The organism is Myxococcus sp. MxC21-1 (assembly GCF_032612255.1).
Lineage (GTDB): Bacteria > Myxococcota > Myxococcia > Myxococcales > Myxococcaceae > Myxococcus > Myxococcus virescens.
This window is the reverse complement of the sequence record NZ_CP123278.1, coordinates 4,927,644-5,040,352: the sequence shown is the minus strand read 5'-3', so window position 1 is coordinate 5,040,352 and position 112,709 is coordinate 4,927,644. Positions and strand designations below refer to the sequence as shown.

The following is a 112,709-nucleotide window of genomic DNA, read 5'->3' as shown; positions in this document are numbered from 1 at the left end:
CCACGAGGAACTCCGCGGGCAGCGGGTTGGGGAGGGAGATGAGGCCCAGGTCGCGCTTGCCCTGCGCGATGAGCTCCATCACCAGCGCCATGGGGGCGCGACCCAGCATGAAGCCGCCGGTGGCCAGCGACGCGCCATCTGGAATGGAGGCCACCGCCTCCTCCAGCGAGCACCAGCGCGCCGTCTTCATGCGCCCTCCGAATCCGTGCCGGTGGCCGACACGCTCGGCACCATGCGCAACGGGGAGGGCCCTGCCTGTCCCGCGGTGTCCCCAGCGGCGGCGAAGGGCGGGAACAACATGCCCACCATGCCGTCGGCGATCTGCTCATCCGTGAGGCGCCCGTCCGGCTTGAACCACTTGTAGATCCACAGCACCATTCCCAGGAACGAGAAGGCGCCCACCGTCGGGTCCACGGGGCGGATGAGGCCCTGCTGCGAGGCCTGCGAAAAGGCCTCCTCCAGGAAGTCCACGTACTTCTTCTTCCGGGCGTCGATGAAGGCGCGCGTCTCGCCGGTGAGCGTGGCGTGCTCGTGGAGGATGATGATGACCTCCTTGCTCCACCCCCGCGTCACCAGCAGGATGTTGTGGCGCATGCACGCGCGCAGCCGCTCCACCGGATTCGCGATGTCCTGCACCCGCGAGAGGACCTGCTCCTCGAACAGGTCCATCCCGTAGTTCATGATGGCGAAGAGCAGCTGCTCCTTGTTCTGGATGTGGTGGTAGAGGCCCGCCTTCGTCATCCGGCACGCGGCGGCGATCTCCTGCATCGACGTGCCCTCGTACCCCCGGTCACAGATGAGCCGCGCCGCCGTTTCAAGGATGGCTCGGTAGCGCTCGCCCTCGTCCGGCTTCCGTCCTCCGGTGTTCGTCACGTCTGCTCCCTTCTGGAGACCTACCGACCGGTAGGTAGCAGCGCCCGACGCGGAGTGTCAATCGCGAAAGTCGGCCCCCGGGCCGGCGAGCCTCCTGATTTCCCTGCTATTTCAAGGGGTTGGGGAAGGGCTGGCGGTTAGACTCCGCGGGCCATGCGGTACGCGCTCGTCCCCATCCTGTTGCTCTGTGTCGCCCTCACGACGGTGGGCGTGGGGGTGTTCACCCTGTTGGAGCGCAACCGGGAGGCGCAGTGGCACCAGTTCGCGGTGGAGCGCCAGGCCCAGTTGGATGAGGCCACGCGCGGGGTGGCGGAGACGCTGGAGGACGTGGCGGAGGACCTGCGCTTCGCCGGGGAGCTGATGTCCCAGCCCGGCACGTTGGCGGAGCACCGGCGGGAGATGCGGGCCCTGTTGGAGGCGGTGGGCCAGTACAAGGTCCTCATCGCCTACGACGCCAGCGGCAAGGAATGGCTGCGCATGTTGGACCGGCGCATGGGCAAGCAGGTGGCGCGAGCGCCCGTGCTGGCGCAGATGGCGGAGGCGGCCCGGCGGGCCCTGCTGCGGCCGCCGGGGGACGTCACGCTGTCACCTCCCATGGAGGAAGGCGGCTTGGACTCGCTGCGGGTCATGGCCACGGCGCTGCCCGTGGATGAGCAAGGTCGGCCCGAGGGCGCGGTGGCGGTGCTCGTCGACACGACATCCTTCTTCACGCCGCTGCGCATCGTGACGTCGGACCCGGACGCGCGGCTGTTGCTTCTGGGCACCTATGGTCATCCGACCTCCGCCAGCGATGCCACCCTGGCGGACTGGTTCCGGCGGCTGGAGACGGAGGGCGCGTTGGTGCCGGGCTTCACGACGCTGGCGGCTCGCATGCGCGAGGGGAGCGCGGCGCGTTGCCGCTGCGCGCGGAGGAGGCCGAGCGATTGGGTCTGGGCCGCTCGGATGCCATCGCCGTGTTCACGCCCATCCGCGTCCGCGGTGGCAGCCATTGGGCCGCGGCCACGCTGGTGTCTACCGCGACGCTGCGATCGCATCAGCAGGCCCTCATCTGGCGGCTCCTGGCCGCGGCGCTGCTCGTGGCGCTCTTCCTGGTGACGTTCGCCGTGTACGTGGTGCTGGCGCAGCGCCGCGCAGCCGCCTTGCGAGAGAGCCGTCAGCACGCGGACCAACTGGCGCACCTGCACGACAAGACGCAGAAGATTCTCGACCACATTCCTTCCGGGGTGCTGGCGCTCACCGTGGACGGGCGCATCAGCGCGGTGAACCAGGTGCTCCGCGAGCGCATGCCTCCGGACGCCATTGGCGCGCCGTTGGAGACGGCGTTCCCCCAGGCACCGGCACCCGTGGTGTCCCGGATTCGCGCCCTGGTGGAGGCCGCCGCGAGCGAGTCACGCGCCCATGGCATCCTGGGGGAGACGCTGGTGCTCTTCGGCGAGGAGGGCCGTTTCAATCTCCACGCGGTGCCGCTGGAGGCGCGCCACCCGGAGGTCCAGACCTTGTTGGTGGTGGAGGACCTGAGCAACGTGCGCGCGCTGGAGACGCAGTTGCTGCGCGCGGAGAAGCTGGCCACGGTGGGGGTGCTCGCCGCCGGTATCGCGCATGAGATTGGCACGCCGCTGGGCGTGGTGCGCGGGCGCGCGGAGTACGTGTTGGGCAAGCTGGGCAAGGAACACCCGCAGAGGCCTGGCATCGCCGTCATCATCGAGCAGATCGACCGGGTGAGCCGCACGCTGCGGCAGCTCCTGGACTTCTCGCGCCTCCAGCCCACGGCGGTGCGGCCGGTGCCGCTCATCTCCCTGCTCCAGGACGTCCAGGAGCTGCTGCGCATGGAGGTGGAGCGGCGCGGGGTTCGCTTCGAGGTGACCGTTCCAGAGACGCTGCCTCCCCTGGCCGCGGACCCGGACCAGCTCCAGCAGGTGCTGGTGAATCTGGCGCTCAACGCCTGCCACGCGTGTGGCGAGGGCGGGCAGGTGACGCTGTCCGCGGCGGTGCCAGAGGCGGAGCCGTGGGGGCTGGTGGCGCTCACCCTCCGCGACGACGGCTGCGGCATTCCCCGGGAGCACCTCAATCAGGTATTCGACCCCTTCTTCACCACCAAGAAGCGGGGACAGGGCACGGGACTGGGCCTGACGATGGTGGCTCACGTCGTGCGCAACCATGGTGGCCGGCTGGAGCTGGAGAGCGAGGAGGGCCGGGGCACCTGCGTCACCGTGCTCTGGCCCATCGCGAAGCCCAGCGCGGAGGAGCGGTATGTCGGTTGAAGGACGCATCCTGGTCGTCGATGACCACGTGGACATGGGCCTCATGCTGCGGGAGCCCCTCACGGACGCGGGCTACGTCGTGGACCTGGCCACGGGCGGCGAAGAGGCCATCCGGATGGCGCGCGCCCAGGCCTACGACGCGGTGCTGTGTGACTTGCGCATGGAAGGGGTGGACGGCCTGGACGTGCTGGAGGCCGTGCGGGCGCTCGACTCGGACATCCCCGTGTTGATGATGACGGCGTTCGGCGGCGTAGAGAGCGCGGTGGAGGCGATGAAGCGCGGCGCGTACCACTACTTCACCAAGCCCTTCCGCCTGGATGAGGTGCTGCTCTTCCTCGAGCGCGCCTTGAAGGAGCGCAGGCTCCAGGTGGAGAACCGGGCCCTGCGGCGCGCCGCCGCCGAGCGCAGCGGGCTGGGGGCGCTGGTGGGGCGAAGCGCGGCGATGCGGAACCTCTACGAGCTCATCGACCGCGTGGCCTACGCCCAGGCGGCGGTGCTGCTGCGAGGCCCGAGCGGCACGGGCAAGGAGCTGGTGGCGCGCGCGCTGCACTTCCAGGGGCCTCGCGCCTCCGGGCCCTTCGTGGCGGTCAACTGCACGGCGCTGCCACATGACTTGCTGGAGAGCGAGCTGTTCGGTCACCTCAAGGGGCCTTCACCGGCGCGACCCACGCCCGTCGCGGCCTCTTCGTGGAGGCGGATGGGGGCACGCTGTTCCTGGACGAGATTGGCGACATGCCACTGGAGCTCCAGGCCCGCCTGCTGCGCGTCCTGGAGGACGGCGAGGTGCGCGCGGTGGGCGCCGACGGCAGCCGCACCGTGGACGTGCGCATCGTCGCCGCCACGCACCAGGACCTGGACGCCCGCGTGCGCGAGGGCCGCTTCCGCGCGGACCTGTTCTACCGGCTCAATGTCGTGACACTGCTGTTGCCTCCGCTGGCGGAGCGGCGTGAGGACATCCCCTTGTTGGTGGAGCACTTCACGGCTCGCGCCCGCGCGCGCAACCCTCGCTCCCGCATGCAGTCCCTGTCTCCGGAGGCGGTGGCCGCGCTCGCGACCTTGCCTTGGCCGGGAAACGTGCGTGAGCTGGAGAACCTGATAGAGCGGCTGGCGGTGATGGTGGCGAGCGAAGTCGTGGGGCTGGAGGAGTTGCGCCCACACCTGCCACCCGAGGCGCCGGAGGTGCAGCCCTTGGTGATGGCGCAGCACGCGCTGTGGCCCCTGCGGCGGCTGGAGGCGGAGTACATCGCGTGGATGGTGACACGCTGCGGCGGGAACAAGACGCGCGCCGCGGAGGTGCTCGGCATCGATGTGTCCACCATCCATCGCCGCGAGCGGGAGCGCGGGTAGGGGCGCGCGAGACACCGTGGTAATCCGCCAGGGACGTCTGGCGTGATGCAACGGTTCGCCCGCACGTTGCCCGGGCTCTCGGGGCGGGGACAGCGGGCATGGGCATTGCTTGATGTTGCAACGTGAAGTCCTCGTCCATTGCCCGTGCCCTCCTGCTCGGAGGGGATGCGTCGCTCAGCTCGCTCCTGATGGACGTGCTGGCCGAGCTGGGCATCGCGCTGGAGTCGGACGCGCCGGCTGGTGGGTGTCCGGACCTCGTGCTCGTCCACGTCGAGCGCGGTGAGAGTCTCCAGCGTCGGCTTCAGCGCGCCCGGGAGCTTTCGCCCCAGGGGCCCATCATCGTGCTGGTGCCCTTCGCCGATGAGCGGCTGATGGGACTCGCCCTGCGGCTGGGCGCCCGCGACTGTTTCGCGCTGGGCGGGCCGCTCGGTGAGCTGCGCCGTGTCTTGCTGGCCCACGTTCCAGGTCATCCGAGTTCCGTATTCATCTCTCCCGGCGGGGCCGTGCCGCCGTCCACCGAGTCGCCCCATGATTGAGCCTCTCGCCGTGTCCGCGGTGCCCGCCACTCCCGCGTTTCCGGACCGCCCGCTCGTGGCGCCGCCCGCTCCTTCCGAAGTGCCGCTCTTCCAGGACGCCGGCCTGAGGGTGACGACCGAGCGGATCGTCGCCCGCGGCAGGACGCTTCTGCTCGCGGACGTCCAGCGGGTGGAGACGGTGCGGCGCACGCCTCGCATGGTTCCCGTGCTGGCCACGCTGGGCCTGTGCATGAGCGTGGGTCTGCCGGCCCTGTCGGCGCTGTCCGTCTCCAGCAGCACGGCGAAGGGCGTCTACGAGGCGGCGCTGATTGCCGTCGTCATGGTCATCTTCGGCTGCATCGCGCGACTCGTCCTCGCCGAGGAGTCGTACCGGCTGGTGCTGCATACCCGCGCCGGCTCTTGGCGTGTGCGCGCGAGCAAGGATCCGAAGTCCCTCATGCTGCTCGCCGGGCTCATCCAGGACGCCGTCGCGGCGCGGGGACGGCACTAATCGCGCTGGCAATAGCAGCGGGAGTAGGGCGGGCCTACGTCAGGACGTGGTCGCGCGCGGCGGCGATACTGCGCGAGCCAGCCATCGCTGCGGGAGTGATGCGGGACTTCAGCTGGGCATGGCGTGGCATTGCGCGGAGGAGGGTGCCGCCAGGGCCACGCCGCGCTGAGCAGGCCGCCATGGCCCAGTGACGCCGGCGTCGGTGTCTCGTGCTACGGCACGACATCCCCGCGTAGGCGTTCGGCTTCCAGCGCATCGTGGATGGGACGGCCCCATTGCTCCGCCAGGGCCCGCTCATGCGGTGAGACGCGGCGAGCCTTCTCCTCCGTGTCGTCCTCGAAGGGCAGCACGGGGTTCTTCGCGTTCCGCTCCAGGACGTCGCGCAAGCGCGGGGTGTCCTCGGCCTTCAGCTTGAGAGCGAACAGCTCCGTGAGCACCCGCAGGCCTTCCGGCTGGAGCTGCCGGTAGTCCATCAGCCGCGCCGGGGCTGTCCGCGCGCGATAGCCTTGGAGGCCCGCGTCGCAAATGGCCGCGAGGACGCGCGCGCCGTACTCGTCCAGGGGCATGCCTTCGATTTGCCCGGGCTCCAGGCCCAGGTGCGCGGGGTTCAGCAGTCCCGGAAGCATGTGCGCGCCCCGGTGATTTTGATGCGACGCCATGACCTCGACGGGATCACGGTAGAGGAACATCCATGGCACACCGGGGAAGGCGCGCTGGAGCAGCGGGAGCTCCAGGATGTGCCACGCGTCCAGCTTGAGGAACACCGCGTGCTCCTCCGGATGCCGCTGCTGTCCGAGGGCTCCCACCACCGCGCGCAGCCATTCGATGCGCTGCGTGTCGGTGACCCCTGGCAAGTACTGGTGCGCGCGCAGCACCGTGTCCACCGGGCCGGCTTCGGACAGGACGATGTGGCGCGGCAGCGCGGCCAGCAGCTGCGCCACCAGCGTGGAACCACAACGGGACATGTGGAAGACGAGCCCGCGCACCGGCAGGCCGGGCTTCTCGGCCTGTCGTGCCACCAGCGCGTTCATGGACGTCTGATGCCGGAAGAGCAGGGCGAATGGGTGGCGGAGCCTGCGCTCTATCGTCTCGTCGAAGAATGGGTCCGTGAATCGCTGGCCACCCATGTGGCACCAGTCTACCCGCGGTTGTCTGCCGTCCACGTGGATGCGCGCGGGCATCCAGCCCTCGAGGTCCGGTGTCATATCCATCGCTCCCGCCAGACCCGGCGAGCGGTGCGCAGGGCTTCGTGGATGTCCTCGGCGGCGAAGTGACAGTCGTGCGCGGCGCCCAGTTCGATGGCGCGTGCCACGAAGGCCGCGGTGTCCGGAGTCTCGCGCAGTGCATCCTGGAGCGTGACGTCCTCCAGGACGCGGAGACGGAAGCGTTCGAAGGCCTCAGCGCCCATTCACGGCCCCCGTGAAGACGTCTCGCAGCCAGTCATTCACATCGCAGTCCAGCACCAGGTGGACGCGGTCGGTGTCGCTGGGGTTGTCCACCCGGTGGGGGCGGTTGAAGTCCAGGTACCAGCACTCACCGGGCTGGAGGACGACTCGCTCGCCGCCGAGGAAGAAGGCCACGTCGGGGTGCGTGGTGATGGGGACGTGGAGGCGCACCTCTCCGTCCGCGTAACCCAGGTTGTAATCGGTGTGCTCTCGGATGCGCGCGCCCGCCGCGAGCTTCAGCAGCCGCGCGGCGCCGATGGGACACTGGAACGTGGCGAGCACGGCGCGGAACGCGGGGCAACGCGCCAGCAGGGGCGTGTCGGCGTAGCGCTCGCGCCCTGTCGGGTCCGGATAGATGCGGCCTTCCATGCCGCCAATGGAGCGCAGGGGAACGCCGCTCCACTCGCCTTCGTATTCGCGCTTGTTGAAGTGGGGAACCCACGCCTCGGCGGGCAATGCCGCGAGCTCCTGCTGGAGCGGCGCGGCGTCGAAGTGGAAGGGCAGGCGGAGGCGGTCGGGCACGGGCGTCGACATGCGGTGCTCCTCGTCGCGGTGAAGGGTTCCAGCGTGGCTCATGCCAGCCGCAATGGTCGGTGCTCCGTCTTGGCCCGGATGAGCGCTGCCTGGGCTCGGGCCAGCGTTCCCTGAGGGTCTTCCTCACCCTCGACGGTGACGGCGGCGGACACCACCTCGGGTGCGTCAGGGGTGTCGCGCAGCTTCTGCCGCAATGCTTCGGCCCGCGCCGCGTCCACGCCAGGAAGGGCCAGGAGGAACGCCCCGCCTTCCCAGCGCACCGCGAAGCCTCCAGGGACTCCCAGGGCTTCGGCGACGCGGGCTCCGTCTCGCAGCGTGGCGTCCCCCGCGTCGAAACCTCGAGTCGCGTTGATGCGCCCCAGTCCCACCAGGTCCGCGAGCAGCACGCTGAAGGGCATGCCATCCCTGCGGCAGCGGCCAATCTCGCGCAGCACCCGTTCCTCGCCCGCGCGCCGCGACACCAGTCCCGTCAGCGCGTCCACCCGGTGCTGCCGCTCCCACTCCTCACGGGCTGGCCGGGTGTGTCCGATGTCGGCGAGCGTCAGCATCTGCGCCATGCCGCCCGGGATGGGGAAGGGCCGGGCCACCCAGCGAAGCCGGTGCGGCTGGGGCCGCTCCAGGACCAGCGTCAGGCGGAGGCCTCGGGACGATTCGGAGGCCAGGTCGAGCTGCCGCAGCGTGCTCGCCGGGTCCGCGGTGAGTCCCGCGACGTGCTGGCAGAAGGCATCGAACGTCATGGCTGGGAAGGGCTCCGGCGGCAGGCCCAGCAGGTCCGTCATCGCGGTGTTGCACGCGTGGGGTTTGCGTCCAGGCGCCACCAGCAGGGCCGCTACATCCAGGGCCTGCACCGCATCACGTAGGAGCCCCAGGGCCGACGCTTCAGTGAGCGCGGGCTCTGCCGGGGCCTTGCCGGTGGCCGGTTTCATCCGGGCCCGTTGTTCCAGGTCCTCCGCGACACGGTTCGCGAGCTCCCGCAGCGCGGCCGTCCTCGGCTCCCAGGACGAGCGGGCGCGAGTCGATGACGCACAGCGAGCCCAGGACTTCCCCGTGGACGTCCGCAGCGGTGCGCCCGCGTAGCTGCCCACGATGCCGTCGCGCACCAGCGGGTTGTCACGGAAGTAGGGATGGCGCCGGGCGTCCGGTACGACGAGCGGCTCGCGCCCCTGCACCACGTGGTGACAGAACGCCCAGTCGCGCGGCGTGCCCCGGTCCTTCGCGAGGGTGGGGGCAGGCCGACGTGGGCCTTGAACCACTGGCGCTCGCCCAGCACCAGCGTCAGCAGCGCCACGGGAACACCGAAGGCCTGGGCGACCTCCTTCACGAGCTGCTGGAGCTCCGCCTCGGGCGGTCCGTTGTCGACCAGGTGCATGGCCGCGATGCTCGCCAGCCGTTGCCGCTCCTGCTCCGCGGCCCCCTCCGCCGGAGGCGGCTGTGGCGCGAGCTGCCCTGCGAGTACGCGATGCAGCGTGTCCCGCATCACCTCCGAGGAGGCTCGGCGACTGAGCAACGCATGGATGCCCAGCGCCTCCTTGAGCTGCCATGCGCGGACGCGCAGCTCGTCGAAGGCAGTGACCACCACGACCTGCGTTGCGGCGGAGTCCTCCTGTTCCCGAAGCCACGTCAGCAACGCGAAGCCATCCAGCCGGGGCAGCGCCAGGTCCGTGACGAGCAGCAGGGGCGCACCTCGCTGGCGCACGACATCTTGGGCTTCCGCTCCATCCTTGGCGACGACGCCTTCCAGGCCTTCCTCCGTCATCAGGGACAAGAGACCAGCGGCTCGCTGTGGATCGGGCTCGGCGATGAGGGCGTAGCGGCGCATGCAGGAGCGAGGATGCTGCCACGGCTGCTGCCTGGCTCAAGGCCTCGTGTGGCGCGGGTTCGCCCGGAGCGTTTGTTTGGCTATCCGCGAGCCCTGGTGCATTGCGTCGGCGCGGGCGCGCTAGGCGTCTCGCTGCGGCGCCGCCGACTCCACGGATGCCTGGGGGTAGCGGATGAAGAGCCGGCGGAGGGCGCCTCGCTGCCGGCCCATCTCCTGCGCGCGCGACGCCGCGTCCACCAGCAGCATCAGCATGAGACCCACCCACGAGGGGACCAGCGGAATGACCCAGCCCGGGTCCGACGCCAGCCACGCCACCAGCGCCGTGTGCAGGACCGCCAGCGTCACCGCCCATCGGAGGACCGCGCCGGACGTGCGCGCGCGGCGGCAAAGCCAGACGAAGGCCGCAAGCACCGCCGCGGTCTCCAGAACGCCCAGCAGCGCCACCAGTCCCGACGAGCGCATCAGCCGGCCCGACCGCAGGTTGTCCAGAGCGAAGGCGTGAATCTCCACGCCGGGCACCGCCACCTGGCCGGGCAGGGTGCTCTGGCCATGCAGCCCCGTGGCGGTGACACCCACGAAGACTGTCTTGCCTCGCAGCGCCAGGTCCAAGCCCACCGAGCGCGGGTCCGCGTGGAGCAGGTCCGCCAGACTCACCCGGGGCAGCCAGTTGGGCGCGGGCAGCCGCATCAACGGCGCGCCTCGGTCCCATGTCGCCAGCTCACGCAGCGGCTCCGCCCGTTCGGGCGTCAGGTGCAGCGCGATGGCCAGTGCCAGCGAAGGCCAGGCCTGTCCGCTCACGCCCACGGCGTAAGGATATCGACGGATGACGCCGTCACTGTCCACCAGCATGTTGAGGGTTCCACTGCCCCGAGCCGCCATGCGCAGGGGCGCGATGCTCCCCGCCACCTCCCGGGCCTGGAGCCGCAGCGCGTGGGCGGGCAGGGCCAGCGGCGTTCCCAGGGCGCCATCCTGGAGGGGCGCCATCACCGGGACATCGTCCGTGAGCGCCGCGGCTCCCAGGACGACACCGTTCCCTTCCGAAATCGCTTCGGCCAGCCGGGCATCGCCGTCGCGCGCGAGGAGCCGTGCCTCCAGGTCCGCCGCCAAGGCTTCACCCGCGGGCTGCTCCGTCAGTCCGGAGCGGCGGAGCGCCTCCAGGATGTCCTCACCCAGCTCCAGCGCATCACGCGGCCCGGGCTGGTCGAAGACGACGTCCACCGCCACCGAGGAGGGGCGCTGGGCGGCGAGCGCATGGAAGGCGCGGGCCCACGTGGTGCGTGACAGCGGCCAACGCTCGCTCAGCGTCGCGAGGGCGCGGTCATCCACTTCCACCAGCACCAGGTCCGCGCTCGGCGGCACGGCGGGCAGGAGCCGGCTCACCGCCTGATCGTAGAGCGAGCGCTCCAGGAAGCCCGGTGCGCCACCGGTGGCCGCCGTCACCCCCGCCAGCGCGATGCCCACGCACGCACCCAGCACCCGCAATACGGCGGGCGAGGGCCGACGGAAACCGTCGCGGCGGTGGGGCTCGGCGGGACTGGAGTCCATGGGCGGGGGCCTGCTGGCAGGCAGGGCCCGGCCATCATGCGTGCGCGGGTGGGTGCACGCAACGCAACAGCCTCAGGGCTGGACGTCGAAGGCGTAGATCTTCGAGGGGAAGCCCACGAAGCCGTCTCCGTCCACCGCCATCACCCGCCAGAACCACTTGCCCTGACGGGGCCCGGGAATCGCCAGCTCCGGGCTGGCGCTGTCATACGTCTGGACGCTCGCGGCGAAGTCCGCCGTGCGGGCCACCTCCACGCGGTATGTCGCGGCGCCCTCCAGCGTCCGCCAGGACATCTTTGGGGCCGTGGCGAACGCGCCTCCTCGAGGGCCCACCAGCGTGGGCGCCGGCAGCAGTGGGCGAGGCGGCTCCGGTGGCGAGCCCAGCTTCGCGCGCGAGCCATGTCCGCCCGACACCTCGACCTGGGCTTGCTCCGTGCTGAGGGCCACCTTGCCTTCCAGTGTTTCCAGCCGGCTGGTGCCGTTGTCCTGGGCCGACACGCGGAACCGGGTGCCCCGCACTCCGGCCACCGCGCCGCGCGTGCGGACCTCGAAGATGGAGCCCGCGCCACCCGGCGCCGCGTCCGTCTCCACGGTGCCTCGCAGCATGTCCAACTGCACCTTGCGCTGGAGGTTCGCCATCAGCTCGATGGCGCCCACCCTGATGAGACTGTTCTCCACCACGCGCACCATGCTGCCGTCCGCCAGGGCCAGCTCTGCCCGGGCGTCCGCGCCAGTGCGCAGCAGCTCGCCCGGGTAGAGCGAGTCACCCACCGTCCGCGCGAGGAGCTGGGCTTCCGTCGCGCCGGCCTCCACCGCGCCGCTGGCCGCGCGCAGCCGGGCCACCGCGGGCTGGGCGGGCCGCTCCACGTAGGCGAACTGGAGCTGCGCGGGCTCGCCCTCCACGGACGGCGGCGCCATGGCGGACACACGCGTGCGGGGCACGCCCGCCGCCACCAGCACATCCGCGGCCCGTTTCGCCGCGGCCAGGCCCCGGCCGTCCAGCCGGTCCGCGTCCGGAAGCTTCGCCGCCACCGTCACGGAACGGATGGCGGGGCGTGCCAGGAGCGCTTGGGCCACGTGCGCCAGGCACGCGTCCGTCTCCGCGCCCTGGGGCGCCAGCGGCCGGCCGAACACGATTCGGCCGCTGTCGAAGCGCAGCCCGCCGCACGGCGCCTGCGTCTGCGCGGCGAGCGCGGGTGGACCCGCCAGCATCACCGCCATCATCCAAGGGGCTGTCCGCATCAACGCGTGCCTCCTCCCGTCGAAGGCTCGGCGACCTTCATGATGTTGAACTCGACGCGCCGGTTGTTCTCGCGCCCCTTGGCCGTCTCGTTGGTGTCGACCGGCTTCGCCTCACCATAGCCCACTGCGTCCAGCCGCTGCGCCGCGATGCCTTCCTTCACCAGGAAGGCCACCACATTCCTCGCCCGCCGCTGGGACAGGTCCAGGTTCTTCGCGTCGTTGCCCTGGTCATCCGTGTGGCCTTCCACACGGACCATCAGGAGCTGCGGGTTCGCCTTGAGCGTGGCGGCCACCTGCCGCAGCAGGCCGTGGGACCTGGCCAGAATCACGTCCTGGCCCGTGCCGAAGTACACCTTGTCCAGGATGACGATGCGCGCGCCCTCCACGCGCACCTGCGCCTTGCCCTGGTCCGGGCAGCCGTCGTCATCCTTCACGCCGTTGATGGTCTCCGCCTCCAGCGAGCACGGGTCCACGGTGTCCGGGACGCCATCCTGGTCGTTGTCGGGGTCGGGGCAACCGTCCTCGTCCTCGAAGCCGTCCAGGTCCTCCGGCTCGGTCGGGCACAGGTCCTCCGCGTCGACGACGCCATCCTTGTCGGTATCCACCGGCGCGGGTGGCAGCGCCAGGGGCGCCGGGGCCGGTGCGGGCTGGCCCGCCTCGGTGGGCGGCTGGTGGGCGTTCGGGTCGTCCGGGCAGCCGTCCTCGTCCTGGAAGCCGTTGAAGCTCTCCGGCTCGGTGGGGCACACGTCGGTGACGTCGGGGATGCCGTCACCGTCATCGTCCGGGTCCAGGCAGTTGTCGTCGTCCTGGAATCCGTCGAAGTCCTCGGGCCCCAGGTCGCAGACCGGCGCGGCGGAGGCGGGGCCGCCCTTGGATTCGAACGGCGTCCAGGCCACACCCGCGAGCACGCGGAAGGACGGGGTGCCATAGCCCCGCGACAGGCCCGGGCCCGCGCCCACATGCGCGGCCAACCCCGGAGTGAAGTGGTACTTCAGCGCGGCCAGGGCTTCCATGGGCCGCTCCTCGGCGCTCGTCTCCTTCAGGCCCAGCGCGCCCGCCAGGGTGGCCTGCACCGTGAGGGACTGCGTGAGGGGCACCTCGGCGCCCACCGCGTAGGCGAACTCGTTGCCCACGCGGAGGTTGCGCAGCTGCTCCTCGCGGCGGACGTTGAAGCCCACGTTGGCCAGCAGACGGACGGCGGTGGTGGCCCACTCCGCCACGAAGCGCGGCTGGAACGTCACCGTGTCCGAGCCCAGGAACTTCGAGCCGCCGCCCGTGGGCAACGTCAGCGGCGCCGTCACCGCCGGTGGATGCCGCTGTCGGTGGAGAGCAGGCGGACCTTCGGCACCAGCCGCAGGGCACCCACGCCCGTGGTCCCCACGCCGTTCGACAGGTCCGGCGCCACCGCGGCGGCGGGCTCCGACGTCGTGTGGGAGATGGGCAGCGCGACGCCAAGCTCCACCCGGTCGAACAGCGAGATGGCGCCCATCAGGTCCAGCGTGAGCTGGCTGTCGACGATGCGGTAGAGGAACCGGTCCGCTCGCGGGTCCACGAGGTTGAGCGGATCATTCGCGTAGTTGAGCGACGCGCCCAGGTTCCAGGAAAGGTGCGGCGCGATGCGCGCGCCATGCATGCCGAGCACGTCATGGGCACCCGGGGCCGGCTTGTACTGCTGCACGTCGATGGCCTGCGACGCCGCGGGTTGGGCGCTGGCGGTGGCCGAAGCCACCAGCAACAACGGGGCGGCGAGCCGTGTCACGCGGCGAAGGAAGCTGCGCGGTGAGGACGGTGTGGTGTGAGGAAAGCGCATGGAAGGTCGAGGCTGGGATGAGCCCCGCCGAGGAGCCGTGAAGGTTGTCACCGGCGGATGACTGACTCAAGAAACGATGAGCCGTCGGTGTCTCAGTTGTTCGGAGCCGCCCCGGCGACATGCAACTCGATGACGTGTCGTCGCGCGAAGCCTGGGCGGCGCGCACGCGGCGGCAGGGGCGCGAACTACACGGCGGCGGCGAGCAGGCGTGAGACGTGCTCAGCCAGCGCGGGCAGCGGCTGCGGCTTGGAAAGCACCAGGTCCACGCCCAGCGCCTGCGCGCGGTCGGTGAGCTCCTGGGTGGCGAACGCCGTCAGCAGCACCACCCGCGTCTGGGGCGTGTAGCGGCGCACGAAGTCCGCCAGCATCAGCCCTTCTTCGGAGAGCGTTCCGCTCAGGCGCAGGTCGCTGATGACCAGGTCGTAGCGGCCCGTCGTCATCAGGTCCAGGGCCTCATTCAACGCACCGGCCGAGTCCACGCGGTAGCCGGCTCCGGAGAAGAACTGGCCCAACACCCAGCAGAGGGAGGACTCGTCGTCGACGATCAGGATGTTCTGCGCCACGGAGCGGGCCCTCAAGCAAGCTCAGGGCCAGAGACGGGCTTGTCTCGGTTCCAAGTAAATTCCGGTGCTTGCTCCCGCGCCCCGGCTCGCGACTGCTTGCTGTGTCCAGGTTACGGATCCGGTTTCTGGAATCCGGACCGGTTGATGCCCAGGCGCTTCAGCCGTTCGTAGAGGGACGACCGGGGGATGCCGAGCCGCGCGGCGGCGCGCTCCACGTGGCCGTGCTCGCGGCGGAGGATGCGCTCGATGTGGCGGCGCTCCAACTCCTCGAGGGTGAGGTGGTCGTCGGCATCGGAGGCGGGCTCGCCGGCGGTGGCCTCGAAGCGCAAGTCTCCCCGGGACAGGGGCCCGCCGCCGGACAGCAGCACCGCGCGCTCCAGCACGTTGCGCAGCTCGCGGATGTTGCCAGGCCAGGCGTAGCGGGTGAGGGCCGTCTCCGCGTCGGGTTGCAGCCCCACGCCGCCGCGGCCTCGCGCCGCGCCCAGCTCCGCCAGGAAGTGGTGCGCCATCCCGACGATGTCCTCGGTCCGCTCACGCAGCGGGGGACATGGAGGATGAGCGTGCTGACGCGGAAGTAGAGGTCGCTGCGGAACCGCTTGTCCCGGGCGGCCACGGCCAGGTCCTGGTGCGTGGCCGCGATGAGGCGCACGTCCACGCGGCGGTCCCTCACGTCGCCCAGCCGCCGGAAGCGCTTCTCCTCCAGCACCTTCAAGAGCTTGGGCTGGACGGCCGAGTCCATGTCGCCAATCTCGTCCAGGAAGAGGGTGCCTCGGTCGGCGACCTCCAGCAGGCCCTGCTTGGCGGCCACCGCGCCGGTGAAGGCGCCCTTCTCGTGGCCGAACAGCTCCGAGTCGAGCAAGTCCTTGGAGAGCGCCGCGCAGTTGAGGTCCACGAAGGGCGCGTCCTTGCGCGGGCCGCCTTCATGCAGCCACCGCGCGAGCACGCTCTTGCCGCTGCCCGTCTCGCCGGTGATGAGCACCGGGCTGTCACTTTCGATGATGCGTTCGGCCTGCGCCTGGAGCGCGCGGATGGCGGCGCTGCCACCCATGAAGGGGTTCACCGTCCCACGGACGATGCGCGAACGCTCCGCCAGCAGCCGCTGCCGCTCGCGGCGCTGCGACACCAGCCGGTCCAACACCACCTTGAGGACGGCCAGCTCCACCGGCTTGGTGAGGAACTGCTCGGCGCCTTCCTTCACGGCCTGGACGGCCAGTTCGATGGAACCATGGCCGGTGAGCACCACCAGGGGCACCGAGGCGTCGATGTCCTTGAGGCGCGGCAGCAACTCCAGCGCGGTGCCGTCCGTGAGCCGGTAATCCACCACGGCCACGTCCGGACGCGAGGTGCGGAACGCCTCCTGCGCCTCGGCGAGGCTGGTGGCCTCGTCCACATCGAACCCATGGGCGGTGAGAAAGCCTCTCATGCCCAGTCGGATGCCGGGCTCGTCGTCCACGAGAAGGATTCGGGTGCGCGTCATGAAGTCAGGGAGTCTACGCGCTGGGTTGATACACGCGAAGAAACAGCAGGAAGCAGCAGTGTGACTTCCGCGCCGCCCTCCGGGTGATTGCGCAAGCGGATGATACCCTGATGCTCCTCCAGGATGCGTTGGACGATGGACAGGCCCAGCCCCGTGCCGCCGCGCCGCTTGCTGAAGAAGGGCTCGAAGACATGGGACAGGTCCTCCGCGCGGAAGCCCGGCCCACCGTCGCGCACGGTGCACCGCACCCAGGCCCGGCCCGCCTCTTCCACTTCTTCCGTCGCCACCCGCACCGCGCTGCCCGCCGGTGAATGCTGCACCGCGTTCTCCACCACGTTGCGAAACACGTGAAACAAACGCCGGGCATCCATGCGAACGCGGGGCAGCTCCGCCGCCAACTCGCGATTCACATTCACACCGGCGCGCTCACTGGCCAGCGCGCACGCGGAGAGTGCATCCACCACCACCGGGAGCACGGGGCCTTCCACCCATTCACCGCGGGTGGGGCGGCCGTACTCGAAGAGCTCTTGCGTGAGGTGGTTGAGGCGCTTCACCTCACCGCGCAGCACGTCGACGTAGGGCTTGAGCTCCGCGCGCGCGCCGAAGGTCGCCTCCACCGCGTCGACCACCGCGGAGATGGAGAAGAGGGGGTTGCGGACCTCGTGGGCCACGCCCGCGACGATGGCGCCCATGGCGGCCATCGTCTCACTGCGCCGCAGGCTGGCCTGGAGCTCCAGGAGACGTGTCACCTCCGTGGCCACCAGGATGATGCGCGAGTCCTCGCCGCCGGCTTCCTCCACCCACGTGGCGGATACCTCCCACGTGCGGCGCGACACCGGATCGCCCAGCTCGCGCGTGGCGCTGGCGCGGGTGCGGCGCAGCTCCTCCACCAACGGCAGTGCGTGTGACCAGGGTGGGGCACTGGCCGCGGTGAACAGCGGCTGACCGGACGGGTCCATGCCTCCAAAGAGCGCGATGGCGGCGGCGTTGAGGCGCTGGACGGTGCCATCCGACCCCAACACCATCAGCGGCGAGGCCACCGCGTCGAAGGTGCGGCGCCATTCCTGGGCGGAGCGGCGGAAGCTGTCATGCAGGCGCTGGCGCAGGTCATCCGCGAGCCGCCGGTCGGTGATGTCGGTGACGACGCAGCCGACATGCAGCTCCGCCTGCGCATCCAACGCGGAAGCGGCGGCGCGGCTGCGCACCCACCGCACGCGGCCGTCGGCGCAGATGATCCGGTGCTCCAGCTCCGCCTCGGCGCCGGGGGCCGGCCCTCGATGCCGGCCCGGTAGCGGGCGCGGTCCTCGGGGTGGATCATCTCCGCCCACAGCGGGGGCGGTCCGCCATCCGGCGCGGGCTGGACGAACGCGGAGGCGGCATAGCCGGTGGTGCGCTCGATGACGGGCGTGCAGTAGAACTCGCGCAGCCTCCCGCCGCGCAGCTTGCCGCCCCACAGGTAGTCCGGCAGCGAGCGCGTCAACACGTCCAGCCGGCCCTCGTGCTCCTGGAGGCTCTTCTCCGCGCGCATGCGCTCGGTGAGCTCGGACATCGCGGCGATGACACCCAGCACCTCGCCGTTCGCGCCGCACACGCGCAGGTAGCTGCCGAACCAGAAGCGGCTCTCGCCCGGAGCGGCGGGCGTCTCCACCTGGAGCAGGGTGTCCTGGATGGAGGCCCCCGTGCTGAGCGCCAGTTGGAGGCGCGGAGCGATGCGCTTGCCCAGGTCGGGCATCACCTCGGTGACGTGCCGGCCCAGATGCCGCTCCGCGGGCAGGCCATGCATCGCCGCCAGGGCCGTGTTGATGTGGACGTAACGCAGCTCGCGGTCGAAGAAGGCGAAGCCCACGGGCGTCACGTCCATGACGGCTGCGCGAAGCGCGCTGGCGTCATCCGCGCTGCGCAGGGCAGCGTCCCGTGCGCGGTGCGCGCGCTCCCGGGTCCGCAGGAGCAACAGCGCCAGGGTGCCGCTGATGAGCAGCCCCACGGCGGCGGTGAGGAGGACGCGGGCAGGGGGGCTCACCGCCCCGGAGTAGCTCCAGACTCCCTCGACGGCCGCGGAGAGAGTCGTGGCCACGAGGACGGCCAGCAGCAACTGTCGACGGGAAGGAAACTCGTGCATGCGGTGGGCGGCGAGCGCGGGAGCTTAACCGCAATCCCCGGTCGGACGGTGGCTCGTCGGGCATTGGCGTGCCGCCCTGATGGCGTCGCGGACGAGGGAACGGGCCCATGGATGTCTACATTCGGAATATTGGGGCCTGGGGCTAGATTGGTGGCCGCCGACCTGGATGCTCTCACCGAGATGCCGATTCCATCATGACCCTGGCAGTCCCCCTGCTCGTCGACGAAGTGCCGCGGACATCCCTTCCCACCTCCCACCCCCACGTACTCGCCACGCCGGAAGCCTTCGCCCAGGACCTTCAGGCGCTCAAGCAGGAGCTGGAGTCATCGCTCGGCGAGGCGGACCTGGCACACGCGCGAAAGATTGAACGCTGGGGCCGGGCCTGTTCCGTGCTGGGCTACGCGACGGCGTGGCTGATGCCCAATCCCGTGTCGGCGCTGCTCATCGCGCAAGGCAACACGGCGCGCTGGACGATGATGGCCCATCACATCACGCACCGGGGCTACGACAAGGTGCCGGGCGTGCCGGCGCACTACACGGGCAAGCGCTTCGCCACCGGGTGGCGCCGCTTCCTGGACTGGCCGGATTGGATTCATCCCCAGGCGTGGCGGCATGAGCACAACGTGCTGCACCACGGACACACGGGGGAGACGGCGGACCCGGATCTGGTGGAGATGAACACGGAGTGGCTGCGCCAGTCGCGCATGCCCATGCTGGCCAAGTACGCGCTGGTCGCGTTCTTCGCCTGCACGTGGAAGGTGACGTACTACGCGCCCAACACGTTCCTGGAGTGGCGGCGCTTCGAACGCAAGCGCGCGGGAGGCGCGGACGAATCAGGCACGCTGCCCCTCATCACCGCCTTCAACCCGTTCACCGTCGAAGGCCGTGCCTTCTGGTGGACGTGTCTGCTGCCCTACGCGGGCCTGCGCTTCGTGCTGCTGCCCGCGCTCTTCGCGCCACTGGGCGCGTGGGCCGTCCTCAGCGTCTTCGCCAACAGCGTCTTCGCGGAAGTGCTCACCAACATCCAGAGCTTCGTGCTGATCGCGCCCAACCACGCGGGGGACGACCTCTACCGCTTCGAGGGCCGGGCGCGCAGCGGCGCGGAGTTCTCCGTGCGGCAGGTGGTGGGCTCGGTGAACTACGCCACCGGCAACGACGTGGTGGACTTCCTCCACGGCTGGCTGAACTACCAGATCGAGCACCATCTCTGGCCCAGCCTGCCCATGACGCGCTACCGGCAGGCGCAGCCCAAGGTGAAGGCGCTGTGCGAGAAGCACGGCGTGCCCTACGTGCAGGAGGGCGTCTTCCGCCGCGCGAAGCGGTTGGTGGACATCATGGTGGGGCGGACGTCCATGCGCGCATGGGGGCCGGCTCCGCGCGGCTGAGGTCCGCGAGGCGCCGGGCTCAGGCGGAGGGCTGTGTTTCGCTGGCAGCCCCTTCCCGGGTTGCCTCGGCGAGCAGGGCGCGCACCTCGTCGTCCTCCGTCTGCGCGAAGTCGCGGTACCACAGGCCCACGGAGTAGAAGGGTTCGGGCATGCGGACGCAGACGACCTCGTCCGCGACCTGAGCCAGGCTTTCGCAGGACTCGGCGGCGGCCACGGGCACGGCCACGATGATGGCCGCGGGCTCCAGGAGCCGCAGCGCCGCCACGGCCGCCCGCATCGTCGTTCCCGTGGCCAGCCCGTCGTCCACCAGGATGACGGTGCGCCCACGCACGTCGGGGAGCGGCCGGCCCTCCCGGTAGCGCTCTTCACGCCGCTGGAGCTCCACGGCCTCGCTGCGCGCCGCGGCTTCAATCTGTTCGCGGCCGATGTTCAGCTCGTCCACGACCTCGCGGTTGAGCACCCGCACGCCCCCGGAGGCGATGGCGCCCATGGCCAGCTCCTCGTGGCCGGGCGTGCCCAGCTTTCGGACCAGGAAGACATCGAGCGGCACTCCGAGCTTCCGCGCGACTTCGGCGCCCACGGGCACGCCGCCCCGTGGCAGCGCCAGCACCAGGGGGCCGGGTTGCCGCGCATGGCGTCGCAGGTGGTCGGCGAGCACGCGGCCTCCCTCATAGCGGTCCTGGAATTCGGGCTCTCGCATACCGCGACTCCTCGCCGCTTCCTGGAATGGAGCGGGCGCTCGTCAGGGAAAAGGTGGCCACGCCGGTGGCCTCGTGGAACGGGACGGGCGTTCGCGCTGGCACCCGTCGCTCGCCTGGGCTCCCGTCTTCCCACCGCGGAGGGGGCGTGCTCGTCCGCCGCGCTCCCGGTGTTGCTCACGCGATGATTTCTGGCCGCCCAGGCTGATGGGGCACCGGCGGGTCATGAATGCCGGGTGGCTTGATTTCGGGCGGCTGCGGCGGCTCGATTTCCGGCGGTTGTCGCGTAGGCGGGTCCTTCTTCGGCGGCGCCTGTGGCCCGGGAGGCTCACGCCCGGGCTTCTTGTCGGGGTCGGGGTCCTTCACGGGCGAGTCAGGTGTCGTCGGTACCTCGGGCATGCCGTGTTGCTCCTCTCGGGTTGACCAGCACGAAAGACAGTGGGCACGCCCGAGCCTGCGGGCACCGTCCTCGTTGCCCAGTCAACGCGAGGACCTCCGGGCCCCAGGCCGTCCGGTTGGTGGTCAGCCATCCCCCGCGGACGCGAGCGAGGCAGCCCCTTCCCGTCTGCTGCACCGCGCCATCGCCGCCGTCACGTTCCGTGGAGCGAAGGACACGAGCCAGAAGGAGGCGGACGATGAAAGCTGCCCTATGGGGAATCGGTGGCGCGGGGCTGGGCCTGGGGCTGATGTACTGGACGGACCCACGCAGTGGCCGCTGGCGCAGGTCCCATCTGCAGGGGAAGGCCGTCCACGCGGCGCATGAGGCGGGAGGCGCGGTGGGCGTCGTCGCTCGGGACCTCTCGCAGCGCTCGCGCGGTGTCTTTTTCGAATCGATGCGCAAGCTGCACCGGGAACCGGTGGAGGACCTTGTCCTGGAGGAACGGGTGCGCTCGGCCCTGGGCCGGGTGTGCTCACATCCCGGAGCGATTCGCGTGATGGCTCGGGATGGCGTGGTTCGATTGGAAGGCCCCATTCTTCGCGAGGAACTCCGGCGCGTGCTGCCCCGCATCGGCAAGGTGCAGGGGGTGCATGGGCTGGACAACCAGCTTGTTCCGTATGCGGAGGGCTCAGCGCACCCGGCGCTGCAAGGAGGCAGCATGCGCTCGGGTGAGTCGAGGCCCTTCTTTCAGGAGCACTGGTCGCCGTCCGAACGACTCTTCGGGGCGCTGGGCGGCCTGACGCTGACGGCCTGGGGACTGGGGCGCCGGGGAGTGACGGGAACCCTGGCGGCCCTGGGCGGCGTGATGCTGGGCACGCGGGCCTTCACGAACCTGGGGCTGCGACGGCTCACGGGGATGGGCGCGGGACGGCGGGCCATCACCCTTCACAAGGACATCAACGTGAACGCGCCGGTGGAGGAGGTGTTCGCCTTCTGGAGAGAGATGCAGAACTTCCCGCGGTTCATGACACACGTGGATGAAGTGATTCCGGGCGTCGAGGGCCGCTCGCACTGGAAGGTGCGCGGGCCCGCTGGGCTGCACTTCGAATGGGATGCCGTCGTCACGAAGTTCGTGCCCAACAAGGTGCTGGCCTGGAAGAGCGTGGAGGGCACGGCGGTGGAGAACCTGGGCGTCATCCACTTCGAGTCCACGCCGCGTGGCGGAACTCGGGTGGACATCCGGCTGTCCTACAACCCGCCAGCGGGGGCCATTGGCCATGCCTTCGCGAAGCTGCTGGGCGCGGACCCGAAGAAGCAGATGGATGACGACCTGCTGCGCTTCAAGTCGCTGCTGGAGCGGGGGAGGGCCACCGGCCGTGAGACGGTGACGCGCGAGCAGGTCGCGCCCCGGCGTATGGCGCCCCGGGGCCCCCTCACTCACTAGGCGATGCCGGCCCCGGCGCTTCAATCCATCGCTGAGTCGCTGGGGCTTCGTTTCCCGACTGGGGCTCGTCAGGAGGCGCTGTTCGAGGCGCCCATTCAGCGGGCCAAGACACCTGAAGCCCCGCTGCGAGCCTTCATATGCCACGTTCCAGCTGTCCGGCCGCTTGGCGATTCCAGTGGGCGCGCTGCAGGCGCGCGACATGCGCTGACTGGACCCCCCGGCGTGCTCTGGCACAATGCGGAATGTCGCGTGGCTCCCTTCGGACGCACCGGAGGCAGCGTGCGCAGGGGGCGCGATGCGGCTCGACCTCGCGGATCTTCGCTTGTTCCTCTGCATCGTGGATGCGGGGAGCATCACGCAAGGTGCCCAACGCGCGAACCTGACGCTGGCATCCGCGAGCGAGCGTCTGCGCAGCATCGAGGATGCGGTGGGCGTCAAGCTGCTCGAGAGGCGGCCCCGGGGCGTGGTGACGACCGAGGCCGGTGATGCACTCGTGCACCACGCCCGGTTGATCCTGCATCAACAGGAGTTGTTGAAGGATGAATTGAATGCGTTTGTTTCAGGCCGGCGCGGCACCATTCGCCTCTATGCCAACACCGCGGCGCTGACTGAGTACCTGCCCGAGAAGCTGGCGCCATGGCTTGCCAGGCACCCGAGGCTGAACATCGACCTGAGAGAGCGAACCAGCGCGGATATCGTCAAGGCGGTCGAGGCAGGCCTGGCGGAGGCCGGACTGATTTCGGACGCCGTGGAGACGGGCACGCTTCAAGTCCGCCCGTTGGAGCCCGCCCCCCTGGTGCTCATCATCCCCGCCGGGCACCCGCTGGCTGTATCCAAGAGCCTCGCGCTCCGTGATGTGTATCGGGAGCCCTTCGTCGGTCTGGCGGCCGAGAGCGCCTTGCAGGAGCACATTGACGGGCACGCACGTCGCGCGGGCTTCGAGGTGTCCTTCCGCGTCCGGATGAAGGGCTTCCGGGGGCTGTGCGAGATGGTGTCTCACGGCGTGGGCCTGGGCATCGTCCCGGAGCGCGTTGCCAATCGGCACCAGCGGGAGGGCACCTATCGGAAGGTGCCCCTTTCGGAGGCCTGGGCCCAGCGCCGGCTCTGTGCCTGTTTCCAGGACTGGGACGGCCTGTCATCTCCTGTTCGTGCGTTGCTGGAGTACCTGCTCGGTGGGGGAGAATGACGGCACACCCGTGTCATGGGCGCCCGGTGTTCTACTGCGGAGCGCTCCCCGGTCTTGCGAGCACCCAGCGCGGCCATCGCCATGGCGCGCGAGCGCGCGGTCACGTTCGGGTCTGGCGCGTTGGCGATGAACGCGACGTAGGGTGAAAGCGCCTCGTTTCCATCACCGCAGTGGACGTCCACCACCGCGTCGACCCGGTCGAATATCTCGTGGGTGAGCACATGCGCGATGCGCTCCGTGGGCGTGCCAGAGGCGTTGCCAGGTAAGACACGGTTGAGGTTCTTCCAGTCATCCGGGCCGTAATACACGGTGCGCCGCTGGAAGGACGGCACGTTGGCGATGTGGACGATGACCACCGTGCCACGCATCGCCTCGGGTTGGAGCTTCGCGGCGATTCGCTGGAGCGTGAGGATGGGCACGTACTCCGCGCCGTGGATTCCCGCCATCAGCGCGACCACGGGCCCCGGCTTCGCGCCCCGTATCACCGTGACTGGCAACGGCGGCACGTCTTCAGTGCCACCTGGAATGGGGAGGTAGTGCCAGAAATGCTGCCAGGGTGAGAATGTTAGTGCAATCAAGTTGCTTTTGCATTCAAGTGTTCGTTATGGGGATTGCCCATGCTTGAAGCGAAGAAGCTGTCCAAACGTTATGGCGAGCACCTGGCCCTGGAGTGCCTGGACCTGTCCATCGGGGCGGGTGAGGTGTTCTGTCTGCTGGGGGCGAACGGGGCGGGGAAGACCACCACGCTGAACCTCTTCCTGGGCTTCATCACCCCCACGCAAGGCGAGGCACGCGTCGCCGGGTTGGAGGTTCAGCAACACGAGGCCCACGTGCGCGGGCTCCTGGCGTACGTGCCCGAGCTGGTGATGCTCTACCCTCGGCTGACGGGCCGGGAGAACCTGGCCTACTTCAACACCCTGGCGGGCCGGCAGGCGCTGTCCACCCAGGAGTCCAGCGGGTGGTTGGCGCGCGCGGGGCTGCAACCGGGGGCGATGGACGTCCCCGTTGGCCGCTATTCGAAGGGCATGCGGCAGAAGGTCGGCATCGCCATCGCGCTGGCGAAAGGCGCGCGGGCCTTGCTGTTGGATGAGCCCACGTCGGGGTTGGACCCGCTGGCGTCCAACGAGCTCTCCGAGCTGCTCCTTCGCCTGAGTGGTGAAGGCATGGCGGTGCTCATGGCGACGCATGACCTGTTCCGCGCGAAGGAGTCTGGCACGCGGGTGGGCATCATGAAGTCGGGCCGGCTGGTGGAGACGCGCGCCACGCGGGACCTGGGGCACGCGGAGCTGGAGCAGCTCTACCTGGCGCACATGCGTGGCTGAGGACCGACGAATGATTCGAGCCATCGCCCGAAAAGAGTGGATGGAGCTGTCTCGCGACGGGCGCTTCCTGGGCGCGGGAGCCCTGGTGTTCTTGCTGGCCACCGTAGGCATCGCGGTCGGCGCGCTCCATGTCCGGGACTCCCGGGCCGAGCGCGAAGCGGGTGCTCGCCTGACGCGCCAGCATTGGTTGGAGCAGGGAGAGAAGAACCCGCATTCGGCCGCGCACTACGGTGTCTGGGCGTTCAAGCCGGAGTCCGTCCTGGCCACATTTGACCGCGGCGTGGAACCGTATCTGGGCGTCGCCGTCTACCTGGAGGCGCACAAACGGAATGCCACCCAGTACCGGCCCGCGGCGGACGCCACGGCGGCGGCGCGCTTCGGAGAGCTCACGGGGGCCGGGGTCCTCCAGCTCCTGCTGCCTCTGCTGATCATCCTGCTGACCTACTCCGCGTTCACCACCGAGCGGGAGCAGGGAACGCTGCGCTTGCTGTTGAGCTCCGGCGTGCGTCGGCATCAGCTCGTGCTGGGCAAGGCCCTGGGTGTAGGGCTGGCGCTCGCGGCGCTGCTGGTGCCCCTCTTCGTGGTTGCCGTGGTGTTGGTGGTGGGCCTGGGCGGCGGAGCGGGCGTCTCGCCGGGCGAGCTGCTGGGGCGTCTGTCGGGGCTGGCACTGGGGTATGGGCTGTACCTGTCGGGCTTCGTGTTCCTGGGGCTGGCGGTCAGCGCGCGGGCGCGGACCTCCCGGGGGCCTTGGTGGTGCTGTTGGGCGCGTGGATGGTCAACGCGCTGCTGGTGCCCCGGCTCGCGGTGGACGCGGCCCGGGCGTGGGTGCCGGTGCCCACGGCGCAGGACTTCGCGCGGCAGCTGGCGGAGGACTACGAGAAGGGCCTGAGCGGTCATGATCCGGCGGACCAGCGACAGGCTGCGCTCGAGCGCGAGACGCTGGCGCGCTACGGCGCGGCGTCCCTGGAGGCGCTCCCCGTCAACTTCCGGGGCATCGCGCTCCAGGCAGGGGAGGAGTACAGCAACCGCGTGGGAGCGCAGCGCTTCGGCGAGTTGGAGACCCGCTACGGTGAACAGGAGCGACTGCACCGCTTCTTCGCGCCGCTGTCGCCCATGCTGGCGCTGCGGCACCTGTCGGCGTCGCTCGCACGGACGGACATGTCCGCGCACCTTCGCTTCACGAAGCAGGCGGAACAGTACCGGCAGGGGCTGGTGAAGCAGATGAATGACGCCATCACGTTCCGCTCGAAATACGGCGACGTGAACTACAAGGCGGACGCGTCGCTGTGGCGTGAGGTGCCGGAGCTGAGCGTGGACGAGGAGCGGCTCTCGGATGCGCTGGGCGCGCAGGTGCCGGAGCTTCTCCTGCTGGGCCTCTGGCTGGCGTGGACCACCCTCTTCGCGCTGCGCGCTTGCGAACGCCTGAGCGCCGTCTGAGGCACGACGAGACCATGAACATGTCATTGCTTCGACACGAGTGGTTCCTGCTCCGGAAGGACCGGATGCTCGCCTTCTCCGCCGCGCTTCTGCTCGGCTTGATGGCGTTGGGCCTCTACAACGGTTGGCGTTTCACCCGGGACCTGCGGACCTACCAGCAGCGCCTCGTCACCCAGGAGACGGAGCGGCGGGCCCGTCTGGCGGAGCAGGCGGAAGCCTTGCGCCAGGGGCGAGGGCCGGAGCTGCCGCCCTGGAAGAGCCCGGCGATGCCGGTGCCAGTGGGCAACACGCTCGTCCAGCCCGAAGCCCTGCTCCCTCCGGGGCCGCTGGGCGCATTCACCGTGGGGCAGATGGACCTGTTGCCGTCCGCCTATCAGGTGTCGCTCCAGGGGCGCCTCACGGACTTCGCGCGTGACACGCTGGAGCACCCGGTGCACCTGGCGACAGGAACGTTGGACCTGTCGTTCGTGCTGCTCTACCTGCTTCCCCTGTTCGCGCTCGCGTTCTCCTTTGACCTGGTGTCGCGCGAACGCGAGGACGGAACGCTTCGGCTGGTGCTCGTGCAGGCCACGGGCCTTCGCGGCTGGGCGCTGCGAAGGCTCGCGGTCCGCGCGGGTGTCCTGCTGGGCCTGTGCGTGCTGGCGGGCGTCGCAGGCTACGCGCTGACGGGCGGGGCAGGGGGCTGGGGCGGTTGGCGGGCTGGCTGACGTTGGTGGTCGGGTACGGTGCCTTCTGGTTCGCGCTGGCGCTGGCTGTGAATGCGCGGGCCTTGAGCTCCGCCACCAATGCGCTGGTGCTCGTGGGGGCGTGGCTGGTGTTGGTGGTCGTGGTGCCCGCGGTGGCGCAGTTGGGCGTGAGTGGCCTGTATCCGGTGCCGTCCCGCGTGGCGCTGGTTGGGGCCACGCGCGAGGCGTCGCTGGAGGCGCAGAAGCGCGGCAGCGAGGTGCTGTCCGCCTACTTCGAGGACCATCCGGAGCTGGCACCCAAGGGGGCCAAGGCGGAGGGGTACTGGCCCACGGCGCTGGCCGTGCAGGACGAGGCGGCCCGGGCGACCGCGCCCGTGGTGGCGGCCTTCCAGTCGCAGTTGGAGCGGCAGCAGGATGCGTTGGGGGTGCTGCGCTTCCTGTCTCCCGCGCTGGCTTTCCAGCAGGCGCTCCAGGACGTGGCGGGCACGGGAGGCTCACGGCACGAGCACTTCTTGCGCCAGGTCGACCACTTCCACACCACGTGGCGTGAGGCACTGCTTCCTCGCGTCTTCTCGGGAGCCACCTTGGGGGCCGCGGAGCACGCGCGGCTGCCTCGATTCGCCTATGTCGAGCAGCCTGGCACCGACATCGTGCCCCAGGTGGCGCTGGGGCTCCTCGCGCTCGTACTGCCGACGCTGCTGGCGTTGGGGCTGGGCCTGGCATGGTTGGGACGGCCCCGCATCGCTTGAGCGTGTGGCCGTCGTCGTCGTCGCGGTTCGCGGCCCGCGAGGAGGAATCCTCGCGGGCCGTTGCGCTGTGCCTCAACGGTGCTGGCATGCGCGGTGCGCGAGCTTCAGCGCGGAGCGGCGCTCGTAGCGCCTGTGTGACGTGGCTGGCTCGTATCTCCCGTGTGTGGGCGCGCGTCTCGTCACGCCGCGCACGGGCACGTGCATCTCTGGATTGTCGAACAACGCGGCTCCGGAATTCGCCGGGGCCGGCTTCCCCCTGGAATGACTGTGATGCGCTCCTCCTCTTCCTCCGTTCCTGATGCAGCCTGCGACTGCGCCCATCACCGGGCTCAAGCCGCCACCGACCCGAACGAGCCCATGAAGGTGCCGGGAGGCCGCTGGTCGATGCTGGTGCCGTTGCTGGCGTGCGCGGTATGCCCCACCTGCCTGGCGACCTATGCACAGGTACTGTCGTTCCTGGGCGTGGGACTGTCGCTGACGGAGTCCGCGCACCAGGTGTTGCTCGCCGTAGCCGTCACCGTGTCATTGGCCGTGAGTGGCTGGCGGTCGCGGCGTCTGCGGCGGGTGGGCCCACTGCTGGTGACGGCCGCGGGGTGCGCGCTCCTGGTGCTGGGGCATGCGCTGGAAGAGGACCCGGTGCTGACCTGGAGCGGGGTGGCGGTGTTGCTCGCGGGGGGCCTGTGGGAGCGCCGTGTCTGGCGCCGGATCTTCACCCGAGGTTCCGCATGCGAGCGTCCCGCCGTCCAGCCCTGAGCAGGCGGGACGGCGGGACTCCGGAGCGGGATTCAGAGCGTCTGGAGGAACGCGAGCAGGGCGTCTCGCTCCGGAAGTGTGTTGCCTGTCTCAACCCCGCCGAACGGAGCGGCGCGGACAAGCGTTCTCGGTTGTTGGGATTTTCCTCGAGCCCACGCGCGCAAACCTTGCGCACAGCGGGTCTCGATGTCGGACGTGCGCACATCTTGCGCGTGTCCTCGGGGCTTCCTCCGTGCTCAGTCGCTGGCCTGGGCCTTGCTGAAGCGCTCTCGCCGGGCCGGAATGACCTGGCTCCAGGAGACTTCATGGCCATTCGCGGTGCGCCACCGGCGGTCCATGTCATGTCCCCGGCGGAGTCCTTGGACTCGGGGGGCGTGGCCCCTGGGCGGCGCGCCGAGCCAGCGCGAAGCGGGGGAGGAAGTTCCTGCGCTCAGGCGTTCAGCGCGGATAGGCTCTTACCCCAGGACTCATGGCGGAAACCTTGTTCGAGGAATTGAAGCGGTACGTGGGGTTCAGCTCGGCGGACGAGCAGGCTCTCGTGACCTTGCACGCCACCGCGAAGCCCCACTTCGCGCGCTTCGCTCGCGTCTTCTACGACCGCATCCTGGAGCATGAAGGGGCTCGGCAGGCGCTCGAAGGGGGCGAGAGCCAGGTGGGCCACCTGCGCGGCGCCCTGCAGGTGTGGATGGACCAGCTCCTCCGCGGCCCTTGGGACGAGGCCTACTACGCGCTGCGCTGCCGCATTGGCCGCATGCACGTGCGCATCGCCCTGCCGCAGCACTACATGTTCGGCGCGATGAACATCCTGCGGCAGGAGTTCAACAGCCACATCGACGCCACCTACCTGGAGCAGCCCGCGGCGCTCCGCGCGGCCCGCTCCGCGGTGGGGAAGATGCTCGACCTGGAGCTGGCCATCATGCTCCACACGTACCGGGAAGATCTGCTGGCGCAGCAGGCGCGCAGCGAGCGGCTGTCCACCTTTGGCCAACTGGTGGGTTCCATCGGCCACGAGCTGCGCAATCCGCTGGGCGTCATCGAGACGTCGCTCTACATCCTCCGGGGGCGCCCGGGGGCCGTGGACGAGCGCACGATGAAGCACCTGGACCGCATTGGCGACCAGGTGGGCATCGCCAACCGCATCGTCTCCGACCTGCTGGACATGATTCGGGACCGGCCCCTGCACCGGCAGGAGGTCTGGTTGGACGAGGTCTGGCAGGAAGCGCTCAAGGCCGTGCAGCGGCCCGACACTGTCGTCGTGAGCGCGGAGGGACTGACCTCATTGCCCGCGGTTCAAGGAGACGCGGGGCAGCTGCGCCAGGTGTTCGTGAACCTGCTCGACAACGCCGTCCAGGCCCTGGAGGAGACGGGCGGGACGGTGTCACTGTCCGCCGCCACGCCCGAGCCGGGGATGGTGGAGCTGGTGCTGGAGGATTCCGGGCCGGGTGTCAGCGACGTCATCCGCCGCCGCCTCTTCGAGCCGCTGATGACGACGAAGGCGCGCGGCATCGGGCTCGGGCTCGCGCTGGTCAAGCGCATCGTGGAGCGGCATGGAGGGAGCATCGCGTATGTCCCCCGTCCCGGAGCGGGTGCGCGCTTCGTGATTCGGCTTTCCCTCGTCGCTTCGGAGGAGACGCATGCGCCAGTACCTCCTGCTGGATGACAACCTGGCGTTCGCGGAGAACCTCGCGGAGATTCTGCGCGACGGCGGGGACGCGGCCACTGTCGTCACGAGCGGTGACGAGGCCGTGCGGTTGGCGCGCACCACGCGCTTCGACGTCCTGCTGACCGACATGCGCATGCCCGGCATGAGTGGCGCGGATGCCGTGCACCACCTCCGCCGCGTGGATCCGGGCCTGGCCGCGGTGGTCATCACCGCGCACCCACGCCAGAATGACTTGGAGACGGCCCGGCGCGAAGGTCTGCTCGCGGTGCTGCCCAAGCCCGTGCCCATCCCCACGTTGGTGGAGCTGCTGTCCGGTGCTCGCCGGGATGGGCTGGTGGTGCTGGTGGAGGACGACCCGGCGCTGAGCGACAACATCGCCGAGCTGCTGCGCGGGCGCGGCTTCTCCTGTGTGACGGCGGCCTCGGTGCTGGACGCGGACCGAATCCTCTGCGTGCAGCCCTTCGCCGCGCTGGTGGACCTGCGCGTCCCCGGGGGGCCGGATGGTGAGGCCCTGCGACGGCTGCGCGCGCGCTATCCGCACTTGCCCACGTTCGTCATGACGGCCTATCCCGACGCGGCCCCGCTTGACGGGACCACGGGCGTCTTCTCCAAACCCTTCGACCCAGGCGTGCTGATGGAGGTGCTGGAAACGGCGCACGCGGCACGCCCCACCCACGCCTCATGAGCGAGCCCACCTCTCCGTCCCGTCCGTCCGTCCTGGTGGTGGATGACAACGCGGCCTTCCTGGACAACTTGGAGGAGTTGCTCGGGGACGCGGGCTACGCCGTCCGCGGCGCGTCCAGTTGCAAGGCGGCGCGCGAGCGGGTCCGGGAGGGCTTCGACGTGGCGCTGGTGGATCTGCGCCTGCCAGACGGAGATGGGACGGCGCTGGCCGCCGAGCTGAAGGCCGCGTCGCCGGACTCGGAGGTGGTGCTGCTCACGGGCTTCGCCACGTTGGAGACGGCGGTGGCCGCGGTTCGGGCGGGCGCGTGTGCGTACCTGATGAAGCCTTGCGCGCCGCAGGAGCTGCTGCTGACGCTGGAGCAGGCGATGCGGCAGGTGCGCCTGCACGCGGAGAAGCGCGAGCTGGCACGGCGCGCCCAGGTGACGGAGAAGCTGGCGGCGGTGGGGACGATGACGGCGGGCCTGTCCCACGAAATCCGCAACCCGCTGAACGCGGCGGCGCTCCAGCTCTCCGTCCTCGAGCGGCGTCTACGGCGTCTTCCGGATGGGCAGCAGGCGCCCTTGCTGGAGCCGCTGCTGTTGGTGCGCGATGAGATTCGCCGCCTGGACCACATCCTGGAGGACTTCCTCCAGTTCGCGCGGCCTCGCGAGTTCCGTCCCGCCTCCGTGGATGTGAACGAGCTGCTGCGGCGGGTGGTGGACCTGCTGAGCGGACAGGCCGCGTCCCGCAAGGTGTCGCTGGAAGTCTCGCCACGCGAGTCGCCGGTGCCGTCGGTGGCAGGCGAGGAGGAGCGGCTGCGTCAGGTGCTCATCAACCTGTGCCTCAACGCGCTGGAGGCCACGCCAGCGGGAGGCACCGTGACGGTGTCCGCGGGTCACGAGGGCGGGCGGGTGTGGCTCACCGTGGACGACAGCGGCCCGGGTGTTCCCCAGGAGGTCCGGGACCGCATCTTCGAACCCTTCTTCACCACGAAGGCTCAGGGCTCAGGGCTGGGGCTGTCCATCGTCCATGCCATCGTCACGCAGCATGGCGGTTCGCTGGAGGTGGACTCGGCGCCCGGTGGGGGCGCTCGTTTCATCCTCCGGATGCCGCTGGCGGGTTAGGGCTCGTCAGCGGAGGGCGGGATGCGCTACCGCTGCGCCGTCGGGCTGTGGAACTCGAAGGCGTCGCAGTCGTCGCACGTCCCTGGGGCCGCGGCGCCCACCACATCGGAGAGGTCGAGGCCCGCGAAGTGCCGGGACTCGTGCATTCCGCCGCCCGGCTCCTTCGTGAACCAGATGTCGAAGACGTAGCGCACGGCCACGGGTTTTCCGTTGAGCGTGGCGGGCTCGTAGCGCCAGGTGGAGAGCGTGCGGATGACGCCTTCCTCCAGACCCCGGAGGCCCTGGATGGGCTGGCAGTCGGTGACGGAGCCCTGCGTGGTGATGATGCAGCGGGCCACCACCGCGCCCTTGGGGAAGCCTCCGAAGTGGGACTGAATCCCGTAGGCGATACTGGGAAGGTGGATGCGCTCGCCCGAGAGGAACCGGGGCGGGGTGATTCCGGGCCGGAGCGTCTTGACGGGAGCCGACGCCTTCATGGCCTTGTAGACGGCGTCGAACGCGGAGGCGCGCGAGGGCGCTGGCGCGGAGACGACCACCCGGGGCAGCTCGGTGGCGTGCTCGTCGGCGTGCGCGGAGGCCGCCTCGGCCAGGGTGGCGTCGGGCGACTCCTGGGCGGTGTCCTCGAGCAGGACGGGCGCGGTGGGCTCACCGTCGAGCGAGTAGGGCACGCGCGACAGCTCCGTGCGGGCAATCGTCCCCGTGTCCGGGATGAGGAGGGGGCGGGCCGCGTGGGACGGGCCTTCGCCGCGGGTGCTCGCTCTGCCTTCGCCGCCGCCTTCGGGCGCTCGCTGGGCGCGGGGGCCCGCGGGGCCTGGGCGGCGAAGGTCGCCGGGGCCACGAGCAGATGGTGCATGGGCATGGTGCTGGACAGTCGCTGCACCGTGCTGGGGGTTGCCTCCACGTGGAGGTGCGGCGCGCTCACCGGCTCCGTGGCGTGGGCCGTCTCCGGCAGTTGTGACGACCCCAGGGCCACGGCGAGCACGGCGCTGCCCAGTCCGCTGGCGAGCCGCCAGGACCTGCGCGGCGTCATGTCCTCGGACGCGGACAGCAGCCGGCGCACGCGCATCAGCAGCGAGCCATCGCTGACGCCCAGGGCGGGGTGGGGTGATGGAGCCAGGCGCAGCTCCTCGATGTGGGCCAGGGCGCGGGCGTAGAGCAGCGCATCCCCGCAGCACTGGACGGCCAGGTCATCCGCGCAGTGCTCACGCTCCTCGCGGATGCGGTGGGACAGCCACCAGACGGCCGGGTGGTAGAACAGGAGGGTCTCCACGAAGGACTGGAGGAGGTTGACCACGTAGTCGTGGCGCCGGATGTGGCCCAGCTCGTGGGCGAGGATGGCCTCCAACTGCGCGGCGGACAGCCCGGTGATGGCACCCGCCGGCACCAGGATGAGGGGGCGCCACAGGCCAATGACCATGGGCACGTCGACGCGGGCGGAGGCCAGCAGGCGCACGGGCCGGGACAGGCGGACGTGGCGCAACGCACGGGTCAGCGCCTCACTCCAGTGGGCCGAGGGGGCTTGCGTCTCCTGCCGGGCCATCCGGTGGGTGATGAGCCAGGCGGCCACGGTCCGGGCCGACAGGAGGAGCACGCCGCAGCACCACGCCGGCAGCAGCCAGGGCCGGAGCACCTCCGTCCAGTGCGGAGCCGCCAGGGACGCGGTCTCCGTCGTGACCACGGCCAGCATGCGGGACTGGGTCAGGGACTCGAAGGCGCCGAACGTCACGGCGCGCGAGGCCTCCGCCAGCGCGGTCAGGAACGTCACCACGGGCAGCACGGCCATGGCCACCATCCCCAGACACGCGGCGGCGTAACGCGCCCGCGCGGCGCGCTGCGGCGTCAGGGACAGGATACCCGCGACCGCCAGGGCCACCACCGCGCCCTGCCACAGGAAGCCGAGCAGCGCCTGCTCCAGGGCGTGGAGATAACGCGCGTCCATCACTTCCCCCGCTTTTCGTGTGCGTCGAGCAGCCTGCGAATCTCCGCCAGCTCCTCGGCGGACGCGCGCTTCATGGACAACGCCTGGGCCACGACCGACGTGGCGGACCCCCCGAAGGCCCGGTCCATCAAGTCGCGCAGGAGGTCGCGCTGGGTGCGCGTCTCGCTGATGGCGGCTTCATAGACATGGGTCCGCTCGCTCTCGTCACGTTGGACGATGCCCTTCTCCGTCATGTTCTGCAGGAGCTTGAGGACGGTGGTGTAGCCGGTGTCCTTGTCCTGGGTGCCCCGGAGCAGCTCGTGCACCTGTCGGACGGTGCTGGGGCCCTGTTTCCAGAGCACGCGGAGGATGGCCAGCTCGGCCCGCGTCGGCTGCGGGAGGGCGTGGGTGGTCATCTCGCGGAGTATTACGACGGTCGTCGTAAGAGTCAACGACGCCCGTCGTAGATGTCCGCTCCAGGGGCATTGCCCTTGTCAGGGGGAGCCAGGGCTTTGAGTTCGCGGAGCGGGTCGGGGGTGGTCAGCGAGGATGCCAGGATTTGGAGTGCGAAGGGGCCCCTGAGGGCGCTCGTGGGAATCAGCCGCGCCGCCAGGGGACGCTCGTCCCCTGCGCCCGGCCCTGCATCGTCATCCATCACCGTGAACCCTTGCTCCCAGATGGACGCCAGCAGTTGCGTGGGGCAGTGGCCCGCCGCGCTGGCTGTCTTGAGTTCCAGGTACGCCTGCCGGTGCGTGCCTTTCGCGTAGGGTTCCAGGTAACGGCCTCGAAGGGCGGCTTCCACCAGGCCAATACAGCGGCCAATCGCCGGCTCACACGCGCGTGCCTTCTCGCTGACCTCCACGGGAGAAGCGATGCTCGAAAAGGCAGCGGCGGACCACAGCACGGCCTTGAAGCGCCTCTGTTGTTCGAGGCTCATGGGCCGCCAGTCAGGCGGGGGATTCTCCAAGGTGGCGTGGAGCCTGTGTTCGACGGTGAGCAATGAGAGGGCGACCATGCCGCCCACCAGCGTGTCCGTGCGGTAGGCCAGCCACGCGAGCTGCCTCACGTCGCGCACGGCTTCCAGCGGCGTCCCCTGTTCAATCGCATGCCGGAGCCGCAACTTCGACCAGAGCACCAGAAGCGAGAACTCCGGAAAGGACGCGTACAGCAGGTCGAAAGGCTTGCCCGGTGCGATGGACGCACGGGGAATGGCATTCCAGTGGTCGAACGCATGCATCTGGCGCATCCAGCCGAAGTCCAGGCTGGAGAGGTCCAGGTCCGACGTTATCCAGTCCTCCATGCTCTCGGCCTTCTGGAGCAATAGAAGGTGCGCCGGGAGCCGAAGGGGTGACTCTTCCAGACCGGGCGGGCCGGATGCCACGCGGAGCCATTCGTTGAGCAGCGGGCCCGCATCGCCCGAGCCCCGCGGTTCGTGAAACCACGGCTCCGCGCCCACCAGCGCCTGTTGTTCGCAGAAGAACTCCACATGCGCCGTGACGTCGGCCCGGAACTGCCCGATGGCGGGGCCATATTGGCGCTGAGACCAGACGTGGAAGGCCGCGAGGGCCAACATGGCGAGCAGCAGGATTCCGCTCACACCCCATACCAGGGCCCGCAGCAGCACGTTGCCCCGGTGAACCGATGCTCGCCTCGAACGCCATCCCATCCAGGGCACGCTAGCAGTGCCCCAGCCCCCCCATCAAACCGCTACGACTCCGCGGCCAGGTCCTCCGCCTCATCGGCCACGACCTTCAGCGGCGCGCCATCCGGCGTGCTGTACTCCTTGAGCCGGTACTGAATCTTCCGCACGCTGATGCCCAGCACCTCGGCGGCCCGGGACGTGGAGCCCTGCACCATCTCCAGCGTGCGCAGGATGGCCTCACGCTCAATGGCCGCCAGCGTGGCGCCGGGGATGAGCGCGCCCGTGGACGTCCCATGCGGCCGAGGCCCACGCAGCACGGGCGGCAGGTCATCGGTGGTCAGCTCCTGTCCCTGCGCCAGCACCACCGCGCGCTCGATGGCGTTCTCCAACTCGCGGATGTTGCCCGGCCAGTCATGGGACAGCAGCGCCTGGAGTGTCCCGGGTGCCAGGCCTCGCACCTGCTTGCCGTATGAATCGCTGTACTTCTCCAGGAAGTGGTTCACCAGCGCGGGGACGTCGCTCTTGCGGTCCCTCAGCGGCGGCAGCGTCACGCTCACCACGTTGAGCCGGTAGTAGAGGTCCTCGCGGAACCGCCCCGCCTTCACCTCGGCCACCAGGTCCCGGTGCGTGGCCGCGACGATGCGCACGTCCACCTTCAGCGTCTGGGTGCCACCCACGCGCTCGAACTCACGCTGCTGGAGGACGCGCAGCAGCTTCACCTGCACGGCGGGAGAGATTTCGCCAATCTCGTCCAGGAACAGCGTGCCTCCGTCCGCCAGCTCGAAGCGGCCTTCCTTCCGGGCCAGCGCTCCGGTGAATGAGCCCTTTTCGTGGCCGAACAGCTCGCTCTCCAGCAGGTTCTCGGACAGGGCCGCGCAGTGCACACGGATGAAGGGCTTGTCCTTGCGTGGCGACTCCTGGTGCAGGGCCTGGGCAATCAACTCCTTGCCCGTGCCCGATTCGCCCAGGATGAGCACCGTGGCGCGCGTGCCCGCCGCCCTCCGGATGACGTCGTAGATGCCCTGGAGCTGGGGCGATTCGCCGATGATGTCGTGGAAGCGGCGGACGCGCGAGCGCACCTGGTCCCGCAGCGCCTCGGCCTCCTGGCGCAGGCTGCGCTTCTCCAGCACCTTGCCCAGGGTGACGAGCACCTGGTCCGCGTCCAACGGCTTGAGCAGGAAGTTGTCCGCGCCGGACTTCATGGCCTCCACGGCCGTCTCCACGCTGGCGAACGCCGTCATCATCACGAAGGTGGCGTCGCTGCCTTGCTCGCGGGCCGTCTTCAGCAGCGTGAGGCCGTCCATCTGCGGCATGCGCACGTCGGTGAGCACCACCGCGGGGGAGAACTCGCCGATGCGAGCCAGGGCCTCGGCGCCGTTGGCGGCCTCGGCCACTTCGTAGCCTTCCTCATTCAGGATGGTGGCAATCGCCCGGCGGGCATTGTCCTCATCGTCGACGACCAGGATGCGCTGTGGGGACATGGGGGAGGGGGAGCCTTTGCTGTCAGGTCAGGATGCGGGGGCGGTCGCGGCGGGTACGCTTCGTCCACTGCTACGAGCGTGCCACGTCTCGACCACCGGTTCGATGCGCGGAGTGATGTTGACGACGGAGCTGGGGAAGCAGTGCGCGGGGAGCTCGGTGAAGATGAGGCGGACGGCCTCCGCGTCGGCCTCGGTGGCCACGGCCACGTGTGGGCGCACGATGAGGTCCGTGAGGTGTGGCGGCTGGTCCGCGCCACACACCACGCGGGCCACCGCGGAGCTTTGGTAGAAGAGCACGCGCACGTCCGCTTCCCGCGCCTGCTCCAGGAACGCCAGCAGGGTGCGTCCCTCCACCGCGCCCACGAGCAGGGCCTCCGGGGACCAGGGGCCCACGGCCACGGTGTCCTGCCCGGTCAGCGGCTGGCCAATGGGCACGGGCGGCGCACGGTCGCTCGTCAGCACGGCGCCGCGCTCTCCCTGCCAATAGAGGCGCGTTTCATACTCAGTGATGGTCACGTTCGTCACGAGCTCACCTCCGCCGAAGCCTGAGCAGGCAGTGCCCCTTCAACGCGCATGCCGCGCGACTGCTTCTTCCGGGACGCCACGTTCGTACCGTGGTGCCGAGCAGGCGGGGAGAGAAACTCATGGCAGCCCAAAGAGGCGCAGCACGGCAGGTCCCGAGACGCTCACCAGCAGACAACCGCCCAACATCAGGGGAACCCCCAACTTCATCAGCTCGGAGGAGGCCAGCCCCTCGCCCACCGTCATCGCATTGGGCGGGGTGCTGATGACGAAGGGCATGCCCAGCGAGCATCCCAGGGCCACGAGGATCGGCGTCGAAGCGGCGGGATGCAGCTGTGTGGCCAGGGGGATGAGGAGCGCCGCCGTCCCCGTGTTGCTCATCAGCGCGGACAGCACCGCCGCGACGGCCACCAAGACCCCCATCTGCACCGGCACCGGCCAGCCCGCGAGGTCCGCGCCGGCAAGTGCGCGAGCGATGAGCCCGGAGTGCTCCAGCAGCCGGCCCAGGGCGATGCCGCCGGCGATGAGCAGCAGCGTGGCCCAGTCCAACCGGCCCAGGTCCTCGCGATTCAGCAGGCCGCTGCCGAAGAGCAGCGCGGTGGCGGCCAGCGCCACCACGGGCGCGGGCACACCGTGGAGCGGCTCCGCCAGCCAGGCCACCACGCACGCCGCGCTCACCCAGAGCACGCGGCGTCCCGAGCGCGCCAGGGACACGGGCGCTTCGGTGGGCAGCGTCAGCCTGCCGCCCACGCGGAAGCGCAGCAGCACCAGGCCGAAGCCCGCCAGCAGCAGGAGCAGCGTGAGCGGCAGGGCGAAGGACATCCACTTCGCGAAGGTGACTTGCGCATGCTCGGACGCGGCGGATACGGCGAGCGCATTGGGACCGCTGCCCACGGGCGTGGCGATGCCGCCGACGTTGGCGCCCAGGGCCACGCCCAGCAGCAGCGCGGGCCGCAGCGGCGCGCCCGCGGGCATGGCGTGGAGCAGGGGACGCAGCGCGGCCAGCATCATCGCCGCCGCGGCCACGTTGGACATCCACATGGAGAGGAAGGCGACGCCCGCCATCACCAGCAACACCAGCCGCCGCGGCCGTCCACCCGACAGCCGCATCACGTGCCGCGCCACCGAGGCATCCAGTCCGTGCCGCATGGCGGCCACTTCCAGCGTGAAGCCACCCAGGAACAGGATGAGCACCGGGTCCGCGCACCACGCGAGCACCGACGGCAGCTGATAGGCGCGGTCCAGCGGCCCCAGGAGGACGGGCGTGGCGCCCAGCAGCAACAGCGTGGGCACGAACGAGGGCACCACCTCCGTCAGCCAGAGCACCAGACAGGCGCCGCCGATGAGCACCGTGCGCGTGGCCACCGGTCCCTCGACGCCGACGAACGCCACCAGCGCGACCCCCGTGAGCCCGGCCAGCGCGAACGCATGCCGGGGCGCGGAGATGCCGGGTGGAGTCGCGGAGAGGGGCGCCTCGGGGAGGCCGCTCCGGCCAGGGGAGTGGGGGACATGGGGCGGGGGAGCGCGCGCCAGGCGGAGAGGGGACACGGGCCCGCCCCTCACGCGCTGGCGGCGGGGTCAGGCATTGAACTCGGCGGCGAGCTCCCGGCGGTCCTGCTCTCCGATGAGGTGCTGGGCGTAGCGGACCAGGTCCGCCTCGGTGAGGATGCCCTGGAGGACGCCGCCCTCATCCACCACGGGCAGGCAGCCGTACTTGTGCTCGAGCATCAGCGTCACCGCCCGGCGCAGCGGCGTGTCCGGGCGCACCGTCTGCACGTCGCGCGTCATGATGTCCGCGGCCCAGAGCGGCTGCGCGGCCGGGTCCGCAGCGTGGGTGGCGGCGGCGCGCAGCAGGTCGCGGTGGGTGATGAGGCCCACCAGCTTCTCTTGCCGCACCACCGGCAGGTGACGGATGCGGTGCAGCCGGAGCAGCTCATCCGCCTTGGCCAGGTTCTGCGTTTCCTTGAGCGTGACGACGTCACGGGTCATCAGCTCTCCGACAATCTGCATGGCGGTACTCCTGGCAGTTGGAAGACGACGATTGTCCCTTCATCTGTTGCATCTCCGGGGCCAACAGGTCTGCCCCAGGGAACGGTGTTTCCCTGCCTTGGGGCGCGCAAGGTTTGCGCGGAGGCCCGCCGCTCCGCAGGCATTGCGCGGTCGACAGGCGCTTGCGCCCGCGGCCGGGTTGAAGCCGGCCGCGCTGTGCGCTACATGCTCGCCCTGTCGCTAGGGGTGTCCCGGAAGGGACTGAGACGGCCGTGGTCCCGGCCAACCCTTGGAACCTGAACCGGTTCGTACCGGCGGAGGGAAGCGGCCCGGGAGGCTTGCTGCCCCCCGACCGTCTGCCCGTCCGCCCTCTCAAGAGGAGATGCGTGATGAGCGGAGCGTCCAGAAGCCTGAAGGTCGACGGGAAGGTGCTGGAGGGAATCAGCCGGGGCCCGCTGCCAGCCTCGCGCAAGGTGTACGTGCCCGGCGTGCTGCACCCGGAGCTGCGCGTGCCCCTGCGCGAAATCAGCCAGACGCCCACGCGCCTCGGCCACGGCCCGGACGCGAAGGAGACGGCCAACCCGCCCGTGCACGTCTATGACTCCAGCGGGCCGTATACGGATCCGGCCGCGGAGCTCGACCTGCGACAGGGGCTGCCCGCGCTGCGCGAGTCCTGGATCCTGGGCCGCAATGACACCGAAGCGCTGTCCGGCGTGAGCTCCGAATACGGCCGCGCCCGTGAAGCGGACCCGCGTCTGGCGGGTCTGCGCTTCGCCCACCGCCGCTCGCCGCGCGTGGCGAAGTCCGGCGCCAACGTCACGCAGCTGCACTACGCGCGCAAGGGCATCATCACCCCTGAGATGGAGTACGTGGCGCTGCGGGAGAACCTCCAGGTGGAGGCGTCGCTCGCGGCCCAGCACCCGGGCCAGTCGTGGGGCGCGGCGATTCCGCGGGTGATTACGCCCGAGTTCGTGCGCGACGAAATCGCGCGGGGCCGCGCCATCATCCCGGCCAACATCAACCACCCGGAGCTGGAGCCGATGATCATCGGTCGCAACTTCCTGGTGAAGATCAACGCCAACATCGGCAACTCGGCCGTCACGTCTTCCATCGAGGAAGAGGTGGAGAAGATGGTGTGGTCCATCCGCTGGGGCGCGGACACGGTGATGGACCTGTCCACCGGCCGCAACATCCACGAGACGCGCGAGTGGATCCTCCGCAACGCGCCGGTGCCCATCGGCACCGTGCCCATCTACCAGGCGCTGGAGAAGGTGGGCGGCAAGGCAGAGGACCTCACCTGGGAGCTGTACCGCGACACGCTCATCGAGCAGTGCGAGCAGGGCGTGGATTACTTCACCATCCACGCGGGCGTGCTGCTTCGCTACGTGCCGTGGACGGCGAAGCGCCTGACCGGCATCGTCAGCCGTGGCGGCTCCATCATGGCCAAGTGGTGCCTCGCCCACCACCGGGAGAACTTCCTCTACACGCACTTCGAGGAGATCTGCGAAATCATGAAGGCGTACGACGTCAGCTTCAGCCTGGGAGACGGGCTGCGGCCGGGATCCATCGCGGATGCCAACGACGCGGCGCAGTTCGGTGAGCTGGAGACGCTGGGCGAGCTGACCCAGATTGCCTGGAAGCACGACGTGCAGGTGATGATTGAAGGCCCGGGCCACGTGCCCATGCACCTCATCCAGGAGAACATGACGAAGCAGCTGGCCGTGTGCGGCGAGGCGCCGTTCTACACGCTGGGGCCCCTCACCACGGACATCGCGCCGGGCTACGACCACTTCACCAGCGGCATCGGCGCGGCGATGATCGGCTGGTTCGGCACGGCGATGCTCTGCTACGTGACGCCCAAGGAGCACCTGGGCCTGCCGGACCGGGACGACGTGAAGGAAGGCGTCATCACGTACAAGATTGCCGCCCACGCCGCGGACCTGGCCAAGGGGCATCCAGGGGCTCAGGCCCGGGACAACGCGCTGTCCAAGGCCCGCTTCGAGTTCCGCTGGGAGGACCAGTTCAACCTGTCGCTGGACCCCGAGCGCGCCCGCGCCTTCCACGACGAGACGCTGCCGGCGGAAGGCGCGAAGGTGGCGCACTTCTGCTCCATGTGCGGCCCGCAGTTCTGCTCCATGAAGATCACTCAAGAGGTGCGTGACTTCGCCGCGAAGCAGGGCGTGAGCGACGACGCCGCGCTTCAGTCCGCGCTCGATGAGAAGAGTGAGGAATTCAAGAAGGCTGGGAGCCAGTTGTACCGCTAGGCGGGTGCCTCTTCAGATCACCTGTCCTGGACGTGACAATCGGAGCGGGTGCGTGTCATGGTGGACCCCGCTGGGTGCGGTGCACGCGCCCGAGACATCTTTGGAGGGGATTTTCAATGGAGACTCCGCCGCAGGAGCAAATGGGTTCGTTCATCAGTGGCACGCCGATGCCGACCCAGGATGAGAAGACGATGGGGCTGCTCGCTCACATGGGCACCATCCTGGCCAACTTCGTGGGCCTGGGCTTCGCCGTGCCGCTGGTGCTGATGCTGACGAAGGGCAAGGAGTCCTCCTTCGTCCGCGCCCACGCCGTGGAGTCGCTGAACTTCCAGATCACGATGTTCATCGCGGCCTTCGTCAGCGCCATCACCGTGTGCATCGGCATTGGCGCCGTCCTGTTGCCCATCGTCGGCATCGTCGCCATCGTCTTCGCCATCATCGCGGGCCTGAAGGCGAACGAGGGCCAGCTCTACAAGTACCCGGTCAACATTCGACTGGTGAAGTAGCGCGCCACGCGGGGCCGGCGGAAACGGTCCAGGAACACTCGGGCGGGCCAGGCGCGAAGGCGCGGGCCCGCCCGTCGTGTTTTCAACCACCAATGCCCATCATGGACAGCAACGTGGCGCCGTTGCCGGGCTCGGTGAAGCGGTGCCCTTCTGGCTTGTCGCCCAGCGCCTGGCGGATGGCCACGGCCAGCTCCACGTCGCTGGCGCCGCCGCGGATGAGCTGGTGCAGCGGCGCCTGCGCCCGGCCGCCGAGGCAGCTGCGCAAGTCGCCATTGGACGCCACGCGCACGCGGTTGCAGGTGCCGCAGAAGTTCTGGGTGAGCGGGGAGATGAAGCCCACGCGGCCTCCGGGCGCACGCCAGTAGCGTGCCGGTCCGGCGGCGTCGCCCGTGTCATCAGGCTCGGGTTCCAGCGGCAGCCCTGACGCCTGGAGCCGCTCTACCAGCTCCGCGGTGGGCACCGGCGTGCCCTGACCGAAGGGCATCAGCTCGATGAAGCGGGGCGTGAAGCCGCGCGCGTGCGCATAGGCGATCAGGGCGGAGGCTTCCTCGTCGTTCACGCCCCGCATGACGACGACGTTGAGCTTGAGAGACGCGTAGCCGGCGCCCGCCGCCGCGTCCACGCCTCGCAGCACCGCGTCGAAGTCCCCCTGCTTGGAGATGCGGCGGAACGTCTCCGCCAAGAGGGTGTCCAGGCTCAGGTTGAGCTGGGTGACGCCCGCCTCGCGCAGGGGGCGGGCGAGCCGCTCCAGATGGCTGGCATTGCTGGTGATGGCCAGGTGCTGGATGCCGGGGACCGCGGCGATTCGCCGGGCGATGTCGAGGATGTCCGGGCGGATCAACGGCTCGCCGCCGGTGAGCCGCACGCGGCGGATCCCCATGCGGGCGAAGACGGAGGTGATCCGCTCCAGCTCCTCGGGGCCCAGCAGGTCCCGCTTGCCACCCCACGAAGCGGGCGAGCAGTAGCTGCACCGGAAGTTGCACCGGTCGGTGATGCTCAGCCTCAGGTACGTCATCCGCCGCCCCTGCGCGTCCAGCAGAGGCGGCGCCAGCGCGGAAGGCGGGGGCTGGAGGGCAGGTGTCGTCACGGCGGACCTGTCCTCATAACAGCCGCCCCCCGTGCGGTCATCTCTTCCAGCCAGGCTCACCCCTTGTTGCCAGCCGCCGAACGAACGACGGCGGACTTGGGCTCGTCCTCGTCGCTGGCGGAGTGGCCCGGCACTGCGGCGTCCACGTCGTCGTCCAGATCCGTGAGCCGGGCCAGCTCCGCCTCAGCGTCATGGGCGTCCTGCTCGGCCTGCGGGAGCTGGAGCTTCTTCGTCGCCATCTCCTGCTTGATGCGGATCAGCCCCTCCTCGCCAATGTCGAGGAACGCCCGCACGACCTCCGGATCGAACTGCGTGTTGGCGCAGCGTTTGATCTCCTGGATGGCGTTGGTGAACGTCGTGCCCTTGCGGTAGGGCCGGTCGCTCGTCATCGCATCCAGCGTGTCCGCCACGGCGAAGATGCGCGCGCCAATGTGGATTTCGTGCCGCTGGAGGTTGCGCGGATAGCCGGCGCCGTCCCAGCGCTCCTGGTGCGAAAGGACGATGGAGGCGGGCGTGTCCAGGAATGGAATGGCCTGGATCATCTGGAAGCCGATGTCCGGGTGCTTGCGCATCTCCAGCCACTCGTCCGGGGTGAGCTTGCCCGGCTTGAGCAGCACCGCGTCCGGCACGCCAATCTTCCCGATGTCGTGCAACAGCGCGCCGCGTCCAATCTCCTCCAGCTCCTTGCCCTGGATGCCCATGCGCTGCGCGATGGCGGACGTGTAGCTGACCACGCGCTGGGAGTGGTCGCTCGTCTCGTGCTCGCGCGCGTCCAGGGCGGCCACCAGGGCCAGCAGCGTGTTCTGGTACGTGTTGGCGATGTCGCGCAGGGCGCTGCGCAGCTCGGCCGTCCTGTCCCGGACCTTGCGCTCCAGCTTCTTCTGGTAGCGCTTGCGGGCCATCTCGATGCGGCGCTTGGCGAGCGCCCGCTCGATGGCCCGGATGAGGTCCGTGAGCTTGGGTGGCTTGAGCAGGTAGTCCACCGCGCCGCGGCGCAGGCAGTCCACGGCCGACTCGGTGTCACCGTAGCCCGTGAGCATGATGACGGAGGTGTCGGGGAGCCGCTCGCGGAGGTTCTCCAGGAGCCAGAGGCCGTCCTTGCCCGGCATCTTCATGTCACTGATGACGAGCGGCGTCTCCTCCTCGCCCGCCAGGTCCAGGGCCATCTCGGCCCCGTTGGCGACGACACAGTTGTAGCCTTCCTCACGTAGCAGGACAGAGATGACGTCTCGTACGGAGTCGTCATCATCGACGATGAGGATTCGGGGTGGGGCAGGGGGGATGGCTTCCACAGCGAGCGATTCTAGAGGTTTCCGGGATTCATTGGCCAACGAGTACGGGAATTTACCATCGGATCAGGGTTCACGGCTGATCGAATGAGGGGCCTGGCGAGGGGACGACCCCTGGCGGTGGGTGGGACAGGCAGGCGCCGCGTCATGTCCGCCCCTCTGAATTCGGCGGCGGGACCGCCCGCCCGCTCGTCCCCCCTGGGCCCGAGGAGGCAGGGGGCGGCTCCTCACCCTTGACGTCGGGTTGCGTCAGGTGTGCGGCTGGGCGAGCGAGCGGTCGTACCGGAAGGGGGTCAGGTCCACGGCGGGCCGCTTACCCAGCACGGCCTGCGCGACGAGCTTCGCGGTGATGGGGGCCAGGAGGATGCCGTTGCGGAAGTGGCCGGTGGCCAGGAAGAGCCCGGGCACGGGGCCTTCACCCAGGTAGGGCCGCTTGTCCTCGGTCCACGGCCGGAAGCCCGCCCACGTCTCCGTGATGGGCGCCGAGCCCAACTCCGGGCACAGCTCCAGGGCCATGTCGAGGATGCGCGCCAGCCCCGCCGCGGTCACCTGCTTGTCGAAGCCCACCAGCTCCATGGTGCTGCCAGCGATGACCCGGCCGTCCGCGCGCGGCACCAGGTAGCCCTTCTCGGACGTGACGATGCGGTCCAGCAGGGGCAGGCGTGTCTGGAATTGAACCATCTGCCCGCGCGCGGGCCGCACCGCCCGGGCCTCCACGCCGGCGCCGTGGACCAGGGCGGACCAGGAGCCCGCGGCCAGCACCACCGCGTCGGCGCGCAGCAGCTCGCCGTCCAGGTCCACGCCCACCGCGCGGCCACCCTCCTGCACCACGCCGCGCACGTAGCCGCTGCGGAACTCCGCGCCCAGCCGGGCGGCGGCCATCGTCAGGGCGCGCACCAGGAGCCGGTTGTCCAACTGGTGGTCGTCCGGGAAGTGCGCGGCGCCCACGGCCTTCGCGGACAGGCGTGGCTCCAGGGCGCGGGCCGCGGCGCCGTCGAGCAATTCGGCCCGGAGGCCCATGCCACGCTGCCACGCCACCGTGGCGTCCAGGTGGTGGAGGCTGGCCTCGCTGAAGGCGACCTTGAGGATGCCGCAGGGCCGGTAGGCCACGTCCACACCGGACAGCTCGCGCAGCTCGGCGGCGAAGGCGGGATAGAGGCCGCGGCTGCGCAGGCACAAATCCAGGAAGGCGCCCGGACCGTCGGACTCCATCTGGGGCGCGAGCATTCCCGCCGCCGCGCTGGAGGCCTCCGCGCCTGGAATGGAGCGCTCCAGCACGACGACGCGCACTCCGGCCTGCCGCAGCCGCAGCGCGATGCCGCAGCCCATGATGCCCCCACCCACGATGATGACGTCCGCGACTTGCATGGGCGCTTCCTGCTCGCCCGCGCGGGTGTTTGCAAGCGTTGCGCGGGCGCTCCCGGGGCCCGGTTGACGGCGGGGCGCTTTGTCGTTACTCATGCTGCGATGCTCTTCGCGTCCCTTCACCATCACCATGCGCATCATCGGCTCGGCCCCGACGGGACCGTTCGCCATGCGCATGCCTGGGTGAGACGCTAGACGCACCACCCACCTCGGCACCTGCCGCAGCGACCGAAGGCCCGTCCCCCCAGGACGGGCCTTTTTTCGTTTCCGCGTCGTTGGCTCCTCGCAGTCTCGAAGGTCCCTCATGTTGCTGAAGATTGCTCTGCCCAACAAAGGCCGCCTCTCGGACGAAGTACGGGAGTTGTTCAATGACGCGGGGCTGGAGGTGCGGGCCCGGGGCGAGCGCGCGCTCACCGCGTCATTGGGCGGAGAGTTCGAGGCCATCTTCGTCCGCGCCCAGGACATCCCGGAGTTCGTGGCGGACGGCGCCGCGCATGCGGGTGTCACCGGTTGGGACCTGGTGTGTGAGTCCGGACGTGAGCTGGACCTGCTGATGGACCTGGAGTTCGGCAGGTGTCGCCTGGTGGTGGCGGCGCGGGAGGAGGGTGGCTTCGCCTCGCCGGAGGACGTGAAGGAGGGCATGCGGGTCGCGTCCTGCTTCCCTCGGCTGACGCAGGAGTTCTTCGCCAGGCGCGGGCAGCGGGTGGCGGTGGTTCCGGTGTCGGGCGCGGCGGAGATTGCGCCCCACCTGGGCATCGCGGACATCGTCGTGGACCTGACGTCCACCGGCTCCACGCTGAAGATGAATGGCCTGCGCGAGGTGGGCACGGTGCTGGAGTCCAGTGCGCGGCTGGTGGCGTGCAAGGGCAATCCGGTGGACACCCAGCAGAAGCTGGCCGAGCTGAAGCAGGCGCTGGGCTCGGTGTTGGCGGCGCGCGACAAGCGCTACCTGATGGCCAACGTGCCGAAGGATTCGCTCATCCGGGTGCGCGAAGTCCTCCCGGGCCTCAATGGTCCCACCGTGGTGGACGTGCTGAACGGCGGTGACTTCGTGGCCGTGCACGCGGTGGTGCAGGCGAAGACCATCTACCGCACCATCAACGCGCTGAAGGCATTGGGCTGCGAGGGCATCCTCGTCACCCGCATTGAAAGGTTGATGGCGTGACGGCCTTCCTTGCTTCGTCGACCCTGAGGTACCGCGGTCCCCTGTCCGCGCTTGCTCGGGAGGACTTCCGGCGTCTGCTGGACCGCGCGACTGGATCCGATGCCCGCGTCGCGCTGCGCGTGCGGGAGCTCATCGCCCGCGTGCGAGCGGAAGGAGACCTGGCGCTCTTCGAACTCGCGCGGCAGTTCGACCGCGTGGAGCTGACGGCGCTGGAGGTTCCGCGAGAGGCCTGCGCCGCGGCGCTCGCCGGTTTGGAGCCAGCGGTCAGGGACGCGCTGGCCCGGGCGGCTCGGAACATCGCCCTGGCGCACGCGCCGCAAAGGCCGCAGCTGGTGGAGGTCGAAACCGAGCCGGGCGTGCTCGTGGGGCGGCGGCCGGATCCGCTGGGCCGCGTGGGGGTGTATGCCCCAGGAGGCCGCGCGGTGTACCCCAGCAGCGTCCTGATGGGCGTGGTGCCCGCGAAGGTGGCGGGCGTGGGCGAGGTCATCGTGTGCTCGCCGCCGGGGCCGATGGACTGCCACACCCCAACGTGCTGGCGGCGGCATCCCTGGCGGGCGCGGACCGCGTCTTCTCGCTGGGCGGCGCGGGCGCGGTGGCGGCCATGGCCTATGGCACGGAGAGCGTGCCGCGCGTGGACCGCATCGTGGGGCCGGGCAATGCCTATGTGGCCGAGGCCAAGCTGCAGGTGGTGGGCGCGGTGGCGATTGAAGCACCCGCGGGCCCCAGTGAAATCCTGGTCGTGGCCGACGACACGGCGAACCCTGCCGCGGTGGCGCGGGAGATGCTGGCTCAGGCGGAGCATGATCCGGAGGCGGCTTGCGTCACGCTGGCGCTGGGCGACGCGCTGGCAGACGCCATCGCCGCGGAGGTGGAGCGGCAGGCCGAGCGCGCGAAGCGGTGGGAGATCGTCACGTCGGCCCTGGGCTCTCGCGGCGCGGTGCTGACGGTGGCGTCCCTGGAGGATGCCGGCCCTTCGTGGCGGACTTCGCTCCGGAGCATCTGCTCATCGCCACCGCGTCGCCGAGGGAGGACCTGGGACGGGTGCGCAACGCGGGCACCGTCTTCCTGGGTGAGCGCTCGTCGGTGGCCTACGGCGATTACATGACCGGCTCCAACCACGTGCTGCCCACGGCGGGGCTGGCGCGGGCGTACTCGGGACTCAATCTGCTCGACTTCTACCGGTGGACCACCTACCAGCGCGTCGCGCCCACGGCGGCGGCGTCTCTGGCGGAAGACGTGGGGCGGCTGGCCGACAGTGAAGGTCTCTTCGCGCACGCGGACGCCGCGCGCGCCTGGGGGCAGCCATGATTCCCAGGCGGGCTTCGTACCGGGACATTCCGCTGTACGCGCCTACGGAGCGGCCGTGCCGGGTGGACCTGAGTGACAACACCAACCTCTTTGGCGTTCCGCCCTCCGTGGAGCGGGTTCTTGCCACCACCGTGTCCCGCGTACCGCGTTATCCACGGGGGTATGCCCCGGACCTGCGCCGGGCGCTGGCTGCGTCCATTGGCGCGGCGCCCGACGAGATAACGACGGGCTGTGGCTCGGATGACGTCATCGACTCGGCGCTGCGCGCCTTCTTGGAGCCCGGGGACACGCTGGCCTATCAGGACCCGACCTTCGTCATGGTGCCGCTGTTCGCCAAGGTGAACGGACTCGAGGGCGTGCCGGTGCCGTTGAAGCCGGACTTCGACGTGGATGCGGACGCACTGCTCGGCACGGGGGCGAAGGTCATCTACCTGTGCTCGCCCAACAACCCCACAGGCACCGCGCTGTCGCGGGCGGCGGTGGAGCGTGTCGCCGAGGACGCACCCGGCATCGTCATCATCGATGAGGCCTATGCGGACTTCGCGCCGGGGAAGGACTTCCTCGACCTGGCGCGACGGCGGGCGAATGTCCTGGTGACGCGCACCTTCTCCAAGGCTTTCGGGTTGGCGGGGCTGAGAGTCGGGTGGGGCGTCGGATCACCCGAACTGGTGGCGGAGGTCGAGAAGGCTCGCGGACCCTACACGCTCACCAGTGTCGCGGAGGCCGTGGCCGTCTCGGTGCTGAATGGTGACGCGCACTGGGTGCGAGCCCGTGCGGAGGAAGCCGTCGCCTGTCGAGAGCGGCTGCGCGGCGAGTTGGTGTCGTTGGGTCTGACGCCTCTGCCATCGGAAGCCAACTTCCTGATGGTGCCGCTTCCGGGCGCGCTGGCGGTCGCGGAGCGGATGCGAGAGCGGGACGTGAATGTGCGGGCGTTCCAGGCGCTGACGGGCGTGGGTGACGCGCTCCGAATCGGTGTGGGGCCCTGGCCCTTGATGGAGACGGCGCTGGCGGCGCTGCGGGAGGCGCTGCGATGAGAGTCACCTTGTTCGACTACGGCGCGGGCAACCTCCACTCGCTGGCCAAGGCGCTGGCCACGGTGCCGGGCGCTGAGGTGCGCACCCAGGAGGACCCCTTGCGTGCGCTGGACACCGACGTGCTGGTGCTGCCGGGGGTGGGCGCATTCGGTGCGGCGGTGGCGCGGCTCAAGCCGGGGCGTGAAGCCATGCGCGCGGCACTGGAGCAGGGCCTGCCGTGTCTGGGCATCTGCCTGGGCATGCAGTTGCTCTTTGAAGGCAGTGACGAAGGCGAGGGCGCCGGCCTGGGCTACTTCGCGGGCCGGGTGACACGGCTGGCGGCGAAGCGAGTGCCCGAGATTGGCTGGAACCAGGTCGAGGACGAACGCACGCTGACGGGGGCGCGGCTGGACACCGTGTACTACGCGCACAGCTTCGTTTGCCGCGCCGCGGATGCTTCGGTGGTGACGGGGTGGACGACGCACGAGGCGGACCGCTTCCCGGCGGCGGTGCGCAGGGGACGGGTGGTGGGTGTGCAGTTCCACCCGGAGAAGTCCTCCACGGCGGGCGTGCGCTTCGTGCAGGACTTCCTGCGGGAGGTGGCTCCGTGATTGCGATTCCAGCCATCGACCTGCGCGATGGCGCGTGTGTCCAACTCGTGGGCGGATCGTACGCGGCGGAGAAGGTCCGGGTGGAGGACCCGCTGGATGCATTGACGCAGTGGCGCCGTCACGGCTTCCGTGCGTTCCATGTCGTGGACCTGGACGCGGCGCTGGGCAAGGGCTCCAACGCGGACGCCATCTTCCAGCTGACGGCCCACGAGCGAGGGCTCACCTTCTCCGTGGGCGGCGGCGTGCGCGATTCCGACCGGGTGGAGACCGTCCTGTCGGGCGGCGCCGAGTTCGTGGTGGTGGGAACTCGCGCCATCGAAGACGCCGGCTGGCTGGCGGACATCGCGAACCGCTTTCCCGGCCGCGTGGTGGTGGCCGCGGACGTGAAGGGGCGCGAGGTGGTGACGCGAGGCTGGACGGCGGGAAGCCATCGCGACATCCGGGAGGTGCTGGCGGCCTTCGAGCCCTTGCCGCTGGGGGGCCTGCTCGTGACGGCGGTCCACAAGGAGGGCCAGTTGTCGGGAGTGGACCTGCCGTTGATGGGGGAGGTGGCGAGCACCAGCCGGCACCGCTTGTACGCGTCGGGGGGCGTGACGACGATGGAGGACCTGCGGGCCCTCGCGGCGGCGGGCGCATACGGGGCCGTCATTGGCATGGCGCTGTACACCGGAAGGCTGGATGCGAGCGCAGTCGCTCGGGAGTTCGCGGGATGACCACTGTCATTCGGGAGACGAAGGAGACGCAGGTCCGGGTGGAGCTGTCGCCGGGCAAGGGCGTCACGAACGTGGACACGGGGTTGAAGTTCTTCGACCACATGCTGGCCACCTTCGCGCGCTACGCAGGGCTGGACCTCTCGCTGCATGCGCGAGGGGACCTCACGCACCATGTGATGGAGGACGTGGCCATCACGCTGGGCACGGCGGTGCAGCAGGTGATTCCCGCCACGGCCGCGCGCTTCGCCGAGCGCACCATCCCCATGGACGACGCGCTGGTGCAGGCCTGCCTGGATGCAGGGGGGCGCTTCTATTACCAGGGCCCGTTGAAGAACCGGCTCTACGAGCACTGGATGCGCTCGTTCAGCGAGCACGCCCGGGTGACGCTGCACCTTCGGGTGCTGCGCGGAAAGGACAGCCACCACGCGACGGAGGCGTCCTTCAAGGCGCTGGGGCTGGCGCTGCGGGATGCCATGGTGGACTCCGGCTCGGTGTTCAGCATGAAGGGCTCCGTGTCCCTGGAGGTGAAGTGATGCTCACGCGGCGGCTCGTCGTCTGTCTGGACGTGAAGGGCGGACTCGTGGTGAAGGGCGTCCAGTTCGAGGGACTTCGCGACGTGGGTGACCCGGTGGAACTGGCCCGGCGCTACGAAGCGGAGGGGGCGGATGAGCTGACGTTCCTCGACATCTCCGCCAGCGCCGAGGAGCGGGACACTTTGTGGGAGCTGGTGCGGCGCACCGCCGAGCAGCTCTTCATTCCCCTGGCTGTCGGCGGCGGGGTGCGCACGGTCGATGACGTGGGCCGGGCGCTTCGAGCGGGCGCGGACAAGGTGAGCATCAACTCCGCGGCGGTGACCAATCCGGCGCTGCTCACCGCATGTGCGGAGCGCTTCGGCGCGCAGTGCGTGGTGGCCAGCATCGACGCGAAGCGAGACGGCGACCGCTGGCGCGTCTACACCCATGGCGGCAGGAAGCCCACGGACCTGGACGCGGTGGCCTGGGCGCGTGAGTGTGTGGCGCGCGGGGCAGGGGAAGTACTCCTCACCAGCATCGACCGGGATGGCGCGCGGACGGGCTATGACCTGGCGTTGACGCGGGCCGTGTCGGAGGCGGTCGATGTGCCCGTCATCGCCTCGGGCGGCGCGGGCAGCGCGGCGCACGTCCGGGATGCGTTCCAGGAGGGAGGCGCTGATGCGGCCTTGGTCGCGGGCATCCTTCACGACGGCCTCACCACCGTGGGCGCCATCAAGGCGCTGCTCCGCGAGGGCGGCCTTCACATTCGGAGCCTGGCATGACGGACTCGGGGAATCTGATGCAGGCCGCCGCCGAGGTGGCGCGGATAGCGGGAGACGCGGCGTTGGGGTTCTTCCGCGGTGGCATCGCGGTGGACACGAAGTCGGACGGCTCTCCGGTGACGGTGGCGGACCGCACGGCGGAGTCCCGTGCGCGCGAGTGGCTGGAAACGCGCTTCCCTCACGACGGCATCCTGGGCGAGGAGTTCGGCGAGACGCGTCCGGGCGCGAAGCGCCGGTGGATTCTGGATCCCATCGACGGGACGAAGACGTTCATCCGCGGTGTCCCCCTGTGGGGCACGTTGGTGGCGCTGGCGGAGGGGGAGCGCATCCTCGTGGGGGCCGCGTACTTCCCCGCGGTGAGTGAGTTGCTGGTGGCGGCGCCGGGGCGGGGCTGCTTCTGGAACGACCAGCGCGCGGCCGTGTCCACGCAGGCGGAGCTGTCCCAGGCCGTGGTGCTGTCCACGGATGAGCGCTTCCCGGTGTACCCGGAGCGCGGGGCCGCCTGGCGCGCGCTCGCGCGGGATGCGGCCGTGGACCGTACCTGGGGGGATTGCTATGGCTACCTGTTGGTCGCCACCGGGCGCGCGGAGGTCATGGTGGATGAGCTGCTGTCCCCCTGGGATGGAGCGGCCTTGCAGCCCATCATCGAGGAAGCCGGCGGTGTGTTCACCGACTGGACGGGGCGGCGGACCGCGTTCGGCGGAAATGGAATCGCCACCAACGCGGCCCTGGCGCGCGTGGTGCGGGAGCGGCTCGGTGCCGTGGAGACACGCTGATGCTCGACCTGGACGCGCTCGACTTCGCGAAGGGCAACGGACTGGTGACGGTCGTCACGCAGGACGCGAGCACCGGTGACGTGTTGATGGTGGCGCATGCGGACCGGGAAGCCCTGGAGCGCACGCTGGCCACGGGGGAGATGCACTACCGGTCGCGCACGCGCGGCCTGTGGCACAAGGGCGCCACCAGTGGAAACGTCCAGCGCGTGGTGGCGCTCCGCGCCGACTGTGACGGTGACGCGGTGCTCGCGCGCGTGAAGAAGGCGGGCCCCGCGTGTCACCTGGGGACGGAGACCTGCTTCGGCCCGGGCCGTTGGGATGCACTGAGTGCGTTGGATGACACGCTCGCTCGCCGCGCCGCACCGGTGGAGTGGCCCGATGATGCACCTCCGAGCTACACGCGCCGCCTGCTGGAGGACCGCAACCTGCGCTTGAAGAAGTTGGGCGAGGAGGCCGCGGAGTTGGTGACGGCGTGCGCGGACGTGGATCCGTCACGCGCCGCGGAGGAAGCGGCGGACGTGCTCTACCACGTGCTCGTCGCGGTCCGGCCCCTGGGCCTCTCGCTCGACGACGTGAAGGCAGTGCTCGCTCAGCGCGCTTCGCGCTGATCCACCGCGCATGTCCGCTGTACGACAGGATCCGGTGAATCCTGGAGATGACGCGGGCGTATACGTGTTTTCCCTGAGTGTCCGTGTCGGTCCGAGTGGATTTGTCCGTTTCCGCTGCAGGACAGAACCGCGGTGCCGGGCCAAATGAATGCCGGTTCAGGTGTCGTGCACTTCAACGAATGGAGTGTTCCTGCTACAGATCCGACCGCACGGCAGCGTGGCAAGCCGGGCGGGTGCCGGTCAGGCGCTCGCCTCACCGGAGGCATCGTGAACGGCCCTACCTACAAAGCGGAGATCATCGACCGAGTCATCTTCTCCCGCTGGGAGAATCCTCCGACCAAGGAGGACGTGACGCTGGTGCTGGCGCAGATGCAGGAAGCTGCGGCGCGGCTCAACACGAACCTCATCTACGTGGGTTCGGTGAGCTCGAAGTCGAAGGTGCCCGACGCGAACGAGCGCACCGTCCTCAACCAGTTCCTCATGGACGCCCGCCGCACCTGCGTGGAGCAGGCGTGGCTCATCTATGAAGGCACGGACCTGCAGCACAACCTTCAGCGCGTCATCATCTCCGGCGTGCTCATCCTCACGCGCACCTTCGACAACTTCCTGTCGGTCGCGAAGTCGGGTGACTCCATCGTCAAGGACGTGAGCGCGGTGCTGAAGAAGGACGCCGCGCCACTCTTCACACTGGCCAAGGAGCGCGGCCTCGTCTTCTGATGTCGGTCGGCGGCGCCTTCAGCGGGCGCCGTGGACCTCCAGCTCCTTCAGTTCGGTGTCCGCGCGCTCGGGGAAGACGCTCACGGCGTCCACGTCGCGCAGCGGCACCTGGAGCGGGCACTCCTCCCACTGACCCGTGCCGGTGAAACGGCACACGGTGGGGTTGACGAAGGCGAAGTCCTTCTCCGGGTCCTTCAAGCCCACGCCCTGCGGCGTCCGGACGATGGCGCGCACCGTTCCCGGGCCCGTGGCGCGGATCCTCACCGATACGAGTTGCTTCAGCGTGGGTGCGTAGCTCGCGCGCAGCGCGCCGTCCGCCTCCCATCGCTTGCTCTTGAGCGCCTTGCCGACCGGAACTCCGGTGTTCTCGTCCCGGTCGAACGCCTGGAAGCCGGGCTCGGTGCCTTCAATCCGGTCCGGCTTCATGGCGCTCGTCTCGGGAGGAATGGGCACAGCGGCCAGGGCGATCAGCGCGGGCGTGGGCGCCACGAGGTTTACAGCGGCGGCGCGCAGCAGCGCGTCATCCAGGAAGCCTGCCTGCGAGCAGCGGGGCGCCAGCTCCCCGACGAGCGCGAGCACCGGGGGCCGTACCGTGAGGTCTGACTGGGCCGCGGGTGCGAGCCCCAACTGGACGAGCGAGGCACAAGCCCCTCCAGGCCTGGCCCCGCATGCTCCAGGTTCCATTTCGCGCTCGCGACGTCGGCATTGGGTCCCACCGCGGCACTCAGCAGGGCCTGCCCCACGGCCCGGGCGCACGAATTGGCGGCCGGCGGGCAGTGCTCACACAGACTGGCCAGCAGGCCTCGCAGCGGTGTGGCTTCTCCCTCGGATAAGGGCGACCGGGCGTCCAGGGCCACGCCCAGCGCGCAGGCGCGAACGGGCGGCTGACGGCATGCGTCGAGCTGCTGGCGCGCTTCGTCCAGGACCTGGGTGTCCTGAGGCGTGCGGAGGGCGCTTTCGAGGGCCCGTTCCAGCGTACGGCACTCGGGGGCGGAGGAGGGGACGGGGGCGCCGGCCGGGGCGTCACCCGCCTGGGCCATGCGCCCGGGGCGAGGACCGGGCGCTTTCTCCTGGTGCGTCACACACCACAGGCGCCCGAAGGCGATGAGTGCTACCAACATCAAGAGGAGGGTTCGGAGCGGGAAACGGCGCACGAGCAAACTCCTTGATTCCAACCGGGACCGGGGGTTATCAGCCCCACCGGGTTCCATCCGCAATAATTACGGAGGCGTGCGTGGCTGAGACGTTCGACGTGGTGATCATCGGTTCGGGCCCCGGCGGATACGTGGGCGCCATTCGCGCGGGTCAGCTGGGCCTGAAGACGGCCATCATCGAGAAGGACAAGCGGCTGGGCGGCACCTGCCTCCACCGCGGCTGCATCCCGACCAAGTCCCTGCTGTGGACCGCGGAGCTGTTCCACCACGTCCGCGAAGCGGCTGACTTCGGCGTTGATGTGAGCAGCCCGGCCATCAACTGGCCCAACGCGATGAAGCACAAGGACAAGATTGTCACCAAGGGTGCCAACGGCATCGACTTCTTGATGAAGAAGAACAAGGTGACGGTGGTGAAGGGCCACGGCCGCATCGCCGGCAAGGGCAAGGTGGAAGTCACCGCCGAGGACGGCTCCAAGAAGATCCTGGAGGCGAAGAACATCATCCTCGCCACGGGCTCGGTGCCCAAGTCCCTGCCCAACGTCCCCGTGGACCACAAGCGGGTGCTGAACAGCGACTCCATCCTGCAGATCGACCGCGTCCCCAAGAGCATTATCGTGCTGGGCGCCGGCGCGGTGGGCTGTGAGTTCGCCTCCGTGTTCAACCACGTGGGCAGCAAGACCTCCATCGTGGAGTACATGCCCGCGCTGCTCCCCATCGAGGACGCGGACATCTCCAAGGAGCTGGAGAAGATCTTCAAGCGCCGCGGCATCGACGTGCACACCGGCTCCGCGGTGGAGAAGGTGGAGCACACGGCGGACGGCGTGCGCGTCACCATGAAGGTGGGCAACGAGACCAAGACGCTGGAGGCGGAAATCCTCCTGTCGGCGGTGGGCCGCTCGCCCGTCACCGAGGACGTGGGTCTGGACAAGACGAACATCCAGGCCGAGCGCGGCTACATCAAGGTCGACTCGATGCTGCGCACCTCCGAGCCGAACGTCTACGCCGTGGGTGACATCATCCCCACGCCGATGCTGGCGCACATGGCCAGCGCGGAGTGCGTGGTGGCGGTGGAGCACATCGCGGGGAAGAACCCGCAGCCCATCAACTACGACCTGACGCCGTCTGCCACGTACTGCTACCCCGAGGTCGCCTCGGTGGGCCTGACGGAGAAGAAGGCCAAGGAGCGCGGCTACGACGTGAAGGTGGGCATCGCTCCGATGGGCGCCGTGACGAAGGCCGCCATCTCCAACGAGGCCACCGGCATGATCAAGATCGTGTCGGACCGGAAGTACGACGAGGTCCTCGGCGTGCACCTCATCGGGCCGCACGCGACGGAGCTGCTGGCTGAGGCGTGTGTCGCGCTGAAGCTGGAGATCACCACCGAGGAACTGGCCAACACCATCCACGCGCACCCGACGCTCTCGGAAATCGTGCACGAGGGTGCCGAGGCCACGCTGGGCCACCCGCGCCACTTCTAGGCGGCGGCGCCTCGCCTGCAGTCCCAGGGGCCGTCCCGGTGTGCCGCGGACGGCCCCTCGTATTTCCGGCCCCCGCGGCCGCGCGAGGTGACGGTCCCCTGCCTGGCCGTCCTCACGGGTGCTCCGGGCCTGTCCCCAGGAACCGGGGGCATTAGTAGAGAGGCGACAACTGGCGGACGACTGGTGGATGCTGACGCCTCGCGTCAGTGGCTTCCGCTTGAACGTCCTCCGTCCAACCCATAGAAGGCCCGCGATCCATGGCGACTCCCGACCGGTTCCCTCTGCCCCAGGTGACTGAGACCACCCGCAAGCCGGAGTGGCTGAAGGTGCGGCTCCCGCACGGAGAAGGTTACGAGCGGGTCAAAGCCATCGTGAAGCGCACCAAGCTGGCCACGGTGTGCGAAGAGGCCCGCTGCCCGAACATCGCCGAGTGCTGGGGCGGAGGCACCGCCACGGTGATGCTGATGGGCGAGGTGTGTACGCGCGCGTGCCGCTTCTGCCACGTGAAGGTCGGCGCGCCTCCTCCGCTGGATCCGATGGAGCCCATCCATCTGGCCCAGGCGGTGAAGGAGATGGACCTGGAGTACATCGTCGTCACGTCCGTGAACCGGGATGACCGGCCGGACGGCGGCGCCAGCCACTTCGCTTCCGCCATCCGCGAGCTGCGCCGGGAGAGCCCGCGCACCATCGTTGAAGTGCTCATCCCGGACTTCAAGGGCGTGGAGAAGGACCTGACCACCGTGGCGGAGGCCAAGCCCCACGTGGTGGCGCACAACGTGGAGACGGTGGAGCGCCTCACGCCGACGGTCCGTGACCGCCGCGCGAAGTACCACCAGTCCCTGCGCGTGCTGGAGTATCTCAAGAACCGCCCCGAGGGCCTGTACACCAAGACGTCCGTCATGGTGGGCCTGGGGGAGACGGACGCGGAGCTGGAGCAGACGTTCAAGGACCTGCGCGACGTGGGCGTGGACGTGCTGACGCTGGGCCAGTACCTGCAGCCGTCGCAGTACCACCTGCGCGTGGAGCGCTTCGTGTCGCCCGCGCAGTTCGAGGCGTACAAGACGCTGGCCGAGTCCTACGGCTTCCTCTACGTGGCCTCCGGTCCGCTGGTGCGGTCCAGCTACCGGGCCGCTGAGTTCTTCATGAAGGGCCTGATGGAGCGCGAGCGGCTCGAGCGGCTCGGCTGAGCTTTGACGCTCCGATTCATGGCTTGACCCAACACCCCTGCTTCCCGGAAAGACGACCCCATGGCGATCTTCGAATTCAAGCTCCCCGACCTTGGTGAAGGCGTGATGGAGGGTGAGCTGGTGAAGTGGCACGTGAAGGCGGGGGATTCCGTCAAGGAAGACCAGGTGCTCGCCGAGGTGATGACGGACAAGGCCACCGTCACCGTTCCCGCTCCCAAGGCGGGCCGTGTCGTGAAGACGCACGGCAATGAAGGCGACATGGCGAAGGTGCACCAGCTCCTCGTCACCCTGGAGGTGGAGGGCGCTGCGCCGGCGCAGGCCGGTGGTCATGCCGAGGCCAGCGCGCCGGCGGCGGCGCCCGTGGCGGGTGGCCATGTCGGTGGGGCGCCTGCCTCGGCGTCCAAGGTGCTGGCCACGCCGGTGACGCGGCGGATGGCGCGCGAGCACGGGCTGGACCTGGCGTCGATTGCCGGCACGGGGCCGCAGGGCCGCGTGACGAAGGCGGACGTGGTGGCGGCGCTGGAGGGTGGCGAGAAGAACGTCGTCGCGGCTCCGGCCGAGCAGAAGGCGCGTCCCGCGGCTCCTGCCGTCAGCTCGGGCGCGGCGGACGAGCGCGTTCCGCTGCGGGGCCTGCGCAAGAAGATCGCGGAGAAGATGGTGCGGTCGAAGTTCACGGCGCCGCACTTCGCCTTCGTCGAGGAAGTGGACGCCACGGAGCTGGTGGCCCTGCGCGCGCGGCTGAACGCGCAGCTGGCGGCGGCCGGTGAGAGCACCAAGCTCAACTACCTGCCGTTCATCATCAAGGCGACGGTGGCGGCGCTGAAGAAGTTCCCGCACCTGAACGCGAACTTCGACGAGGCGTCGCAGGAACTGGTGGTCCGCGGCGAGTACAACATCGGCATGGCGGCGGCGACGCCGGACGGCCTCACCGTGGCGGTGGTGAAGAACGCGGACCGGCTGACGCTGGCCGACCTGGCGCGTGAGACGGCCCGCCTGGGCGCCGCCGCGCGCGACCGGAAGCTGAAGATGGAGGAGCTGACGGGTGGCACCTTCACCATCAGCTCGTTGGGGCAGAGCGGCGGCCTGTTCGCCACGCCCATCATCAACCACCCTGAAGTGGGCATCCTGGGCGTGCACCGCCTGAAGAAGCGCCCTGCGGTGGTGGGGGACCAGGTCGTCGTGCGCGACATGATGAACCTGTCGCTGTCGTGCGACCACCGCGTCATCGACGGCTCGGTGGCGGCGGATTTCACGTACGAGATCATCAAGTACCTGGAGAAGCCGGACCTGCTGTTCCTGGCCATGGCGTGAGGTGAGCGCCGTGGCAGGTCCACGCCCCTGAGGTGAGGGGCGTGGTGGCCCTGGAGCCGGGCCGGGAAGCGCCTGGTGCTGGGGCCCGCGTTCGAGGGCCGCGCGCGGGTGCCCCGAGCCGGTTAGGCTCTCCCCGTATGGCCGAGAACCCTCGCGAGCTGATCCGCGCCGCGCAGTCCGCCGAGACACAGGGAGACGTGGCCCGTGCGGTGGAGTGCCTGCAGAAAGCGGCGGAGCTGTACCGTCAGGCGGGGCACCCGTCCCGCGCGTTGCAGCTGCTTCGCCATGCGCAGCGGTTGGACGGCAGCCGCGCGGACATCGCGGATGCGGTGAACCGGCTGGAGTGGATGCCGGAGCCTCTGCTCGCTCGGCCTGGGACAGACGCTGACGACGAAGAGGCCTTGCCTGCATCCGGGGTGGTGCATTCCCTGGCGTCGGAGTTGTTGCCGGACGTCGTCCACCGGCAGCGGCTCATCGAGGATGCGCTGCGAGAGGCGGCCCTGCACGCCGGTGACGACGCGCCTCGTGACGCCGCCCAGGCCTGGGTCATCGAGACGGAGGTCGCGGAAGATCTGCAGCGGCTCGAAGTGCAGATTGCGCGCATCGCGGGTGTGGTCGCAGGGGCGGAAGATGCCTCGTCGCCACCGGATGCGACCGTGGACGTGCGGAGCGGTGCCGCGTCCATTCCGGGTTGGAGCGCGGGGGCGACTGGACGGAGCGTCCCCTCCGCGTCCATGCCCGCACCGGAGGCCGCCTCAGCGGACACGCTCCAGGATGGCGTGGGCGAGCAGGAACTTCTGGGCGTCGAGGCGTCCACGACGCGGCTTGCGTCAACACGCCTGGCGGGTGAGGCAGAGGAAGGACCCGCGGGAGCGGACATCCTCACGGATGCGCGGCTTCGGCGTCGCAGAGAGGCTCGGATCATCGAGCGCGGCCCTACGCGTGCGGATGCCGCGCTCGACGCATGGTGCTCCTTCTGTTGCCGTCCGCGTACTGACACGGGGGACCTGGTCGCGGGGCCTGCGGGCGCATTCATCTGCAAGAGCTGCCTGTTCGAGTCGCAATCGTTGCTGGGAGACGTCACGCGGGTGCCTCCGCCCACGGTGTCGCGGCCGGAACGGCCCGTGGCACCTGTCTTGGGGCTCGTGGGGCAGGGCGCGACGCAGGCGCTGCTGACGCAGTCGCTTGCGGCCCACGCGCGGACCCTCTTGGTCATCGGGCCCGAAGGCAGTGGTAAGAGCGTCTGGTTTCAGCAGCTCCAGCGAGAGGCCGTGGGCGTCATCACCCCCGTCGCGGACCTGGACGTGACGACTTCCTCTCGCACGCTGCTGGTGGAGGACGTGGACCGCCTGGACGCGACGTCACACGCGACCCTGCAGGCCTTCCTGGCCCGGGACCGCCGCCCCGTCGTCCTGCTGAGCGCGAGGGGCCTGCGCACGGAGGCTCGGGGCCTGAGCCTCCGCGGAGACGCATACAGTGTTTCCGTGTCCACCACCGCCGCGCTGACTCAGGCCGTGCGCGGAGCCGTGCCCACTTACATCCTGGAGCACGTGCAGGTGCTCCTGCCGCTCCAGGTGCCCACACCCTCTGAATTCGTGGAGATCGCCCGCCAGCGTCTGGCCTCGCGAGAGCCCGCGGTCTCCGTCTCGGAGGAAGTGCTCATCGCGCTGGCGCAGGCGGCCAGCCGCTCGCCGCGCGCGGGCCATGAGCTGCATGCCCTCCTCAACCGGGTGCCCACGGGAACGTGGAGCATGGCGCCCACCGTGAAGCCCTCGCCCACGCGGAAGGCTCGAAAGAAGCGAACGTCATGAACACCATCACCGTCTACCGCCTGGGCCGAGTGGAGTACGAGGACGGGCTCAAGCTGATGCACCTCTTCAGCGAGTCACGCCGCCAGGGGCTCTCCGGCGATGCGCTGCTCCTCTTGGAGCACCCGCCCATCCTCACCCTGGGCCGTGCCGCGAAGCGCGAGAACATCGTCGCCAGCGACGCGCAGCTGGCGAAGGAGGGCGCGGAGGTCTTCGAGACCAACCGTGGCGGCGACGTCACCTACCACGGCCCCGGCCAACTGGTGGGCTACCCCATCTTCCTGCTGCCGGAGGACCGACGCGACGTGCGCCGTTACGTGCGCGACGTGGAGCGCTCCGTCATGCAGGTGCTGGCCCAGTGGGGCATCACCGCGGGCCCCATCCCCAAGTGGCCCGGCGTCTGGATTGGCGCGGAAGGTGCTCCGGACGCGCGGAAGATCGCCGCCATTGGCGTGCACCTGTCGCGTTGGCTCACCACGCACGGCTTCGCGCTCAACGTGAACACGAACCTGGACCACTTCCAGCTCATCGTCCCGTGTGGCATCCGAGAAGCAGGTGTCACGTCCATGCAGCGGGAGTTGGGCCGCGCGCTCCCGATGGCGGAGGTGGAAGAGGCCATCGCCAGCAGCTTCTGCACCGTGTTCGACAGCGAGCGCGTGGACGCGCCGCCGCCGATGCGGACGGTGAGCATCGCGGTGGTGAAGGGCCGTGGTCCCGAGGCACGGGTGCTGCTCGTGCGGCGTCGCCCGGAGCGGGGCGGTTTCTGGCAGGTCCTCACCGGGAGGCTCGAAGCGGGTGAGTCGCCAGCGCAGGCCGCGGCGCGGGAGCTGGAGGAGGAGACAGGCCTCCGCGTGCCGCTGGTGGACCTGGACTACCGCCACGCCTTCGCCCTGGGAGAGGCGCTGCCACCGCAACTGGTGGAGGAGAACGGCTTCGCCGTCCACGTGCCGCCGGACGCGGACGTGCGCCTGGGCGCGGAGCACGACGCCTTCGAGTGGGTGGACGTCCCCACGGCCCTGGAGCGGCTGCCCTTCCAGGGCCTGCGGGAGACGGTGAAGCGCGCTACAGCTTGATGACCAGGGACTCGCGAGCGGCGATGGCGTCGGGGCGGTGCTTGCGCACCTGACGCAGCAGCCGGTCCATGCCCGTGTCATCTCGTGACGGATCGTGGTGGAAGAGCACCAGCTTCTTCACCCCGGCCTCGTCCGCCGCATGCACCGCGGCCTGCCAGGTGGAGTGGCCCCAGCCGGTGCGAGCCGGCCCGGTGCGGCCGTGGTACTCGTCCTCGGTGTACATGGCGTCGTAGATGAGGACGTCCGCGTCCTGGGCGAACGCGTAGAAGGCTGCGTCCATGTCGCTGCCGTGCTCCAGGTCGGTGGCGTACACCACCGACCGGCCCTGGCACTCGACGCGATAGCCCATGTTGCCGCCCGGGTGGTTCAGCTCGATGGTGTGAACCGTCGCCGGGCCCAGTTGCAGCGTCTGCGTGGCGGCCAGGTCCGTGTACGTGAGCTGCGCCCGGAACACGCCGTCCGCCGTCACCGGGAAGTACGGCGGCACCATCTGCCCGCTGAGGAGCTGCTTCACCGACTGCCCGTGCCGCGCCGGGCCATAGACAGTCAGGTCGCTCGTGGGCAGGTACATGGGCCCGAAGAAGGGCAGGCCCTGCAGGTGGTCGTAGTGGTAGTGCGAGATGAAGATGGAGCCCTTCACCGGCTTCTTCTTCGCCACCAGTGCATGCCCCAGCGCGCGCGCGCCGGTGCCCAGGTCGAAGATGAGCAGCTCGTCCCCGCAGCGGACCTCCACGCAGGGCGTGTTTCCGCCATAGCGCTTCGTGTGCGCGCCCGGCGAAGGAATGGAGCCGCGCACACCCCAGAAGCGCACCTCGAAGGGCACGCGGACCTGGTTGCGCGCGACGGAGTTCCGTCGCCTCGCGGGGGGCTTCTCAGCCTGTCTTGGCTTCCGTGTCGTCGTCCTCGGCGAAGAGCTCAATCAGGTGCCCCGTACGCTCGCGCTTCGTCCTCAGGTAGTCGACGTTATGCGGATTGTGCTCGGTCCGGGAAGGGATTCGACGCCGGACGGGAATGCCTTCTTCGACCATGCCCGCGATCTTCAGCGGGTTGTTGGTCATCAGGTCCACCGAGCGCACATCCAGGCTCCGCAGCATCTCCGCCGCGATGTCGTAGGTGCGCAGGTCGTCCGCGAAACCCAGCTGCCGGTTGGCTTCGTAGGTGTCCAGGCCCTTGGACTGCAGGGCGTAGGCCTTGATCTTGTTCCCCAGGCCGATGCCGCGCCCCTCCTGCCGCAGGTACAGCACGACGCCCTGTCCCGCCTGGGTGATGAAGTCGAGCGAGCGGTCCAGTTGCTCGCGGCAGTCGCACTTCAGGCTGCCGAAGACCTCGCTCGTGAGGCACTCGGAGTGGATGCGCACCGGCACACCCTCGTGTCCTGAAACCTGTCCCACCACGAGCGCGACATGCTCCCGCCCGTTGCGCTTGTCCCGGAACACGATGGTCCGCAGCGAGCCGCGCCCGGTCGGGATGTCCGCCTCCGAGAACCGTTCCAGGTGTTGCGTGTGCTTACGGGTCGGAAGGACCTGAGGTGAGCGTGTGTCCGACATGTTGAGTCCTCTCCAGATGCGGGCCCCTGTTTGGAGTCCTCAGGTTCTCAAGTCAAGGCGGCTGGTGCTTTCGAGCACGCGCCCCCAAGAGGATGCTCCACGGCGCCCTTCGTTCCTCAGGCCACCCATGAGAGCGGAAGCAGTTCTACCGCGTCCCCCTCCGTCAAACTGCTGGCTTCCCGAGGGAAATGCAGCAGATGGGTGGCCGCCGCCGCAGAACGCAGGGCACCAGACGTTTGTGTCGCCAGCGGACGGGCCCACAGGTTGCCTTCTCTCCAAGCCGCCGTGACGCGGACGAAATGCGCCAGGCCAGGGGGCTTGGCGAGCTTGCCTTCCAGGCGTCCAGCCACACGTCCGGGCCCCACCTGCGCATGCCCCAGCAGCTTGCGGAGGGCTGGGCGCACGAAGAGCTCGAACGTCACCAGGGAGGAGGTGGGGTTGCCCGGAAGTCCAAAGAACTGCGTGGCGCCACGACGGCCCACCACCAGCGGCTTTCCCGGCTTGATGGCGACGCGCCAGAAATGCTGCTCCACGCCCAGCTCGGCCAGCACCTCCTTCACGTAGTCGCGCTCGCCCACGGACACCCCCGCGCTGGTGAGCACCACGTCGAACCCGTCCAGCCGGGAAAGCGCGGCCAGTACGGCGTCGCGCGTATCCCGAGCGATGCCCAGCTGCGTGGGAATGCCGCCCGCGCGGCGGACCGCCAGCGCCAGTGACGGAGCATTGGTGTCCACGATGCGGCCATTGGGTGGCTCGTCCGCGTGGCACAGCTCGTCGCCCGTGGAGAGGATGGCCACTCGCGGCGCGCGCGACACAGGCACGGCCTGTCGGCCCTGGGCCCAGAGGAGGCCCAGCTCGGGGATGCCCAGCGCCGTGCGGCGTGCCAGTAGCAGCTGCCCCTCCCGAGCGTCCTCGCCCCGGGGCCGCACGAACTGGCCCGGGGCCACCGCTTCGAGCACGTCGACCTGATCCGCGCCGCTCTGGTCCACGGGCCGTGTCCGCTCCCGCATCACCACCGCATCCGCACCCGAGGGGAGGGCGCGCCCGTCATGATGCGGGCGCATACCCCGGAAGCCAGCGCCTGACTGCCCACCGCGCCAGCGTAGATGGTCTCTCCGACGTCGAGCCGGACGGGCAGGGGACCCGCCAGGTCCGCGCTGCGCACCGCGTAGCCATCCATGGCCGAGTTGTCCCAGGGAGGGAGTGTCCGCTGCGCCATCACGTCCTCGGCGAGCACGCGCCCCAGTGCGTCATCCAGGGGCAACCACTCAGAGGGAAGGGGCGCGCACAGGGCCAGGATCTGCGACCGGGCTTCTTCTTCCGGCAGCAATGTGGCGGAGTCGTTCATGCCCGGCTTATAGCCATGCCGTGGCTTTGTGGCTTGGACCCGTTCACGAACAAAGTCCGTGAGATAATCAAGTGTTAGTTTGACAGCCTACCTGATCATCGTTACAAGCAACGGTGATCGCGAGGCTTGCCTGCCCTCTGGGCAGGTCCGCCAACCCGTTGAAAGGACACGGGAACTCTCAAGGAGACTGCGTCGATGGCCAAGCCCAAGTCCGGGGCCAAGAAGACGACTCCCGCTGGCAAGGCTGGCGCAAAGCCCGCTGCGAAGAAGGACTCCGCTGCCCGGCTGGATCTGATCAAGAACGCCTCCAAGCGGGTGGCGAAGGCGGCGACGAAATTGGCGAAAGCGGCATCGGACGTAACGAAGGGGGCCAAGAGCGCGGTGAAGAAGGCCACGCAGGAGAAGGCCACCGCGAAGAAGGCCGCTCCCGCTGGGAAGACGGCCTCGGCCGCGAAGGCCGCCCCCCCGGCAGCGAGGACCCCGAAGGCCCCTCCGGCGAAGGCGCCTCCCGCAGCGAAGTCCGCCGCGAGCGCCAAGGCGGCGAAGGCGAGCGCGGTACCTGCCGCCCCTCCGGTGGAGAAGCCCCGTCCTCGCGCCACCAAGTTGCCGCCTCCGGGCGAGCCGCTCACCAAGCGTGAGATGGAGCAGTTGCTGACGGCCGGCGAAGGCCGCGGCGTCACGGGCGAGGGCAGCCTCAAGGGCCGCCTGGTGGTCACCAACGACATGCCGCACCTGGTGGTCGTCGGGCGCGACAAGCGCGAGCTGACCTTCCTCCTCCAGGGCCCGGATCAGGAAGTCCTCCCGGCCTACGTGGACCACAAGGTCTCCGTCAGCGGACTCATCCGCAAGACGACCAACCACGCTGGCGTGGTGGACGTTCGCAAGTACTCGGCCAAGAAGCCGGATGCCGAGGTGGTGGAGGCCGCCCCGGCGGAGACGGAGGCGCGGCTGCGCTACCTGTCGCCCGGTGAGGTCTCCATGGTGACGGCGGCCGGCATGGGCGCGGGCATCAAGGGCTTCGCGGGCGTGCGTGGCAACCTGGAGATGACGGGTGAGGAGTTCGTGCTCGTCGTGTCCAATGGCGGCACGCGCCAGCAGGTGTCGTTCATCATCGAGGGCAAGGCCGCTGGCAAGGCCCTGCGCAAGCACGTCGGATACACGCTCCAGGTGCAGGGCATCGTCGACAAGACGTCCGGCTGGGGCGGCCGCATCCTGGCGGAGAACGTGGAGCTTCGTCCGTCCGAAGCGCGCGCCGTGTCTCGGGACGAGATGGAGCTGGTGCACATCGAGGGAGAGGTCCCCACGTCCGTGGACGTGCGCCTCAACCACGGCCTCACCGTGCGCCTGCCCGAGCACCCCGGATTCACCTGGGCCATCGAGCCCACGGTGGCCAAGCGCGTGGGCCTGCGCGAAGCCAACTTCGAGCCCGCGCCCGAGGACGGTCCCGGTACCCGCGAGTTCTTCTTCACCCCGCGCAACCCAGGCGTCTTCGAGGTGGAGTTCTTCCTGGCCAAGGCGCTGTCGCCCGGCCTGGTGGACCGCTCCTTCAAAATCAACGTCACGGTCAAGCCCTGAGGGTCGTCGCCCGGAACAGGTTCCGGGGGGCGGCCGGTCGCCGGGGGGTTCCCGTCCGGCCGCTCCGGGCTTACCCGTTCCCGTAGCGGCCGCGCCGCGACCCCACCGTGAGCCTTTCTCAAGACCTTCTCAAGCAGATCCTCGCTGAAGCAGACCACCCGCTGGGCATCAAGGAGCTTCTCCGGCTCGCGGGCCTGCACCCCGGACAACAGACGGAGCTCAAGCGCGCCCTGCGTGAGCTCGTCCGTCAGGGCGACATCCTCAAGGACGGCAAGCGCTTCGTGCCCCGGCAGCCATCGCGGCGCGAGGCCGACGTGCGCGCAAGGGAGCAGGGCGCTCCCATGGCGTGGCGTCAGCGCGACGCCGCCGGGCCCCGCGAGGGCGCGCCGAGCCGCGGACCTCGGCATGCCGGGCAGCGCGCGGCGGGCCCTGGTGGCTTCGCGGCCCGCCAGCATGAGCCGGGGGCGCGCGGCAAGAGCGCGGGCTGGCAAGAGCGGGGCCCAGGGAGTGATCGCCGGGGCGCTTCGAAGCATGGAGGGGGCTTCCGGCAGGAGCGGGCGGAGTGGCCCGGCCGCCGGGGCCGTTTCAGCGAGGTCGAAGAGGATGGCCTGCTGGAAGGCATCCTCCACGTCCATCGGGATGGCTTCGGCTTCGTGCATCCGCTGTCGGGGGAAGGGGACAACGTCTTCCTGCCGCCGCACGAGGCCCAGCGCGCGCTCGACAATGACCGGGTGATGGTGGCCGTCTCGGGGCGGCCTCCGCGCCTGGAGGGCCGGATCGTCCGGGTGGTGCAGCGCCGTCGCGAGCTGGCCGTGGGCACCTACGTCGTGAAGGGCCGCTACGCCGTGGTGTACCCCACGGATTCGAGCCTGCCCGGCCCCATCCGCGTGCCGCTGACGCAGATGGCGCGCGAAGGGGACCTGGTGAAGGTCCAGCTGGGCATTGGTGCCCAGATGCTGGACCCGGACCGGGGGCTGCACGGCGAGGTCGCCGGCTCCCTGGGCAAGCCCGGCACTCCGAGCGCCGAGGTATTGGGCGTCGCCTACTCGCAGGGGTTCTCCGACGAGTTTCCGCCGGAGGTCATGGCCGAGGCGGACCGCTACGCGGTGACGGTGACCGAGGAAGAGGCCCGCGGCGAGCACCGGCGCGACCTGCGCGCCATTCCCCTCATTACCATCGATGGTGAGGACGCGCGCGACTTCGACGACGCGGTCTGCGTGGAGGACCGGCCGGATGGGTGGCGGTTGGTGGTGGCCATCGCGGACGTGACGCACTACGTGTGGGAAGACAGTGCGCTCAACGCGGAGGCGCTGCGTCGCGCCACGTCCGTGTACCTGCCGGACCGGGTGCTGCCCATGCTGCCGGAGCGGTTGAGCAACGGCATCTGCTCTCTACGCCCGGACGAGGACCGGCTGTGCATGGTGGCGGACATGACGTTCGACCGCCGGGGCCACCGTCGCTCCTACGACTTGTATCCGGCGGTGATGCGCAGCGTGGCGCGGTGCACGTACAACGAGGTGCAGGACGTCCTCGACGGCAAGGACGTGCCGCACCGCAACGCGCACAAGCCCCACTTCGAGCGGCTGATGTCGCTGGCCCGCGCGCTGATGAAGATGCGCAAGGAGCGCGGCGCCATCGACTTCGACCTGCCCGAGCACAAGGTGGTGCTGGACGAGGAAGGCCTGCCCGCGCGCATGGACAAGCGCGAGCGCAAGGACAGCCACCGCCTCATCGAGGAGTGCATGCTCGCCGCCAACGAGGCGGTGGCGACCTTCTTCCAGGACGAGGGCCTGCCTACGGTGTACCGGTTCCACGGCGAGCCGGACCCGGAGAAGCTGGCCACGTTCGCCGCGCTGGCGGAGGCTTATGGCTTCAAGATGCGCGTCGAGGACGGCGTGTCGTCGAAGGAACTGGATGCCTTCGTCAGCCAGCTCCAAGGCCACCCGGAGCAGCGGGCGCTGAACCAGCTCCTGCTGCGCTCCATGATGCAGGCGGTGTACACGTCGTCCCGCGTGGGCCACTACGGCCTGGCCGCCGAGCACTACCTGCACTTCACGTCGCCCATCCGCCGCTACCCGGACCTGCTGGTGCACCGGCTGCTCAAGGCGCACTGGGCCCGGAAGGGGCGCAAGCCTTCGCAGTCGATGCTGGAGCGCGAGGAGGACCAGCTCGAGGACATGTCCGCTCAGTGCTCCGAGCGCGAGCGCGCGGCGATGCAGGTCGAGCGGGAGGTGGTGTCCTTCTACGCGTGCCTGCTGATGAAGGACCGCGTGGGCGAGGAGTTCGCCGCCACCGTGGCCGCCATCACCGACTTCGGCTTCTTCGTCGAACTGGACGAGGTGCACGTCGAAGGCCTGGTGAAGGCCGAGACGCTGGGGCCCGGGGCGAAGCTGGACAAGCTGACGCACTCCCTGGTGTATGCGAATGGCCGCCGGGTGCGCGTGGGACAGAAGCTGCGGGTGCGGCTGACGTCCGTGAACGTGACGGCGAAGAAGATCGACTTCGAGGCGCTCCAGTTCGACGGCGAGGCGCCGCTGAGCCGTGTCGCGACGCGGGGCGAGCAGCCGCAGCGGCGTCAGGCATGGACGGCCGAGGCTCCGTCGCATCGCGAACGGGATGGCCGGCGGGAGCGGGAAGGGCGCCCGGGCCGCCGCGAACGGGAAGCCGCCGTGGCGAGCCGTGGCGCGCCCTCCGGGCAGTACGAGGAGCCGGCCCGGGCCGCCCGCGTGGACGCTTCTCCCGCGAGGGCCGTCGTGAGGAGGCCGCGCCGCACCGGAAGGAGCCTCGGTTCCCGCCCAGGGTGCCAGAGGGACAGGAACCGCCTCGTTCCGAATCGCCCGCGTGGCCCAAGCGCAGGACGTTCATCCGCCCGGAGCCGCAGGCTCCGGCGCCCGTGTCCGCTGAAACGGCCGAGCCGCTTCCGCCCGAAGCGCCGTCCGCGCCCGCTCCGTGGGAATTGCCGGCGGGCGAAGACGCCGCCCGGTCTCCACACCCCGGCTTCGACCGGATTCGCGCGCTGGCGTCCCAGCGTCAGCGTGGGCCTGAACCCCGCGGCCCTTCTCACGGCCGGTCGTTCCAGAAGCCGAAGCCGCAGGGCGGCCCAGGGTCCCGGTTCCCCGCGCCCAAGCCCGGGCGCGAGTCTGAGGACGACAGGGCATTCTCGATGGAGCCCCCGCGCCCTCCGCCCGAGGCGCCCGTCGAAGCGCCCCCGCCTGTTCCCAGCCGGGCCGTGACGGAAACCCCGATTCCCGTGGCCCCGGAGCCCGTGCGAGCCGAGCCCGTGAGCGTCGAGCCGCCCGTGACTCCCGCGCCCGAGCCAGAGGCGGCTGCGCCGAAGCGGAAGGCGACGCAGAAGAAGGCCGTGGCGAAGGCAACGCGCACCCCGGCGCGGAAGAAGACCGTCGCGGCCGGCAGCGCCGAGCAGGCCGCCGCCACGAAGGCCAAGAAGGCCACCGCCAAGGCGAAGAAGCCCACCGCCAAGGCGAAGAAGGCTGCGCCTGCTCGGGCCGCCGTGAAGGCCACCAAGGTGGCCGCGTCGAAGTCCAAGGCGAAGGCGCCGTCGAAGAAGGCCGCGAAGCCCGCCGTGGCGCGTGCCGCGAAGCCAGCGAAGGCTTCGGGAGCCGCGAAGAAGAAGGCGCCTTCGGGGCGAAAGAAGCGCTGAGATTGACGCGGGCCCCCTTCTTCAAGGGAGGCCCGTGACTTCGGGAGGCAACGTGAGCTTCGTCCGGCTGCTGGGTGTCATGCTCGCCATCGCGGGCGCCGTGTTGCTGTGGTCCGGGCTGAAGGCTCGGGACTCGCTCGCGGAGCGGGCCACGGAGTTGATCACCGGCCGGAACACCGACCGCACCACGCTGTATCTGGCGGGAGGCGGCGCGGCGTTGGTGGGCGGAATCCTGATGGTGCTCGCAGGCGGAGGCAGACGGCGCCGCTGAGCCGTGGGCCAGAAATCCAGATGGCCGCCATCGGCTGAAACACGAAGGGCCCGGAACCGGCTCGCGGTCCCAGGCCCTCGTGTACGGTCCGGCTGGCTGCGGTGGGTTACTGCGCGGGCGCCGCCGCCTTCGCGGCCTTCTGTGCCTCACCGAACTTCTTCGTCATCTCCGCGAACTGCACCTGGTACTCGTCCATGCGCTTCTGGTGCTCGTCGGCGCGAGCCGTCGCTTCGGCGACGACTTCCTTGTTCTTCGCGTTCTCGGCCGCCTCGGACAGCGCCATCTCCTTCTGCTGCCGCTCGAACTCCATCAGGCGGCCCATCACCACGCGCTTGTTGAGGTAGGTGTTGGCGGAGTTGGGGTTGATGGCGATGACCTGGTCGTAATAGCTGAGCGACTTCTCCAGGGACTCCTTGATGATGGGCGCGCCCATGGAGCGGGCGCCGCCGCGCTGCGCGTAGATCTCCGCGATCCACCCGAGCGACGCCTCGTCCTTCGGCTCCAGCTTGAGGGCCTCGTTGAAGTACTTCTCGGCGTCCTCGGTGGTGCCGCCGGTCATGTACATGCTGGCCAGCGTCCGGTAGATCTCCGCCTTCTCCGCGGGCGTCGTCTTGAGCTCGCCCATCTTCAGGACGGCCTCGGCGGCCTCGTTCATCTGCCCCATCTGCATGTGGGCGAAGGCCTTCTTCTCCCAGACCTTCTCCTGCTTGGGGTCCGCCTGGAGCGACAGCGCGTAGGCCGCGGCGGCTTCCTTGAACTCCTTCTTGCTCAGGTGGTCGCTGCCGACGATGCGGTGCTTCTTCGCGGTGTCGTCCTCGGCCTTACACCCGACGACTGCGCCACCCAGCGTGAGCGCTCCGACCAGCAGACCGACTTTTCCAAGGCGCTTCATATCTGTGCCTCTCAAGATTCTTGAGGACCCACCCTCACGGGTCCTGATTTGCCGGGGAGCATACCCGAAGTCGAGCCGCCGCGGCCCTTCGCCCGATGGCCTGCTCCCTGGTGAGCAGGCAGGCCGCGCACGGGATGTCCCAGTGCGTCATGCTGTCAGCACGAGCTTGACCAGCTCTGGCGGGCTGCCGACGCGCATGGGCGGTCCCCAGAAGCCGCAGCCACGGCTGACGTAGATGTTGGAGTCACCGTGCGCGTACAGCCCGGCGGAGTGCTCCCACGCCAGACCAATCAGCATCGTCATGGGAACGAGCTGTCCACCGTGGGTGTGCCCCGAAATCTGCAGGTCCACGCCGCGCTCCGCCGCCACCTTGAAGTTCGCGGGTTGGTGCGCCAGCAGCACCGCGGCGCGGTCGGAATCCCGCCCCGCGAGCGCCAGCTCCAGGTCGTAACCCTTCTTGTTGCGCCGCCGGCCACCGCTCCAGTCATCCACGCCCACCAGGTCGAAGGATGCGCCCTTGTCCCCGATGGAGACGTGCCGGTTGCGCAGCACCGAGATGCCCAGTGACTCCAGGAAGGCCGACCACTCCTCGTCACCCGAGTAGTAGTCGTGGTTCCCGGTGACGAAGTAGCTGCCGTAGCGGGACTTCAGCGCGGCGAGCGCGGACACGTGGCCGCCCAGCGAGGCCACGTCGCCATCCACGAGGTCTCCCGTGATGGCGAACAGGTCGGGGCGCAGCGAATTGGCCTGCTGGACGAGCGCGTCCATGTAACGGCGCTGGATGAAGTGGCCCACGTGGATGTCGGTGAGCTGCACGATGCTCAGCCCGTCCAGGGCCTTGGGCAGCTTGGGAATCCTCACCGCCACTTCAGTGATGAGCGGCGGCGAGAAGGCGCGCCAGCTTCCGTAGGCGGCCAGCCCGCCCCCGCGACGAAGGCGGTGCCGGCCACGGCCTGGCCCAGGAATCGCCGCCGGTCCTCGTCCACGCTAGGGCTGGGTGCTGGCGTGGGAGGCGCGGGCGGGGTGTGTGGCCGCATCCGTGTCGCCAGGGCCGTGAGCCCTCGGCCAGCGTCCGTCAGGAGCAGGGCGATGACGAGGCAGAGCGCCACGCCCATCCACGTGTACACCGCCATGGTGAGCAGCCCTTCGGCGCTCTCCGGAAGCAGGTCCAGCACGGTGCGCCGGTTCCCCAGCACGCCCGTCATCAGCACGAGCACGCCGATGGCCAGCAGTCGAGGCAGGCGGCCCCGCACCAGGGGGCGCACCAGCCGACGGTACAGATACAGGTGGCCCAGCACCGCGCCGAGCCCGATGAGCATCGAAAAGGAGAAGAGTCGCAGCGGCATGACGGAAGGTGCGGGGAGGGGCCTCACGGTACCACGGCACGGCCCGCGGTGAGCCTGGCGCCGAGGTGGCGAAGCGCCCCCACGGGGGCCGGGCGGGCTCGCAGGGCGTCAGGGCGCCTGATAGAGGCACACGCGTCAGCCTGGGAGGACCCTGGACATGGACAAGGTCATCGTCATCACTGGAGCAAGCAGCGGCATTGGCGCGGAGCTGGCGCGGCAAGCGGCCGGGAAGGGCGCCCGACTGGTGCTGGCCGCGCGCCGCAAGGCGGAGCTGGAAGCGGTGGCCGGACAGTGTGGGCACGAGGCACTCGCCGTGGTCACGGACGCGACCCGGCGCGCGGACATGGAGCGGCTGCGTGACGCTGCGCTCGCCCGTTTCGGCCGCATCGACGTGTGGGTGAACAACGCGGGGCGGGGCATCACGCGTTCCGTGGCGGACCTCACGGACGATGACCTGGAGACCATGTGGCGCGACAACGTGAACAGCGCCCTCTACGGGGTGCAGGCGGTGTTGCCGCACTTCCAGTCACGCGACGCCGGGCAGTTGGTGAATGTCTCCAGCACCCTGGGGCGGCTGCCCATCGTTCCCCACCGTTCGGCGTACAGCGCGGCCAAGCATGCGCTCAACGCGCTCAGCGCCTGTCTGCGCCAGGAGCTGCGTGAGACGTACCCGGGCATCACCGTGACGGTGGTGATGCCCGGCGTGGTCGCCACGGCTTTCGGGGACAACGCGCTCGGTGGAGGGCCCGATTCGCGGGGGCTGCCAGGGGCGCAGCGCGTCGAGGATGCCGCGACAGTCATCCTCGATTCCATCGAACGTCCGCGTGCCGAGGTCTACACCCAGGCGGCGACCCAGGCCCAGGTGGAACGGTACTACCAGGATGTGGAGGCCTTCGAGCGGGGAAGCACCTGACGCAGCCGAGCCGCCCCCGCGGCGACGTCAGAGCACCCAGGCGCGCCGGGTGTTCACGTCGCTCTTGAAGCGGTGATAGGGGTTGCCGGAGTCCTGCACGATGATGGTCTCCGACCCGTCGTCCAGGATGGCGGTGACCCGGATGTCGTTCAGGTTCCAGTTGTCACCGGTCTCAAAGGGGTTTGACTGCCCGGATTGAAACCGGATCGCGAACTCGCGCATGTTGCTGTAGAGGACGCCGCTGGGGAGCTCGACTTCCACGGTGCGCGTTGATCCGTTGGGCCAGTTCGCGCCGTTGTTCAGGTTCTGGCTGATGGAGATGTGGTTGCCATTGAGCGCCGTGTAGCTGAACTCAGCGAAGGCGTTGCTCGCCTGGCGCAGGTCGTCGCTTCCGGTGACGATGCGGACACGAAGGTGCGTCACCTGCCGGTCACCATCCACGGCCTGTGCCTTGCCAGGGGTCATGAGGAGCATGGCCACGGCCAGGGTGGCTGTGGCGGCAGCCACGAAGCGCCTGGAATACGTGTTCGGGGTGTGGGTCGTGTTCATGTGAGACTTCTCCTTGCCAATTCGAAAGTGGGTGTGTGTGTCATTGGCTCGCTGCACGACGCCCGCAAGCCGATAGGAACCCTGCCTTGGCGCGTTTCACGTGAACACTGCCAATCTTTTTGCACTGCCCTGACCCCGCGGGCGTGGGGCATTTCCATGGGATGGCGAGACACGCGGTGCTCATCCTGGTCGTGGCCCTGGTCCGCGCGGCGGCGTTCGCCGCACCTCCTCCCGAGGGCTTTGGCGGACATCCGGAGTCCCTGCGCATCCGGCTGGTGACGATTGGCCCCGGCGCGGACATGCACCAGCGCTTCGGTCACAGCGCACTGTGGGTCGAGGACACGCGCCTGAAGACAGGCGTCCTCTACAGCTATGGCACGACGTCCATCGCGAATGGGGGACCGGTCCGCTTCCTCCTGGGCCGGCCGACGTTCTGGGCAGCACGCCTGTCCGTGGAGCGGACCTTCCTGCTGTACCGTGCGCTGGCGCGGTCCATTGAAGTACAGGACCTCATGCTCACGGTGGACCAGCGTCAGCGGCTCCTGGCGCGGTTGGAGCGAGACGTCCAGCCCGCCTCGCGTGAATATGCCTATCATCCGCTCAGGGACAACTGCGCGACGCGTGTGCGGGACGTCCTCGATGAGGCATTGGGTGGCGCGCTTCGGGACGCGCTCACGGAGCCGGCGCGTGCCACCCAACGAGAGCTCCTCCGGAGATACATCCAGACGCATCCGGTGTCGGAGCTGCTCTTGATGTTATGGCTGAACGACGCCGTGGACGCGCCCGCGACTCAATGGGAGGAGGCCTTCCTGCCTCGGGAGCTCGCCAGACTGCTCATGGGCGTGTCCTACGTGGATGGCTCCGGCAGGCGCATCCCGTTGGTGAAGCGCGAGGGGGCCTCATCCTCGTCCATGGACGCGCCCGATCCTGTCGACGCCAGCTGGGAAGGAACCTCCACCTGGCGGCTTGGCGCAGGAGGCGCGGCCCTGGCCGTCATCCTCGCCTTCCTGCGTGGGCGCGGCACACATCGGATGTTCCAGATTCTCTTCGGCCTCTATCACGCCGTGTTCGGGCTCACGCTCGGCGCGGCGGGCGTGGCGCTGGGTGGGTTGATGCTGTTCTCCAGGCTCGATGTCATGCAGGACAATGAGAACCTGTTGCTGGCCAATCCGCTTGCCTTCGCGCTGCTTCCGCTGGGAATCCTCATGATGTTTGGCAGCGAGCGCGCGGAGCGCTGGGCGCGCCGATGCGTCTGGCTGCTCGCGGCGAGTTCGCTGCTCGCGGTGGTGCTCAAGCTCTTGCCCTCATTCGACCAGGACAACCGCAAGCCCATGGCCTTGTGGCTGGTGGCGAATGTCGGACTGGGGCTCGCTCACGCCTGGCGGTTGCGCCGGCCGTCCACGGCGCCTGCGCCTGCTGCCGGGGCGAGGGAAGGGGCCCGTGGCTCTACCCGCTGGTGGGCAGCGTGACTTCGACCCGTGCGCCTCCCTCGGGCGGGTTGCAGGCGCGCAAGGTGCCGCCGCTTGCCTCGACGAGCCCGCTCACCAGGAGCATGCCCAGCCCAGCGCCCTCTGGCTTGGTCGTACCGGCCCGGGGGCGTTCCCCCTCCAGCAGCCCCGGTCGGAAGCCCGGTCCGTCATCGCTCACGCTGAGCAGGACGCGGTGCAGCGCCGGGTTCGGCTCCACGCTGATTCGGACTGTGCGCGCGCCTTGCCGTCCATCACCCTCACAGGCGTTCACGAACAGGTTGGTGACCACGTGCGTGAGCCCTCGCTCTCCACCGACAATCCGGACGCTGACGTCGTTGGCGGCGGCACGCGCCAGGCCCGCTGTTCCTTCCAGCTCGAACCGGACCCGGGAGAACCTCGCCTGGACGACCTCCATGGCGCGGCGCAGCGTGGCGCCCACGTTCACCGCTGTCGCATCTTCAATCACAGTCAGCTCGTTCAGGGTCCGGGCCTTCACGCTCTCGATGAAGCTGCTCAGCTCACCCAGGTCCTGGACCAGGGCGCTCGCATGGCCGGGCGCGCTGGCGCCCATGGGCTCGCGGAGGAGGAGATCGGCGCGCAGCCTCGCCGCGGACAGCAACGTGCGCACGTCGTGGTGCTCGCGCAGCAGCGCGCGCAGGTTCGTGCGTGCACGCTCCATGTGGGCGCTCGCGGTTCCGGCTTCCAGGACCAGCCGCCGTGCGATGCCACAAATCACCGAGGCGAAGACGCCCGCGCTGCCGATGAAGATGAACAGGAGCATCAGATCCTTCGCTCCGTAGGTGGCGTTCCTGGCATTGACGTGGAGGTCGAGCGCCGTCAGGCCCCCCATCAACAGGAGGTTGGCCGCCGTCCCAATCCACGCGGCCCCGGGCGACAGCCGCAGCGCGGTGATGAAGGCCACCGCGATGGCCGCCGCAGGGTCCGGCATTCGCAGCAGCCCGGTGTAGTGGGGGCCATGCCAGAGCACCGTGGAGAGGAGGGACGCATGGGCGAAGAGGGCATCCAGCACCGTGGAGGCCACGAGCAGCTTCGCGCCGAACAGCCGCCGCCGAGCTGCCCACAGCGCCATCGCCGACACCGCGATGCTGCCCAGCAGCAGGGGAAGCTGGAGCCATGCCGCCGCGGCACCGCCCTCGGCGTGGGCTCCACCCAGCGCAAGGAAACGCGTCAGGATGAGGGCACTGAAGACAATCCGGCCCACGCTGACCAGTGCTTCGCCCTCGTTCGAAGCGTCGGATAGCACCCGCTGCGCCATCTGCTCCATCGCGGGCGGTCGGGGACTCTCTGGCATTCATGGTAAATTGCCATGGGTGGGGCGGGTCCGACATCTCCTGGTCGTCGAGGACGCCACGCGTCTGGCGCGTGCGATTGAGGAGGCGTTGCGCTCTCGCGTCGAGCGCTGCACCCATGCCGCTTCGCTCGCCGCGGCGCGTCAGGTCCTCCGTCATGATGCGCCCGACGCCGTCATCCTGGATGTCAGCCTTCCGGATGGGGACAGCATCGAGCTGCTGGCGCCGCTGTGTGAGCTGGAGCCGCTGCCGCACGTCATCGCCATCAGTGGGACGGCGACGGCGGAGCAGGCCTTCCAACTCGCGCAGGAGGGTGTGCGTGCCTTCCTTCCCAAGCCGCTGGACCTCGCGCGGCTGGAGGCCGTTTGGCTGGAGACGCTGGCGCGTCCCCCCGATCTGGTCACCGCGCTTCGGGCGAGCGCGGGACGGGTGCCTCTGCACGGCTTCGAGAGCCTCGTCCGCGACACGTTGGTGGACGAGGCCCTGGCGAAATCCGAAGGGAGCGTGCGCGGGGCCGCGAAGCTGCTCCGCATCTCGCGTCAGCTCCTCCAGCACATTCTCAGCGGCCGGAAGTAGACGCCCTGTCAGGTGCGGGCTTCCCGCTCTCCTCGGGCGCCCGCGCCCTTCAGGTCCTCGATGATGGCGCGGCTGAAGTCCTCGAGGTCGTCCGGCTTGCGGCTGGTGATCCAGTTGGCGTCCCGCACCACCGCCTCGTCCTTCACCTGGACATTGGGGATGCGGCGCAGGTCATGCTGAATCGTCGTCCACGCGGTGAGTGTCCGTCCGTCCAGGATGTCCGCGGAGATGAAGAGCTGGGGCCCGTGGCACACCGCCGCGATGAGCTTGCCGCGGTCATCAAACTCCTTCACGAACTGGACGAAGCGCTCGTCGGCCCGAAGGTTGTCGGGAGAGTGCCCGCCGGGGATGAGCAGCATGTCGAAGTCCTGCACCTGGACGTCGTTGATGCTCCGCTCCACGCGGAACGTCTCCTTGCCTTGCTTGCCGGCGACTTCCTCTCCGGCCTTCTTTCCGATGAGGACCACCTCGTGGCCCTCCGTGCGCAGCTTGTCGTAGGGGACCCGCAGCTCGGAGTCCTCGAAACCGCTCCCCACGATGCACGCGATTCGCTTGCCATCCGCCATGTCGTCCCTCCTCGAGTCAGGCCTGCAAACATGTGCACCCTGTGCAGTCCCGGCCCGGAAGAGGAGGGCTTGAAACGCGCTCGGGCGCCGTGCCCGCCGCCTGCTCGGCGGACGGGCTGGCGCCCGAGGCCAGGACTCCGGCTACTCGTAACGGAGCGACTCGATGGGCGCGAGGCTCGCCGCGCGCCGCGCCGGCCAGATGCCGAAGAACACCCCCACCGTCGCTGAGAAGACGATGGCCACGATGATGGCCTCGGGTGCCACCACCACCGTCCAGCCCGCCATGCGCTGGAGCATCGCCGCGCCGCCCATGCCCAGCAGCAGGCCCAGCGTTCCTCCGGCCAGGCACAGCACCAGGGACTCCACGAGGAACTGGAGCATGATGTCCGTGCCGGTGGCGCCCAGCGCCTTGCGCAGACCAATCTCGCGCGTGCGCTCCGTCACCGATACCAGCATGATGTTCATGATGCCAATGCCTCCCACCAGCAGGGAGATGGCGGCGATGCCGGCCAGCAGCAGGGAGAACGTCTGCGTCGTCTCCTGCATGGTGTTGAGCAGCGAGGCCTGGTCGCGGATGTTGAAGTCCGCGGGCTGCTCCGGGCGCAGCCGGTGCTCGCGCCGGAGCTTCTGGTCGATCTCCGCCATCGCGTCGTCCATGGACGTGTCGCTCACGGCCTGCACCGCGATGGAGCGGATGCGGTCGCTGCCCATGACGCGGAACTGCGCGGTGGACAGCGGGATGTAGAGGCTCTCATCCGGGTTGTTGAAGCCCTGCGCGCCCTTTTCGGCCAGCACCCCGATGACCTCGAAGGGAATGCCCCGGATGCGGATGGACTCGCCCACCAGGGACGCGGTGTCCGTCAGGCCCAACTGGGCACCGGCCAGGGCGCCCAGCACCACCACCCGGCGGCGGCCCTTGTCCTCCGCGTCCGTGAAGAGCCGGCCGTTCGTGATCTGCCCCTGGTTGACGCGGAAGTAGTCCGGCCAGGTGCCCACGACGGACAGGTTCGCGTTCTTCGCGCCGTACTCCACCTGGAATCGCGACTCGATTTCCGGCGCCACGGCCTGGATGTGGCGCGCGTTCTCCCGCAGCGCCTCCGCGTCGTCGATGGTCATCGACGCCTGGGCGCGAATCATGCCGCCCGTGAACGCCTGACCCGGGCGCACCGTGAGGACGTTGGTGCCCAGCCCCTGGAGCCGCTGGGCCACCGAGCGCTGCGCCCCTTCGCCCAGCGCGACCATGGTGATGACGGCCGCGATGCCGATGACGATGCCCAGCATGGTCAGCAGCGACCGCAGCTTGTTGGCGAGGACCGCATCGAATGCGACCCGGATGATTTCACCCATGACGTGTCCTCCTGATGAGCCTGGGGGGTTAGCGCGGCCCGCGCGGGCCACCACCCGCGCCGGGAATCACGCCGCCCGACATCTGGCGCATCCGCTCGGTGCTCTGCTGCTGCTGCTTCTGGAGCTTCGCCACCGTGATGAGCACCACCTGCTCGCCATCCTCCAGGCCACTCACCACTTCCGTGCTCTCCCAGTCACTCAGGCCCAGGGTGACGCGCCGGGGCTGCGGACCGGTGGGGCTCTGCACGAAGACGACGCCCTGCCGCGTGTCCGTCGCGCCCTGGACATCCTCGCGAGCCCGGCGGCCCGCGCGGCCCTGGCCTCCGCCGCCCTGGCCTCCGCCGCCCTGGCCTTCACCCATGCCGCCCTGACCCCTGGCGGGCACCGCGCCCGGCCCGGCGCCATGGGCCACCGCGGCGGTGGCGCCCACGCCGGCTTCTCCCACGGCCGACACCGTCGTCGGTCCGGACGGCGCGCCCGGGCGGCTCGGGGCACCCGGCGGCCGGATCACCGCGCGCAGCGCTTCTTCGGAAACACCCACCGCGGCGGCCGCGGTCCGGGCGTCCCGCACGCCCACCACCGCGGTGTTGGGCACGGTGAGGGCATTGCGGCGGCGGGAGATTTCAATGGCCACTTCCGCGTTCATGCCCGGCCGCAGCAGGCCGTCCGGGTTGTCCATCCGCACCAGCACGGGGAAGAGGGTGACGTTCTGCTCCACCAGGGCCTGCGGTTCGATCTTCACGACCTCGCCGATGAAGGTGCGGCCCGGGTAGGCCTCCATGGTGACGCGCGCCTTCTGGCCCGGCTTGATCTGCCCGACGTCCGTCTCGTCCACCTTGGCGCGCACCTGCATCACCGACAGGTCCGCCATCTTGAACAGCGCGGTGCCACCGGACACGTTGTTGGTGGCGGAGGCGATGATGACGCCCGGCTGGATGGTCCGCTCCAGGATGGTGCCGGGGCTGCGAGCGAGGATGGTGACGTCCCGGCTGCGCTCACGCGCTAACTGGAGGTTCGTCTCCGCCCGTACCTTGGTGGCCCGTGCCGTCGCGGACGCGTCCACGGCCGTCTCGTATTCCTGCTGCGTGACGTAGCCGTCCTTGCGCAGCGCCTCCATGCGCTGGCGCTGGGCCTCCGTCGTGTTCAGCCGCACCCGCGCGGACTCCAGGTCGGCCTGGGCCTGCGCCAGCGCGTTCTGCACGTCGCGCGGCTCGATTTCCGCCAGCAGCGTGCCCTCGGCAACGGTGTCCCCCGTGTCGTAGTGGACCTTCAGCACTTCACCGGAGGCCTGGGACTTCACCTCCACGACGCGCAGCGGCTCCACCAGGCCCGCGGATTCGGCCACCACTTCCATGTCCCGGCGCTCCACCACGGCCACCGCCGCCGAGCGCTCGTTCGTCTTGGGCTCCTCGCCGCGCTGGGTGACGTACACCCCCGCGCCGAGAAGGAGCGCCGCGCTGCCTGAGATGATCCACTTCTTCGTCTTGCTCACGACGACCTCCCGTTCCCTGGCCCACGCAGCGAGCGTGGCGAATATTCAGTCCCGATTCCGCTCATCCCGCTCGATGACGCCGTCCTTCAGGAACAGCACCCGCTGCGCATGCGCCGCGATGTCCGATTCGTGGGTGACGAGCATCAGCGTCTGACCCTGGCCATGCAGCTCGCCGAAGAGGGCCATGATCTCCTCACCCGTGCGGCTGTCCAACGCGCCCGTGGGCTCGTCCGCCAGCAGCAGGGCGGGCTGCGTCACGAGCGCGCGGGCAATGGCCACGCGCTGGCGCTGACCGCCGGACAGCTCGTTGGGCCGGTGGTCCATTCGCGCGCCCAGGCCCACCTTGTCCAGCATCGCCGCCGCGCGCTCGCGTCGCTCCTTCTTGGGGATGCGTGCGTAGATGAGCGGCAGGGCAACGTTGTCCAGCGCGGAGGCGCGGGGCAGCAGGTTGAAGCTCTGGAACACGAAGCCCAGCTCCCGGTTGCGGATGCGGGCCAGCGAGTTCTCCGACATGCCCGCCACCGGCTGGCCGTTGAGCCAGTACTGGCCTTCGCTGGGGACGTCCAGGCAGCCGATGAGATTCATGAAGGTGGACTTGCCGGAGCCGGACGGGCCCATGACGGCCACGTATTCATTGCGGCGGATGGTGAGGTCCACGCCGCGCAGCGCGCGCACCACCTCGGAGCCCATCGTGTAGTCCTTGCGCAGGCCCTCCACGCGGATGACCACGTCGGAGATGTCCCGCGCCGGGCCCGTGCCCGCCTGCTGCTGGGGATGGGTAGACGTGCTCACAGCGGCCTCCCCGCGAGCGCTTCCAGCTCCGCGCGCGCAATCCGGTAGTCAAAGCGGGAGGCCACCAGGTTGATCTCCGCCGTCACCAGGTTCTCCTGGGACGTCAGCAGCTCGATGATGGTCGTGGCGCCCAGCTTGTAGCGTTCCTGCTGCACCTTCAGGTCCTCCTGGGCCACCGCGACGGACTCCGTGGCCAGGGCGATGCGGTTCGACGCCAGCTTGAGCTGGTTCAAGGACGTTCCCACGCTCGAGCGCAGCGCGCGCCGGGTATCCGACAGCGTGGCCTGGGCCACCGACGCCTGCGTCCGCGCACTCACCACGCGCTCCTCGCGAACGAAGCCGTCGAAGATGGGATAGGACAGGCCCAGCCGGACCGACCAGCTCGTGCGGCCTCCGTTGAAGGCGGGCTCGTCATTGAACCAGTCATAACCGCCGGAGAGACGCACCGTGGGCAGGTAGGACGACCTGGCCACCTTCACGCTGGCTTCCGCCGCCCGAAGGTCCGCCTCCGCGGCCTGGATGGACGGCGCCTGGGCGGTGATTTCGTCCGTCAGCGCTTCGTCGGTGAGCGCGAAGGTGGACACGTCCTGGAGCTCCAACGGCTGAGCGTCCACCGGCCCATCCTCGCCGATGAGCCTGCCCAGCGACAGGGCCGCGGCGGCGTGCTGGGTCTGCGCGGAGAGCAGGGCCTCCTGCGCGGCGGTGAGGTCGTACTTCGCCCGCAGCACGTCGGAGCGCGTCGCCGAACCCACCGCCAGGCGCCGATCCGCGGCCTCCGCGTTCTGCTTCGCACGCTCGATGCGGGACCGGCGACCTCTTCCAGGCCCCCGGCGCGGAGGACTTCGTAATAGGAACGCTCCACGTCGAGCACCGCGGATGCGCGCTGTGCAATCAGTCCGGCTCGCGCGGCGCTGGAGCGCGCCTGGGCCTGCTTGCTGGTGGCGCCGCGCTGGCCACCGGTGAAGACGTTCCACGAGGCCGACAAGCCGGCGCTGTACGTGTCGCTGGGGGCGTTGAACACCGCGCCCGTGGTGGGGTCCAGGCGCTGGCTGCTGGCCAGCGAGCTGTTCGCGGTCGCGGACAGGTTGGGGAGGTAGGCTCCAAACGCGCTGCGCTCAGCGGCCCCTGTCGTGGTGACGGTGCCGGCGGCTTGCGCCACCTGGGGGCTCGTCTTCAGCGCCCGGGCGATGGCCTCCTCCAGGGAGACCGTTGTCATCGTCGTCGTTGCCTGGGCCAGACCCACGCCGGGCGCCGTCACCAGCCCGAGGAAGCCCAGGGCCAGGGCCGTCATCCGGTAGGGTTGCCGCTTCCACCACGGTGTCTGTGCGTTTTTCATCGCAAGCCGGGCCACTGCATTTGCCTTGCCACGGTCCAACCCATGGAAATGTGGAGGGAAAGTGGCGCCGGGCCTGCGGGAACCGCAGCGCGAGTGCGGATTCCGCATGCGATGCCGGCCATCTTCGCATGCCCGCCTTGGGGCCTCCCTGGGGCCTACGCGCGCGAGCCTGAACAGCGGGCCTGGGCCCCGTGATTGCACTGGGCAGGGCGACTTGTGGGCGCGCCGAGGTTTCGCGCCTGCTCCTTCGCCCTGCCAGCGGCCACGTGGCCGCCCTCCACCCCCAGGAGAACGCCCCATGCACCCTCTCATGCTCGGACGACCGACGGCTCCCGAGGCGCGCGGCACCGACAGAAGAGAGTGCGGATTCCGCACTCCGCATGCAGAGTTCGCAGCCTGTGGAGGTGTGCGATGGAGTTGGAGTCCCCACGGCGGAGGTCGGCGATGAGCGGCGCTCCCTGGTGGCGGCCGCTTGGGCCTCGAGCGCCCTGGGTGGCGGCGGTGCTCATGTGCGCGGTGCTGATGTCCGCGGCGCTGTTCATCCGGAACACCGCGTTGGAGTCGTCCGCCCTGGTCACCCGGGGCATGGCCAACGTCATCATGGTCGCCGGCTTCGAGGCCTTCCGCGACACGGAGGGGCTCCCGGACCCGTCCGCGCTGAACGCCTTCCTGGCATCCCACCGGGAGGGCGGCCTGCGCTACGTGGCCGTCATGGATGACGACCAGGTGCTGGCGTCAGCCGGGGAGGAGATGTTGGGGCGGCTTCTCTTTCATGAGGGCTCGCCGCTGGTGGTCGAAGGGGCGCGCGCGCGCTGGTCAGCCGCCTCCGCCGGCCCCGTCCCGCCTTCGGTCCCCTGACACAGGAGGAGGTCCGCGCCATGGCGGCGCAGGGCGATTCCCAGGAGCCGCGCAAGCACCTGCGCATGGTCTACGAGTTCGAGCCGCTCACCGCCCTGGCGTTGGAGTCGCGCTCGCAGCGTCTGCTGGGCGTGGCGGTGGCCTCGTGCGTGGGCATCCTGGCGTTGGCCTTCGCTTTCTCGCGCTCGTTGGCGCAGCGGGAGGCGCTGTCGGAGGAACTGGAGCGCGGCCGGCGGCTGGCGGCCCTGGGCACCATGTCCGCGGTGCTGGCGCATGAGCTTCGCAACCCCTGGCCTCGCTCAAGGGGCATGCCCAACTGCTCGCCGAGCGCGTGGAGCGTGACGCCGCCCTGGCGCCCAAGGCGGACCGGGTGGTGTCGGAGGCCGTCCGGCTGGAGCAGTTGATGAACGACCTGCTGGGCTTCGTGGCCAGCGGAGAGCTTCGTCGCGTGGAGGCGGACCCCAACGACGTGCTCCGCGCGGCGGTGGAGAGCACGGGCGCGGCGCGTGTGGAGGCTCGCTACCTGCCGGACCGCACGCCCTTGCCTTTGGATGCGGGCCGGTTGCAGCAGGCGCTGGAGAACGTGCTGCGCAACGCTGTCCAGGCCAGCCCCGAAGGCCAGCGCGTGGAGGCGACCGTGGAGCGGCAGGACTCATCCCTGGTGTTCACGGTCAAGGACCACGGGCCCGGCATCGCGGCGGGGGAAGAGGAGCGCATCTTCGAGCCCTTCATCACGGGCCGCGTGCGCGGCGTGGGCCTGGGGCTGGCCATCACCCGCCGCATCGTCGAACTGCACGGCGGCACGGTGAGCGCGCGGAGCCATGCGGGCGGCGGCGCGGAGTTTCGTCTCACCGTTCCCGCGAGAGGAGCCTGAGCGATGGCGCGAATCCTGGTGGCGGATGACGAAGAGGGCGTGCGCTCGTTCCTCGCCGAGGCGCTGGAGTACGAAGGTCACTCGGTGACCATGGCCGCCGACGGCGAAGAGGCCGCGCGGCTGATGGCTCGGCAGGGCGTGGACCTGTTGCTCACGGACTTGCGGATGCCCGGGATGGACGGGCTGACCTTGCTGCGCAAGGTGCGCGAGGAGCAGCCCGACGTGGAGGTGGTGGTGCTCACCGCCGTGGGCACGGTGGAGAGCGCCGTGGCGGCGATGAAGGCGGGCGCCTTCGACTTCCTGCTCAAGCCGGTGGGCAGCCCCGCCGAGCTGCGCCTGACGGTGGCGCGGGCCCTGGAGCGGCGCGCGCTGCTCAACTGGAAGACCGAGGCGCGGCAGTCAGCGGGCGAGGTGGAGCTGAGCTGGGGGCTCCCGCCATGCACCCGGTGGTGGAGGCATTGCGAAAGGTGTCGCCTACGCAGGCCACGGTGCTGCTGGTGGGAGAGAGCGGGACCGGCAAGGAGGTGACCGCGCGGGCCCTGCACCAGTGGAGTGAGCGCGCGGACGGGCCCTTCGTGGCCGTCAACTGCGCGGCGCTGACGGAGACGCTCCTGGAGAGTGAGCTCTTCGGCCACGAGAAGGGCGCCTTCACCGGCGCGGTGGCCCAGCGGCGCGGCCGCATCGAGCTGGCGCAGGGAGGCACCTTCTTCCTGGACGAGGTCGGCGAGCTGAAGGCCGAGCTGCAGGCCAAGTTGCTGCGCGTCCTCCAGGAGCGCCGCTTCGAACGCGTGGGCGGTACGCGGACCCTGGAAGCCGACGTGCGTTGGGTGGCGGCCACCAACCGCGACCTCAAGGCGATGATGGCGCGCGGTGAGTTCCGCGAGGACCTCTACCACCGGCTGGCCGTGTTCCCCATCCGGCTGCCGTCCCTGCGTGAGCGGCGCGAGGATCTGCGGCCGCTGTCGGAGCTGCTGCTGCGCCGCATCGGCGACGAGCTGGGTCGTCCGGGTTTGCGTCTGTCACCGGAGGCCGTGGCGCGGCTGGAGGCGTTCACCTGGCCGGGTAATGTCCGCGAGCTGCGCAATGCGCTCGAGCGGGCCGCCATCCTCGCGGATGGGCCGGTGGTGGATCCTCGGCACCTGTGGCTGGACCCAACGGGCGCGGCGGGGCCCGTGGTGGATGCGCCCGTCTCGGAGAGGGGCCGGCTTCCCAGCCTGACGCTGGAGGAACTGGAGCGACGGGCCATTGAGCAGGCCATCGCGGACGAGGCGGGGAACCGCAAGCGTGCCGCGCAGCGGCTGGGGATTGGCTTGCGGACGCTGTACGACAAGCTGCGGCGCTACGAGTCGCCCTGAGCGCATCGAGCGGCGCGGAGAAGCGACTCCGCGCCGCGCGCCCCGGCAACCTACGCGGGGGTCACGGAGGGCCGTTGCCCTGCCGCTTCGAGTTCAGCTCCACCGCGGTGGCGTAGATCTGCGCCCAGGAGCGGTACTTGAAGCGGTTCAGCGCGCCCTTCTGGTCGTTCGCGTAGTCGAACATGTCCTTGCGGAAGAGGGCGTCGGCGGCCTTGCGCGCATCGGGGCCGAGCGGCGTGCCCTTCTTGTCGAAGTAGCGCAGCAGGTCGTAGCCGTAGTCGTGCGTCTTGGCCGCGGGGTCGAACTCCTTGTCCGGGCCAATCTTCAGCGGGACGGAGGCGTAGCCCAGCGGGTCCTGCATCCGCTGACCGTGCGGCGTCTGGATGGCGTAGGGCTTGTAGCCGATGACCTTCTCGAAGTCCGCCGGAGGAGGGCGGGCGCCGGTCAGGTACTCCATCATCAGCTTGCCGTGGTCACCCGCGGGCGCCGCACCCACCTTCGCCGTGCGCTGGAGCGCCGTCGTCGTGTTGCTGAACGAGTCCTTCTGGTGGATGGCCGCGGGGACCGCGGCGGCGTTGGGCTTCTCCGCGGCGGGCGACTCCGAGGGGGAGTTCGCCGGGCGGCGGGCCGAGACGGGGGCGTTGCGAACGAGCATGATGAAGTCCGGGGGGAAAGCTTCCTCTCAGTTTGTCGCAGTTTGTAGACTTGAAGTTGCGTGGAAATGACCGACGCACCGCGTGGTGCCAGGAGAACTCAGTGGGAACGGACCTTTATCGCGACGGAATGGCCCGGTTGGACGCAGGGGATGTGGCCGAAGCCCGCCGTCTGCTGGAAGAGGCGCTGCGCAAGTCCCCCGGCGACGTGGCGGTGATGCACGGATTGTCTCGCGTGTTGGATCAGGCGGGTGAGCGCGCACGCTCCGTGGAACTGCTGGAGCACGCCCATGCCCGGGCGCCGTCGGAGCCGGGCCCGGCGCACGACCTGGCCATGGCGCTGCTGGAGCGGGAAGAGGACGTACGGGCGGTACAGGTCCTCACGCCTGTGTTGGAGGCCCACCCCGAGGACACGCGGGCGCACCTCTTCATGGCCATGGCCCTGGCGAAGTCGGACGCCGCGCGTGCTCGCATTCACACCGCGAAGGCCCTGATGGACTCGGATCCCGACGTGAAGCTGCAGGCCCAGGCCCTGGACGACGTGCTCGCGGAGCACCAGCGCCTGTCCTGAGCCGCGACACGCGCGGCGCGGGCCAGGGGCTCGGCTGTGATTGAGGTCCCGGGCGGGTTGACACAGAATCCAGCGCCATGACCGGCTCTGACCATCACGACCCGCTCGGACTGGAGTCCTCCGCGACGGTGTCGCTCGGCATGGTGCGCCACGGTGTGCCGGTGCCGGCGGTGCTCGCCTGTGTCCATCAGGAGTCCGCTGTGGCCATCAACGATGCGCAGCTGGCACTGCTCCATCCGAACGAGCGGGCACGGCTGGACGGCTTTCGCGCGGACTCGCGGCGGCTCGGGTTCTTCTTGGGGCGCTACGCCGCCAAACGCGCCCTCGGCGGGCTCGGCATCCAGGTACCGATGCACGCGGTCGAAATCGCGCCCGGCGTCTTCGAACACCCCGTGGTCAAGGGCGCGGGAGGGGATTCGCCCGTGGTCTCCCTCAGCCATGCGCGCTCGGTGGCGGCAGCGGTTGCGTGTGGGCCGGAGCACATCGTTGGCGTCGACGTCGAGCAGCTCTCTCCCGAACGGACGGACGTCTTCGAATCCGTGATGCCGCAGCGCGAGCTGGCCATGGTCCGTCACGCGCCCGGCGGCGGCGAACTGGCGGCGAACGTCATCTGGACCATGAAGGAAGCACTCTCCAAGGCCCTGCGCTGCGGGCTCACCGCTCCGTTCGAGGTCCTGGAGGTCGACGCCTTCGAGGGGCATGTCGCGGGAGGCTACGGCTGCCTCTTCCGCAACTTCGCCCAGTACCGCGCCCGTGCCTGGGTGCTCGGCGGATACGTGCTCGCGGTGGTGTCTCCCAAGCACTCGCTGCTCCATGTCGCGCCGGCGGATCTGGAGCGCATCCGCCAGGTGTTTGGTCGCGACGTGTCTCGAAGCTAGGCCGCCAGCTCCGTCGCCGCGCCTGACATGCGCTGGCGACAGCGCAGAGTGCTTCAAGTCCGTATCGCGGGGGCGGTCAGGCGCGCAGGGCGACCACGGTCACCCCGTCGCCGCCTTCGTGGCCTTCACCCGGCCGGTACATGCGGATGTACGGAGACGCGGCCAGGTAGTCACGGATGGCCTGCTTGAGCGCCCCCGTGCCATGGCCGTGGATGACGAGCGCGGCGTCTTCTCCGCTGCGCATGCCGCGGTCCAGGAACGACTCCAGCTCCGCCAGCGCGTCGTCCGCGCGCATGCCGCGCACGTCGCAGCGGAAATGGGTGGCCTCCACCTCGGAGGGGGCCGCGGAGGCCGCGCGCTTGAGCGCCGCATCCTGCTTCTGCCGCTCCGGGAACTTCGCCTGCTGCGGCTTGCGCGTGCGCGCGCCCGACAGCTCCGTGATGGGCACGCGCATCTTCAGCGCGCCACCCGCGGACACCACCGCGTGGTTGTCCGCCAGCTCCAGGATTTCCACATCGCGGTTCAGCCCCGAGTGGTGCACCCAGGCGCCCACCTTCAGGTTGGCCGGGCCGGTGCCTCCACCTGGAACAGCTCCGCCTTGGCGGCCTGGGCGCGCTTCAGCGCCTCGTCCGCGCGCTGCTGGAGTTGCTGCCGGGCCTCGGCGAGGGCCTTCTCGTTCTGCTCGGCTCGAAGCTTCGTCAGCAGCTTCTGCACTTCCGCCGCCGCGTGCTCGCTGGCCGCGTGCACGTCGTCGTTGAACTGCATCATCCGGGCGCGGCGCTCGCGCTCGAAGGACTGCTTCTGCTTCTCCAGGTCGGCCCGGAGCGCCTCGGCCTCCTGGGCCGCCACGCGGGCGCGTTCCAGCTCCTCGTGGAGCTTGCGCCGTTCCTCCTCGGCCGCAGCCAGCGCCTTGGTGAGCGGACCGCCGGCACTGACGGACAGCTCCCGGGCGCGCTCGCACACGTTCTGGGGCAGGCCCACGCGTGCCGCCATCTCGATGGCCGACGACTGGCCCGCGGCGCCAATCTGGAGCCGGTAGGTGGGGGCCATGCGCTTCGAGTCGAAGCCCACGCGCGCGTTGAGGAAGCGCGGGTCCATGTGCGCCAGCGCCTTCAGCTCCTCCAGGTGCGTGGTGACGAGCACCACCACGCCCTTGGACATCAGCTCCTCCAGCACGGCGATGGCGATGGCCGCGCCCTCGCGCGGGTCGGTGTCCGCGGCGATTTCGTCGATGAGCACCAGCGAGCCCTCGCCCACGGCGCCGATGATGTCGCGCAGCATCACCACGTGCGCGCTGAACGTGGACAGGCCCTGCTCCAGGTCCTGCGCGTCACCCACGGTGGAGTGGACGGAGCGGTACAGCGGCATCCGAGAGCCTTCGGCCACCGGAATCGGCAGGCCGGCGCGGAGCATCAGCGCGCTGAGGCCCACGCCCGTCAGCGTCACCGTCTTGCCGCCCGCGTTGGGGCCGGAGACGACCAGGGCCTTCGCATCGCCCGTGAGCGTCACGTCGTTGGCCACCACCTCGGCGCCCTTGAGCACCAGGCGCGGGTGGCGCAGCTGCCGCAGCTGCATGTCCGTGACGTTCTCGAAGGCCGGCATGCTGGCGCCCAGGTCCGCGGAGAGGATGGCCACGGATTCGGCCTCGTCCAGCTCCGCCACGGCGTCCAGGCCCTCCAGGATGCGCTCCGACTCCCGGCCGAGCTGGTCGCTCAGGGCCTGGAGCACCTTGCGCTCCTCTTCGGCCACCTCCGACTGGGCGATGGCGAGGTCGTTGCCCAGGCCCACCATGGCCTGGGGCTCCATGAAGAGCGTCTGGCCCGTCTGGCTGGCGTTGTGGACGATGCCGTCCACTTCCGAGCGGTAGTTGGCCACCACCGGCACCACGTAACGCCCGTTGCGGAGCGTGTAGTAGTTCTCGCGCAGCTTGGGGAGGAAGGTCTCGTCGTGGAGCAGCTCGTCGAGCCGCGACTTGATGCGGCGATGGAGCCCACGTGCCCGGTCCCGGGCTTCGCGCAGCTCCGGGCTGGCGCGGTCGGAAATCTCACCGTCCGGTTCGAAACACTGGTCGATGCGGCGGGCCAGCGGCTCTAGTGAGGGCAGCCGGCGGGCAATCTCCACCAGCCGGGGGACGCGGGCCCGGCGTTCGTCCAGTGCCTCGCGGGTGCGGACGAAGGCGAACAGGAGCTGCGCCGAGTCGATGAGCTGGCGGGGCTCCAGCATGCCGCCCTTGGCCGCATGGCCGATGGGCGTACGCAGGTCCGTCACGCCACCCAAGGGGAGGGAGAACTGCTCCTGGGACAACGAGCGGGTCTCGGCGACGAGCGCGAGGGCCTCCGCCACTGCCTCGGGGGTGTCCAGGAAGGGCCGGGCGAGCACTCGCTCTCTGCCAGGCTCCGTCCTGCAGCGTTGCGCCAACGCGCGGAGCACATCCGCGAAGCCCAGGTCTTCCAGCGTTCTTTGCGATATCTGCACGGTCATGGGTTTCATGCGCGGCCGTTCGGCCGTCAAGAGGATCTATTGAGGCGCCCGGGTCGGCTCTGCTATCAGCCGCACATGAGGTGGGTCATCCTGGTGGCTTTGCTGGCGGGCGCGACTGACGCAGCGGAGCCTTCTGCTCTGACATCGGCCTCGTCACGGACGGTGGTGTCGCTCCCGGAGGCCCTGGCCCTGGAAGCGGATGGGAATGATGTGGGCGCCCTGGCCGCGCTGGAGGCCCTGGTCCGGGCTCAACCCGCGTGGGAGCTGCCCCGGTTGGAGATGGCCCGGCTCCTGCTGAAGACGGGAGGCGCGCTGGAGCAGGCGGAGTCCCACCTGAACGTCGCGCTCCAGCAGGCTCCCCATAATCCCCGCGCCTGGTACCTGCGGGGATTGTTGTGGGAGGAGCGGGATGACCGCCGGCAGGCCGTCCAGGCGTACGAGCAGGCCGTGCAGCTGCGCGCGTCCTACGAGGAGGCCCGCTTCCGGCTCGGGACGCTCTGGCTGGACATGGGGGACCTGCTCAAGGCGGAGTTGCACCTGCGTTACCTGGCGCGGCTGAAGCCGGAGTGGGTGCAGGTGCGCCTCCAACTGGCGGAGGTGCTGGAGAAGCAGGAGCGCCTGCTGGACGCGGAGAAGGAGCTGCTGGCGGCGCGAGGCTTCCAGCCAGCCAGTCCGCTGGTCCTCCGGCGGCTCGCCGACTTCTACGCGCGCACGGGGCGGCCCCAGCTCGCGGAGCGGGTCCGCGCGGCGCTGGAAGCCCCTCCGAAGCGGCGTATGCGTGACCTCAAACCATCACGTCGCTGACAGCGAGCAGTCATTCGGTACGCAGTTGCGATTGCACCATCGACGGTGGCGCATACACTGCGCGGGCTTTGAAGACCGCCAACCTCGCCATCGTCTTCACCGACATCAAGGGCTTCACCGAGCGGACCAGCCGGCAGACGCTGGAGGAGAACCAGCGCCTGCTCCAGGTCCACGAGGCCCTGCTGGCGCCGCTGTTCAAGGCGTTTGGCGGGCGCATCGTCAAGTCCATCGGTGACGCGTACCTCGTCACCTTCGAATCGCCCACCCAGGCGGTGCTCAGCGGCATCGCCATCCAGGATCGGCTGTGGCACCACAACCGGACGGTGGAGGTGTCGGAGCAGATTCACGTCCGCGTGGCCATCAACGTGGGCGAGGTGCGGCTGGACGGGAACGACATCTTCGGCGAGCCCGTCAACATCGCCGCCCGGGTGGAGGGCATCGCCGAGGCGGGCGAGGTGTACTTCACCGAGGCCGTCTACCTGGCGATGAACAAGGCCGAGGTGCCTTCCAAGGAAGTGGGCGCCTACGAGCTGAAGGGCATTCCGGGGAAGATTCGCGTCTTCCACGTGCCCCGGGCGCCGTACCGTGTGGAGGCTCCCGCGGCCAGCGTCATCGCCGAGACGCCGGGCTCCGAAACGATGCCGCCCTTCGGGAACCTGGCCCTGTCCCGCGTGGCGGAGGCTTCGTCACCGGGGGCGCAGGTGGACCTGTCCGTGCTGGGGCAGCGGGCCGCGGCGGGCGCCGCGGTCATCAGCCAACGCGCGGCCGCGGGTGCCACGGTGCTGGGCCAGCAGGCCGCGGAGCTCGGTCGGCAGGCGCGCACGGTGGGCGGTTCGCTCTTTTCGCGCGGCATGGCGACGCTTCCGCCGCAGGTCCAGAAGCACCGGATGCTGGTGGGCGTGGGCGCGGCCGTCGTGCTCGCGGGCGTCGCGATGCTGACGTTCAGTGGCGACGAGACGGTGCGCGCCATCAAGGCGGTGGAGCGGGCGCCGGAGGAGGAGCGGACCGCGCTGGCCAAGGACGCCCGGACCCTCATCATGAAGGAGGAGGACTCCGGGCGGCGCAACTTCCTGCTGGGCCGTCTGACGGAAGCGACGGGCAAGCCCGATGACGCGCTGAAGGTCTACGCCACGGCCGTGAAGGCCGGCAGCCGCGCCGCGGAGGACCGCCTCATCGAGATGCTGTCGCATGCGCGATGCGACGTGCGCTCGGATGCCGCGTCCACGGTAGGCCGGCTCCAGCTGAAGCGGGCGGTGAGCGCGCTGGAGGACCTGAAGTCCGACGGTGGGCCCGATGACGGAGTGCGGACGGGCCTGTTCGGCATTTCCAAGTGCGACTCGAAGGCGGCCGCGGACAGTGCGCTCAAGGGCTTCAAGGAGCGTTGATGTGCCGGCCCTCGGGGCTGGCTGAGGAAGGGAACGCCGTGACGAAGGTGAAGACGGGACTGGACGTGTGGGTGGAGCAGGGCTTCTCCGCGTTGAAGGGCAAGCGCGTGGGCGCCATCGTGAATCCCACCAGCGTGGATGCTCGCTTCCGCCACCTGGCGGACCTGCTGTCGGGCGCGGACGGCGTCACGCTGGCTGCGCTCTTCGGTCCGGAGCACGGCATCCGGGGTGAGGCGCAGTACATGGTCGCCGTGGACGAGGCGAAGGACCGCCGCACCGGCGTGCCGGTGTACAGCCTCTATGGCTCCACCTTCGAATCGCTGTCGCCCCGGCAGGAGTCACTCCAGGGGTTGGACGCGCTCGTCTTCGACATCCAGGACGTGGGCAGCCGCTACTACACCTACGTCTACACCATGGCGCTGGCCATGAAGGCCGCGGCGAAGGCCCGCGTGCCCTTCTACGTGCTGGACCGGCCGAACCCGCTCAACGGCGTGGCGATGGAAGGCAACCTGGTGGGGGAGGGCTTCCGCTCCTTCGTGGGTCTGTACGCGCTGCCCAACCGCCACGGCATGACGGCGGGGGAGCTGGCCCGCCTCTTCAACGCCCAGGAGGGCTTCGGCTGCGACCTGACGGTGGTGCCGTGCGAAGGCTGGCGCCGCGGCCAGTTCTGGTCGGAGACGGGGCTGCCCTTCATCTCGCCGTCGCCCAACATGCCCACCGCCGACACCGCGCTGGTGTACCCGGGCATGTGTCTGGGCGAAGGCACCAACGTCTCGGAGGGCCGTGGCACCTGTCGCCCCTTCGAGCAGTTCGGGGCGCCGTGGGTGGACACGGACCAGTTGCTGGCGCGGCTGGCGAAGGAGGAGCTGCCCGGGGTCGCCTTCCGGGCAGTGGGCTTCACGCCGACGTTCGACAAGTACACGGGGCAGTCCTGCAACGGCGCCTTCATCCACGTGACGGACCGGGAGGCTTTCCAGCCCCTGCGCACCGGCGTCGCCATCTTCCAGGCGCTGCATGACATTGGCCCGGGCTCGTTCGATTGGCGCGCGGATGCCTACGAGTTCGTCGAGGATGTGCCGGCCTTCGACCTGCTCTGCGGGACGGACCAGGTGCGCCGAGGCATCGAGGCGGGGTGGCCGCTGGAGCGGTTGCTGGAGGGGTTCTCCGCTCAGACGGAAACGTTCGCACGTCACAGGACGTCCTACCTGCTATACGCTTGAGGCGTGATCGGCGTCTTCTCCGACAGCCATGGGGACCTCGAAGCCTTCGACGCGGCCTACGAGCTGCTGCGCTCCAAGGGGGCGCGGCGTTTTCTCTTCGCGGGCGCGCGCTACACGGACCTGGATGAATGGGTGCTGTGGCGGCGGCAGAAGAGCCGGGGCGGGCGTGAGTACTCGGACGCGGACTTCCTGGCGGACGTGACGAACTGGCTGGGCAGCCAGGCTGCGCTGCCTCGCACGCCGTCGCGCGCGGAGGCTCCGGCGGACGTGGCGTCGGAGGACGACCGCCGGCTCGTCATGGAGCGCTTCATCCGCGTGCCCGAGCGCGAATCGCTCCAGTACAGAGATCCCTCCATCAGCAACAAGGTCATGGACCTGATGGGGGACACGCTGTGCTGCGTGGTGCATGACAAGAACGATTTGACGCGGGATGACCTGCTCAACGCGCAGCTCTTCGTCCACGGCAAGGAGCCGGAGCCCAAGGTGGTGCAGATTGGCCCGCGCTACTTCCTGACGCCGGGGCGACTGGTGGGCGCCGCCGAGCAGACGTGTGCGCTCCTGGAGAAGGTGGACCGGAACCTGCGCTTCTCCGCATTCCGCCTGGATGGGCACGCGATAGTGGAGCCCCAGGTCATCGTCCTGGAAAAGAAGTCCCCGAAGTTGTCCCTCAAGTGATGTGAGGCCCGCCGTGCAGGTCGCGCTCCTCGGAGGCTCGTTCAACCCGCCCCACGTGGGGCACCTCATGGCCGCCACGTACGTCCATGCCACCCAGGACGTGGACGAGGTGTGGCTGATGCCGTCCTGGCAGCACCCGTTCGGCAAGCAGATGGAGCCCTTCGAGCATCGCGTCGCCATGTGCGATGCGCTGTGCGCGGAGACATCGGGCTGGCTGAAGACGAGCCGGATCGAACAGGAGCCGGGACTCTCCGGCCGCACGGTGGACACGCTGACCCTGCTGGTGGCGCGGCATCCGGACATCCGCTGGTCGATCATCATCGGCAGCGACATCCTGCGCGACCTTCCGCATTGGAAGGACTTCCACCGCATCGAGGAGCTGTCGCGGGTGATGGTGCTCAACCGCGCGGGGTACCCGGCGCCGAACACATTGGGGCCGCCGCTGGCGGAGGTGTCGTCGACGCTGATTCGCGACCTGCTCGCGCGCGGCGAGGCGCCGTCGGACTGGTGCCCGCGCGCGCCATTGCCTATGCGCGCGAGCACGGCCTCTACGGCCTGAAGCGGACGCCGTAGCGCCGCCGTCCGTCGGACTCGACCTTCGCCATGCTGCCCCGCCGTTCAGGTGGTGCGCCCGCCAGCGCCCCTCCTCGGCACCTCCGCGGCTTCTATTCCATTGATGCACTTGCGTAAAAACCAGGGCAGTTTGAAACTCGTGATGGTTGTTCTTTCCTGGGGAAACATCACATGAATTCGAAGATCGTGTTCGCCGCCGTGGCCCTGCTGTCGACGTCTGCCTTCGCCGAGGAGGATCTCAAGCCCGCGCAGGAGGAGGCGAAGGCGTCGTTCGAGGAGAAGATCTCCGAGGCTTTGGCTGCCGCGAACGAGAAGTGTGGCACCAAGCTCACCGTCAAGACCGACTTCCAGAACTTCAAGCCGGAGGCCTGGGCGAGCTCGAGCTATAGCTCCTACTGTGAGGCGGCCATCAATGGGGTCACCAGCATGTGCGAGCGCTCGGCCTACAAGAAGGCGATTGCGAAGAAGGTGACCGGCGTGTCGTGCCTGTTCGGTGGCGTCAAGCCGCCCGAGAAGAAGGACGGCACCAACGACGCGACGCTGCGGAATCTCTCGCTCGACAAGGGCACGCTGACGTACCGCATGAGCGTGGACCACACGAACATCGAGGACAACACCAAGGCGACCCTCGAGAAGGCGCTGAACTGAGCATGGCGCGGAGGATGGCGATGGTGCTCCTGCTGCTGTGGGCCCAGGGGGCCGTGGCGGCGGAGTCACTGGAGTCGTTGGGCCTCAAGGTCTATCGGGGCACCGACGGGCAGTCCATCGAGGTCGTGACGCTGGCGCCGCGGGAGGCGTCGGAGGTGGTGCTGCGGCTTCAGGGCACCGACTCCGAGCAGGATGGCCTCTCGGTGCGCGGCAAGGCCCGGGACACGGGGCGGGGTGTCGATTACGTCGTCCGTCATCGCGGCGCGGACTGGGTGCTGCTGTCCCAGCGCGCTGGTGATTACGAGGCCTTCGTTCCCGGGAAGCCATCCTTCCGCGTCAAGTTCAGCCAGGATGCGACGGGCAAGGCGTCTGCGTCCGAAGTGCTGTCCGCGCATCTGCTGCAACGGGAGTCCGGGAGGATCGCGGCCTTCGAGAAGAAGGCCTGGCCCCACCTGGAGAAGAAGTACACCGCGCGCGCCGCCGAGGCCATGGCGGCGCTGCGCAAGGCGTGTGGCACGTCACCGACCTTCACGTTCGACTGGAAGACCTTCGACGATGCGGCGATGGCGGAGCTGGACGTCTGGGCGGCGTGTGCGCCGCTCGCGACGCGGGCCCGGGCTCGCTGTGCCGCCGTGAAGGATGTCACGGTCCTCACCTGTCGCTTCGGGCCTGCGCTCGCGTTCGAGCGGGGGCCGACGCGCTCATCTTCACCACCACTCAAGGGGCGCGGCCGAGGGGCCCGCGTTTCTGGACGGGAGGCTCAAGTGAAGCGTCGACTGCCCATGGTGCTGACGTATCTCCTGGCGGCGCCGGTGCTGGCTCGCCCGGCGGCGACGCTCGAAGACCTCCGTGCGCTGGCCGTGCAGAAGTCCTGGGCGGAGCTGCTGGAGCGCGCGGAGGACGTTCCTCCCACCTCGCGCACCGACACATGGCGCGCGCTCGTGACGGAAGCGGCGACGGCCGAAGTCGAATCGGCGATGGCTCCGGACGACAAGGACCCGTTCGCCACCGCCCGGAAGGCGCGCACGCTGGGGCAGCGGTATGCCTTCCTCGCCAAGGCGCCCAGCTTCTCCTCGGCGCGCGATGCGCGAGGATTGAAGGACCTGGAGCGCTGCCTCGCGCTCGAGCGGAGTGACTGCATCGACACGTACCGGGAGCTGACGGGGGACGCGAGCGCTGAGTCGACGCTCCAGGCCGCGCGGCTCGTGAAGCGGGGCCACTTCGCCTACGTCGCGATGCCACTCTTCGCCTCGGCGGTGCGGGGTGGGAAGGAGGCCGGCGCCTGCAAGGACGAGGCGCTCGCGGAGGCGGTGCTGGCCGCACTGGACCTGCCCGCGACGGATTCCCGCGCGGGTGATGCGAGGAAGGTGGCGTTCGAATGGTGCTGGTCGGCGCTCGGCGCGAGGCTCAAGAGCGCGACGGTGGGCGCCTCGTCCTACTTCCTGGCCAACACCTGCCAGCCCATGCGGGCGCGGAAGGCGCTGACGGAATTGCAGGACGACCTCTGCAAGGACGAGGGGCTGTAAGCGACACGCGAGTGTTCAACCCAGGTTCGTGATTCGCGAGCAGGTTGAGGGGCAAGCCCGGGTCAGAGCCCGAGGCCGATGAGGTGCAGGTGGTCCAGGCCCTGCTCGAAGCGGTAGGCGTATTGGTAATAGAGGGACACCGGAACCGCCTGCCCGAAGGTGAGGTGCAGTGACGCCGAGGCCCCCACGGCCGCGTGGTTGGCGCGGTTGTCGGTGCGGGCCAGCGAGCCGAAGGCCTCGACGCCGACGTCGCGCACGAAGAGGGACGGGAAGAGCCACAGCGTGGAGGCCCATCCGTAGTCGATGGGGACCCGGTACTGGTACGTCGCGGAGCCGATGAGCGCGTCGCGCGCGCGAATCTCCAGGTCCTCGTAGCCGCGCAGGTATTCGCTGAAGGCGATGCCCGGCTGCAACTGCAGGGGCAGGGAGGCGGTCTGCTGGCTCTCGCGGTTGGTGTACCAGATTTGCCCCGCTCTCAGGCCGCCGACCTGGAGCAGCCCGGACGGCGCGCCGGGGAGGAAGCGCCCCACCGCGGTGAGGCGGAGGTTGTCGCGCCCCGTGAAGGGCAGGCCCCCGTGAAGGCGTCGAGTCCCAGGCGCACGTCGCCCATGGTGGAGTCCCGGAGGAATGCGCCGGGGTACACACCCGCGGCCGCCGTCATGCCCAGGCCGCGCTGGGTGCTGCCGTAGGACGTGGCGTCACCCGCGAAGTACGACACGGAGACCTCCGGGCCGACGATGCGCGTCAGCATGCGCGGGTCGCGGTCCGTAGCGTCGTACTCGCGGCGCAGCGCCAGCACGCCGAAGGTCACTGGCGTGGTCCAGAAGGAGCGCGAGGCGAAGGCCGTGGCCTGAAGGTCCGTGCGCTGATTCTGGCGGATGTACGCGCCCGACACCTGGATGTACCAGGGCGCGAGTTGCGCGTTGCCGTAGGCCAGCGAGAGGCTGGGGGCGTCTTCTCGCGTGTCGAAGGAGAGCAGCAGCGAGTACGCATGGAAGCCGAGCCGGTCCTGTCCCGCCAGGGCCAGCCCGCCCATCGTGTACGTGTCGTCCGTGTTGTCGGGGTCGGTTCCCGCGAGCAGGTAGGGCACGCGGAGCTCGGGGATGAAGAAGCGCTCCAGCGGCGAGTAGGGCTCGTCCGAGAGAATCTGGAGCTCCGTGCCCGGGTCAGGCGGGGCTTCGACAGGAGCGTCGAGCGCCGTGAGCGCCGTGGGCGCGTCTTCGGCCGCGGGAGATGGGGACGGCGGCGCGGTGTCCTCGGTGGCAGGCTGCTCCGACTGAGGGGCAGGCGGTGAAGGTACAGCGCCCTCGGCGGTACGGGTGGGCGGCTCCTCGGAGGGCGGCGCTCCGTGGTCCGACGTGGCCTCTGGCGGTGGTGACGCCTCATCGCTGGTGGACGGCTGTCCGGATAGCGGGGCTCCTTGGCCCGGCGTGGTCCCTGATGGTGAGGGCGGTTGCGCCGCATCGGGCTGGACCGGAGCGCCGGGGATGGGGAACGCAGCGAACTCGGACTCGGAAGGTGCGGCCGTGGGCGCCTGTTCCGACTCCGATGCCGGAGTCTCCGTGCGCACTTCAGGGAGCCGGGGTGCTCCGGGTTCGGTCTCGAGAGATGGAGCTGAAGGGTGGGGGGCCTGCGCCAGCACCGCGTGCCCTGCCACCTCCACTTGCGCCGTGCCAGTGTCGGCCTCCACCGGCGCAATGGGCACCAGTGGGGCGCGGTCGATGGTGAAGTTCAGACCGTCCCGGTTGAGGAACACCACTTCCTCGGTTCCCACGGGATGAACGTCCATCACCAGGTGCGGCGCGTCCGTGATGCGAACCACTTCCCGCGTCGCCACCGTGAGGACGTGGGCCTGCAGCCGTCCCTCGTGCTCCCGGAGGAACACGAAGCGTTCATCATCCAGCCACCTGGGCGAGTAGTTGAAGCGGCCATCGCGCGTCAGCCACCGAAGGCGTCCATCCGCTTCCCGCAGAACCAGGTCCCAACCCGCCTCCCCTGAGAGGGGGAAGACGACCCGCTCGCCATCCGGAGCGACCGCGGGCGGCCCCACGGAGGTGCTGGCGCCGAAGTCGGTGAGGGCCTTCCGGGTGTCCGTCTCCAAATCCAGCCGCACCACGTTGGCCGAATCCCCATCGACGCGGACGTAGACGTAGGCCGTTCCATCCGGCGTGATGCTGCCGCCCATCCCCATCACGTCGTCCCAGAGTCGAACGACGTCACCCGTTCGCGCATCCACCTTCCACAGCCTCGCCGTGTAGCCCCCTTCCGTGTTCAGGTCGGCCATCACCAGGTACAGCCACGCGCCATCGCGGCTGAACGACATGCCGCTGACCAGCGTCGGGGAGCCCAGCACCCAGCGGCGCCCGGGCAGCAGCTCCACCAGTGGCCGTTCGAAGCGCACGCGGCCATCCGGCTCCAGCACCGTCAACCGCGTGTAGCGCTCCCGGCCCACGCCCACCGTCGCGGTGACTCCACTGGCCGCGTGCGAGGCCAGCCGGGAGAAGTAGCCCGCGTCGGACACCCACGTTCGCTGCGCCGAGGGCCGCTCGCGCACCTGAAGGTTCTCTCGCAGCGACTGCGTGTACTCCGCGAACAGCGAGCCGATGTCTCGCCCGTACACGCGCTTGAAGCGCAGCGTCACCGCCAGCGGAGGCACGAAGGAGCCGCCCTGCTCATCCACCAGCTTCCACAGCTTCGCCTCCCCGTAGCGCTTCGCGAGGTACTCCACGAAGTGCATTCCGGTGATGTAGTTGCCGCCGAACGGGTCCAGCGCACGCTGCTCGGGGGACAGGTAGCCGGGGTTCAGCCGTCCTCCGGTGGCCTGCACCACGGAGTCGTACCAGCCGCGCCAGATGGGGCTGTGGGGCCGTCCCGCGTCCTTTTCGAACTGCCCTTCGTAGTAGGTGGCCAGTCCTTCCAGGAACCACGACTCCGTATAGGAGTTGGGCTGGAACAAGCCTCCGGTGACGAGGTTGAGGAAGCCCCAGACCCCGTCCGTCTGCTGGAGCTGCACGTAGTGGACGGCCTCGTGGCAGGCCACGTCGCCGACGTCCACTTCGCCCAGGTTGAACAGGTGGAACAGCTCCAGCGTCAGGTGGGAAGGCATCACCATCTGCTGCGGCGTGCTGGCGTAGTCGGGGACGACGTAGGCGTTGTTGAAGTTGGAGCTCGTCAGGTAGACGAGCACCCGGTCCCGCTTCTTCTTCCGCCACGTCTGTTCGTGGAGGCGGGCCACGCAGCCCTCCAGCCGCGACGCCATGCGCAGGGCCGCGCCCCGGAGCTGGGCGGGGTAGTAGAGCTCCAGGGACTCCGTGGTGAGCTTGCGCATCTCGTCCCGAGTGAACGAGGCCTGGATGTTCTGGGGGAAACGGGGTGTGACGAAGGCACACCCGCCGTTTGTCAGCAGGAAACAGGTGGCGAGGACAGCCCAGCGAAGCCACCAGCGGGAAGCGGGCATGCAGGCCATCCTACAGGCCACAAATCGTAGCCACGACCGCGAATTTCACGGTAAGGGATGGCCCCGTCGCCTTCCTATTTCCGAGTCTGGATTCCGCCATGTCCGAACCCGCCACCCAGGCGCATCCCGTTCCGCAGCACGTTCACAATGCCCAGATGCAGGTCGCCGCTGCCCTGGAGCAGGCCACCGGCAAGCCGGTCGATCTGCTCAAGGCACCCTGGGGGGAGGTTGAGCCCGCCATCGCGCAGCTGACTGGCGGCCAGTTCCAGGTGAACAAGCCGGAGCACCAGACCATCGCGCTGGGCCTGGCGGGGGCGTTCGCCCTGCGGCTCATCCAGGAGCACCAGGCCTTCTGGTTCCCCAACCGCGACTCGCCGGAGGGCGCCACGCTGGGCTTCCCGGAGGCCATCATCATGCTGTCGCCGTTCGGCGCGGTGATGGATTCGCTGGGTCAGGGCAAGCTGGCCCGCCTGGAAGACCTGGCCTCGGACATCCGCCGTTCGCTGGGACAGGCCCGCTTTGGAGGCAATCCGGCGCAGGCCCTGGGAGGCCAGGCGCCCAAGCTGACGCCGGTGGACTACCAGCGCCTCTTCGACCCCGGGTTCCTCCAGTTCGTCGTCCTGGATCCGAAGAAGGCCGCCACGGCCCTGGAGACGAAGCCGGACGGGCTCGCTCGGGACGTGCGCAACGCGCTGGGCCGCACCCAGCCGCCCCTGCCTCCCGAGGCGCGCCAGCAGTTCGAGGGGCAGATCGTGCAGTCCCTCCAGCGCCTGGACACCACCAAGTCGCTCATCGACCAGGCCGAGCGCGCGCCGCGTCTGGCGGAGTTGATGGCGCACCTGTTCGGCACCATCGGTGGGACGGGCTCGGCGCCCGAGGACTTCTGGCACGACCTGGTGCTGCCGCTGCTGTTCATCGGCACCCCGGCCAACTTCCCGCCGCTGGACGAGGAGGAACTGGAGATGTTCCGCCAGGGCGCGGACCCGCTGCCGCTCTTCGTGGACCTGGTGCCGCATGCGCACAAGGCCCCCGACGAGGGCCTGCTGGGCGCGTTCGAGATGAGTGACATCGGCCTGGTGCACCCGGGCTTCGGCCGGGTGGGCGCGCTTCGCCTCATCCGCATCAACGCCTCGCGCATCCAGCCGCTGCTGGAGCAGTTCGACCCCGCGAAGACGGCGGAGACGCTCCAGCGCTTCACGGAGTACGTGGCGAAGGCGGCCGGCAAGCCCGCCACCGAGTCGCCGCAGGGCAAGGAGATGCTGCAGGCCGCGCTGACGCTGCTCTCCGACCTGAAGCGCTCCGTGACGCAGGTTCAGGGCGGCGAGCTGTCCCTTCGCCGGCTCACCGAGGCCGAGGCCGCGTCCGAGCAGGCCCTGGCCGTGGTGCGCAAGGCCCTGCAGGGTTCCATCATCCTGACGGCTTGAGCAGCCGCTCCAACGCGGCGCGCGACGTGGGCTCCAGCCGGTCTCCGGCCAGCCCTAGCGCGCGCCGCGACAGCATCCGATAGAGGGACTCGACGTCCGCGGGGAGCGCCTCCAGGTGCGCCGCCACCACGCCGGAGTCTCCGCGGACGATGGGCCCGGTGAGGCCCCCGCGAGGCCCCGGGTCTCCAGTCCCCTCAGCGCTGAATGCATCAGCGGCAACAGGGCCGCCAGTGCGTCCGTTGGCGGGATTCCCGCGGCGCCCAGGGCCGCCACCGCCGCATCCGCCAGCGACACCAGGCCTCCAGCGCTCAGCACCGCGCCCGCGTGGTAGGCCGCGCGGTGGGCTTCTGGCACCTCGATGACGCGGAGCCCCGCGTCCGCCGCCATCTGCCGCAGCACCTCCCGCAGCGTGCGTGACGGAGTGCTCACCGCCACGGTGCTGCCCGCCAGCGAATCACGTGGCGAGGAGACAGCGCAGAGCGGATGGAACGAGCCGCGACTCCGGCCCTTGGCCGTGCCCAGCGCATCGAGCGACAGCGCGCCCGCCGTGTGTACCAGCGCGGCCGTGCGGGGAGGGTGGTGGACAGCGCCTGTGCGACGGCGGGTACCGCCGCGTCCGGAACACACAGGAGGATGACGCGGGCCCGCTTCAGGTCCGCGGGTGCGGCCGTCTTCAAGCCGAGCGCTTCCGCGCGCTCGCGGCCTTCATCCGTGCGGGAGTGGATGCGCACGGGCCAGCGCTTCGCCTGGAGCGCCAGCCCGAGCGCGCCACCCAGGCGGCCCATCCCGACAATCACGACGGGTGGGCGCCGTTTCGAAGGCCCTGCGCGGCGGCGGGGGCCGGGGCTCATCGCTCGCGCTGGAAGTGGAGCTGTCCGGAGTTCACCGCGATGCGCACGCGGTCGCCCGTGACGAACTCACCCGACAGGATGCGCTCCGCGAGGGGCCCTCCACCAGCCGCTGCACCATCTGCCGCATGGGGCGCGCGCCCAACTGCGGGTCGAAGCCGCCGGACTTCAGCAGGTGGCCGACCACGTCGTCGCCCGCCACGTATCCGATGCCGCGCTCGGTGGTCAGGCGCTTGCTGCTCTCCTCCAGCAGCAGCGTGGCGATGCGCGCCACCTCCACCTCCGCCAGGGGGCGGAAGGGGAGCCGTTCGTCGATGCGGTTCCACAGCTCCGGCGGCAGCGCCTTGCGCGCCACCGAAGACGCCATGTCCATGGCGTCCCCGGGGCCCGCGGAGTCCGCGCCGAAGCCCACCGGGCGGCCGGTGCGGGAGAAGGCCTCCGCGCCCAGGTTCGTCGTCATGACAATGACGGTGTTGGAGAAGTCGATGTGGCGCCCCTTGCCGTCCGTCAGGCGGCCTTCCTCCAGGACCTGGAGGAGGAGCATCTGCACCTCGCGGTGCGCCTTCTCGATTTCGTCCAGCACCACCACCGACGAGGGCCGGCGGCGCACGGGCTCCGTGAGCTGTCCGCCCTCACCGAAGCCCACGTAGCCGGCGGGCGAGCCGATGAGGCGCGAGACGCCGTGCTGCTCGGACATCTCGCTCATGTCCAGGCGCACCAGCGAGTCGCGGCTGCCGAACAGCACGTCCGCCAGCGCGCGGGCCATCTCCGTCTTGCCCACGCCCGTGGGGCCCAGGAAGAGGAAGCTGCCCATGGGGCGGCGCGACGCGAAGCCCGCGTAGTTGCGGCGGATGACCCGGGCGATGCGCGTGACGGCCTCCGAGTGCCCGATGACGCGCTCCGCCGGTCCTGCTCCAGCCGGAGCAGACGCGACGAGTCGTTCATCAGCAGGCGCTCCTCGGGGACGCCCGCGAGCTTGGCCACCACGCGCGCCACGTCGGAGGGCTCCACCACGTCGCGGCCCTCGCGGTGGCAGCGGCTGCCCGCCAGGTCCACCACGGAGATGGCCTTGTCCGGCATGAAGCGGTCCGTCACGTAACGGCTGGCCAGGGACGTCGCGGCCTCCAGCGCCTCGGGCGTGTAGCGCAGTCCGTGGTGCTCCTCGTAGCGGCCGATGATGCCGCGGAGGATCTCCACCGTCTCCGGCACGGAAGGCTCGTTGACCACCACGGCGGTGAAGCGGCGCTCCAGGGCCGGGTCGGTGCTGATGAACTTGCGGTACTCGTCGTGCGTGGTGGCGCCGATGCAGGGAAACTCACCGCGCGCCATGGCCGTCTTCAGCTCGTTGGCCGCGTCCTGCGGACCGTCACCCGTGGAGCCCGCGCCCACCAGCGTGTGGATTTCGTCGATGAAGACCACCACGCGGCCTTCGGCGCGGCGGACCTCTTCCTTCAGCGCGTTGAGCTTCTCGGAGAACGAGCCGCGCAGCTGCGTGCCGGCCACCAGCGTGGCCATGTCCAGCTCCACCAGCACCTTCTCCGACAGCGACCCACGCAGCTCGAGCAGGCGCTGCGCCACGCCCTCCACCACCGCCGTCTTGCCCACGCCGGGCTCGCCCAGCAGGCAGGGGTTGTTGGTGCGCCGCTTGCCCAGGATGTCGATGACCTCCTCGACCTCGCGCGCGCGTCCCACCACCGGGTCCAGGCGGCCCTCGTGGGCGGCCTGGCTCAGGTTGCGGCCCAGCGAGGTGAGCAGGGGGTAGGCCTTGGCGTCGAGCACGGGCGACGCGGCGGCGGACTGCGCCGGCCGGCCCGCGGGTGCAGGGGCCGCCGTGGAGGTCGGGATAGGGGACGGCGCGGCGCGTGCCACGGGGGCGGGCGGCGGCGTTTCAGGCTCCTCGTCCACGTCGATGAGATCGCGCGGCGACAGCGCGGGCGTGCTGTAGCGCGGCGGCGGTGGCGGCGCGGTGAAGGGCGGGGGCGACGACGGCGGGACGCCGGGCCGGGAGCGCGGCAGGCTCAGCGTGACGGCGGAGGCCGGAAGGGGAGACGGCGGCGCGCCCAGGGGGCGGCTCGCGGGCCGGGGGCCCAGGGTCTGTGACCGGCCCAGTTGGAGGCGGCGCGGCATGTGACCGCTGGTGAAGTAGGACATTGCCACGCGCATGAGGCCGCCCAGGTCCAGCCCGGCCTGCAGCAGCAGCTCCTGGGCCGCGCAGCGCACCCGGGCCACGGCGATGAGCAGGTGGAGGCAGTCCGCCTCCTGGGAGCCCACATTGGAGGCGATCTCCCGGGTCTTCTCGCGCAGCTCCCGGAGCAGGCTGTCCGGCTCCGCGGGAGCGGCCGTCAGCAACTGGAGGATGGCGTCCTCGTCCACGCCTCGCTCCTTGAGCAGCAGCTGAGCACGGTTCTCCACCGTGAAGAGCGCCAGGAGCACGTGGGCGGAGGTGACCCTCTGCACCACGCTCTGTGCGATGTCATTCGCTTCGTGGAGGACCTGCGCGAGGTCCGTGCTATCGACCATTCGAACTCCGGCAAGCGACCAGACGAGCGCAATACACCCTCTTGGGGCGTCCGGCAAAATTTCCGCTACAGGCCGCTACATGTGCCGTAAAGCCCTGGAGTAGAAAGCGTCCGCCAGCGGAATTTGGCTGGCTGCCTGCCTGTTCGGCGCCTTTCTTCGGCTGGCCAGGCAATTGCCTGAGGACGAGCGACGTACATCGCTCCGAGACCTCCACCACCATATGACTTCTCTTGCTCAACCGGCCCGCGTCTTCGTCGATCCCCTCGATGGGACCCGTGCTGCCGTCGAGGCGCGCCGCTGGGTGTGGCCTCTCCTCATCCTGGCCCTGTGCGTGTCCGCTTCCGGGACGCTCTTTTCCCTCCGTTGGGACGTCGCGCCTGACGTCATCCGCCAGCTCCAGGGTTCTGGTCAGCTGATGGGGCTGTCGGAGGCGGACCTCACGGACAAGATCCAAACGGAGTCGCGAAAGGCGCTGGTCGGTGGCATCGCCAAGGGCGTCATCCTGATGCCGCTGATGGCGCTGCTCCTGGCCTGCATCCTGTGGGTGGCCAGCTGGCTCTTCGACCGGCCCGCGTCCTTCGAGCAGTTGCTGTCCGCGGCCGTTCTGGCGCTGCTGCCCATCGCGCTCTACCACCTCATCCTGACCCTCTGCGTCGCGGCGCAGCACTCCATTACCATGGCGCGGGTGATGAACCTCGTACCGTCGAACCTGGGAGCCGTGTTGCAAGGCCTGAGTCCGAAGATGCAGCGCGTGGCGTCCACCGTGGACTTCTTCAACCTCTGGAGCACGGGCCTGCTGGGGCTGGGCTTCTCCGCCGCCACCGGGATGAGCCGTGGGCGCGCGTTGCTGCTGGCGGTGGCGCTGTACGCCATGTACGCGGGCATCTTCCTCATCGGCCTTCCCGCCCAGGCAGGTGCGTAATGAACGCTTTCGTGATCGCGGTCGCCCTGGCCGCCGCTCCCTCGGACTCCGGTACACCCATCACCCTGGACCAGGCCCGCGCGGAGGGCCGGCAGAACGTCGCGGCCATCCAGGCCATGCTGGACGTGGCCATCGCGGACGAGGACGTGAACCTGTCCCGCTCGGTGCTGCTGCCGCAGCTCTCGCTCGATGCGTCGGCCGGTAAGATCTGGTTCGGCCGCAGGCAGGAGTTCACCACGGTTCCGGACCCGGCCAACCCGGGAAGCTTCATCCGCAACGCGGTGGAGACGCCCTCCACCAGCACCCAGAACTACGACCTGGGCTTGTCGCTCACGCAGATCATCTATGACCGCGCCCGTTGGAAGCAGTTGGAGCAGAGCGGCGTGGTGCGTGACGCGCAGAAGGGGCAGGCGCGGGAAGAGGCGGACACCTCCGAGCTGGAGGCCATCCGCCGCTTCTTCACCCTGTACCGCACCCAGGCCACGCTCCAGGTGCTGAAGGCCACCGTCGAGCGCAGCGAGCAGCAGGTGGAGCGCGCCCAGGCCCTCTTCCACGCGGGCCGCACGGGCAAGAATGAAGAGATCACCGCCACGGTGAACCTGGGGACCGACCGCATCAACTACACCGCGATGCTCGGGCAGCTGGTCAACGACCAGTCCCAGCTCGCCGTGTGGCTGGCTCGGCCGGGCACCGAGGCGCTGACGGCCCAGGATCCGGGCGTGCTCACGACCGAGCCGCCGCCCGCGCCGTCGGTCAACGAGGCGCTCGCGTCGGCCCGCGCGTACCGGCCGCTGCTCAGGACGCTGGAGCTGCGCATCCGCGCCGCGGAGCTGAAGCAGTCCATTGCCCGCTCGGAGTACCTGCCGCGCCTGGTGGCCCAGGGCCTCTACAACCGCGGCGGTCCGGACGCCTCGCTGGTGTTCACCGAGCCGCGCCTGCAGAACCGCTTCACCGCGGCCGTCGGGTTGAGCTGGGACCTGTTCACCGGCCTGTCCACGGGGGCGAGCTCCCGTCGCGCCGAGGCGGACATCCGCAAGGCGCAGCTGACGCTGGAGCAGACGGCGCGGGAAATCGAAGGGGAGGTTCGCGCCGCGCACCGCACGCTGGAGGCCCAGCTGGAGGCCGCTCGCCTGGCTGCGCAGAACGTCGAGGCCGCTGCCCAGGGTCTGGAGATGCAGGAGGCGCGCTTCCGCGCGGGCGCGGGCTCCACCCTGGAGGTCCGCGACGCGCAGCTGAGCCTGACGCGCGCTGAGCTCGCCTTGTTGGAAAACAGGATCGATGTCGAAATCGCCCGCTATTCATTGCAGCGGGCCATGGGCGCCCTGAGCCCGGGAGAGTCGAAATGAAGTGGTGGAAGGGTGCCATTGCTGGCGCGTTGTTCCTGGGTGCTGCGGCCATCACCGCGGGCGGGTTGAAGGATCGTCCTCCGCCGTCGCTCGAAGTCCAGCTGTCGAAGGCTCGCAAGGGCTCCATCACCCGCACCATCACCGGCGCGGGCAAGGTGCAGGCGGCCACGACGGTGAAGATCTCGTCCAGCCTCTCCGGTGACCTGGTGGAGCTGGCGGTGAAGGACGGCGAGGCGGTGACGAAGGGCCAGGTGCTGGGCCGCATCGATCCGCGCCTCTACCAGGCCGCGCACAAGCAGGCCTTGGCGTCGCTGAACGCCTCGCGCGCCGACGTGCAGGTGGCGGAGGTGGAGGTGGGCCGCGCGCAGTTGGAGCTCGCGCGCGTGGAGGACCTGGCGAAGAAGGGCCTTTCGTCCACCGCCGAGGTGGACACGGCGCGCGCCACGAAGAGCACGGCGGATGCGCGGCTGGCGTCCGCCAAGCAGATGCAGGCGCGCAACATGGCCATCGTGGACCAGGCGCAGACGGACCTCACGCGCACGACGCTGGTGTCGCCCATCGACGGCAACGTCATCGAGCTGTCGCGTGAAGTGGGTGAGCGTGTTCGTGGCTCGGACCTGTCCGAGGACGTGGTGATGACCATCGCCGCGCTCAGCGCCATGGAGGTGAAGTTCGAGGTGGGCGAGCACGAGGTGGTGCACCTCAAGCCGGGCCAGCCCGCGGAAATCACGCTCGACGCGCTGGAGGGCCAGACGTACTCGGGCTCCGTGGTGGAGATTGCCCAGAAGGCGCTCATCAAGAACGAGGGCACCGAGGCCGAGGTGACGAGCTTCCCCATCACCGTCGCGCTGGACACCCGTCCGCCCAACGTGCTGCCCGGCATGAGCTCCGAGGTGCGCATCTCCGCGGAGACGCACAATGACGTGGTGCTGGTGCCCATCCAGGCGGTGACGGTGCGCTCGGAGCGCTCGCTGCCGGACTACAAGGCGCCCATCGAAGGGGGCGGGCTGACGGCGAAGCGGACGGAGTCGCTGGCCAAGGTCGTGTTCGTGGTGGACAGCAGCAACAAGGCGCAGGTGCGCCGCGTGCAGACGGGCATCGCCTCCGACACGGAGCTGGAGATCGTCTCCGGGCTCAATGATGGCGACCGGGTGATTGAAGGTCCGTATCGGACGCTGTCGAAGGAGCTGAACGACGGCGACATCGTGCGTGAGCCGGAGCAGGGCGCGGGAATGAAGGGCGGTCGGAAGTCGTGAGTCAGGCCAGCGGCGCGGGACCGCTCATCCAGGTGGAGAACATCACCCGCGTCTTCCACGTGGGTGGAGAAGAGGTGCGCGCGCTGCGCGGCGTCTCCTTCGGTATCAACCGGGGCGAATGGGTGGCCATCATCGGCCAGTCCGGCTCTGGCAAGAGCACGATGATGAACGTGCTCGGCTGTCTGGATACGCCCAGCAGCGGCCGGTACATGCTGAACGGCAAGGACGTGTCGCGCATGAGCGACGACGAGCTCGCCGTCATCCGCAACGTGGAGATTGGCTTCATCTTCCAGACCTTCCAACTGCTGCCCAAGGAGACGGCCCTGGCCAACGTGGAGCTGCCGCTGGTGTACCGGGGCGTCAGCGCGAAGGAGCGGCGCGCGCGGGCCACGGCGGCGCTGGAGAAGGTGCAGCTCGCTCACCGCATGCACCACCGGCCCAACGAGCTGTCCGGTGGACAGCGCCAGCGCGTGGCCATTGCCCGCGCGCTGGTGTCCGAGCCCTCCATGCTGCTGGCCGACGAGCCCACGGGCAACCTGGACTCGGCGACGGGTGAGGAGATCGTCCGCCTGTTCGAGCAGCTCCACAAGGCGGGCCACACGCTGGTGCTCGTCACGCACGAGCCCAAGCTGGCGGCGCGCTGCCCCCGGGCCATCCGCCTGAGCGACGGGGAGATTGTCGCGGACGGCGACGGCCGCACGGTGGCCTTGGGGACGGCGTCGGACGTGCTGAACGCGGGGGGCGCATGAGCCAGCGGTCCGCCTTCCGCGTGGATGTGCTGGAGGGCGCACGCATCGCGGTCTTCTCCCTGAAGGCCAACCGCCTGCGCACGGTGCTGACCACCCTGGGCATTGGCATCGGCGTGGCCACGCTGCTGGCCATCGTCGGCATCATCCAGGGGCTCAACACGTCCTTCCACAAGCAGTTGGCCACCTTCGGGGCGAACACGATGTACGTGTCCAAGTGGCCCTGGATGATCAAGGGCGACTGGTGGAAGTACCGCAACCGGAAGAACTTCACCCTGGAGCAGATGCACCGGCTGCGCACGCTGGCGCCCTTCGTGACGGCCATGTCCCCGGCGGTGTCTCGCCTGTCGGACGTGGCGCACGGCGGCGAGCAGATGTCCACCGTGCGCATCCAGGGCGTGACGCACGAGTACCTCAACATCTCCGGCTACGAAATCACCGGCGGGCGCTTCCTCACCGAGGCGGACGACGCGACGACGCGGCCGGTGGCGGTGGTGGGCGCGGACGTGGTGGACGGGCTCTTCCCGGGCGTCAGTCCGGTGGGGCAGTCGATTCGCATCGACAACCGCACCTTCCAGGTGGTGGGCACGCTCAGCCGCAAGGGCAAGATGGTGGGGGAGAGCATGGACTTGATCGTCTTCATCCCCTTCAAGACGTTCTATTCGAGCTTCGGCAAGGGCCGCAGTTTCGAGATTGCCATGGCGGTGGAGGATGCCTCGCAGATGCGGTCCGCGGAGGACCAGCTCACCGGCATCATGCGGCGCGTGCGCTCCACGCCTCCGGGGGCGGAGGACGACTTCTCCATCAACCGGCCAGAGGCCATGGCGCAGACATACGAGCAGCTCACGGGCGCGCTGTACGGCGTGGCCGTGGGCGTGGGGCTCATCACGCTGCTGGTGGGCGGTATCGGCATCATGAACATCATGCTGGTGTCGGTGCGCGAGCGGACGCGGGAGATTGGCGTGCGACGCGCGCTGGGCGCCCGGAAACGGACCATCGTCTTCCAGTTCCTGATGGAAGCCTCGAGCGTGTCCGCGGTGGGAGGCCTGCTGGGGACGACCGTGGGATTGGGCACGGCCAAGGTGGTGTCGCTCATCACGCCGCTCGCGGCGGACGTGCAGCCGATGACCGTGGTGGCGGGGGTGGGCTTCGCCGCGCTGGTGGGCCTGCTGTTCGGCATCTGGCCGGCGGCGCGCGCGGCGAACCTGGACCCCGTGGAAGCCCTTCGTTACGAGTAGCGCGATGCGAGCGTTCCTGGACAATTTGCGGTTGGCGTTGGGCACCTTCCTGGGCAACCCGCTGCGCTCGCTGTTGACGCTGCTGGGCATCGTCATTGGCGTGGCGACGGTCATCACCATGATGGGGCTCATCGAGGGCCTGCGGGTCAAGGTGAACAACGACCTGGGACGGATGGGGGCCCACACCTTCCAGGTGACGAAGTGGCCCGCGGGCGGCTTCGGGCGCATCAACTGGGCCAAGTTCGCCAAGCGCAAGGACTTCGAGATGCCCGACTCGCGGGCCATCGAGGAGTCCTGCCCGTCGGTGGGGACGGTGGTGCCCACCGACGACGAGGGTGGCCAGAAGCTGGCCACGGCGAGCTCGGAGACGCGGCCGTCGGTGCGCGTGTTCGGCACGCCCGCCAACTACCCGCTGGTGAGTGGGGTGTCGGTGCAGGCCGGGCGCTACTTCAACGAAGTGGAGGCGCTGGACGGCCGCTACGTGGCGCTGCTGGGGACGGACGTGTCGGACGCGCTGTTTCCAGGCATGAATCCGGTGGGCCACGAGGTGCGCATCAAGGGCCGGCCCTTCCGCGTCATCGGCCTGCTCCAGAAGCGGGGGAGCATGCTGGGCATGTTCAGCCTGGACAACCAGGTGATGATTCCGCTGAGCGTCTTCCACCAGCTCTACGGGAAGAAGCGCTCGCTGGACATCAGCGTGCAGGCGAAGTCCCCGGAGCTGTTCAGCAAGGCGCAGGACGAGGTGGCCTCGCTGATGCGCCGGCGCCGCGACGTTCCGGCGAACATGCCCAACGACTTTGAATTGCACACGAACGAGTCGGTGACGGCGTCGTTCAATCAGCTCTCCCAGGTCATCACCATCGCGGGCGTGGGCGTGTGTTTGCTGTCCCTGGTGGTGGGCGGCATCGGCATCCTCAACATCATGCTGGTGTCGGTGATGGAGCGGACGCGGGAGATTGGCGTGCGCAAGGCGCTGGGCGCGCGCAAGCGCCGCATCCTGGGACAGTTCGCCACGGAGGCGGTGCTGTTGTCGCTGATGGGCGGCGCCCTGGGCCTGGGCCTGGGCTTCGGGCTGGTGTTCCTGGGCAACTGGATGATGGGCTTTCCCATGCAGGTGCCCCCGTGGGCGGTGGGCCTGGCCCTGTTCATGAGCTGCGGCGTGGGGCTCCTGTTCGGCATCTACCCGGCGGCCCGCGCGGCGAAGCTGGATCCGGTGGAGGCCATGCGGGCGGACTGAGGGTGGTGGTTCCCGGTGACGGGCGCCACCCTTCGCGTTAAGCACAGCCCATGGCGCCTCGCATTGGAACGCTCTGGGACTCCGTCGGAAACACCCCGCTGCTGCGCATCGGCTCGCTGAGCCGGCAGACGGGGTGTGAAATCCTCGCGAAGGCCGAGTTCATGAATCCCGGCGGCAGCATCAAGGACCGCGCCGCGAAGGGGATGATTCAGCGCGCGGAGGCGCAGGGCCTGCTGAAGCCGGGCGGCGCCATCTTCGAGGGCACCGCGGGCAACACCGGCATCGGCCTGGGGCTCTTGGGCCGCGAGCGCGGGTACCGCGTGGTCGTCACCATGCCGGACAACCAGGCCCGCGAGAAGTACGAGCTGTTGGAGGCCATGGGCGTGGAGGTCCGAAA

98 protein-coding genes, 15 pseudogenes and 1 riboswitch (2 of these 114 cut by a window edge) are annotated in these 112,709 nt (G+C 69.7%); of the genes and pseudogenes, 62 read left to right on the top strand and 51 right to left on the bottom strand.

Going from position 1 to position 112,709, the window contains the following annotated elements:
- Both QEG98_RS22505 and QEG98_RS22500 read right to left on the bottom strand, forming a co-directional pair.
- On the bottom strand, nucleotides 1–190 hold the 5' end (the start) of the coding sequence (locus tag QEG98_RS22505) for a CoA transferase subunit A (RefSeq protein WP_171440705.1). It extends 608 nt beyond the left edge of the window; 190 of the gene's 798 nt are visible here — the first part of the coding sequence; it begins with the start codon at nucleotides 188–190; its stop codon lies beyond the left edge, outside the window.
- A complete protein-coding gene (locus QEG98_RS22500; RefSeq protein WP_141618370.1) occupies nucleotides 187–873 on the bottom strand; it encodes a TetR/AcrR family transcriptional regulator in 687 nt (228 codons plus the stop codon). The genes QEG98_RS22505 and QEG98_RS22500 overlap by 4 nt, the downstream gene beginning before the upstream one ends.
- Nucleotides 874–1,026: 153 nt before the next feature.
- On the opposite strand from QEG98_RS22500, the pseudogene QEG98_RS22495 reads away from it, so the two are divergent.
- From QEG98_RS22495 to QEG98_RS22480, 4 genes and pseudogenes are all read left to right on the top strand, one after another.
- Nucleotides 1,027–3,134: pseudogene (locus QEG98_RS22495) on the top strand (two-component system sensor histidine kinase NtrB).
- Nucleotides 3,124–4,481, top strand: a pseudogene (locus QEG98_RS22490) (sigma-54-dependent transcriptional regulator). Before QEG98_RS22495 ends, QEG98_RS22490 begins: the two co-directional pseudogenes overlap by 11 nt.
- Nucleotides 4,482–4,603: 122 nt before the next feature.
- Nucleotides 4,604–5,017 (top strand): hypothetical protein, encoded by a 414-nt coding sequence (locus tag QEG98_RS22485; protein WP_090490693.1) that lies wholly within the window; start codon nucleotides 4,604–4,606, stop codon nucleotides 5,015–5,017.
- Nucleotides 5,010–5,507, top strand: a complete 498-nt coding sequence (locus QEG98_RS22480) for a DUF6232 family protein (RefSeq protein WP_090490692.1) — start codon at nucleotides 5,010–5,012, stop codon at nucleotides 5,505–5,507. Before QEG98_RS22485 ends, QEG98_RS22480 begins: the two co-directional genes overlap by 8 nt.
- Before the next feature lie 212 nt (nucleotides 5,508–5,719).
- Here QEG98_RS22480 and QEG98_RS22475 read toward each other — a convergent pair whose 3' ends face one another.
- From QEG98_RS22475 to QEG98_RS22415, 14 genes and pseudogenes are all read right to left on the bottom strand, one after another.
- Entirely contained in the window at nucleotides 5,720–6,712 is a 993-nt protein-coding gene (locus QEG98_RS22475) for a sulfotransferase family protein (protein ID WP_316562766.1), read from the bottom strand.
- Entirely contained in the window at nucleotides 6,709–6,915 is a 207-nt protein-coding gene (locus tag QEG98_RS22470) for a hypothetical protein (protein ID WP_316562765.1), read from the bottom strand. Before QEG98_RS22470 ends, QEG98_RS22475 begins: the two co-directional genes overlap by 4 nt.
- Entirely contained in the window at nucleotides 6,905–7,486 is a 582-nt protein-coding gene (locus QEG98_RS22465; RefSeq protein ID WP_090490689.1) for an aspartyl/asparaginyl beta-hydroxylase domain-containing protein, read from the bottom strand. Before QEG98_RS22465 ends, QEG98_RS22470 begins: the two co-directional genes overlap by 11 nt.
- A gap of 38 nt (nucleotides 7,487–7,524) precedes the next feature.
- On the bottom strand, nucleotides 7,525–8,412 hold the full coding sequence (locus tag QEG98_RS22460; protein WP_316562764.1) for a GGDEF domain-containing protein: 888 nt from the start codon (nucleotides 8,410–8,412) through the stop codon (nucleotides 7,525–7,527).
- An 84-nt stretch (nucleotides 8,413–8,496) separates the two neighbouring features.
- Nucleotides 8,497–9,027 (bottom strand): annotated as a pseudogene (locus QEG98_RS42055) (GAF domain-containing protein); the annotation flags it as partial.
- A gap of 50 nt (nucleotides 9,028–9,077) precedes the next feature.
- Nucleotides 9,078–9,242 (bottom strand): annotated as a pseudogene (locus QEG98_RS42050) (DNA-binding response regulator); the annotation flags it as partial.
- 183 nt (nucleotides 9,243–9,425) lie between these two features.
- Entirely contained in the window at nucleotides 9,426–10,850 is a 1,425-nt protein-coding gene (locus QEG98_RS22450; protein ID WP_316562762.1) for a CHASE2 domain-containing protein, read from the bottom strand.
- A gap of 72 nt (nucleotides 10,851–10,922) precedes the next feature.
- Entirely contained in the window at nucleotides 10,923–12,089 is a 1,167-nt protein-coding gene (locus QEG98_RS22445) for a FecR family protein (protein WP_316562761.1), read from the bottom strand.
- Nucleotides 12,089–13,950, bottom strand: a pseudogene (locus tag QEG98_RS22440) (OmpA family protein). The gene QEG98_RS22445 and the pseudogene QEG98_RS22440 overlap by 1 nt, the downstream one beginning before the upstream one ends.
- Before the next feature lie 134 nt (nucleotides 13,951–14,084).
- Complete coding sequence (locus tag QEG98_RS22435) at nucleotides 14,085–14,462, bottom strand: response regulator (RefSeq protein ID WP_316562760.1); 378 nt, start codon at nucleotides 14,460–14,462, stop codon at nucleotides 14,085–14,087.
- Nucleotides 14,463–14,572: 110 nt separating this feature from the next.
- Entirely contained in the window at nucleotides 14,573–14,971 is a 399-nt protein-coding gene (locus QEG98_RS22430; RefSeq protein ID WP_316567940.1) for a helix-turn-helix domain-containing protein, read from the bottom strand.
- Between the two features lie 92 nt (nucleotides 14,972–15,063).
- A pseudogene (locus tag QEG98_RS22425) lies at nucleotides 15,064–15,885 on the bottom strand (sigma-54-dependent transcriptional regulator); the annotation flags it as partial.
- A 50-nt stretch (nucleotides 15,886–15,935) separates the two neighbouring features.
- Nucleotides 15,936–16,964 (bottom strand): two-component system sensor histidine kinase NtrB, encoded by a 1,029-nt coding sequence (locus QEG98_RS22420; RefSeq protein WP_316567939.1) that lies wholly within the window; start codon nucleotides 16,962–16,964, stop codon nucleotides 15,936–15,938.
- Complete coding sequence (locus tag QEG98_RS22415) at nucleotides 16,964–18,058, bottom strand: PAS domain-containing protein (protein WP_316562759.1); 1,095 nt, start codon at nucleotides 18,056–18,058, stop codon at nucleotides 16,964–16,966. The genes QEG98_RS22420 and QEG98_RS22415 overlap by 1 nt, the downstream gene beginning before the upstream one ends.
- Before the next feature lie 194 nt (nucleotides 18,059–18,252).
- Between QEG98_RS22415 and QEG98_RS22410 the strand changes: the two genes are divergently transcribed.
- A complete protein-coding gene (locus tag QEG98_RS22410) occupies nucleotides 18,253–19,443 on the top strand; it encodes a fatty acid desaturase family protein (RefSeq protein WP_316562758.1) in 1,191 nt (396 codons plus the stop codon).
- A gap of 19 nt (nucleotides 19,444–19,462) precedes the next feature.
- Here the strand turns inward: QEG98_RS22410 and QEG98_RS22405 are convergent, their stop codons facing one another.
- Nucleotides 19,463–20,143, bottom strand: a complete 681-nt coding sequence (locus QEG98_RS22405; protein WP_316562757.1) for a phosphoribosyltransferase — start codon at nucleotides 20,141–20,143, stop codon at nucleotides 19,463–19,465.
- Between the two features lie 175 nt (nucleotides 20,144–20,318).
- Nucleotides 20,319–20,540 (bottom strand): hypothetical protein, encoded by a 222-nt coding sequence (locus QEG98_RS22400; protein ID WP_090490679.1) that lies wholly within the window; start codon nucleotides 20,538–20,540, stop codon nucleotides 20,319–20,321.
- A 236-nt stretch (nucleotides 20,541–20,776) separates the two neighbouring features.
- On the opposite strand from QEG98_RS22400, the gene QEG98_RS22395 reads away from it, so the two are divergent.
- Both QEG98_RS22395 and QEG98_RS22390 read left to right on the top strand, forming a co-directional pair.
- Nucleotides 20,777–21,964, top strand: a complete 1,188-nt coding sequence (locus tag QEG98_RS22395; RefSeq protein WP_316562756.1) for an SRPBCC family protein — start codon at nucleotides 20,777–20,779, stop codon at nucleotides 21,962–21,964.
- A gap of 295 nt (nucleotides 21,965–22,259) precedes the next feature.
- Complete coding sequence (locus tag QEG98_RS22390; protein WP_316562755.1) at nucleotides 22,260–23,150, top strand: LysR family transcriptional regulator; 891 nt, start codon at nucleotides 22,260–22,262, stop codon at nucleotides 23,148–23,150.
- 128 nt (nucleotides 23,151–23,278) lie between these two features.
- Here QEG98_RS22390 and QEG98_RS22385 read toward each other — a convergent pair.
- Nucleotides 23,279–23,608: pseudogene (locus tag QEG98_RS22385) on the bottom strand (succinylglutamate desuccinylase/aspartoacylase family protein); the annotation flags it as partial.
- A gap of 159 nt (nucleotides 23,609–23,767) precedes the next feature.
- Between QEG98_RS22385 and QEG98_RS22380 the strand changes: the two are divergent.
- From QEG98_RS22380 to QEG98_RS22340, 9 genes are all read left to right on the top strand, one after another.
- Complete coding sequence (locus QEG98_RS22380; protein ID WP_090490675.1) at nucleotides 23,768–24,472, top strand: ABC transporter ATP-binding protein; 705 nt, start codon at nucleotides 23,768–23,770, stop codon at nucleotides 24,470–24,472.
- Nucleotides 24,473–24,482: 10 nt separating this feature from the next.
- Entirely contained in the window at nucleotides 24,483–25,361 is an 879-nt protein-coding gene (locus tag QEG98_RS22375; RefSeq protein WP_316562754.1) for an ABC transporter permease subunit, read from the top strand.
- Nucleotides 25,244–25,909, top strand: coding sequence for a DUF3526 domain-containing protein (locus QEG98_RS22370; protein WP_316562753.1), 666 nt, complete (start codon nucleotides 25,244–25,246; stop codon nucleotides 25,907–25,909). The genes QEG98_RS22375 and QEG98_RS22370 overlap by 118 nt, the downstream gene beginning before the upstream one ends.
- 20 nt (nucleotides 25,910–25,929) lie before the next feature.
- Nucleotides 25,930–26,616, top strand: a complete 687-nt coding sequence (locus tag QEG98_RS22365; RefSeq protein ID WP_316562752.1) for an ABC transporter permease subunit — start codon at nucleotides 25,930–25,932, stop codon at nucleotides 26,614–26,616.
- The gene (locus QEG98_RS22360; RefSeq protein ID WP_316562751.1) at nucleotides 26,601–27,344 is read left to right on the top strand and encodes a DUF3526 domain-containing protein; all 744 of its coding nucleotides are present in this window, start codon (nucleotides 26,601–26,603) and stop codon (nucleotides 27,342–27,344) included. Before QEG98_RS22365 ends, QEG98_RS22360 begins: the two co-directional genes overlap by 16 nt.
- 357 nt (nucleotides 27,345–27,701) lie before the next feature.
- Entirely contained in the window at nucleotides 27,702–28,097 is a 396-nt protein-coding gene (locus QEG98_RS22355; RefSeq protein ID WP_316562750.1) for a MerC domain-containing protein, read from the top strand.
- Between the two features lie 469 nt (nucleotides 28,098–28,566).
- Nucleotides 28,567–29,757: a sensor histidine kinase gene (locus QEG98_RS22350; RefSeq protein ID WP_316562749.1), complete on the top strand. Its 1,191-nt coding sequence runs from the start codon at nucleotides 28,567–28,569 to the stop codon at nucleotides 29,755–29,757.
- On the top strand, nucleotides 29,732–30,445 hold the full coding sequence (locus tag QEG98_RS22345; RefSeq protein ID WP_316562748.1) for a response regulator: 714 nt from the start codon (nucleotides 29,732–29,734) through the stop codon (nucleotides 30,443–30,445). The genes QEG98_RS22350 and QEG98_RS22345 overlap by 26 nt, the downstream gene beginning before the upstream one ends.
- A complete protein-coding gene (locus QEG98_RS22340; protein ID WP_316562747.1) occupies nucleotides 30,442–31,548 on the top strand; it encodes a sensor histidine kinase in 1,107 nt (368 codons plus the stop codon). Before QEG98_RS22345 ends, QEG98_RS22340 begins: the two co-directional genes overlap by 4 nt.
- A gap of 26 nt (nucleotides 31,549–31,574) precedes the next feature.
- Here the strand turns inward: QEG98_RS22340 and QEG98_RS22335 are convergent, their stop codons facing one another.
- The 8 genes from QEG98_RS22335 to QEG98_RS22300 all read right to left on the bottom strand — a co-directional run bounded on the left by QEG98_RS22335 (nucleotide 31,575) and on the right by QEG98_RS22300 (nucleotide 39,121).
- A complete protein-coding gene (locus QEG98_RS22335) occupies nucleotides 31,575–32,024 on the bottom strand; it encodes an energy transducer TonB (protein ID WP_316562746.1) in 450 nt (149 codons plus the stop codon).
- A complete protein-coding gene (locus QEG98_RS22330) occupies nucleotides 32,021–33,487 on the bottom strand; it encodes a M56 family metallopeptidase (RefSeq protein ID WP_316562745.1) in 1,467 nt (488 codons plus the stop codon). The genes QEG98_RS22335 and QEG98_RS22330 overlap by 4 nt, the downstream gene beginning before the upstream one ends.
- Nucleotides 33,487–33,882 carry a BlaI/MecI/CopY family transcriptional regulator gene (locus QEG98_RS22325; RefSeq protein WP_140863658.1) on the bottom strand — a complete coding sequence of 132 codons (396 nt, stop codon included), beginning with the start codon at nucleotides 33,880–33,882 and terminating at the stop codon, nucleotides 33,487–33,489. Before QEG98_RS22325 ends, QEG98_RS22330 begins: the two co-directional genes overlap by 1 nt.
- A gap of 32 nt (nucleotides 33,883–33,914) precedes the next feature.
- The gene (locus tag QEG98_RS22320; RefSeq protein ID WP_316562744.1) at nucleotides 33,915–35,039 is read right to left on the bottom strand and encodes a hypothetical protein; all 1,125 of its coding nucleotides are present in this window, start codon (nucleotides 35,037–35,039) and stop codon (nucleotides 33,915–33,917) included.
- 134 nt (nucleotides 35,040–35,173) lie between these two features.
- Nucleotides 35,174–36,589 carry a sigma-54-dependent transcriptional regulator gene (locus QEG98_RS22315; protein ID WP_090490665.1) on the bottom strand — a complete coding sequence of 472 codons (1,416 nt, stop codon included), beginning with the start codon at nucleotides 36,587–36,589 and terminating at the stop codon, nucleotides 35,174–35,176.
- 27 nt (nucleotides 36,590–36,616) lie between these two features.
- On the bottom strand, nucleotides 36,617–37,114 hold the full coding sequence (locus QEG98_RS22310) for a hypothetical protein (protein WP_316562743.1): 498 nt from the start codon (nucleotides 37,112–37,114) through the stop codon (nucleotides 36,617–36,619).
- Between the two features lie 117 nt (nucleotides 37,115–37,231).
- On the bottom strand, nucleotides 37,232–38,659 hold the full coding sequence (locus tag QEG98_RS22305) for a DASS family sodium-coupled anion symporter (protein WP_316562742.1): 1,428 nt from the start codon (nucleotides 38,657–38,659) through the stop codon (nucleotides 37,232–37,234).
- 30 nt (nucleotides 38,660–38,689) lie between these two features.
- Entirely contained in the window at nucleotides 38,690–39,121 is a 432-nt protein-coding gene (locus QEG98_RS22300) for a CBS domain-containing protein (protein WP_316562741.1), read from the bottom strand.
- 211 nt (nucleotides 39,122–39,332) lie between these two features.
- A riboswitch (TPP riboswitch) is annotated at nucleotides 39,333–39,440 on the top strand.
- A gap of 49 nt (nucleotides 39,441–39,489) precedes the next feature.
- On the opposite strand from QEG98_RS22300, the gene thiC reads away from it, so the two are divergent.
- Nucleotides 39,490–41,364, top strand: coding sequence for a phosphomethylpyrimidine synthase ThiC (thiC, locus tag QEG98_RS22295; protein WP_316562740.1), 1,875 nt, complete (start codon nucleotides 39,490–39,492; stop codon nucleotides 41,362–41,364).
- Nucleotides 41,365–41,504: 140 nt separating this feature from the next.
- The gene (locus QEG98_RS22290) at nucleotides 41,505–41,870 is read left to right on the top strand and encodes a DUF4870 domain-containing protein (protein WP_228557904.1); all 366 of its coding nucleotides are present in this window, start codon (nucleotides 41,505–41,507) and stop codon (nucleotides 41,868–41,870) included.
- Nucleotides 41,871–41,952: 82 nt separating this feature from the next.
- Here the strand turns inward: QEG98_RS22290 and moaA are convergent, their stop codons facing one another.
- The 3 genes from moaA to thiO form a co-directional block, all read right to left on the bottom strand.
- A complete protein-coding gene (moaA, locus tag QEG98_RS22285) occupies nucleotides 41,953–42,957 on the bottom strand; it encodes a GTP 3',8-cyclase MoaA (RefSeq protein WP_141589997.1) in 1,005 nt (334 codons plus the stop codon).
- 56 nt (nucleotides 42,958–43,013) lie between these two features.
- A complete protein-coding gene (locus QEG98_RS22280) occupies nucleotides 43,014–44,249 on the bottom strand; it encodes an HD-GYP domain-containing protein (protein ID WP_090490660.1) in 1,236 nt (411 codons plus the stop codon).
- Nucleotides 44,250–44,495: 246 nt separating this feature from the next.
- Complete coding sequence (gene thiO, locus QEG98_RS22275) at nucleotides 44,496–45,614, bottom strand: glycine oxidase ThiO (protein WP_316562739.1); 1,119 nt, start codon at nucleotides 45,612–45,614, stop codon at nucleotides 44,496–44,498.
- 301 nt (nucleotides 45,615–45,915) lie between these two features.
- Here thiO and hisG point away from each other — a divergent pair, with 301 nt between their 5' ends.
- The 10 genes and pseudogenes from hisG to QEG98_RS22225 all read left to right on the top strand — a co-directional run bounded on the left by hisG (nucleotide 45,916) and on the right by QEG98_RS22225 (nucleotide 53,816).
- Complete coding sequence (gene hisG / locus QEG98_RS22270) at nucleotides 45,916–46,776, top strand: ATP phosphoribosyltransferase (protein ID WP_316562738.1); 861 nt, start codon at nucleotides 45,916–45,918, stop codon at nucleotides 46,774–46,776.
- Nucleotides 46,773–48,084 (top strand): annotated as a pseudogene (gene hisD, locus QEG98_RS22265) (histidinol dehydrogenase). Before hisG ends, hisD begins: the two are co-directional and overlap by 4 nt.
- The gene (locus QEG98_RS22260; RefSeq protein WP_316562737.1) at nucleotides 48,081–49,118 is read left to right on the top strand and encodes a pyridoxal phosphate-dependent aminotransferase; all 1,038 of its coding nucleotides are present in this window, start codon (nucleotides 48,081–48,083) and stop codon (nucleotides 49,116–49,118) included. Before hisD ends, QEG98_RS22260 begins: the two are co-directional and overlap by 4 nt.
- Nucleotides 49,115–49,708, top strand: a complete 594-nt coding sequence (hisH, locus tag QEG98_RS22255; protein ID WP_316562736.1) for an imidazole glycerol phosphate synthase subunit HisH — start codon at nucleotides 49,115–49,117, stop codon at nucleotides 49,706–49,708. The genes QEG98_RS22260 and hisH overlap by 4 nt, the downstream gene beginning before the upstream one ends.
- Nucleotides 49,705–50,421 carry a 1-(5-phosphoribosyl)-5-[(5-phosphoribosylamino)methylideneamino] imidazole-4-carboxamide isomerase gene (locus tag QEG98_RS22250; RefSeq protein ID WP_316562735.1) on the top strand — a complete coding sequence of 239 codons (717 nt, stop codon included), beginning with the start codon at nucleotides 49,705–49,707 and terminating at the stop codon, nucleotides 50,419–50,421. Before hisH ends, QEG98_RS22250 begins: the two co-directional genes overlap by 4 nt.
- Complete coding sequence (locus QEG98_RS22245; RefSeq protein WP_090490653.1) at nucleotides 50,418–50,954, top strand: imidazoleglycerol-phosphate dehydratase; 537 nt, start codon at nucleotides 50,418–50,420, stop codon at nucleotides 50,952–50,954. The genes QEG98_RS22250 and QEG98_RS22245 overlap by 4 nt, the downstream gene beginning before the upstream one ends.
- Nucleotides 50,951–51,715, top strand: a complete 765-nt coding sequence (hisF, locus tag QEG98_RS22240) for an imidazole glycerol phosphate synthase subunit HisF (protein ID WP_410477824.1) — start codon at nucleotides 50,951–50,953, stop codon at nucleotides 51,713–51,715. The genes QEG98_RS22245 and hisF overlap by 4 nt, the downstream gene beginning before the upstream one ends.
- On the top strand, nucleotides 51,712–52,491 hold the full coding sequence (hisN, locus tag QEG98_RS22235; RefSeq protein ID WP_090490651.1) for a histidinol-phosphatase: 780 nt from the start codon (nucleotides 51,712–51,714) through the stop codon (nucleotides 52,489–52,491). Before hisF ends, hisN begins: the two co-directional genes overlap by 4 nt.
- The gene (hisIE, locus tag QEG98_RS22230) at nucleotides 52,491–53,099 is read left to right on the top strand and encodes a bifunctional phosphoribosyl-AMP cyclohydrolase/phosphoribosyl-ATP diphosphatase HisIE (RefSeq protein ID WP_316562734.1); all 609 of its coding nucleotides are present in this window, start codon (nucleotides 52,491–52,493) and stop codon (nucleotides 53,097–53,099) included. Before hisN ends, hisIE begins: the two co-directional genes overlap by 1 nt.
- A 267-nt stretch (nucleotides 53,100–53,366) precedes the next feature.
- Nucleotides 53,367–53,816 (top strand): DofB protein, encoded by a 450-nt coding sequence (locus tag QEG98_RS22225; protein ID WP_171442005.1) that lies wholly within the window; start codon nucleotides 53,367–53,369, stop codon nucleotides 53,814–53,816.
- 18 nt (nucleotides 53,817–53,834) lie between these two features.
- On the opposite strand, the gene QEG98_RS22220 is transcribed toward QEG98_RS22225, so the two are convergent.
- Entirely contained in the window at nucleotides 53,835–54,443 is a 609-nt protein-coding gene (locus QEG98_RS22220) for a hypothetical protein (RefSeq protein ID WP_316562733.1), read from the bottom strand.
- Between the two features lie 607 nt (nucleotides 54,444–55,050).
- On the opposite strand from QEG98_RS22220, the gene lpdA reads away from it, so the two are divergent.
- The 5 genes from lpdA (at nucleotide 55,051) to lipB (ending at nucleotide 61,827) form a co-directional block, all read left to right on the top strand.
- Nucleotides 55,051–56,448 carry a dihydrolipoyl dehydrogenase gene (gene lpdA / locus QEG98_RS22215; RefSeq protein ID WP_090490648.1) on the top strand — a complete coding sequence of 466 codons (1,398 nt, stop codon included), beginning with the start codon at nucleotides 55,051–55,053 and terminating at the stop codon, nucleotides 56,446–56,448.
- A gap of 257 nt (nucleotides 56,449–56,705) precedes the next feature.
- Complete coding sequence (lipA, locus tag QEG98_RS22210) at nucleotides 56,706–57,635, top strand: lipoyl synthase (protein WP_090490647.1); 930 nt, start codon at nucleotides 56,706–56,708, stop codon at nucleotides 57,633–57,635.
- Between the two features lie 60 nt (nucleotides 57,636–57,695).
- The gene (locus QEG98_RS22205) at nucleotides 57,696–58,946 is read left to right on the top strand and encodes a dihydrolipoamide acetyltransferase family protein (RefSeq protein ID WP_090490646.1); all 1,251 of its coding nucleotides are present in this window, start codon (nucleotides 57,696–57,698) and stop codon (nucleotides 58,944–58,946) included.
- A 137-nt stretch (nucleotides 58,947–59,083) separates the two neighbouring features.
- Nucleotides 59,084–60,757 (top strand): ClpX C4-type zinc finger protein, encoded by a 1,674-nt coding sequence (locus tag QEG98_RS22200; protein WP_316562732.1) that lies wholly within the window; start codon nucleotides 59,084–59,086, stop codon nucleotides 60,755–60,757.
- Nucleotides 60,754–61,827, top strand: coding sequence for a lipoyl(octanoyl) transferase LipB (gene lipB, locus QEG98_RS22195; protein ID WP_316562731.1), 1,074 nt, complete (start codon nucleotides 60,754–60,756; stop codon nucleotides 61,825–61,827). The genes QEG98_RS22200 and lipB overlap by 4 nt, the downstream gene beginning before the upstream one ends.
- Here the strand turns inward: lipB and QEG98_RS22190 are convergent.
- From QEG98_RS22190 to QEG98_RS22175, 4 genes and pseudogenes are all read right to left on the bottom strand, one after another.
- Nucleotides 61,817–62,650, bottom strand: coding sequence for an MBL fold metallo-hydrolase (locus tag QEG98_RS22190; protein ID WP_316562730.1), 834 nt, complete (start codon nucleotides 62,648–62,650; stop codon nucleotides 61,817–61,819). The genes lipB and QEG98_RS22190 overlap by 11 nt on opposite strands.
- 49 nt (nucleotides 62,651–62,699) lie before the next feature.
- Entirely contained in the window at nucleotides 62,700–63,374 is a 675-nt protein-coding gene (gene ribA, locus QEG98_RS22185; protein ID WP_090490642.1) for a GTP cyclohydrolase II, read from the bottom strand.
- A gap of 116 nt (nucleotides 63,375–63,490) precedes the next feature.
- Complete coding sequence (locus tag QEG98_RS22180; protein ID WP_316567937.1) at nucleotides 63,491–63,724, bottom strand: hypothetical protein; 234 nt, start codon at nucleotides 63,722–63,724, stop codon at nucleotides 63,491–63,493.
- A gap of 93 nt (nucleotides 63,725–63,817) precedes the next feature.
- A pseudogene (locus tag QEG98_RS22175) lies at nucleotides 63,818–64,722 on the bottom strand (molybdopterin molybdotransferase MoeA); the annotation flags it as partial.
- A 195-nt stretch (nucleotides 64,723–64,917) separates the two neighbouring features.
- Between QEG98_RS22175 and QEG98_RS22170 the strand changes: the two are divergent.
- The 4 genes from QEG98_RS22170 (at nucleotide 64,918) to QEG98_RS22155 (ending at nucleotide 70,229) form a co-directional block, all read left to right on the top strand.
- Nucleotides 64,918–66,297 (top strand): protease inhibitor I42 family protein, encoded by a 1,380-nt coding sequence (locus QEG98_RS22170; RefSeq protein WP_316562729.1) that lies wholly within the window; start codon nucleotides 64,918–64,920, stop codon nucleotides 66,295–66,297.
- Between the two features lie 107 nt (nucleotides 66,298–66,404).
- Nucleotides 66,405–69,530, top strand: a complete 3,126-nt coding sequence (gene rnr, locus QEG98_RS22165) for a ribonuclease R (protein WP_316562728.1) — start codon at nucleotides 66,405–66,407, stop codon at nucleotides 69,528–69,530.
- Nucleotides 69,527–69,958 carry a hypothetical protein gene (locus QEG98_RS22160; protein ID WP_316562727.1) on the top strand — a complete coding sequence of 144 codons (432 nt, stop codon included), beginning with the start codon at nucleotides 69,527–69,529 and terminating at the stop codon, nucleotides 69,956–69,958. The genes rnr and QEG98_RS22160 overlap by 4 nt, the downstream gene beginning before the upstream one ends.
- A 52-nt stretch (nucleotides 69,959–70,010) precedes the next feature.
- Nucleotides 70,011–70,229 carry a DUF3185 family protein gene (locus QEG98_RS22155; protein ID WP_020478851.1) on the top strand — a complete coding sequence of 73 codons (219 nt, stop codon included), beginning with the start codon at nucleotides 70,011–70,013 and terminating at the stop codon, nucleotides 70,227–70,229.
- A gap of 106 nt (nucleotides 70,230–70,335) precedes the next feature.
- Here QEG98_RS22155 and QEG98_RS22150 read toward each other — a convergent pair whose 3' ends face one another.
- On the bottom strand, nucleotides 70,336–71,121 hold the full coding sequence (locus tag QEG98_RS22150; RefSeq protein WP_090490638.1) for a tetratricopeptide repeat protein: 786 nt from the start codon (nucleotides 71,119–71,121) through the stop codon (nucleotides 70,336–70,338).
- A 147-nt stretch (nucleotides 71,122–71,268) separates the two neighbouring features.
- Nucleotides 71,269–72,467, bottom strand: a pseudogene (locus QEG98_RS22145) (metallophosphoesterase).
- A 157-nt stretch (nucleotides 72,468–72,624) separates the two neighbouring features.
- Here QEG98_RS22145 and QEG98_RS22140 point away from each other — a divergent pair.
- Nucleotides 72,625–73,380, top strand: coding sequence for an SDR family oxidoreductase (locus tag QEG98_RS22140; RefSeq protein ID WP_316562726.1), 756 nt, complete (start codon nucleotides 72,625–72,627; stop codon nucleotides 73,378–73,380).
- A 27-nt stretch (nucleotides 73,381–73,407) separates the two neighbouring features.
- Here QEG98_RS22140 and QEG98_RS22135 read toward each other — a convergent pair whose 3' ends face one another.
- Nucleotides 73,408–73,929, bottom strand: coding sequence for a hypothetical protein (locus QEG98_RS22135; protein ID WP_316562725.1), 522 nt, complete (start codon nucleotides 73,927–73,929; stop codon nucleotides 73,408–73,410).
- A gap of 161 nt (nucleotides 73,930–74,090) precedes the next feature.
- Here QEG98_RS22135 and QEG98_RS22130 point away from each other — a divergent pair, with 161 nt between their 5' ends.
- A complete protein-coding gene (locus tag QEG98_RS22130; protein ID WP_316562724.1) occupies nucleotides 74,091–75,398 on the top strand; it encodes a DUF4105 domain-containing protein in 1,308 nt (435 codons plus the stop codon).
- Here QEG98_RS22130 and QEG98_RS22125 read toward each other — a convergent pair.
- Nucleotides 75,376–76,674, bottom strand: coding sequence for a sensor histidine kinase (locus QEG98_RS22125; RefSeq protein ID WP_316562723.1), 1,299 nt, complete (start codon nucleotides 76,672–76,674; stop codon nucleotides 75,376–75,378). The genes QEG98_RS22130 and QEG98_RS22125 overlap by 23 nt on opposite strands.
- 124 nt (nucleotides 76,675–76,798) lie before the next feature.
- Between QEG98_RS22125 and QEG98_RS22120 the strand changes: the two genes are divergently transcribed.
- A complete protein-coding gene (locus tag QEG98_RS22120) occupies nucleotides 76,799–77,284 on the top strand; it encodes a response regulator (protein ID WP_244171797.1) in 486 nt (161 codons plus the stop codon).
- Between the two features lie 8 nt (nucleotides 77,285–77,292).
- Here the strand turns inward: QEG98_RS22120 and QEG98_RS22115 are convergent, their stop codons facing one another.
- The 6 genes and pseudogenes from QEG98_RS22115 to QEG98_RS22090 all read right to left on the bottom strand — a co-directional run.
- Nucleotides 77,293–77,850 carry a type 1 glutamine amidotransferase domain-containing protein gene (locus QEG98_RS22115; protein ID WP_316562722.1) on the bottom strand — a complete coding sequence of 186 codons (558 nt, stop codon included), beginning with the start codon at nucleotides 77,848–77,850 and terminating at the stop codon, nucleotides 77,293–77,295.
- Between the two features lie 141 nt (nucleotides 77,851–77,991).
- Nucleotides 77,992–79,197, bottom strand: a complete 1,206-nt coding sequence (locus tag QEG98_RS22110) for an ABC transporter permease (protein WP_316562721.1) — start codon at nucleotides 79,195–79,197, stop codon at nucleotides 77,992–77,994.
- A gap of 28 nt (nucleotides 79,198–79,225) precedes the next feature.
- The gene (locus QEG98_RS22105) at nucleotides 79,226–80,689 is read right to left on the bottom strand and encodes an efflux RND transporter periplasmic adaptor subunit (RefSeq protein WP_316562720.1); all 1,464 of its coding nucleotides are present in this window, start codon (nucleotides 80,687–80,689) and stop codon (nucleotides 79,226–79,228) included.
- A 45-nt stretch (nucleotides 80,690–80,734) separates the two neighbouring features.
- Nucleotides 80,735–81,481, bottom strand: coding sequence for an ABC transporter ATP-binding protein (locus tag QEG98_RS22100; protein WP_316562719.1), 747 nt, complete (start codon nucleotides 81,479–81,481; stop codon nucleotides 80,735–80,737).
- Nucleotides 81,478–82,233 (bottom strand): TolC family protein, encoded by a 756-nt coding sequence (locus tag QEG98_RS22095; protein WP_316562718.1) that lies wholly within the window; start codon nucleotides 82,231–82,233, stop codon nucleotides 81,478–81,480. The genes QEG98_RS22100 and QEG98_RS22095 overlap by 4 nt, the downstream gene beginning before the upstream one ends.
- Before the next feature lie 137 nt (nucleotides 82,234–82,370).
- A pseudogene (locus tag QEG98_RS22090) lies at nucleotides 82,371–82,697 on the bottom strand (TolC family protein); the annotation flags it as partial.
- 564 nt (nucleotides 82,698–83,261) lie between these two features.
- Here QEG98_RS22090 and QEG98_RS22085 point away from each other — a divergent pair.
- From QEG98_RS22085 to QEG98_RS22065, 5 genes are read left to right on the top strand one after another with little or no spacing between them, the layout of a single operon-like run.
- Nucleotides 83,262–83,675, top strand: coding sequence for a hypothetical protein (locus tag QEG98_RS22085; RefSeq protein ID WP_316562717.1), 414 nt, complete (start codon nucleotides 83,262–83,264; stop codon nucleotides 83,673–83,675).
- 20 nt (nucleotides 83,676–83,695) lie between these two features.
- A complete protein-coding gene (locus QEG98_RS22080; protein ID WP_316562716.1) occupies nucleotides 83,696–84,079 on the top strand; it encodes a hypothetical protein in 384 nt (127 codons plus the stop codon).
- Complete coding sequence (locus tag QEG98_RS22075; protein WP_316562715.1) at nucleotides 84,007–84,549, top strand: ATP-binding protein; 543 nt, start codon at nucleotides 84,007–84,009, stop codon at nucleotides 84,547–84,549. Before QEG98_RS22080 ends, QEG98_RS22075 begins: the two co-directional genes overlap by 73 nt.
- Before the next feature lie 3 nt (nucleotides 84,550–84,552).
- Nucleotides 84,553–85,077 carry a sigma-54-dependent transcriptional regulator gene (locus QEG98_RS22070; protein WP_316562714.1) on the top strand — a complete coding sequence of 175 codons (525 nt, stop codon included), beginning with the start codon at nucleotides 84,553–84,555 and terminating at the stop codon, nucleotides 85,075–85,077.
- The gene (locus QEG98_RS22065; protein ID WP_316562713.1) at nucleotides 85,017–85,904 is read left to right on the top strand and encodes a sigma-54 dependent transcriptional regulator; all 888 of its coding nucleotides are present in this window, start codon (nucleotides 85,017–85,019) and stop codon (nucleotides 85,902–85,904) included. Before QEG98_RS22070 ends, QEG98_RS22065 begins: the two co-directional genes overlap by 61 nt.
- A gap of 61 nt (nucleotides 85,905–85,965) precedes the next feature.
- On the opposite strand, the gene QEG98_RS22060 is transcribed toward QEG98_RS22065, so the two are convergent.
- Complete coding sequence (locus QEG98_RS22060; protein ID WP_141254539.1) at nucleotides 85,966–86,559, bottom strand: hypothetical protein; 594 nt, start codon at nucleotides 86,557–86,559, stop codon at nucleotides 85,966–85,968.
- Between the two features lie 32 nt (nucleotides 86,560–86,591).
- On the opposite strand from QEG98_RS22060, the gene QEG98_RS22055 reads away from it, so the two are divergent.
- Both QEG98_RS22055 and QEG98_RS22050 read left to right on the top strand, forming a co-directional pair.
- Nucleotides 86,592–87,128: a tetratricopeptide repeat protein gene (locus QEG98_RS22055; protein WP_090490624.1), complete on the top strand. Its 537-nt coding sequence runs from the start codon at nucleotides 86,592–86,594 to the stop codon at nucleotides 87,126–87,128.
- A gap of 77 nt (nucleotides 87,129–87,205) precedes the next feature.
- Nucleotides 87,206–88,006 (top strand): 4'-phosphopantetheinyl transferase family protein, encoded by an 801-nt coding sequence (locus QEG98_RS22050; protein ID WP_316562712.1) that lies wholly within the window; start codon nucleotides 87,206–87,208, stop codon nucleotides 88,004–88,006.
- A gap of 76 nt (nucleotides 88,007–88,082) precedes the next feature.
- Here the strand turns inward: QEG98_RS22050 and QEG98_RS22045 are convergent.
- Nucleotides 88,083–90,487: pseudogene (locus QEG98_RS22045) on the bottom strand (endonuclease MutS2).
- A 75-nt stretch (nucleotides 90,488–90,562) separates the two neighbouring features.
- On the opposite strand from QEG98_RS22045, the gene QEG98_RS22040 reads away from it, so the two are divergent.
- From QEG98_RS22040 to QEG98_RS22010, 7 genes and pseudogenes are all read left to right on the top strand, one after another.
- A complete protein-coding gene (locus QEG98_RS22040; protein WP_316562711.1) occupies nucleotides 90,563–91,291 on the top strand; it encodes a tetratricopeptide repeat protein in 729 nt (242 codons plus the stop codon).
- Between the two features lie 68 nt (nucleotides 91,292–91,359).
- Nucleotides 91,360–92,676 carry an adenylate/guanylate cyclase domain-containing protein gene (locus tag QEG98_RS22035; protein ID WP_186817643.1) on the top strand — a complete coding sequence of 439 codons (1,317 nt, stop codon included), beginning with the start codon at nucleotides 91,360–91,362 and terminating at the stop codon, nucleotides 92,674–92,676.
- Nucleotides 92,676–93,896 (top strand): DUF1343 domain-containing protein, encoded by a 1,221-nt coding sequence (locus QEG98_RS22030; protein ID WP_316562710.1) that lies wholly within the window; start codon nucleotides 92,676–92,678, stop codon nucleotides 93,894–93,896. Before QEG98_RS22035 ends, QEG98_RS22030 begins: the two co-directional genes overlap by 1 nt.
- Nucleotides 93,897–93,899: 3 nt before the next feature.
- A complete protein-coding gene (locus tag QEG98_RS22025; protein ID WP_316562709.1) occupies nucleotides 93,900–94,571 on the top strand; it encodes a hypothetical protein in 672 nt (223 codons plus the stop codon).
- A 1-nt stretch (nucleotide 94,572) separates the two neighbouring features.
- A pseudogene (gene nadD / locus QEG98_RS22020) lies at nucleotides 94,573–95,144 on the top strand (nicotinate (nicotinamide) nucleotide adenylyltransferase).
- Nucleotides 95,145–95,315: 171 nt separating this feature from the next.
- Entirely contained in the window at nucleotides 95,316–95,792 is a 477-nt protein-coding gene (locus tag QEG98_RS22015; RefSeq protein ID WP_316562708.1) for a hypothetical protein, read from the top strand.
- A 20-nt stretch (nucleotides 95,793–95,812) separates the two neighbouring features.
- Entirely contained in the window at nucleotides 95,813–97,318 is a 1,506-nt protein-coding gene (locus tag QEG98_RS22010) for a hypothetical protein (protein ID WP_316562707.1), read from the top strand.
- Nucleotides 97,319–97,380: 62 nt separating this feature from the next.
- On the opposite strand, the gene QEG98_RS22005 is transcribed toward QEG98_RS22010, so the two are convergent.
- Together QEG98_RS22005 and QEG98_RS22000 are read right to left on the bottom strand one after the other, a co-directional pair.
- A complete protein-coding gene (locus tag QEG98_RS22005; RefSeq protein ID WP_316562706.1) occupies nucleotides 97,381–97,848 on the bottom strand; it encodes a hypothetical protein in 468 nt (155 codons plus the stop codon).
- Nucleotides 97,794–100,775, bottom strand: coding sequence for a hypothetical protein (locus QEG98_RS22000; RefSeq protein WP_316562705.1), 2,982 nt, complete (start codon nucleotides 100,773–100,775; stop codon nucleotides 97,794–97,796). The genes QEG98_RS22005 and QEG98_RS22000 overlap by 55 nt, the downstream gene beginning before the upstream one ends.
- A gap of 98 nt (nucleotides 100,776–100,873) precedes the next feature.
- Here QEG98_RS22000 and QEG98_RS21995 point away from each other — a divergent pair, with 98 nt between their 5' ends.
- Nucleotides 100,874–102,199 carry a hypothetical protein gene (locus QEG98_RS21995; RefSeq protein WP_316562704.1) on the top strand — a complete coding sequence of 442 codons (1,326 nt, stop codon included), beginning with the start codon at nucleotides 100,874–100,876 and terminating at the stop codon, nucleotides 102,197–102,199.
- Here QEG98_RS21995 and QEG98_RS42045 read toward each other — a convergent pair.
- Nucleotides 102,183–102,984, bottom strand: a pseudogene (locus QEG98_RS42045) (Rossmann-like and DUF2520 domain-containing protein). The gene QEG98_RS21995 and the pseudogene QEG98_RS42045 sit on opposite strands and share 17 nt — an antisense overlap.
- Nucleotides 102,985–103,046: 62 nt before the next feature.
- Nucleotides 103,047–105,567, bottom strand: a pseudogene (locus tag QEG98_RS21980) (AAA family ATPase).
- Nucleotides 105,568–105,739: 172 nt separating this feature from the next.
- Here QEG98_RS21980 and QEG98_RS21975 point away from each other — a divergent pair.
- The 7 genes in view from QEG98_RS21975 to QEG98_RS21945 are tightly spaced (at most 50 nt apart) and all read left to right on the top strand, a layout consistent with a single transcriptional unit that may run on beyond the window.
- Nucleotides 105,740–106,489: a YIP1 family protein gene (locus QEG98_RS21975; protein WP_090490612.1), complete on the top strand. Its 750-nt coding sequence runs from the start codon at nucleotides 105,740–105,742 to the stop codon at nucleotides 106,487–106,489.
- The gene (locus tag QEG98_RS21970; RefSeq protein ID WP_316562701.1) at nucleotides 106,489–107,835 is read left to right on the top strand and encodes a TolC family protein; all 1,347 of its coding nucleotides are present in this window, start codon (nucleotides 106,489–106,491) and stop codon (nucleotides 107,833–107,835) included. The genes QEG98_RS21975 and QEG98_RS21970 overlap by 1 nt, the downstream gene beginning before the upstream one ends.
- Entirely contained in the window at nucleotides 107,832–109,091 is a 1,260-nt protein-coding gene (locus QEG98_RS21965; protein ID WP_316562700.1) for an efflux RND transporter periplasmic adaptor subunit, read from the top strand. The genes QEG98_RS21970 and QEG98_RS21965 overlap by 4 nt, the downstream gene beginning before the upstream one ends.
- Nucleotides 109,088–109,840 (top strand): ABC transporter ATP-binding protein, encoded by a 753-nt coding sequence (locus tag QEG98_RS21960; protein ID WP_316562699.1) that lies wholly within the window; start codon nucleotides 109,088–109,090, stop codon nucleotides 109,838–109,840. Before QEG98_RS21965 ends, QEG98_RS21960 begins: the two co-directional genes overlap by 4 nt.
- The gene (locus tag QEG98_RS21955; RefSeq protein WP_090490608.1) at nucleotides 109,837–111,075 is read left to right on the top strand and encodes an ABC transporter permease; all 1,239 of its coding nucleotides are present in this window, start codon (nucleotides 109,837–109,839) and stop codon (nucleotides 111,073–111,075) included. The genes QEG98_RS21960 and QEG98_RS21955 overlap by 4 nt, the downstream gene beginning before the upstream one ends.
- 4 nt (nucleotides 111,076–111,079) lie before the next feature.
- On the top strand, nucleotides 111,080–112,312 hold the full coding sequence (locus QEG98_RS21950) for an ABC transporter permease (protein WP_011554175.1): 1,233 nt from the start codon (nucleotides 111,080–111,082) through the stop codon (nucleotides 112,310–112,312).
- A gap of 50 nt (nucleotides 112,313–112,362) precedes the next feature.
- Nucleotides 112,363–112,709, top strand: partial view of a cysteine synthase A gene (locus QEG98_RS21945; protein WP_316562698.1) — the 5' portion only. Its footprint extends 646 nt past the window's final position; 347 of the gene's 993 nt are visible here — the first part of the coding sequence; the start codon lies at nucleotides 112,363–112,365; its stop codon lies beyond the right edge, outside the window.

Bases quoted from the DNA above. Each gene is read 5' to 3' on its own strand.
- QEG98_RS22320 (WP_316562744.1), bottom strand. From the start codon at position 35,039: ATGTTGGCCCTCGCGGCCTTCCACGTCTGGTCTCAGCGCCAATATGGC.
- QEG98_RS21995 (WP_316562704.1), top strand. From the start codon at position 100,874: ATGTCCGAACCCGCCACCCAGGCGCATCCCGTTCCGCAGCACGTTCAC.
- QEG98_RS22070 (WP_316562714.1), top strand. From the start codon at position 84,553: ATGGCGCGAATCCTGGTGGCGGATGACGAAGAGGGCGTGCGCTCGTTC.
- QEG98_RS22080 (WP_316562716.1), top strand. From the start codon at position 83,696: ATGGCGGCGCAGGGCGATTCCCAGGAGCCGCGCAAGCACCTGCGCATG.
- QEG98_RS21965 (WP_316562700.1), top strand. From the start codon at position 107,832: ATGAAGTGGTGGAAGGGTGCCATTGCTGGCGCGTTGTTCCTGGGTGCT.
- thiO (WP_316562739.1), bottom strand. From the start codon at position 45,614: ATGCAAGTCGCGGACGTCATCATCGTGGGTGGGGGCATCATGGGCTGC.
- QEG98_RS22475 (WP_316562766.1), bottom strand. From the start codon at position 6,712: ATGACACCGGACCTCGAGGGCTGGATGCCCGCGCGCATCCACGTGGAC.
- hisN (WP_090490651.1), top strand. From the start codon at position 51,712: ATGACGGACTCGGGGAATCTGATGCAGGCCGCCGCCGAGGTGGCGCGG.
- QEG98_RS21955 (WP_090490608.1), top strand. From the start codon at position 109,837: ATGAGCCAGCGGTCCGCCTTCCGCGTGGATGTGCTGGAGGGCGCACGC.
- QEG98_RS22200 (WP_316562732.1), top strand. From the start codon at position 59,084: ATGGCCGAGAACCCTCGCGAGCTGATCCGCGCCGCGCAGTCCGCCGAG.
- QEG98_RS22470 (WP_316562765.1), bottom strand. From the start codon at position 6,915: ATGGGCGCTGAGGCCTTCGAACGCTTCCGTCTCCGCGTCCTGGAGGAC.
- QEG98_RS22040 (WP_316562711.1), top strand. From the start codon at position 90,563: ATGAGGTGGGTCATCCTGGTGGCTTTGCTGGCGGGCGCGACTGACGCA.
- QEG98_RS22405 (WP_316562757.1), bottom strand. From the start codon at position 20,143: ATGCGAGAGCCCGAATTCCAGGACCGCTATGAGGGAGGCCGCGTGCTC.
- QEG98_RS22345 (WP_316562748.1), top strand. From the start codon at position 29,732: ATGCGCCAGTACCTCCTGCTGGATGACAACCTGGCGTTCGCGGAGAAC.
- QEG98_RS22410 (WP_316562758.1), top strand. From the start codon at position 18,253: ATGACCCTGGCAGTCCCCCTGCTCGTCGACGAAGTGCCGCGGACATCC.
- QEG98_RS22380 (WP_090490675.1), top strand. From the start codon at position 23,768: ATGCTTGAAGCGAAGAAGCTGTCCAAACGTTATGGCGAGCACCTGGCC.
- QEG98_RS22335 (WP_316562746.1), bottom strand. From the start codon at position 32,024: ATGAAGGCGTCGGCTCCCGTCAAGACGCTCCGGCCCGGAATCACCCCG.
- hisIE (WP_316562734.1), top strand. From the start codon at position 52,491: ATGCTCGACCTGGACGCGCTCGACTTCGCGAAGGGCAACGGACTGGTG.
- QEG98_RS22325 (WP_140863658.1), bottom strand. From the start codon at position 33,882: ATGACCACCCACGCCCTCCCGCAGCCGACGCGGGCCGAGCTGGCCATC.
- QEG98_RS22460 (WP_316562764.1), bottom strand. From the start codon at position 8,412: ATGAAACCGGCCACCGGCAAGGCCCCGGCAGAGCCCGCGCTCACTGAA.
- lipB (WP_316562731.1), top strand. From the start codon at position 60,754: ATGAACACCATCACCGTCTACCGCCTGGGCCGAGTGGAGTACGAGGAC.
- QEG98_RS22400 (WP_090490679.1), bottom strand. From the start codon at position 20,540: ATGCCCGAGGTACCGACGACACCTGACTCGCCCGTGAAGGACCCCGAC.
- hisG (WP_316562738.1), top strand. From the start codon at position 45,916: ATGTTGCTGAAGATTGCTCTGCCCAACAAAGGCCGCCTCTCGGACGAA.
- lipA (WP_090490647.1), top strand. From the start codon at position 56,706: ATGGCGACTCCCGACCGGTTCCCTCTGCCCCAGGTGACTGAGACCACC.
- QEG98_RS22480 (WP_090490692.1), top strand. From the start codon at position 5,010: ATGATTGAGCCTCTCGCCGTGTCCGCGGTGCCCGCCACTCCCGCGTTT.
- QEG98_RS22415 (WP_316562759.1), bottom strand. From the start codon at position 18,058: ATGCACGAGTTTCCTTCCCGTCGACAGTTGCTGCTGGCCGTCCTCGTG.
- QEG98_RS22375 (WP_316562754.1), top strand. From the start codon at position 24,483: ATGATTCGAGCCATCGCCCGAAAAGAGTGGATGGAGCTGTCTCGCGAC.
- QEG98_RS22010 (WP_316562707.1), top strand. From the start codon at position 95,813: ATGGTGCTCCTGCTGCTGTGGGCCCAGGGGGCCGTGGCGGCGGAGTCA.
- QEG98_RS22130 (WP_316562724.1), top strand. From the start codon at position 74,091: ATGGCGAGACACGCGGTGCTCATCCTGGTCGTGGCCCTGGTCCGCGCG.
- QEG98_RS22125 (WP_316562723.1), bottom strand. From the start codon at position 76,674: ATGGCGCAGCGGGTGCTATCCGACGCTTCGAACGAGGGCGAAGCACTG.
- QEG98_RS22370 (WP_316562753.1), top strand. From the start codon at position 25,244: ATGGTCAACGCGCTGCTGGTGCCCCGGCTCGCGGTGGACGCGGCCCGG.
- QEG98_RS22355 (WP_316562750.1), top strand. From the start codon at position 27,702: ATGAAGGTGCCGGGAGGCCGCTGGTCGATGCTGGTGCCGTTGCTGGCG.
- QEG98_RS22450 (WP_316562762.1), bottom strand. From the start codon at position 10,850: ATGGACTCCAGTCCCGCCGAGCCCCACCGCCGCGACGGTTTCCGTCGG.
- ribA (WP_090490642.1), bottom strand. From the start codon at position 63,374: ATGTCGGACACACGCTCACCTCAGGTCCTTCCGACCCGTAAGCACACG.
- QEG98_RS22115 (WP_316562722.1), bottom strand. From the start codon at position 77,850: ATGGCGGATGGCAAGCGAATCGCGTGCATCGTGGGGAGCGGTTTCGAG.
- QEG98_RS22150 (WP_090490638.1), bottom strand. From the start codon at position 71,121: ATGAAGCGCCTTGGAAAAGTCGGTCTGCTGGTCGGAGCGCTCACGCTG.
- QEG98_RS22000 (WP_316562705.1), bottom strand. From the start codon at position 100,775: ATGCCCGCTTCCCGCTGGTGGCTTCGCTGGGCTGTCCTCGCCACCTGT.
- QEG98_RS22135 (WP_316562725.1), bottom strand. From the start codon at position 73,929: ATGAACACGACCCACACCCCGAACACGTATTCCAGGCGCTTCGTGGCT.
- QEG98_RS22085 (WP_316562717.1), top strand. From the start codon at position 83,262: ATGAGCGGCGCTCCCTGGTGGCGGCCGCTTGGGCCTCGAGCGCCCTGG.
- QEG98_RS21950 (WP_011554175.1), top strand. From the start codon at position 111,080: ATGCGAGCGTTCCTGGACAATTTGCGGTTGGCGTTGGGCACCTTCCTG.
- QEG98_RS22430 (WP_316567940.1), bottom strand. From the start codon at position 14,971: ATGGCGCACCACTTCCTGGCGGAGCTGGGCGCGGCGCGAGGCCGCGGC.
- QEG98_RS22260 (WP_316562737.1), top strand. From the start codon at position 48,081: ATGATTCCCAGGCGGGCTTCGTACCGGGACATTCCGCTGTACGCGCCT.
- QEG98_RS22245 (WP_090490653.1), top strand. From the start codon at position 50,418: ATGACCACTGTCATTCGGGAGACGAAGGAGACGCAGGTCCGGGTGGAG.
- QEG98_RS22290 (WP_228557904.1), top strand. From the start codon at position 41,505: ATGGGTTCGTTCATCAGTGGCACGCCGATGCCGACCCAGGATGAGAAG.
- QEG98_RS22060 (WP_141254539.1), bottom strand. From the start codon at position 86,559: ATGCTCGTTCGCAACGCCCCCGTCTCGGCCCGCCGCCCGGCGAACTCC.
- QEG98_RS22315 (WP_090490665.1), bottom strand. From the start codon at position 36,589: ATGTCCCCACAGCGCATCCTGGTCGTCGACGATGAGGACAATGCCCGC.
- QEG98_RS22110 (WP_316562721.1), bottom strand. From the start codon at position 79,197: ATGGGTGAAATCATCCGGGTCGCATTCGATGCGGTCCTCGCCAACAAG.
- QEG98_RS22465 (WP_090490689.1), bottom strand. From the start codon at position 7,486: ATGTCGACGCCCGTGCCCGACCGCCTCCGCCTGCCCTTCCACTTCGAC.
- QEG98_RS22205 (WP_090490646.1), top strand. From the start codon at position 57,696: ATGGCGATCTTCGAATTCAAGCTCCCCGACCTTGGTGAAGGCGTGATG.
- QEG98_RS22140 (WP_316562726.1), top strand. From the start codon at position 72,625: ATGGACAAGGTCATCGTCATCACTGGAGCAAGCAGCGGCATTGGCGCG.
- QEG98_RS22300 (WP_316562741.1), bottom strand. From the start codon at position 39,121: ATGCAGATTGTCGGAGAGCTGATGACCCGTGACGTCGTCACGCTCAAG.
- QEG98_RS22030 (WP_316562710.1), top strand. From the start codon at position 92,676: ATGTGCCGGCCCTCGGGGCTGGCTGAGGAAGGGAACGCCGTGACGAAG.
- QEG98_RS21970 (WP_316562701.1), top strand. From the start codon at position 106,489: ATGAACGCTTTCGTGATCGCGGTCGCCCTGGCCGCCGCTCCCTCGGAC.
- QEG98_RS22050 (WP_316562712.1), top strand. From the start codon at position 87,206: ATGACCGGCTCTGACCATCACGACCCGCTCGGACTGGAGTCCTCCGCG.
- QEG98_RS22365 (WP_316562752.1), top strand. From the start codon at position 25,930: ATGTCATTGCTTCGACACGAGTGGTTCCTGCTCCGGAAGGACCGGATG.
- QEG98_RS22015 (WP_316562708.1), top strand. From the start codon at position 95,316: ATGAATTCGAAGATCGTGTTCGCCGCCGTGGCCCTGCTGTCGACGTCT.
- QEG98_RS22340 (WP_316562747.1), top strand. From the start codon at position 30,442: ATGAGCGAGCCCACCTCTCCGTCCCGTCCGTCCGTCCTGGTGGTGGAT.
- QEG98_RS22330 (WP_316562745.1), bottom strand. From the start codon at position 33,487: ATGGACGCGCGTTATCTCCACGCCCTGGAGCAGGCGCTGCTCGGCTTC.
- QEG98_RS22170 (WP_316562729.1), top strand. From the start codon at position 64,918: ATGGCCAAGCCCAAGTCCGGGGCCAAGAAGACGACTCCCGCTGGCAAG.
- hisH (WP_316562736.1), top strand. From the start codon at position 49,115: ATGAGAGTCACCTTGTTCGACTACGGCGCGGGCAACCTCCACTCGCTG.
- QEG98_RS22445 (WP_316562761.1), bottom strand. From the start codon at position 12,089: ATGCGGACAGCCCCTTGGATGATGGCGGTGATGCTGGCGGGTCCACCC.
- thiC (WP_316562740.1), top strand. From the start codon at position 39,490: ATGAGCGGAGCGTCCAGAAGCCTGAAGGTCGACGGGAAGGTGCTGGAG.
- QEG98_RS22420 (WP_316567939.1), bottom strand. From the start codon at position 16,964: ATGGTGTTGGGGTCGGATGGCACCGTCCAGCGCCTCAACGCCGCCGCC.
- QEG98_RS22390 (WP_316562755.1), top strand. From the start codon at position 22,260: ATGCGGCTCGACCTCGCGGATCTTCGCTTGTTCCTCTGCATCGTGGAT.
- QEG98_RS22350 (WP_316562749.1), top strand. From the start codon at position 28,567: ATGGCGGAAACCTTGTTCGAGGAATTGAAGCGGTACGTGGGGTTCAGC.
- QEG98_RS22395 (WP_316562756.1), top strand. From the start codon at position 20,777: ATGAAAGCTGCCCTATGGGGAATCGGTGGCGCGGGGCTGGGCCTGGGG.